Source organism: Bacillus rhizoplanae, assembly GCF_917563915.1.
GTDB classification, from domain to species: domain Bacteria; phylum Bacillota; class Bacilli; order Bacillales; family Bacillaceae_G; genus Bacillus_A; species Bacillus_A rhizoplanae.
In genome coordinates, this window is the sequence record NZ_CAKJTI010000010.1 from 1 (window position 1) to 115,343 (window position 115,343).

Sequence of the window (115,343 nt, forward strand, 5' to 3'; positions counted from 1 at the left end):
GCTTTAAATCTTTTATTTATAAAAACAGATAAAATAAATATAAATAAAAATGAATATTAATACATAAAAAAAACGATAAATAACCACGGTAAAAATCATAAAAAAAAGAAGAGTGAATTTGCTTCACTCTTCTGCTATATAAAAAGGCTGATTATTATTTTAAAAAAGGATTTTTTTCATCTTCTCTTAAACCCGGATGCCAGTCTAACATATTTACAAACGCATGATTTGCAATTGGATCGTTTATACATAATTCATCCACACCTAAATGAGACTCATTTTTACTTACCAATTGTTCCATTACATTTTTTAACAATTTACTGAATCCTATTAAACGTCTAGATGTAATTATTTTACTTTCCCGAAGAGGGATTTCACTTCTCTGTTCACGAAATTTTAACAATTTTTCTTGAAAAATTTCACGTCCATCTTCTTTTCCGTTAACTACTTTCACTTTTACATACAAATCATTTTCTATCCCTAACGCTCTACTCCACAAAGAGATCCAGTTATCATATTTGATATAGTATCTCCCCTGAAAGTAGCTTTTTATCACCGGAAGTAAAACGTGAATTCTCGGATGATACATATCACCTTTTTTTAAAATATCCAACATCCTAAAATAACCTAGATTGGCTTGTTGTACAGATTTATACTTAAATAACCGATTAAACCCAATTAACATCTTATCTAGCATCCCATTAATTTGTTCTTCGCTTATATTATCTAAGCCCAAATCTAACAATAACCAATTTACTTGCCGCTTTTTATTAACTTCTGTTATCACATGGTGATTAAAATATGCTAATTCCAAAGTTCGTTCCCATGATGCCAGCATAATTAATCCCCTCGCTTTCCCCCCTTGTTTTAGGCAGGAAAAGGCCCTGACCGCTTCTATGCATGGCCAGGTGCCCTCGTCCACCTAAAAAGAAAGGGGTTTATTTATATATTTACAGAGCTTTATTTTCCTAATTTCACCAAGCTGTAATTCTTTTTACCTTTACGGATAATAATGAATCTTCCATCGAATGAATTTTCTACCGTAACATCTGTATTTACATCTGTTACTTTGTCTCCGTTCATCAAAATAGCTCCATTATTAATATCTTCCCTTGCTTGGCGTCTAGAAGGTTCAATTCCTAAATCTACTAACCACTCGACAATATTTTTTGTTTCCTTTGCAGCATGGAAAGTTGGCATATCTTTAAAGCCTTGTTCAATTTCATCCGCAGTTAACGCTTTAATATCCCCGCTAAATAATGCTTCTGTAATTTTTACTGCTTGTAGAAATGCATTCTCACCATGAACAAATTTCGTCATTTCTTTTGCTAATACTTTTTGCGCTTCGCGTTTATGAGGTTCTGTTTGAACCTTAACTACTAATTCATCAACTCTATCTTTTGTTAAGAATGTGAAGAATTTTAAGTATTTAATTACATCGCGATCATCTGTGTTCACCCAGAACTGGTAGAATTCAAATGGTGTTGTCTTTTCAGGATCTAACCAAATCGCTCCTCCTGCTGTTTTACCAAATTTCGTACCATCTGATTTTAATAGTAATGGAATTGTTAATCCAAAGACTTTTGCATCTGGTCCTTCTTTTTTACGAATTAAGTCTAAACCGCTTGTAATATTTCCCCATTGGTCACTGCCGCCAATTTGCAGTTGTACGTCTTCTTCTTTGTATAAGTGATGGAAATCCATCGCTTGTAGAATTTGGTATGTGAATTCTGTAAATGAAATCCCTGTATCTAAACGACTTGCTACAATATCTTTTGCTAGCATATTATTTATACTAAAGTTTTTACCGTAATCGCGTAAAAACTCAAGGATACTTACTTCATGTGTCCAATCGTAGTTATTTACCATTTTCACTTCGCTATTTCCGCCAAAGTCGAATAACTTTTGCATTTGCGCTGTTAACGCCTCAACATTATGCTGTACTTGTTCTAATGTTTGAAGTTGTCTTTCTGTTTGACGTCCACTTGGATCACCGATTGTTCCCGTTGCTCCTCCAATTAAAATAACTGGATGATGCCCAGCTAATTGGAAACGTTTCATCATCATAAATGGAATTAAATGTCCGATATGCATACTGTCACCAGTCGGATCTACACCACAGTACAAGGAAATCTTTTTCTCTTCTACTAGTTTACGCAATCCTTCTGCATCTGTTTGTTGATTAATGGCATCGCGCCATTCCAATTCGTCAATGATGTTCATGTCTTTCCAGCTCCTTTAATTTGTAAGTTTTACTTACCTTAGATTGATAAGCATAAAAAAAAAGTCCCTATGTCTACACTAGACATAGGGACGATTTTTAACCGTGTTACCACCCAGATTGCACAAATAGTATGTATTCTACTATTCGTACCACTCTTAGCAATAGTATCGATTGCTACTCCGCTTAGCATTACCTAAGATACTCCAGAGTGTAATTCACAAGTTTGTTTGTGCTAGGTTCCATCAACCCCTAGCTTTCTCGATAACAGTGACAAACTGCTACTGGGCTCTTTCAACGTATTTGATATGTTAAATTATAGCCAATTATAGAGAAGTAAAATTTCATTGTCAATTCTATACAAAAATGTTTTTAAAGTGTTCACATTTGCTTTATTCTATTAAAGCAATAAAGTGAAATCCCCATTAGTGGAGGGGGCTTTATCCCCTACTGATGGAAAGCCCGCCCAATCGAGCTTTCCATCAATACTAGGAGTCAATAATCTAGCTGCTCCTATAATACCAATAAACCACAGGTCAAATGTTCGAATTTATCGCTTTAACAACATCAAATCTGCTAGGCTGCATATTCTTTTTCTTTCGTTATGATTTTTACCCGTTTTTCTTTACTATCTCCTTACTTGATAACAGAACTTTCATCTTTTTTACAATTAATATTAAAACTTACAATTTTTCGAAGTTATACGTCCATACCATTCTCTAAATAAATCATATATTAACAGAAATAGCAAAAAGTATAAGGTGAATAGAATGACGGAGATAAACAAAGTAGTTATTTCTGAAATTTTACAAAAGAATTATGGCATCATACCAGAAAACTTAGTACTAGTAAGACGTAAAGTGGACAGGCAGCTATGGAAGATAACCGACACTACTAAGAATGTGTATGCACTAAAATATCTACAAAAATATAAAAGAGCCCCTTTTATTGCTGCAGTAAATGATTATATGTGCGAAAAAGGGATTCCAGTAACTACTGTTCTTTCAACTTTGGATGGTACTTCGTTCGTAAATGTCGATGATGGCTGTTTTCTGCTGTTTCAATGGCTAGAAGGGGAACAGCCCAATTATTCAGAGCCAGAAATGATAGAGAAAATGGCTACGCTGCTTGCAAAGTTCCATGTGGCGTCCCAAGGCTATGTTGCTGCAGGCAATCCAATTACTGATTCGCGTCTTGATTGGAATGGAATCTATCAAAGAAAAATAAGAAAGATGGAAAAGTGTCAAAAAAAAGCCACTGTTAGTAGAGATTCATTCTCTAACGTCTTTTTATATCATTTACCTTGGCTGCAGTCTCGTGTCAACTGGGTACTTGATCAGCTTCCGCATACAGCTTTGCGTGCTCTATTGGATGCCGCACAGCATGAGCCTCATCTCGCACATGGTGATTATTCCCCTCTTAATCTTATCTGGAGTAACAATAACGAGTTAACTGTAATCGATATGGATACTGTTAGCATAGCTCTTCCCATGAGAGATATATCTCATCTCATTACTTGGGTTAACCATGCCTTAGGATCATGGTCTAGAGAAAGATTCCAACTCGTTTTAGATGCTTACCAGCAAATTCATCCACTTTCTAGTGAAGAACATGAACTTCTTCTGCTCGATCAAATTTTTCCGCATAAAGCGATTCGATTATCAGAGAAATACTTCAAGAGCCCAGAGAATTCTAAGCTATTGAAAGAATTTGAGTGTTGTATAGAGATTGACAAAAAAAAATTAAATGACCTCGGATTGGGGCCTACACAATAAGCGTTTATAGACGGGAGGTACGTATGAGAATTGTTATATTAGCAGCTGGAGTTGGAAGTCGCTTATACCCTCTAACCATGGACAGTCCGAAAGCAATGATTAAGATTAATGAAAAACCTTTAATACAGTACCAAGTGGAAAGTATGATAAAACTTGGTTTTGCATACGAAGATATCTATATCATAGGCGGCTATATGATCGAGCGGATTGAAGAGCATTTTACAGGAACAGGAATCCATTTTATATACAATCCGTTCTATAAATCAATCAATAATATTTATTCTTTTCTACTTTCCCAAGCTGTAGATGATGATATATTGCTAATTAATTCGGATGGTTTTTATGACAATCGATTAATTACATTAATCTTAAACTCAAAGTTCCCCACTTGCATTTTAGTCGACCATGAAAAAGGGTTCACTGAGGAAGCAATGAAAGTGAAGCTAGAAGGTAACCGTTTGCATATGATAAACAAGCAATTACATTTGACTGATACAGATGGTGAATATATCGGCATTTCTAAATTGGCAGTTGATGATTTAAAAGTTCTATACAAAAAAGCAACGGACTTAATTGAAGCTGGAGAAACGAACAGTTGGTATGAAAACGTATATGAAGCCTGCGCTGCAAACGTGGAAATTCAGGCTGTAAATACGAAAGGGTATCCTTGGATTGAAATAGATGATTTGCATGATTTAGAGTATGCGAAACAGCTTGCTTCGGCCATGGATACATCGTAAGGGGGCTCACTATGTCTAAGAACCTAGAACTCCCAGCTTATTTTATTCATGAGTCCAAGGCATTCGAACGTTTGCAAGACGGTGAGATTGTTGAATCTTTGGGAGAACAGAGAATAGTTGTCATTAGCGGCGGAGGTCCGACTCGTCAAATAGGTGAACATTTAATTAACGAGCTAGGGCTACAACCGACGCAAGTTAAGGCTTTGTACTGCAGAGACAGCACGCTTCGAACGATTGATGAGTTAGAAATGGAATCCCAAAGTTTTTTTGCCGAAATGATTATTGGAGTTGGAGGCGGTAAGGTACTGGATGTCTCCAAAGTAGTCGGTACGAGAATGAATTTGCCAGTAATACTAGTACCAACTTCTTTATCCAGTGATGCTATCTGTTCACCGGTTGCTTCAATTCAAGTGAATCCAACTAATAATATAAGTATCAACGTCCGAATGCCATGGGCTATCGTGATTGATTTGGACATCGTGGCTCGTTCTCCTGCACGGTTATTTACTTCCGGTATCGGGGACTTGATTTCCAATAAGACAGCGCTGTTTGATTGGAAGCTGGCGCATCAAAGAAAAAAAGAAAAAATCAATACCTTTGCTTATTTGATTGCCGATCATGCGGTGGAATCTTTTTTTAATAAAATAAATCAGAATAATATAAGTAGAACAACTTTACTTCAGATAGTTGCTGAATCGCTAATCATGAATGGAATCGCTATGGCTATCGCCGGCACAAGCAGGCCGTGCAGCGGTTCAGAGCACTTAATCAGCCATGCGTTGGATTACTATTGTGGCAAAAAAGCTCTTCACGGAGAACAGGTTGCCGTCGGGTTATTAATTTCCGAGTATTTACAAGGAAATCATAACTCTAACAATAACATGAGACAATACTTTAAACATTTAGGTCTTCCTATTCACTACAAAGAGCTTGGTTATACAAAGGATGAAATGTGCTTAGCGATTCAAAAAGCTCCTACTATACGAAATCGCTACACAATCTTAAATGAAACAGAACTAACAACGAAACACATTCACCATATTTTAGATGAGGTATTTCCCTTCTCACCATGAGATGATAAGGAGCGTGGTCTTATTGACTGCCAACAAATATTCATTGAACGATATTAAAAATGCTTATAAACAGAAAGACGCTTGGTGGACAGTTTTTTTAGTGGATCCTGTCGCATCTAGGTTAATGCTTCCGCTGGCGAATTATACGAAGATTACCCCGAATCAACTTACCTTATTGGCATTCTTCACTGGCCTCCTAGCCGCTTTTCAATTTTATCAAGGTACCTATTTTTCGTTAGTCCTAGGCGCAGTTTTGTATCATATTAGCTTTACTTTCGATTGCATGGACGGAAAAATATCCCGCCTCAAAGGAACCGGTTCCATATTCGGAGCGTGGTTAGACTATATTTTAGATCGTACCCGCGTTGCCATTTGTGCTTTTTCATTCATGCTTGGACAATATCACCAATCAGGAGATGAAACATATTTTTATTTAGCTGCTCTTATTTGCTTTTTAGATAGTACACGATACATGAATTCACTGCTTGTTTCCAAATCGCGAAAAAAAATGCAAAAACAACTATCCGAAGCAAAGACGACATTTACAAAGGAAGGTCTCGATGTAAAAGAGGAGTTTTTAGGGGAAATTGTTTCTCGGTTTCCATCCTACTTGAAAATAAGAGGATTCTTTTTAAAAAGAAGAGTTCGCTTGCATCTCATGAGCGGAATTGAATATCAAATGTTTATTTTTATCCTCGCTCCAATTACCGGGCTTATCCAAGAAGGAGTAATCTTCAGCTCTATTATTATGATTCTATTCGAATCAGCTATTATTTATAAGCTTTGGTTGCAAACTGTAGATTTCCAACGACAGCTAAACAGGTTAACGAAGGAAAGTGAATAGCTTGTAATCATCACAAAGAGCATTCAAAACTAGAAAATATAGTTTTGAATGCTCTTTGTTTTATTAAAGACTTCAGACAGATAGAGACCTTAAGTAAGAAAAAATATTGTCATAGATAACAAGGTAGAAAGGTATCGCATTTTACCGTACATCACTTCTGGTGCGATAGATAAAGTGAAACTTCCATCAGTGGGGGGTCTTCATCTCCCACTGATGGTTAACCAATCGGGTGCATGCCAGCAGTTATCCCCCACCTATCTTCTTCGCTTCTCCCAATCTTGAAGTGGGGGTCTTACTGCCCGTTAATGCGGGATAAAATCGAATTAATAGTGTGGAATAAAGACTCATTTTACAGTAAACCAAAGGAAAAGATTTTGAATATAGATTAATCAAGACGAATGTACAGGCAACTATTATATCTATTCATATACTTCTAATATATTTATTATGTTCGCAAAAAAGGGGGGGCACTATTTTGAACCCATTTCCTTGTGCGTTTCCTCTTCCGGAACCCGGACCGACTGGGGCAACCGGAACAACTGGACTCACTGGGCCTACCGGAGCTACTGGGTCAGATGGAATAACTGGACCTACTGGCGCTACTGGAATAGCTGGGACAGATGGAATAACTGGCGCTACTGGATCAGATGGAGTAACTGGACCTACTGGCGCTACTGGGTCAGATGGAATAACTGGACCCACTGGCGCTACTGGGTCAGATGGAATAACTGGACCTACTGGCGCTACTGGGACAGATGGAGTAACTGGACCTACTGGCGCTACTGGGACAGATGGAGTAACTGGACCTACTGGCGCTACTGGGGCAAATGGAGTAACTGGACCTACTGGCGCTACTGGGACAGATGGAATAACTGGACCTACTGGCGCTACTGGGACAGATGGAATAACTGGACCTACTGGCGCGGATGGGGCAAATGGAGCAACTGGAGCCACTGGAGCCACTGGAACAACTGGGCCTACCGGCGCGGATGGATTAACCGGAGCCACTGGACCGACCGGCGCTACCGGACCAATTGGACCTACTGGCGCGGATGGGCTAACTGGGGACACTGGACCGACCGGTGCTACTGGACCAATTGGGCCTACTGGCGCGGATGGATTAACCGGAGCCACTGGACCGACCGGCGCTACCGGACCAATTGGGCCTACCGGCGCAGATGGATTAACTGGGGACACTGGGGCTACCGGACCAATTGGACCTACTGGCGCGGATGGATTAACCGGAGCCACTGGACCGACCGGCGCTACCGGACCAATTGGGCCTACCGGCGCGGATGGATTAACTGGAGCCACTGGACCGATTGGGCCTACCGGTGCGGATGGACTAACTGGGGCCACTGGAACAGTTGGGCCTACTGGCGCGGATGGATTAACTGGAGCCACTGGACCTGCTGGCGCAGATGGATTAACCGGAGCCACTGGACCTGCTGGCGCAGATGGATTAACCGGAGCCACTGGACCGACCGGCGCAGATGGATTAACCGGAGCCACTGGACCGACCGGCGCAGATGGATTAACTGGGCCCACTGGGGCTACCGGAGCAGATGGACCTACCGGGCCTACTGGGCCTTCCTTCCAGGGCTTAGTTCCTGCTACTAATCTAATGTATTTCACAGTTTCAGATGGCACGAGTCTTGTATACACAAACGCTGATGGTTTACCTCAATATGGAACGACTCAAATTTTAGCACCAAATCAAGTATCCTATATGAATTTATTTATTAACGGCATTATTCAACCACAAAGTTCTTATAACGTACAAGCGGGTATATTAACGATACTTGCTGATGAAGCGCCACCAGCCGGCAGTCCAATTACACTTCAGTTTATTTTGATCAACCAATAAAAAAACGGATTCTTTGAAAAGAATCCGTTTTTTATTACTAGTTTACAACAAATTCAATCATAACCGGAACACCAGCATCTAAAACATCTCCACCAGGAATTGTAATAGCTGTTGTGGTTACAGTTGAAGTGTTTGCAAGCTGTAACTGTGCGTTCAGGTACAAATTATAATATGCAAATGACGCAGGAAATGCCGTAGCAGCAGCTCCCGTGTCATCGCTAAAAGCAGTTGCTAAAATATTAAAAGTTGCTCCTGTTCCTGTTCCAACACCAATTGTTGAATTAAATCTTTTACCTGCTAAATAAGGCTTAATAATAGCCATTTTATTTCACTCCTTTTGTTTTCAAGTCTAGTAGGGCTTGTCCTACTTTACATAGTATGTAAATGCTTTATTTTAGCAACGGCCAACTACCTGTTTTTCATGGCTATTTAATATTAGAAGTCCAATAATGTTCTTACTTTTTCGGTAGGAGCTAGGCGTCCCTATTTATCCCGCTATTCGCGGGCAGTAAAACCCCCACCTCAAGATTGTGAGGAGTCCGAAGAAGATACATGGGGGATAACTGCCCGTTAATGCCCGATTGGTTCAACTAAACATCAGAGGGGGATAAAGCCCCCCTCCTCTGATGGAAGTTTCATTTTATATTGAAGATTTTTTTCACCTTAGCCTGCCAAAGATCCCTATTCTATTAGTTCAACATATTCCTCATACAAAAAAGGCTAATCTATATTACAGATTAGCCTTTCTATCAATTACTTATTATTTTTCTACTAAATCCGATTGTACATACGCATAAACAAGCGCCTCCGTATGCGCAATCGACGACTCATGCGTACGCTCATATGCATGAGACGCATCAATACCAGGACCAATAAGTCCATGCTTCACATCTGCCCCGGCACGAATTGCGGCAGATGCGTCAGATCCATAGAATGGGTAAATATCTACTTTATATTCAATGTTATTTGCTTTCGCAAGTTCGACTAAATGTTTACGCATTGCGTAATGGTATGGACCACTAGAGTCTTTTGCACAAATTGACACTGTATATTCATCTGATGCTTGTCCATCGCCAAGTGCTCCCATATCCACCGCAAGGTATTCTACTGTTTCTTCTGGAATGTTTGAGTTACCGCCGTAACCGATTTCTTCATTATTAGAGATTAAGAAATGCGTTGTATATGGTAGTGTAATCTTTTCATCTTGTAATCTTTTAATTAATTGAAGTAAGATGGCAACGCTTGCTTTGTCATCTAGGTGACGAGACTTAATGTAGCCGCTGTCTGTCATTTGAACGCGCGGATCGAATGATACGAAGTCGCCTACTTCAATGCCTAGTTCACGTACTTCTTCTGGTGAAGATACGCGCTCGTCGATACGCACTTCAATGTTTTGTTCGTCACGTTTTGCTTCCCCGGCGTTTTTGTATACGTGTACAGACGTTTGATGGATTAAAATTGTGCCGGTATACGTTTTACCACTTACTGTTTCGATTTCGCAATATTCCCCTTCAACCGCATTCCAGCGAAATCCGCCAATCATTGATAGTTGCAGACGTCCGTCTGCTTTAATTTCTTTTACCATTGCGCCTAACGTATCAACGTGAGCGGTAAGTAAACGGTGCTTTGTGTCATCTTTCCCTTTTAACGTTATCATAAGGCCGCCCTTATTGTTGCGCTTCGTCTCTACATTCCACTCTTTTACATAGTCCTCAATAAAACGAATAATTGTGCTTGTATTTCCAGATGGACTTGGGATTGAAACGAGTTGTTTAATAAGCTCCATCGTATCTTTTGCGTTATGTACCATATGTTTTTCCCCTCTCTTCTATCTTTCTAATATTCAGTATGAAAACTCCCTCCACTTATCTCCTTCGGATCTTGAAGTGGGGGTTTCTCGTGTATCACCTTCAAAAGATGCTTAACACGAGCGGAGTTGACACAGCTGCCTGATGGCACAACCCCTCTATTCCATCGGCAAACGCCTTTGGAACTGCTTTTTTTAAGATGTTATAGGAACCATTCACATCTGCGTTTAGTATAATCCTCTCTTTCGTGTAGTACAAGCCACGTTTGATACGTTTTCCACTGAATACAGGGATGCCTTCCTCACCATAAGTTGGGATTGCATCATTGTCTAGAAAGGAGGCTTTACTTGTATAAGATTCTTCCACTACTTGTACCATAATGCCCTGTCGATTCGCCTTGTACTTAATCATTTCAATGAGTAGATTATGTGGGATATGGCAGAAGGATTGATTCTGTTGTTTCCCCATCTCACTGTTTTGTTTCCATGCTATATTTTTCCCAATGACAATCATAGAGATTTCATGTTGAACTGCGAACTGGACAATGTGGTAACTTATTTTGTGAAAGAAGTCTTTGATTTTGAGAAGCCGTTTCTCATGCAGCCTCTCTAAACGCTTTGATGTGTGCGGTCCTTCTTTTGGTTCTTTTCCATGACGAAGAATACCAAGTAAACGAGCCTTTTGCTTGTTGTAATATTGATTGATGCTTTTGATGACATTGCCCTTTACTAACACAGGTATGGTTCCTGTATTCGTTACGATGGTTGCAATGTTATTAATTCCTAAATCAATACTCATATAGCGATTGTTATCTACATGCTCAGACGCTGGCTCAGATTTTTCTGTCACGATTTCAACTTTAAACTTCCCGTAAGCAGGAGAAACACGTACCTCTTTTAGATTTTCGATCTGTCCGAACAATTTACCGATATTTAATTTTATACTTGTTTTTGGAAACCGAATATATTTATCTTGGAGTTTACATACTTGATTCGTGAATACAACTTCTCTCATAGATGATTTAATGTATTTGGGAATGCGAGGTCTACCCGTAAAAGTGGAAGGATGTTTTTCGTATGCTTTGATGGAAGCAAAGAATGATTTCCAGTTTTGATATAGCTTCTTCATAACTGCTTGATTCGTTTGTGCTGGCAAGCTCATATAATCTTGTTGCTTCATTGTTTTAAACAAACAATCTAGGAAGTTATACGATAAGAACGATTTCTCTTTTGTCGGAAATACAAACAGATTACATTTGATTTCTTTTCGCTTTTCTACAGGCTTTTCTTTCTGCTTTTGCACACGTTTTTGATATGCACAAAGTTGATTTTCATTCATGATTTCAATATATGCTTATAATGTATGGAGAACTTCTTGTTGAAGGGGCTGTAAAGTTTTCTCTGTACGTAAAGCCGTATACACTTGGCGAATGTAGAAGTTTGTTGTATTGTAGAGGGTTTTTGCATTTTGACACATTTCCATGAAATAGGCGTACAATTTATGACCTTTCTTGATCCAAATTTGATAGGCTGCATATTCTTTTTCTTTTGTTATCATGTTCACCTCCTTCTTTTCTTCATGATACTACAAAACAGCCAAAAAGAACATACATTCGCAATACCACAAAAATATTTTTACAAATGCGATGGCAATTCATCTCCACCTTAAACTGGGCTATGCCCTGCACGTTTTGAAGATGGAGTTTTCTTGCCAAATTTTCGATAAAGAATTATTTGATGCTTACTTAATCCCTACATTCAAATTTATCTCCTTCTTGAACTAAACTGATCATTAGTACAAGAAGAAAAACGGTGCTACTTTATTACAAACGGTCAAACTTTATTTTAAATCCACCTCTGTAGTTTCTGATGATGTGTCGATATAATTATTAAAATTTCTCCCTGTATACACTGCATGAACAGTCCCCACATTTGTATCACCAGACATGTATGAAAACAAGATGTAATCAAATTTTACGTCAAATAATGTTGTAACAATAATACTGTATGATGCATAGCATAAAGTATACACTGTATGACATATAGTATATAAAAAATGAGGTGGGTGAATGAGTACGTTATTGAATTCATTAACGACAGAGCTTAGGAGAGGAACGTTGACATTAGCCGTTTTAAGTCAATTACGAACACCCCAGTATGGATATTCACTTGTTCAGTTATTGGAGGAATCGGGCATTACCATTGAACAAAGTACCTTATATCCATTGCTTCGCCGATTGGAAAAACAGGAATTAGTGACGAGTAGTTGGGATACATCTGAGAGTAGACCCCGTAAGTTTTATGTTTTAAGTGAATATGGGTTAGAGATCTTTTTGCAGTTAAAAAGGGAATGGCTTAAGAATTCGAAAGAGCTCTATAGCTTATTAAAAAAGGAGGAAGACGATGAATCTGATTGAGATTTATATAAAAGAAGTTACTCGGAGGCTGCCTGAAAAAAATCGTGAGGATATTGCTCTAGAGTTACGGTCAACCATAGAGGATATGCTGCCTGATGATTACAGTGAAGAAGATGTAAAGGCGGTTCTTGAAAAATTAGGGAGTCCAGTCACAATGGCTAGTGGTTATCGAGATTGGCCAATGCACTTAATTGGTCCACGCTATTTTGATGTATATGTGACGCTACTAAAAATGATTTTACCGATTGCCGCTGTCATTTCGTTAATCTCGGTGATTGCCGAACATTTTATTGGATATAGTGGAGAACAAGCGGTTATAAATATTATTTTTAGTCTTATAGGCGAAGGAATAGGGAGCATCATTGAAGTAGGGATCCATGTATTCTTTTGGCTAACACTTGTGTTTGCTATTTTAGAAAGAACAGATAAAGAAAGAGATGGGCACCCATTAACAGCACGCCTTAAAAAATGGACTCCTGATGATTTGAAAAATATCTCTTATATCCCTAAGAAAAAAGCGATTTCAAAGGGCGAGGTATTTGGAAGTTTAATGTGGACTGCGATTTGGTCAACTCTTTATTTTTATGCGAATCATCTTGTAGGTGTATATGAACGCGGTAGAGACGGACTTGAATTCGTGACCCCAACTTTTAATCAGGAAGTTTTACTTGGATATTGGCCAATCGTTCTTGTTGTAATTGGTCTCGAAATAGCATTAGCTCTTTATAAATTATTAAAGGGGCAATGGACAAAAGGAATAGCAATTTGGAATACTGCACTCCAGCTTATCGCAACCATTGTATTCATTATTATAGTAACAAATCTGAATGTGATAACCCAAGATTTTATTACGTATATGACTAATTTATTTAACATAACAGCTAATCAATTTGAAACATGGATAGTTGGCGGTGGAGTTTTCATCTTTATTTTATTTGCAGCAATCAGTGTATTTGATGGCTTCTGTAAGGCTAGAATTCGTTAATATATTTGTTTATTAAACTACCATTACGTACTTTAAGATTGGAATAATCATGTTGCAGTTGTATCCTTGAAATAAAGTTGAACCGTTTTTATAGTTAATTAAGAAACTGTTGAGTGATAATAGAGTTGTTCCGTTAAAACGCCAGATTGTTGAATAAAACTTTTAAAGAGAATTTGATATCATGTTAAAGTTTAGAAGCTTATTGTGAAGGTTTGTAACGTATGCAAGATAACAGAAAAAGTTTTTTAGTATTAATTTGTAAAAACACAATAAATCAAGAGGTGCTTATATGGAAGGAACTATACATTATACACTAGAACCCCCTGAAGATTTTACGCAATTACTAACCTTATATGAATCTTTAGGATGGAATTCACTTAAATTAACAGTTAATGATTTAGAACAAATGTGCAATCAAAGTTGGTATGCCATTTATACTTTTGATGAACAAAAATTGGTGGGAACGGGCCGTATTATTTCAGATGGTGTGATTACTGGAATTATATGTGGAGTGGGTGTACTACCGAGTTACCAGTCCAAAGGAATCGGCAAAGAAATGCTGAATCGAATGATTGAACATTGTGAGCAGAATCGAGTAATTCCTCAACTTTTGTGTGCGGAAAGTTTGGAATCCTATTATGAATTTTTTGAATTTAAGAAATTTTCCGTTGGTATGACAAGAAATATAAATCGATAAAGTGAAACTTCCATCAATGGGAGTTTTCCTCATCCCCCACCTACCTTCCTCACAATCTGGAGATTGTGGTCTTACTGCCCGCGATAGCGGAATAAAAGGCATCGCATGTACTGCGATGCCTTTTACTCTTCACTCACTTCTACTAAATATACACCTTTTTCAAATCCGCCGCGCTCTGCTTCTTTCTCTTTACGAATGCGCTCAATATCCTCTAACGTTACGCCTTCTGCTTGTGCCATTGCTTTAATAACTTCTAAGGCATCGGCTAAAGAATCTAATGCATGGTCACGATCCTGCATAGATGCAAATTCACGCATTTCTTCTATTCCAATTTTCGATAATTCTTGTATGTATTCTTGTTTGCTTAATTTTTTTGATGAATATGTTTTACCAGACATTAAAATCATTTCCGGTACACGGTCGCGTACTACTTTATTATAAACTGACATGAGAACACCTCCATTTTTTTCTATAGCTCCTTCTATTATTCAACAAAAAAAGTGCTAACACCATTATACTAAAAAAATGTGTTAACACTTTCGTATTCTGTAAAACTTTTATTCTCCTTTAAAAACCGGGACACGTTTCTCTAAAAATGCTGTAATGCCCTCTTTATGATCCGCTGTTTTTCTCATTGCATATTGGCCGCGTTTTTCAAGCTGAAGTGTTTGTTCTAACGAGGAACGATTCACTTCGGCTAATATTTGCTTCGTTTGAATCATTGCGCCAATTGGTTTTTGCAGCCATTCATTGATTTTTTGTTTTACAGCATCTTGGAAGTTCTCACCGATCACCTCATCAATCATGCCGATTTCAAGTGCTTCCGTTGCTGATAATTTCTTTCCTTCCCAAATGATTTCTTTTGCCACATGCTCTCCAAGGCGCTTTTGTAAGAAGAAATGTCCACCACCATCTGGAATTAAAGCGATTCCAATAAAGTTCATCGCAATAATGGATGAAATATCAGCCATTACGTAATCAGCTGTTAATGCAATGCTGAGTCCAAGGCCTGCCGTCGGGCCATGAATCGCACTAATAACAAGCTTTGGCATTGTGTAAAGCGCCACAATAATTTCGGAAATGGTATTCATAATGCCTTCAAATGCACTTTCATCTCCGCTTGATAACATCGACTTAATATCGCCGCCCGCAGAAAAACCACGGCCGTTTCCGCATAGCACAACGATATGCACAGAGCTTGCAGCCACTTCTTTTAACTTTTGTAATAGTTCTTTTAACGTCTGCTCATCTAACGCATTTAACACTTGCGGACGATTTAACATAATCGTCGCAATCCGCCCTTCATATTTTACAATTACTGATTCTGCCTTGCTTGAAACTGTCATACATTCCCTCTCCTTCTCTAATCTGTTATCCTTATATAATTACAGAAAGGGTTTTCAAAAACCTTCTTTTTTCTTAATTTTCCGTCAAATTAACATAAATTTCGTCTCAAATTACAACAATACTATATAAGATAGCAGAAACACATCTCGTGCTAATAACTCTTCTGACAAGAAACAAGCTTTTAAAACGCGGAAATGTAACACACAACCTGCCAAAGCCGATATCTACATTAACAAATTCAGTAACTTTCTCTATTCATATTCTTTCGTGGTATAATGAACCATTACATTCATTACAATCATGGAGGACCCTATGCTAACTTTTGAAGAAAAATTAACGATTATTGAATCATTCCCAGAGCTAGAAAGAAAAAACGTATCACTTGGGCGAATTAATTTTCATTATGAAGAAAGTCGCCTAGACAAAAAAAACGTTGTGTACCATTTACACCCAAATGGAAATGGCTTCGTATATGCCGGGCATCTGAAAGGCTACAAAACGAACGATAAAGGGATGGTTAACATCCGTGATTTTTCAGCGGAAGAACTTCGCTCATTACTTGAAAAATCAATGGATGCCCTTTCACAAGAACCAGTAGAAGAAGTTACACTTGCTGAAGATTTCCAAGAGGAAGAATGGATCAACGAAGAAAATCACGTACTAACTCTTATAAACGAAGATGAAGATATGTGGAACGTATATGCTGGACTTAATTTAGACGGCACATTCAACTCTTACAAAGAAGCGGCACAATACCTTGATGAAGAAGGATTTACACGTAAATAAAAAAGACGCTCTTTCCGAGTAGGAAGAGCGTCTTTTTTATTTATCCTAGCAATGCAAGAAGCTCACTCAACTCTTCCTCAGTAAGCTCGCGCCACTCTCCCGTCTCAATGCCGTCTACTACGATATTCATAATCCGAATGCGTTCTAATTGGGTGACTGTATATCCGAACGCTCGGCACATACGGCGAATTTGACGGTTCATTCCTTGTGTCAGAATAATGCGGAATACACACTCGCTTATGCGATATATGTTACACGGATTTGTTTTCCCATCACGAATCGTTACACCACCGGCCATACCTTCTAAGAAAGCATCATCAAATGGCTTATCCACCGTTACAATATACTCTTTTTCATGACCATATTCAGAGCGCATCATTTTATTTACGATATCACCGTCATTCGTCATTAAAATTAATCCTTGCGATGCTTTATCTAAGCGGCCAATCGGAAAAATACGCTCTGGATAATTAACAAAATCGATAATATTTCCTTCTATATCCTTCGCCGCTGTACAAGTAATACCTACAGGTTTGTTTAAAGCAATATAAATAGGATGTATCTTAGTTGGAATTGGCTTCCCATCAACAAGTACAATGTCACCAGGCTCTACCTCTTGTCCTGGCTCACAAATCTCTCCATTAACGGTAATTCGCTTTGCATCAATAAGGCGATTCGTTTCTCTTCTTGAATAATAACCCGTTTCACTGATGAATTTATTAATTCTCATGCAAAGTTCCTTTCTTATTTGCAATTCACATATGCTAGCACTTTCAACATTCTATCATAAGTGCACATTACAAAAAAACACACAACGCCATAGCTAATGGGTGTGTGTTTTATCATATTTCTCATTTATCCCGCATTAACGGGCAGTACCCCCCCACTTCAAGATTGAGAGAGAAGCGAAAAAGATAGGTGGGGGATGAAGCCCCCCACTTGATGGAAGTTTTACTTTACCGTCTCTTCGTAATTTTCCCAGAACCTCCAACTCTCGTTTTCGGAGGAGATGTGTTTTTTGGAGGAGTAGTGATAGATGACTTTGGTTTAACGTCTGATCCACTTGGTTTATCAGGTGATTTAATGATTTTTCCTTTATTCTGCTCAGACGGTGGGACAGTTTGATTTTGTTTTTTCATAACGCTGCCTTCGCTTCCCACAGATGTACCGGAATTATTTACTTTGTCACTTCTCTTAATGATAGAGCCAGTACCTTGTTTTGTTAGTGGCGGCATCGTTTTTTTCTCTTGAGCAGTAGGCGGACGATAGTCGATTACTGGTTTATATGTTTTCCGAGTTGTATACCCGCGGTAATCCCCTTTATATGATTTATGAGAATCAAATAAATTGCTAACTATACTTCCCACAATATAACCTTCTAAAAAAGACGGTTGATAATTTTGGCGAACAAATTCCTCATTACTTACTTCAATTAATGTATCGGATGGTTTCTCCTTATCCTTCTGAATGTTGTACCACTCATCAGGATATACAAGAAACATTTGGTTATCATCTTCTTTAGACATTTGCTCTGGCTTTTTTTGATCGGCCAGTTTTTTTGCTATGTCAGGAACAGATTCATTCACGGCCCTATATACAAACGATTCCTGATTTCCTTCTCTTAGAACTGATTCTAATGGATAAAGATCTTTAACCTTGTTGTCATTATCGCAACCCGATAAGGTAAAAAGAGCGATTACGAATACAATAGAAGCAGCAATGGTAAATCCGATGGATGCTTTCATCATGGTAAACAGTCGTTTTAACATGATCGCACCCCCTTACGTCGCCCGTATGATTTGTACATCTGCCGTAAGAATTGTTTCTCCTTCGTACATCATTGTGCGCCCTTCTTGCCATTCAATTCTGAGCAATTTACGGTTGTCAGATTGAAACTCCCAAACATGTTGTTCACCAGATACTGCAAACGGTGTTTTTCCAGTGATGGATGCCCGGCAAGAATATTGTTCTTCCATATAATACTCTAAATCATCCATTTCAATTGTAGTAGGAATTTCGTTGAAAGAATCTAATCGCCCATCAATTGGTGTATATAATTCATAATAGACCTTTTCGCGATTTTCAACCTTTAAATAACGAATTGTATTTCCGTCCTGCAATGTTAAGAAAATCTCGTTTCGTTCATGCATACGTGTTTTTCCTATAATTTCATAAGTGACCAAAGACACCTCAAGAATATCCCCAGGCTCTAAAGAAAGTACACTTTTCTCAGGCTTAACAGGTTCAGGACTTTTCAATATATTTTTAATACGTTTAAATAAACTCAAGAGCTATCCCCTCCGCTTCTGATTTTTAAAGACACGCTGCTAAAATGAGGGCACCAACGATATGCAATGAACCTGCTAAAAGCGCATGAGCAACTTTTCCTTGCACAGTCCCATCTTCTAAGTCTAAGCCAGCTATCTTCTTCAAAATGAATTCTACTAATCTTTCTAAAATAAATAAAATAACAAAAGAAACAACAGAGGCCAACAAAGCTTGCCATAAATCGTTTGATTTCAAAATCGACTGTGACAAAATATATCCTTGTGCAAAAAGTTTCATGACAAAACGAGTCGTTACAGCAATATTTCCTTTTTTTATCTCGGCTAAATCTTTATATTTAGTAAAAATAGAATCTATCCACATGAGTACAAACAAAAGAACAGCACTTGACAGCGTCCATACAAACATTGCCGCAATATTCATCCATGTCATTACAAATCCTCCTTAACTATTTTAAGTAAAAATAGAAAACCGACATTATCCACTCCTTACGACATGTCGGTTCTTCAAATAAATTTTCTATAATGTCTTTTAAACCAATTATTTCTCGTACTGCTTCATAATACGAGCTAACTCATCTTCTACCTGCTTATCTCTATTCATATTCGCAAACTCTTCATCTAACGACTTTTCTTTTTTGTATATTTCACCGCTTGCTTCTGCTTCCGCTTCTAGTTGAAGAGCTTTTTCCTCCATACGGCTTAAACCTGCTTTTGCTGTATTGGAATCAAATCCAGACATCGCCTTATTAATATTCTTTTGCGCATTCGCTGCGTTCACTCTTGCAACAAGCGTTTCACGTTTGTTCTTTAATTCCGTCAATTGCTTACGCATCTCTTCTAATTTTGCACGAAGATTATCAGCCGCTAGTTTATTTTGTTCATAACTCGTTTTATACTCATTCATTTTTTGTTCTGCATTTTTCTTTTCCTCTAAAGCACGGCGCGCAAGATCGATGTTGTTTGCCTGTACTGCCATATGCGCTTGCTCCTCGCGCTTCGTTACGAGTGTAGATTGTTCTTCGTATAATAATTTGAACTTTTTCTCAAGTGCGATTTGAGCAGCTACACTCTTCTCCGCTTCCTCTACATCTTCTTGCATATCACGTAAATATTGATCTGTCATCTTAATTGGATCTTCAGCCTTTTCAATCAATGCATATACATTTGACATCGTTAAATCGCGCAATCTTTTAAACATAGACATAAAAAAATCCCTCCTATGAATGAAATAACAATTCAAATTCAATTCCAGTCAACACAAAACGGAAATATTACTACAAAGTAAGAATATTCACATTTTCAAAATTATGTGTTTATTATAACAAAATCAACAGTAAAAGCACAGTTTCAAAATTAAACTGTGCTTTTTGGGGCAGTAAGAGCCCGATTGATGAGGGCTTTCCATTAGTAGGCGATGAAGCCTCCCACTAATGGAAGTTTCACTTTATACTATTTCGTCGCTTCCTTCAAAGATTCGCGCAACACAAACTTCTGCAATTTCCCGCTCGCATTACGCGGAAGTTCTTTCGCAAATACGTAATGACGAGGACGTTTATAATCAGCTAATTCATCACTTTCCTTACAATAACGGTCTAATTCCTTTTCTGTTAATGATTCATCTTTCTTCACAACTACCGCTACTACGCGCTCGCCCCATAATTCATCTGGTTCTCCAAGTACAGCAACATCTAAAATACCATCATGGCTATGCAGGAAGTCTTCAATTTCACGCGGGTAAATGTTCACGCCGCCGCTGATCACCATATCGTCAACACGATCTGCCACGTATAAATAACCATCTTTATCAAAATAGCCAAGATCACCGGAGTGATACCAACCTTTATACATTACTTTTTTGGTTGCTTCTTCGCGGTTATAATATCCAGCCATCATACTTGTCCCGCGTACAATGATTTCTCCAACTTCGTAAGGCGGAAGTACATCGTCTGGTTCTGCTGGTTCATCTTCATTTGACTTCACGATGCGCACTTCATGGCTAAAGCAAGGTGTCCCTGCTGATCCTGCTTTTGTAATTTGATCTTCTTCTACAAGAAACGCTACAACAGGCCCAAACTCTGTCATCCCGTAAATTTGTACAAGATCAATATAAAGACGTTCTTTACATTCTTTCACAAGCGCTGGCGCCATTGCCGCTCCGCCGTAAACCCCTATCTTCATCGAAGTTAAATCATATTTTGTTAAATCTTCTTGCAGCAGCATGTTCCACATTGTCGGCGCTGCAAAGAACGTTGTAATCTTTTCTTCTTGAATTGTTTCTAACACTGTTTTCGTATCAAAATGATGTAAAATAACATTTTTCCCGCCAACTTGAATACGCGGCAGAAAACCAGCGTTTAATTCACCGCAGTGATATAGCGGTGCTACAATTAATCCGACGCTATCACGTGTATATTTTATATAATACGTACAAATCATACTATGCTCTGCCATGTCCCGGTGACGATGCAGCACTCCTTTTGGATTCCCAGTCGTACCGCTCGTATATAACATAGAGCAATAGTCCATTTCATCAACTTCAATGTCGATTGGTTCTGCCTTTGCTTCGTTTACTTTTTCATGATAAGAAACGGCATAAGACGGCACATCATCTTCAACGTACCAAAACGAAGTATGCGGAAAATCACGTTCAATCATAGAAATTGTTGATTCAACTTCTTTTTCAAACACAAAAACTTTAGAGGAAGCATCTTGCAATATGTAGGAAACTTCTTTTGCTTTTAAACGGAAGTTAATCGGATTAAAGATGGCACCAATCTTCGTACAAGCTAAGTAAACCGTTACAAATTCATGTGAATTATATAAGTAAACAGAAACTCTGTCCCCTTTTCGTACTCCTTCTGCAAGTAGTGCATGTGCAGTTTTATTTACCATCTTATCCCACTGTTTATATGTCCAGCGAATGTTTTTTGCAGGTTCTACTAACGCTTCTTTTTGTGGATATTTTTGCACAGCTAGATCAAAAATTCTGCCAATAGTCATATACATGTCGCATTTTCCCCCTTAAAGTTTTCATAATTTTATGATTTCGTTCACAATTAGACATCTCCTGCTAATTTTTACTTTTTTTTTCTGATTATTCTCGACAGCGTTTTACATAAAGTGAAACTTCCATCAGTGGGGGCTTTCTTCATCCCCCACTGATGGTTAGTTGAACCAATCGGACTTTTACGGGCAGTTATCCCCCACCTTTCTTCTTCGATTCTCTCTCAATCTTGGGGTGTGGGTCTTACTGCCCGTTAATGCGGGATAAAAAAAGAAACTGCCAAACTGGCAGCTTCTTATCCGAATAACTCTTGTAAAATTTTAAGTTTATCTTCTGTATACTTCACATAACCATCATTATACGATTTTGGATCTTTTGGGTTGGCAAAGTGTGTAATAGCACCTGTCTTTGGATGAACAAATTTACTCGATGCACCGCAGCCAAGACCGATAATAGACTGCACTTCTTCCATAATAACAATGTTATAAATGCTTTCTTGACTTGGCATTGCATAACCAACGTTCTCTAAGTTACCTAAAATATTCTTTTGACGATATAAATAATACGGTACGTAATTATGCTCTTTCGTCCACTCTTCTGCTTCATGCATCATCGCTGTAATTTCTTCACGGCCTGCCACTTTATATTTACGCTTATTTTGCGTCATTTCAGAAGCACGCTTAAAGGATAATGTATGCACTGTTAACGATTCTGGCATAAGCTTTTCTGTTTCTGCTAGTGTATGCTTAAAGATATCTAATCCTTCACCTGGAAGACCGATAATTAGATCCATATTAATATTGTTCATACCCATTTCGCGAGCAAGATGGTACTTTTCAATTGTTTCTTCTACTGTATGATGACGTCCAATTGCTTTTAGTGTTTCTTGATGGTATGACTGCGGATTAATACTAATTCGGTCGATATTCCATTTATTTAACACCTCTAGCTTCTCTGGTGTAATTGTATCTGGACGTCCTGCTTCTACCGTTACTTCACGAACTTGTTTGACATCTGGGAACGACTCATACATTTCTTCATACAGCATGTCCATTTCTTCTGCTGTAATACTTGTTGGCGTACCGCCGCCATAGTAAATCGTCGTTACTTTCACGCCTTTCTCTTTTAAAAACTTACCGATTTCACGAACTTCATAATGTAAGCCGCCTAAGAATGAATCGACAGATCCTTGGCGTCCATTAATCGCATAAGCTGGGAATGTACAGTATGCACATTTTGTTGGACAAAACGGAATCCCAATATAAATACTTACTTCTTCTTTTAAACGATATAAATCTGGCACAACAGCAAGTTGGCAATCAACAATACGCTGCATAAGCTCAATTTTCTCATCATGAATTAAATAACTTTCACGAAGTTCGCTATGTGCTTCCTCTTTTGTCATACCGCTTTGCAACATTTTATGAAGAAGCTTCGTTGGGCGCACACCTGTTAAGATTCCCCACTTTTGCTCCACACCTGTTAACTGCTGGAGAACAGACAGATATACATAAGACACGACATGCTTCACTTGCTTCATACGTTCTTTTTCTTCCGTAAAGGACGATAAATCTTTGGAAAACGTTTCTTCATACACGTTTCCTGTCGCGATTTCCGTTAAACGAGCAGAAGCTGTCACATTTCCTTCTATATTTATATCAACAATGATATTTGCATCTTCTTTTTCAAATGCTACCGTACTCTCTTCAAAAAATAAGCCGCTAATATTTTGCAGCGGACGTAAAAAACGATCATCTTGTAACGTTTTAATTGAAATTAACAACAATCATCACCTTTTCTATTTTCAAACTTCCTTTAGTTTACTTGAAGGCTGATATGAGGTCAACAAAGAACTATTACGGATGAGACTTCTAATTTTTAGGAACATTTTAAGTAGATGAATACAAATTGAAAAACCTTTCTTTTTAGGTGGACGAGAGCATCTGGTCACGCCTAGAAGCAGTCAGCCCCTTTTCCTGCCACGTGCAATACTACGAGTGCAAGTCACCTTTTGTTCTGAGATACATTCCTGTCGAATGTTGTAGATTGGTCGATATATCGTGTCGAACGGTCGATATATCTGAAATTGCGCCGATATATTCTGCTGAGCGGGCGATATATCCGAAATTGCGCCGATATATTCTGCTGAGCGGGCGATATATCCGAAATTGCGCCGATATATTCTGACTAACGGGCGATATATTATAGAAAAACCTCAGGTATTCGCCTGAGGTTTTTACTTACCATCTCTTCATTTGTATATGATTGTTCAAAAACTTAATTGGAAACTGCTTTCGAAAATGTTCTTTAATCATATATTGCACACCGTTTTCATTATTTGAGCGTGTAATCCAATCGGCTGCTTTCTTTAAAACAATCGGAGCATTCCCCATCGCTACCCCTAATCCAACGCTTTCGATAACATCTAAATCTTCCATGCTATCTCCAATTGCTACCATTTCTTTTAATTCAATGTCAAGATGCTCTCCCAATAATTGCAACCCGCGTAATTTCGATACATGAGGCGGTAATATTTCGATTTGTTCTTTCCCGCATTCTACAAAATTGACATTTTCAAATGCCTTTTGTAAGGTTGTGAGCGCACGCTTCTTTTCACTTTGAGTCGCAAATGTAACATCAATTTTCGGTGCAGCTACCGGTTGATCGCGAAGTGCATCACCGAGTGAATCTACAAATTGAACCGGGTAAAATAACGGATCAGAAGTTGATAAGACTGTTCGTGCAATTAAATTTGGCGTATGCTGCTGCCGATTTCCAATCGAAAATCTTTCATGAGAAATGCGAATGTTACATTCAAAATGTTCAAGCACCTGTACAATATTAAATGTCACTTCTTCTGATAATCGTTTTTGAATTAACGGTTTATCTAATGAAGATGAAATAAATGCACCGCCATGCGTCACTAATATAGAATTTAATTTTAATGATTTTGCTATTTTATGAGCGGATTGAAAATTCCGATTCGTAAATAGCGTAACATATACACCTTTTCTCTTCACAAATTCAATCGCTTCACGCGTTCCTTTTTGTAATTTCCCATTTGGAAGTAAGAGTGTTCCATCTATATTAAGAGCTAGTAAACGATAAATCATGATGAAGTACCTCCTCTTCTTAGCTGTAGCGTTCTATCATTAATTTATGAAAAGATGATGCTAATTAGAACGAATGCAAATTTAGATCATACGTTTACAATAAAATCGTTCAATATTTTTGATTTCTTTCTAGTTAAGAATGTATTCTGTTTGTAGAGGTGATTATATGGGTAACTGCAAAAGGATAGTAGCTATTTCCGGAAGCATTCGAGAAGGTTCCTCCAATACCAATATATTAAAAACTTTAGCAGCGTTTATTCCCGAAAATATTGATTATAATATTTATAACGGAATACAAGAACTTCCTCATTTTAATCCAGATATTGATCGCATTCAGGCACCAACTGTTGTTGAAGATTTTCGAAAGACACTAGCTAAAGCGCATGCACTCATTATCTGCACACCAGAGTATGCAAAAGGTGTACCAGGAGTCTTGAAAAATGCATTAGAATGGCTTGTCTCATCAGCTGAACTTTACAAAAAACCAGTGGCTGTTATAACAGCTTCTTCATCAATTACCGGCGGAGACAAGGCACATGAATCTTTACTACTTACACTAGGTATGTTGGATGTTACTATTGTTCAAAATGGATCGGTTCTCATTCCATCTGTTGGAACTAAATTTAATAATGATGCTACAGTCACAGATGAACAAACAAAGCAAGACCTTATTTCTCTCATTCATGGTATGCTGCAAGAATTACATGATTGATTTATAAAACAATTCATTTTAAGCAGCATCCATACGAAAGGATGCTGCTTTACTCATTTAAAGTCTTACGAAAGGAATTTGCTAAATGAAATGGCCACTTTCTTGGTATGAAGGCGATACATTAGACGTTGCGAAACGATTGCTTGGGCATAAACTCGTTCACATTGTTAATGGCGTAAAGCGAAGCGGAATCATTGTAGAAGTCGAAGCATATAAAGGACCTGATGATAAAGCAGCACATAGCTACGGCGGTCGCCGCACAGAACGAACAGAAATTATGTTTAGTACTCCTGGTCATGCTTATATATATCTTATTTATGGCATGTACCATTGTTTTAATATTATTACGGCACCGGAAGGGATACCACAAGGTGTGTTAATTCGGGCATTAGAGCCCGTAGAAGGCATTGAAGATATGAAACAAGCAAGATATGGTAAAACGGATATTATAAAATCACAGTTCAAAAACTTAACAAATGGACCAGGAAAACTATGTAAAGCACTAGGCATTACATTAGAGCAAAAAGGGCTTTTACTTACGAGCAATGAGCTATATATTGAAGAGGTTCCTTATAACAAACATTTGTCTCATACATATAACATCACAGCAGGCCCGCGCATTAATATTGATTACGCTGAAGAAGCAGTGCATTATCCGTGGCGGTTTTACTTTCAAGGTCATCCGTTTGTTTCGAAATAGCATCTTATAAAGTGAAACTTCCATCAGTGAAGAGTTTTTTCATCTCCCACTGATGGAAAGCTCTCACCAATCGGGCTTTTACGGGCAATTATCCCCCACCTATCTTCCTCGCTTCTCTCTGAATCTTGAGGTGGGGGGCTTACTGCCCGTTAATGCGGGATAAATAATATTAATTTTCCATCCATCCTCATACTTGTACAGAAAAAATAAAAAAGCACTTCCTCGCTTACAAGGAAGTGCCTCTTTCTTATGATTACATGAATGCGTTATATAAGTCTTCAAGCGGCTTCATGATGATTTTATTTAAATCGCCGATTAAGACATTCAGACGTTGCTCTGCTTGCATTAAGTTTGTGATTTTTACATTTTGTTGTACTAATGCTACAACTGCTTGCGCCTTTTGATTGTCTTCTTCTGTTAATTGCTCACCTTGCATCATTTTTTGTTGAAGCTCCATTTGCATCATACGGAAACGATCAAATAGTTGTTTCGCCTCTGCATCTGCTTGTACTTCTGCATAACTTACTTTTAATGCTTGAAAATCTGGATTTTCTGTAATTACGTTTTGTAATTCATAAGCAACATCATGCATGTTTTTTGCCATTATATATATCCTCCTTGCAATGTGATACAATATCACACTGTTTATATGTTTTCGTTCTTTACATACCCTTCTTACGATATCAGACTATGTATGATATGTGAAGTAAATTCACTTTATGATATGATAATTAATAATAACCCTTGCACAACTCCAATTAAGCCGCCAAGTAATGCACCTAAATACGTAATCATTTTCAATTCACTTTTTGTAATAGATAAAACAAGTTCTTCTATGCGCTCAATTGGGAAAGTTTCTACTTCTTGCTGGACAATATCAGCTAAATACAAGCGCTGCATAATATCCGCAATATTATTCGTCGCCCACTGTAAGCTCTTTCGTATAGCATTCGGAATTACATTGTTTATCACATTTTCACGAATAGGAGCACACACATCACGAACAGATTGATTAAATAAAGCACATACGGTTTGTTCCACTTTCACAAAGGAAAGAATACTTTTCACAACAGATTCTTTTGAAATAAATGTTTCTACTTCATTCACTTCACGCTGTTTCAGTTTTTCCCATTCTTTTCTCATGACATCAGACAATAATTGCTTCGTTCCATCTTGTTGTAAAAATTTAATAACTTCTGGCTGTAGTCGATCGACTAAACTTACATTACCTAAGAACATACCAACTAAATTTAATAATGTGCCACGTGATGCAAAAAAATCATCAATCATTTTAGCAAGACGTTGTTTTCCTTCTGGACTTTCAAAGAAGGTAATCGCTTTTTCTATAACAAAAGTAGCTGCATTCGGAATTTTTTCTTCAATCTTTTCATGAACAGAAAGCGGAAGAGCTTGTTCCCACGTATAAGCACGATATGTTTCAAATAATGAATTCATTTTATTTGTGACGATGCTTTCAATTTGCTTTGTAACTCGTTCTTCTATATGCGTCATATTCAGCTTCTCTAACACTTCTCGCAATGTTTGTTCATTCATCAGAAGCTTATCCACTTCTATTTGGGCCCAATCAATGAGCTCTTGCTGAAAAGACGCATTTGTTAGCTTCTTCTCAATCCCTTCTGGTGTTAATAAATGATCTACAACCATTTTCCCTAATTGTACAGCTAACTCATCACGTCGCTTCGGAATTAACCCAGGCGTAAAAGGCACCCGAAATTTCCCAATATGTTTTGGATGATGCGGTCGAAATAACATTTTAATTGCAAGATGGTTCGTATATCCTCCAATGACCGCGCCTAGTCCTGTTGTTGTTAACAGATTCAGCCACATATTCACAATATATCAACCTTCCGTTTCTCACGTATACATATCCTTCATTATAACTGCTCTATAATGCTCCAGCAAACGAGACACTAGCCCCCTATCAAAAATACTGCTCATTAGATTTGAAGCAATTGGTATAAGACGCATTTCTTTGAATATTACTCAATTAAACACATGTTTAGTGCTATATAAAAGGAGGCGTTTTTTATGGTTCTCGGAATATTAACATCGCGTTTCCATCACGAGCGAGAATACTACACAGAAATTGCAAAGCGTGCATGCTTCCATCACATTGTCGTTGCACAGTTTACTCCCTTTAGCATCGATCCGCAAACGGAGCTTGTCAACGGACTTCTCTTTGATACCGATAAACAGGATTGGGTAGAGCAGCAATTCGTCATTCCATCTCACATATACAACCGATGCTCATACAAAGATGAAAAAAATGTTAAAAAAGCACTTCCTATCATAAAATGGCTTCACAGTCGCCCGGATTCATTATTTTTAAATGATGAGCTTCCAAATAAAACAAATATGTATGAAATTCTTACAAAAAACAAACAACTAGTACCATATGTACCTGTAATAAAACAAGCAAGTAAAACAACAACGTTACAGCTATTACAAACAAAAAAAGATGTGATTATAAAGCCCTTGCATTCACTTTCAAAACAAAATATGTACCACATTTTTTATCAAAATCGCACGTTTCATGTTACTACATTAGAACGAAATCGCTTTCCAACAAAAACATTCCAAACAAAAGATACGTTTTTACCTTGGTTACAATCATTGCTTCAAACACGTGATTATACAATACAGCCTATATCACCTCACTCAACATCTCCTGTTCATATTCGCTCTATTTTACAAAAGAATAGAGAAGGTACATGGGAAGAACAAGAAAAAGTTATTCAAATAGACAACACACCTTATTCTTTCTTATTTCCTCTTACAGAGCAAACAAGATTTACTGCATTTAAAAATTTGCAACATCATCTATCAAAAATTGACTTTACATTATTACAGGATAGTATACACGTTATTACAAAAGAAACGCCTCGAGCTTTAGAAAATACCTTTTCTCACCTTTTTGAATTAGAGCTCTCTATTGTAATGGATGCAACTGGTGCCGTTTGGTTATATCAAGTAGATACAAAACCTCCTTATACAGCCTTTATACGACATAATACCGATGTTGCTGAAAAAGTATACACAGCGCCTCTTCGTTATTATCAATCATTACTTCCTTTTAAAGAGAAACAGGAACTGTAAGCTGAAGATGTAAAGTGAAACTTCCATCAGTGGGGGGTTCTTCATCCCCCACCTTTCTTCTTCGATTTTCTCTGAATCTTGAGGTGAGAGATAACTGCCCAAGAATAGCGGGATAAATAAGTTATAGAAATTTTCTGCATCACAAAAAATCCGTCTCAACTTTTTGCTGAGACGGATTTTCATATAAGCTGTACAGTTACTTCTGTTTGCTTTTCACATGTAGGACAATATAAAAGATGAAGGCAATATTGCTGCGAATCATGCGCGGACAATCCATCAACTTCCTCTAGCAGTTCTTGATCCATATAGGCACTATATGGACCAATATAATCGACTGTTTTTCCATAGTCTTGGAGTATACTCGTACAAGTAGGACAAGTATAAGCTTTATATTCTAATGCATTACAAAGCGGACACATCGCCATTTTGATTCCTCCAAAAAAGGGACGGTATTCCCGTCCCCTATAGCCATTTTGATTTATTTTTGGAAACCACCTAAATGTTGCTCTGCATAAGATACAAGACGTTTTGTAATTTCACCGCCAACAGATCCGTTTGCGCGTGCAGTTGAATCTGGTCCAAGTTGTACGCCAAACTCAGTTGCGATTTCATACTTCATTTGATCTAAAGCAGCTTGTGCACCAGGAACTGCAAGACTATTGTTTCTAGCCATGTCATATCACCTCCTTGTATTGGTGTATTCATAGTATGTAAAAGCGGATTCTTTCTATGCAAATAGGGGATTTGTAATTTTTGGCATTATTAATTTTTACAAATTTTACAAACCATCATTTCGTATATCTTTCTACGTATCATCCATACTATGATTACAAGCACTCCACACGATGGATTAGCGCCAAATGGGGCGATTCTGGTTCAACTCCAGCTAATCCAACCAAAACTCACACTAAGGAGGACATATACTATGGCAAACCAAAATTCTAATCAATTAGTAGTACCTGGTGCAACTGCTGCAATTGACCAAATGAAATACGAGATTGCAACTGAATTTGGAGTAACATTAGGTGCTGATTCAACAGCTCGTGCAAATGGTTCAGTAGGTGGAGAAATTACAAAGCGTTTAGTAGCAATGGCTGAACAAAGCCTTGGCGGATATCAAAAATAAATATATATGGCAAAAAGGTCTCAAGCATCGCTTGAGACCTTTCTATCTTCTACTGTAGCATTTGTAAAAATCTCTTTGTTCGTTCTTCTTTCGGATGTACTAACACTTCTTCTGGTGTGCCTTGTTCAACAATCACACCGCCATCCATAAAGATAACACGATTCGCAATTTGATGAGCAAAACGCATCTCATGCGTGACAATTACCATCGTCATGCCTTCCTGTGCAAGTTCTCTCATCACTTTTAGCACTTCTTGCACAAGTTCAGGATCAAGCGCTGATGTCGGTTCATCAAATAAAATCACTTGCGGCTCCATCGCAAGCGCGCGTGCAATACCTACGCGCTGTTGCTGTCCACCTGAAAGCTGAAATGGATATAAATCCATTTTATCACCGAGTCCAACTTTTCTCAGAAAATACTCCGCTTTTTCTTTCGCCTTCTCTTTTGAAACTTTCTTAACCGTTATAAGGCCTTCCATCACATTTTCAAGTGCTGTAAAATGCGGGAATAAATTGTGATGCTGAAACACCATACCTGTTTTGGTGCGCAGTTTCACAATATCACGCTTCGTCATCTTTTTCGAAAAATCGAGTGTTTCATCACCGATACGAATTACACCGCTATTAGGGGTTTCTAATACGTTTAGACAACGAAGCAATGTTGTCTTACCAGAACCAGAAGGTCCGATAATAACAACAACTTCACCTTTTTCTACTTCCATATCAATATGCTTTAAAACGGTGTTATCACCAAAACTTTTTTGTAAATGTTGAATTGAAATCATAGAAACAAAAACTCCTTTTAGCAAGGATTATTTTAAAACATGACGCTCTGTTCGTTTTTCAAGTATTTGCTGCACAATTGATAACAAGAAACAAATTGCCCAATAAATCAGTCCCGCTTCTGTATAAACGACCAAGAATTCATAGTTTGTCGCTGCAATTTCCTGCGCTTTCCGAAACATTTCTGTTACTAAAATCATTGACGCCAGCGATGTGTCTTTAATCAAACTAATAAATGTATTGGAAAGAGGCGGAATCGAAACGCGTGCTGCCTGCGGTAAAATAACACGGCGCAGCGCTTGTGGATATGACATACCGATTGTATATGCAGCCTCCCATTGCCCCTTCGGAATTGACAAAATAGAAGCGCGAATAATCTCTGAAGCGTATGCCCCAACATTTAAAGAAAAACCAATAATCGCTGCTGTATACGAGTCAATTGTAATCCCTACTGTCGGAAGTCCATAAAAAATAATGAATAATTGAACAAGAAGCGGTGTACCGCGAATAATAGATACATAGATGCGTGCAATCCATTCTAATGGACGATTTCCAGAAATACGGCATAATGCTGTTAACGTTGCTAACACTAAACCAATTATAAATGTAATCAATGCAAGCGGTATTGTAGTGAAAATAGCACCCTTCAGCATAGGCATGAAGGATGCTTTTGTTATATCAGTCCAAACAGATAATCGATCTACATCAAATAAAACATTACTTAGATACATCTTCACCAAACCATTTCTTCGATATTTTGTCGTAAGTGCCGTCTTTTTTCATGTCATCTAAAGCTTTATTTACTTCAGCAACAAGTTTGTCGCTGCCTTTACGGAACATCAGTCCACTTTTTGATGCTTCTTTTTCTGTATCAACAATTTTTACTTTCGCATCTGGTTTTGTTTTTAAGTAGTTCAATACAGATAAACGATCATTAATTGTGAAATCAACGCGGCCAGAGTTTAATAATTCAACTGCTTGGTTAAAGCCTTCTACACCAACGATTTCTGCACCATTTTTCTTCGCAATGTCAGTAAAGTTACTTGTTAAAGATTGTGCTGCTTTTAAGCCTTTTACATCTTCGAATTTCGCTGGTTTGTCTTTATCTTTCGGAATTACAAGTACTGCTGAAGAAGATACATATGGCTTAGAGAAATCATATTTCTTTTCGCGATCTTCACGAATCCCAACTTCGTTCGCAATCATGTCAAAACGTTTTGCATCAAGTCCAGCAAATAAGCTATCCCATTGTGTTTCTTTAAATACTGGTTTCACGCCAAGACGCTTTGCTACTTCTTCAGCAATCTCAACGTCAAACCCTGTTAGCTTGCCACTTTCATCATGGAATGTGAACGGCGGATATGTACCTTCTGTTCCAATAACAAGCTCTCCGCTTTTTTTAATTTGATCTAACGCATCTTTGCTAGGGCCTTGAGCTGTATCTTTTGTTTGTTTTCCGCAACCCGCTACAACTCCCACAACCAATAATGCAAGCACGAAAAATGAAAGTAATTTTTTCACGATGACAATCCTCCAAGTATTCTGATAGGAATTTAAGAACTATATTGATTGTATTCAATCTTACAACATTTTTCAATCAAAATGTTCTACATTAGTGTATCCTTTTCATACAAAATCAAACAAACCCATGAATTATATACACATAAAACTTTATTCAGGAAGGATTTTCAAACAAAACAACTCCTTCTACTTTTCGATACGATCTAATTCCAGCGGCCCGACTCCTCTTGCATCGAACATCGTCGAAAGGTCTTTATTCCGCATTAACGGGCAGTAAAGAATGGAGAAGAGCTGGGAAGAAAACTGCCCGTAAAAGCCCGATTGGTGAGAGCTTTCCATCAGTGAGAAAAGCGTCACTGATGGAAGTTTCACTTTATATTCTGTCGAAGCGCCGATATATCACAAATAACGCCGATAAATGTATCACTTCCTCCGATATATCGCGAATAACGCCGATATCTTTGCGGACACGTAAAAAAGAACTTGCCACCCTGGCAAGTTCCTCAAGAATCTAATACACAATATCCAATCATTCCACATAGTAACAAAAAGAACGCGATGTTGAATGTAACCGATAATTCCTCCATTTGTATTCCCCCTTTATCCCGCTATTCGCGGGCAGTAATCCCCACAACCTATATGCAAAGAAAAACAAAGGCGATGGATGAGGGATAACTGCCCGTAAACGCCCGATTGGTGAGAGCTTTCCATCAGTGGGGAAACCCTCCCACTGATGGAAGTTTCACTTTACCTCAAAATATCATATAGACAAAGGAAGAATACATCCTACTTGTAAACTTTATTTTAAAATTTTCTGAACATTCTATGAACGTTACGCACTTTGACTACCTGCAATCTGCGTTTTATACATTTCATAATAACGGCCTTTCTTTGCCATCAACTCTTCATGTGAACCTTTCTCAAGGATCGTTCCGCGGTCCAATACAATAATTTGATCGGCACTTTTAATCGTTGATAACCGGTGCGCAATAATAAATGTGGTGCGCCCTTTTTTCACGACTTCGAGCGCCTGTTGAATCATTGCTTCTGTTTCTGTATCAATACTGGATGTTGCTTCATCCAAAATTAAAATCGCTGGATCAAATGCAAGTGCGCGTGCGAAGGAAATAAGCTGCCGCTCACCTGTTGAAAGCGTACTTCCTTTTTCAGTTACTTCTTCTTGAATGTTGTTTGCAAAACGTTCTGCTCCAACATCACGCAGCGCCTTCACAATCTGTTCCTTCGAAATTCGTTCTTGCTCTAAACTCACATTTGAAGCAACCGTTCCTGTAAATAGGAATGGATCTTGCAGTACAATTCCCATATGCTCACGAAGTGCTTGTTTTGAGATGGCCTTTATATCATATCCATCAATCGTGATGTTCCCTTTTTGAAATTCGTAAAACTGAAAGAGTACATTCATAATCGAGCTTTTTCCTGATCCGGTATGACCAACTAACGCAACCGTTTCTCCTTGCTTCGCTTCAAAAGAAATGTTTCGCAGAACTTCATCCTTCCCGTTATAGGAAAACGAAACGTTATTAAAACGAACATTTCCTCGTAAACGCGGAACGTGCTCTTCCTGCACTGCTTCTCCCTTTTCATCTAACAATTCAAACACACGCTCTGCAGCCACGCGCGCTTGCTCTAAGTTTGCTAACTGATTCACCATATTAGTAATCGGTGAAAATAACCGTGTTAAATAATCAACGAACGCGTATAGCACACCTAATGAAATCATTCCTTCTGCACTTAATGATGCGCCGCCAAAATGCCAAATCACACCTGTAAACGCAATATTGCGGAGCACCCCCACTAAGTTGTGAGAAGTCGCGGCATTTAAACTTAAAATTTTATTTTGGTACATATAATACTCTTCGTTTAATTGCTCAAATTCCTGCTTTGTCGCGCGCTCTTGACGAAACGCTTGAATAATAGGCATTCCTTGAATCGATTCATTCACTGTTCCATTAATGTCCGATAACCGTGAGCGCATTTTATGATTGTACACAGACGCATACTTGCGGTAAAAAATAGCCCACACGCATAAAATCGGAATAAGGATTAAACACATGAGCGCAAGCTTTGCATCTAATAAGAACAAAGCAATAAAAATACCAATGATGTAAATAAAACTGGAAAAGAATGTCGATAGTACTGTTACGTACAGCTCTCGAATCGCCTCCGTATCATTTGTCACACGAGAAACGATTTTCCCTGCCGGCAAATGATCAAAGTAACGAATCGGCAATGTTTGAATGTGAGAAAACACATCTTCTCGCATAATTTGAATAATTTTATTCGCTGCTTTTTGTAAATAAAATTGTTTTCCATATGCAAAGAGGGATACAACAAGTAAGAGAGCTAAATATCCGCTGCCGAGTAAAAATAGTCGTTTTATTTCTGGTTGATAAAACGAGAAAATTTCCTCCCCTGTAAGCTTAGTCCCTTTATATACTTGCACCGCTTTCCCTTTCTGAATTGTAATCATATTTCCCTTCACAGAACGCGTTCCTTCAAGTGAAACTTTGTTAGGAATAAAATAGTAGTCGCGGCCAATTTGAACAATGTGAACTTCTTTTCCTTTCTGTTCTCCTGCTTTAAACCGATCACTTCGCTTATACCAAGCACCGTTATAAAAAACAGTATCGTCTCCTTTTATCGTTTCGTGCCAAGGCTTTTCAATTCCAACGATATGTTCATCAATCATCGTTTTCGCAACAAACGGACCAGCTAATTCAGCAATAACGAAAATAAATAACATCGCTAAAGCCACTCCAATCGTTGCTTTTACTTTCATCGCATATTGGAATAATCGTTTTCCCACGCTCATATTTTCACCTCGCCTTCCACTTCTTCCCCTTGTTGTCTTTCAAATTGCTCTGTATACCAACCGCCCTGTTGAATCAGCATGTCATGCGTTCCTTCTTCAATGATTTCACCATTATCCATTACAAGAATCCAATCAGCATGCTCCGTAGCAGACAGACGATGCGTTGTAATAATCGTCGTTTTCCCACTGCGTTCTTTCCGAATATTTTCAATAATTGCTGCTTCCGTTCTTGCATCAACAGCTGATAACGAATCATCTAAAATTAAAATTTCTGGATTTTGAATCACTGCCCGTGCAATCGAAATACGTTGTTTTTGCCCTCCCGATAGCGATACACCTTTTTCTCCAACAAGTGTTTCTAATCCATCCGGCAAAAATTCCAAGTCTTTCTTGAAAGCAGCGATTTCAATTGCCTTTTGCAGCTCTTCTTCACTTGCTTCTCTGTTTCCAAATAAAATATTTTCCCGTGCTGTTTTCGAAAAAAGGATGTGTTCTTGCGGAACATATCCAGTCCAGCTTAATACATTATCAATGTGTATATTTTGCAGTGGTACACCAGATACAGTGATTTCACCTGTTCCTAGTGGATACTGGCGAAGAAGCTGCCGAACGAGCGTTGTTTTGCCACTTCCCGTTTTCCCAACAATCCCAAGTGTTTCCCCTCTATTTAACGAGAACGAAACGTTTTTCAAATTTAATTTAGAGGATGTTGGATACGAAAAGGATACATCTTCAAAATCAATGCAGTCTGGCTGATGTACACGCGATGGTTTCTTTACATTTTTTACGTCTTGCTTATATGCTAACGTTTCATTTACACGATCAAGTGAAGCATTCCCGCGCTGCATAACGTTTATCAGCTCACCAATCGCAAACATCGGCCAAATCATCATACCAAGGTACACGTTAAACGATACAAGTTCCCCAATCGTTACCTCATTTTTAAATACTAAAAACGCTCCGTACACAAGGCCAATTAAATAACTCATCCCAACAAGCATTTTCACTGTCGGTTGAAAAAGTGAATCAATTTTTGCGACTTTCATATTCTTTGCATACACATCTGTTGCTAACGTATTAAATCGCTTTTCATCTTCCGTTTCCTGTACATAAGCGCGAATGACACGTACACCTGCAATCGACTCCAGCACTTTATCGTTCATATCTCCAAATACATCTTGTGCAACTGTAAAGCGCTCGTGTAATTTCTTTCCATAAGCACTCACTGCATACGCCATAATCGGAAGCGGCAATAAAGCAGCGAATGTTAACTTCCAACTAATCGAAAAACCCATCATAAGCACAATTGTCAGCATATATAAACTCGAATCAACGAGCGTTAAAATACCAAATCCAGCTGTCATGGCAATAGCCTTTAAATCATTCGTTGCCCTTGCCATTAAATCACCTGTACGATTTCTTTGATAGAAAGTTGGCGTCATCTTCAGCAAATGCCCCATAAATTTGGAACGCATCGTTTTTTCAAGCACAAATGCGCCGCCGAATAAATGATATTGCCATACATAAGAAAGTACATAACCCACAGTTGCTGCACCAAGTAACATCCACACATAATTCATAATCCCCGCATTTGTTAAATCCCCGGCTTTTATATCATCAATTGCCAATCCAATTAGTTTTGGCGGAATAATCTCGACCACATTGACAATAAGTAAACAACAAATGGCAATGCTATACCTTTTCCAATGCGTTTTAAAAAACCATGTTAATTTTTGTAATACAGAAAACAATATAACCTCTCCCTTCCTGTTGTTGTTTAAACATTGGTTCATTATCCGCTATCCAGCGTCTCCGTTTTTACCATTCGCACCTCATACTTTTCCATCGTCATTCCTTCCTTTCTCCATTCCATTTATTATTGAAACTATACAAATGTATAGGAACAATCTAAAAAAAGAGACAAAAAAAGGCATACCGTCGCTTTGACGATATGCGAAAAACGCATAAAAGCGTACGTCACGACACACGCAACGTACGCTTTCCTTTTCAACTAAAAAGAAGCGTTATTTGTCCGTAGAGGTTGCGTGATGATATTTATTGTTTTCACCGCGTAAAACACCTGAGCCAGTCATGTATACGATTACAATCATCACGCACACCTCCTTCTTCTTTTATTTTCCATTTTTAATTGTATAACTTTAAAGACTTTTCTGTCAATTATTTTTTCATTTTTATGGAAAAATAATTATTAAGCAAAAAATGTTCCAGAAATCGCTTTTAGAAATAGTTCATTGGGATTTTTTTCAAACCTCATACAATCACCATATACCTACTCTTACAAGTCACTATTTTTTATGAGGGCTTATGTAAACGAAATTGAAGTAAACTCTAGCATGGGCACACAAGGTATTCGTAAAAGCCTTGAATCTATGACACGTTAGAAGATAACAACGCTAAATTCAATATAAATCTATAAAGGTGAGTAAAAAATAGTTTCTATTCACCTTTATATTTTATAAAAATGTTTGCTAGCACTACATTTCTCTTGCACACACTCTCTATCATTTTCATATATATATATTAACTTCTGATAGAGGGGAGGGGGCCACATGTTAAACGGCTTAGTAGAAGGCGACAAAATCCGTGTTTTTTCAGCTGGACGTGAAATTGATGGTGTAGGTGTTTTCATCCGCGTAGAGAACAACAATTTCTTAATTTGGGTGGACAGCAATGCTAATATAAACGTTACAAGCTTAAATACGATTAGCATTCGCAAAATTTCCTAATCACTCATAAAGTGTTCTAACTCCTAGGACCAAAAAGAACAGTCTATTTCAAAAAGAGTTATTTAAATCCCTTTTTGAATAGACTCTTTTTTTATAATCTGTTTTACACTTTTTATATGACTAATGGTTAGATCATAATCAACGTTAACCCAATATAACCATTCGTTTGTACACTCAATAAAGATCCCCTCTGTACGTGTCTCCCCATCAAATACTTCTATCTTATCTCCTAATGAAAAAAGAGGCGGCAATGCACTCTTTTCTGTTTTTTTACTTAAATTCTTTTGTATATCATAGAGTAGTCTCATACATCGTTCTAAAGAAGCTGCGAGCTCTTCATTTTGCTTTTTTAACTCCTCTATTGCATCTGGCTTCTGGCGCCTATGAATTTCCTTCCCACATATAAAGCAGTTTCTCTTAAACCAGCTCTCCATTCACTATCCCTCTTTATCTCGCTACTTATGGTCAGTAAAACTTCCACCAAATTTTTAAGGAAATAAAGCTACCCGTAGTTCAACTAGCCGTCAGTAAGGGACGAAAAAAAACTTACTAATGGCATCTTTGCTTTATACCTCATTTCATATACATATTATATGATGCGAAGCCTTAAGTTGTTTCATTGTCTTAAGCATACTCTATTCTCACAATAATCTGATTATGTTTATTTGCATTGACGAATAAAAAGCCATTTGTTACCCTTGGTTATGTTAACTTTATACATAAATCCTCATTCGTATCTCGGTGAGGTAGAGGTTGCAATTATTAATAGTATGATTTAGGAGATGTGTGGCATCGCTGATCAAATCGGAAAGGAATAGTTGCCGAAGCAAGAAGCATCCACAGCGCTTTCTTGCTGGGCCTGCATTGAATAAGTGCAGGACTGTCACAGGCTTTTTGCTTGTGGAGAGCTATCGAGAGGTATGTCCGCGGGTTTCTTAATAAGATTGAAAAGCGCGTGAATATATACGCGTTTTTTTGTTTTGTTTGGAACTTCAAACACATACATATCTCCGCGCTTGACTTGGTTATACTAATTTTGGAGGTAGTTTCTATGCAACAAAAAAAATGGGGCTTTTGGGTACTTACTGCATTTGTAGTTGGGAATATGGTTGGGGCAGGTATTTTTATGATTCCAAGTACATTAGCACAAACAGCCAGCCCTCTTGGTGTTACATTAGCTTGGTTAACAACAGGATTTGGCGTATTAATGCTAGCTCTTGTTTTCGGTAATTTAGCAATTCGTCGTCCTGATTTAACAACAGGTCCGCAAAGTCATGCTTACGCGCTCTTTTCTTCACAAAAAACGAAAAAAATGGCGGGTTTTAGTATCGTATGGGGCTACTGGGTTGCAAACTGGGCAAGTAACGTAGCCATCATTACATCATTTGCTGGTTATTTATCACTCTTTTTCCCAATTATGAAAGATACTCACGTATTGTTTTCAGTTGGAACTTTCAACATTGAAGTTGGAAAATTGATTACGTTCTCCATTTGCACCATTTTATTATGGGGTACCCATATGATTTTGGCAAATGGAGTAAATGGTGCCGGTAAATTAAACTTTTTAGCAACAACAGCGAAAGTAACAGGATTCCTTCTCTTCATCATTGTTACATTATTTGCCTTCGAAGCTTCTAAACTTGGACAATGGTATACGCCAATCGTTGATAAAGAAGGCATTTCACACGGACTGCTATCGCAAATAAACTTAGCAGCCTTAACAACACTTTGGGCCTTCATTGGTGTCGAGTCGGCTGTATTATTATCAAACCGTGCTGTTTCACCAAAAACAGTAAAACGTGCAACTGTTACCGGCTTACTACTAACAGTTGGTATCTATTTAGGAATTACCATCTTAACAATGGGTGTTCTTCATATAGATAAACTACAAGCATCTGAACGACCATTGGCGGATGCATTAACTGCAGTAATGGGTCATAACGGCGGAAAATTAATGGCGCTGCTTGCACTTACTTCTTTATTTGGATCCATTCTTGGTTGGGTTTTATTAAGCTCAGAAGTACCGTATCAAGCAGCAAAAGAAGGATTCTTTCCATCCTTCTTCACAAAAACCAATAAAAAAGGAAGCCCGATTCATTCGCTTCGTTTAACAAATATTATGTCGCAAGTGTTCCTATTCTCAACACTATCCGGGTCAATTGCCCAGGCGTATACATTTGTTATTACCGTTTCAACACTTGCCTACTTAATCCCATATCTCGTTTCTCCAATCTTCCAGCTTAAACTTGTTATCACAGGTGAAACATACGAAAATCAAAAAGGTTCTCGTATGGTGGATGGAATCATTGCTGCGATTGCTCTTATTTATGCATTATGGGTTATTAAAACTGGCTCTTCTGATATGAAAACATTCCTGCTTGGCATTGGATTATTTTTAGTTGGATTTGCTTTCTATCCATTAATGAAACGTGACGAAAAAAAAGAAAAACAAAACGAGCAAGTTGCCTAGCTAAAGGTAACTTGCTTTTTTATCTTATTAACGGGTAGCAAGAGAAACACTACCCTGCTTATAATAAAACAAAGGAGTGATCTCAGTGACAATCGAAACAATTTGGAATGACCGTTTTCAGCAACATCTACAAAAAATCACGATGTACTTTGCGCGTATTGCAAGCGGGCTTATCTATAGCTTCCTTCTACTTCTTTGTGTAGGCGGCTATTATTATGCAAAATTTCTTCGTTCATTTCCATCTGAGTCTGTTGCACTAACCATTGTGACAATTTTACTTACGGTTATACTCACTCGTTCTCCAATTCGAACACTTTTACAAAAACCAGATATCCTATATCTATTGCCGATAGAAGAAAAACTCGCATATTATTTTAAACGTTCTCTTTTGTACAGTTATATCATTCAGCTCTTTCCATTATTATGCGTAGTACTCATCATTACACCTCTTGCCCAGCAATCATTGCATACAACTCCTGCTTTTTTATGCGGAGCCTTGGTCATTCTTGCCTTTATAAAGTGGTGGAATATGTATTTGCATTGGACATATAGAAGAACCGAATCTATTTCACACTGGTTGCTTATCAGGATATTCTGTAATGCAGCCATTACATATACAATGTTTCAATTCACTTCCATTATGATTATAGGAAGTATACTACTTTTCATAACGCTCTTATTTTTATATACGATTAATAAACGAAAACGGCATATTCATTGGGAATATTTAATAGAGCAAGAAGAAAAAATGGATATGCGCTTTTATCAGTTTATTCATTTCTTTACAGATGTACCGCAAATAAAACAGCAAGTAAAACAAAGAAAATGGCTGACTGTTTGGATTGAAAGATTACTGTATCAAAAGCGATCTCCTTTTTTATATTTGTATAGTTTATCCTTTTTGCGCGCGAACGATTACCTTGGCATCTACATACGATTGACCGTAGTAGGATGCATTGTTTTATACTACATTCCTACGTTCATCGGAAAAGGAATCATCACGTTATGCACCCTATACATATCCGCTTTACAACTTCGCGCCCTTTGGAACTATTTTTCGGGAAATATTATTGTAGCATTGTATCCAACTTCACTTATAGAACGAAAACGCTCTTTTATTGCGCTTGTATTTCGAGTAACGATCGTGCAGCTAACGTTCTTTTCAATTATGGTTCTACTTAGTACTGGTTATCTCTTATTTACATTATTACTACTAGGAGGAAGTGTACTTTTTATTCATTTCATTGTTCTTAAAAAGGCAAAAACATATATTTCTACTTTATAAGTCAAATGACTTACGAAAGTCACCTCCCCATTTATATACCTTATCTAAGTATGTTTATATGGCTACTATCGCAAAACCGCGTATAGTAGTCTTTTTCTATTTTTTAGGCACCAATTTCTTGGAAAGAATCTTTTTACTTAGGAATTATTTTATCTCTAAATTGCATTACGATGGGTTTTGGTGGTGGAATGAGTGGACTTTCTCCGATTTGGACTGCAGTATCTGTTGGATTCTTTTTATGTCGAACATTGCCGAAGGGTCTTTATTTTCTGTCGAAGCGCCGATAAATGTACCATTTGCGCCGATATATCTGCAAATAACGCCGATAAACTTAGTTCCGGATAAAAGCAGTAGTTGGAAGCAAGGAGTAAACGTTCGTATCATACGGCACATTATTTTGATACATATAATTTCTAAGAACGCCTTCATTCAGAAAGCCTAGTTTTGTTAGTAATACATTAGATGCTTTATTTTCTGTAAAAACAACTGCTCCAATACGAGTTAATTCAAGCTCATGAAATCCGTATGATATAACTTTTAAAACTGCTTCAGTGGCATACCCTTTTCCCCAATGTTCAGGTAAAAGTGCATAAGCGATTTCAGCTCTCTTATGTTCGGAAGACCAGTCATGAAATCCAATCGTTCCAATAATCCCTTCTGTTTCTTTTATTTCAATTCCCCATTTTATTCCTCGTTTTTCTTTGTAGTTATTTGAAAAATTCCTAATTATATTTTTCACCTGCTCTAGATCTGTTAATGGATTTTGCCCATAGTAACGTAATACATCCTCATTCGAAAAGCAATTCAATATCCCTTGTGCATCATCTTCTATTAGCTCTCTCAAGACTAGTCTTTCTGTTTCTAATATAGGAAACATTCTTCCCCTCCTTTTTATCTGCCTTCAACAGCCGCATGTATCATTTTAGAATTAGCGCTTCTATTTTTGTTTGCTACACGTATCACGATATATTCTATCCTTTATTCATTAAACCTCCCCATCAAAATCGTATTATAGTAATTCCCATCCGATAGCATTTTGTCATTTTTCAAGATACCCTCTACTTCAAAACCGTATCTTTCATAAAGGCTTTTAGCTTTCTCGTTCGTTTCAAGAACATTCAAAGTGATTTTCTTAATTCCATATGAGTCGGCCCAATTAACAGATTCTTTTAAGAGGTTCTTTCCAATGCCATATCCCCAATATTCTTGTAATACGCAGACACCAAATTCTACTTTATGAGATGTTCTTTTCAATTTGTTTCCTTCACACCTTGAAAAACCTACAATTCTTCCATTCACTTCGGCTACTAAAAATAGATTACTAACACTGTCTGTATCCTCTTTAATGATCTTTTTAAAACCAGCTTCATCTATGTATGCTTCGCCTTTTTCTCTATCTAAATTTTCTGTTTCGCCATCTATTTGTAATCGTACTTCAGATAAATTTTTTGCATCTTCTTCCATTGCAGACCTAATCATATAACGTGTATTACGACTATAAAATTCTTTTGGGCTAATCTTCATTACAATTACCTCCTATCCTAACTATTTAACTCTTTTTAAGAAAGCTACTTGTCTCCAAAACAAGCAGCTTTCTCATTACCCTATCTTCTCTACCTTCTTCTCTTGACGATGATACATATCGATTGCTTTTTTAAATAAGAGAATGCTGCTTATTCCTATTAAACAAAACAATATACTCATTCCCCAAGAAGCAATAACGGAACCAATCATAATGCCAAGTGTTCCCACCATCTTCGCAATTTGAAACACCATCCCGTTAATGGCCATATAGGAACTTCTTGCATCATCCCTTGCCATATCTGCCCGAATAGATTGGCTGACTGGCACATACATCATTTCTCCGATTGTTTGGAACAGACCTGCTAGTAATAAAATCCATAGACTATTACTTGCTCCGAATAGCGTAAATCCAATCGTATATATAAACAAGCCTATATAAAGTACTTTCCGATCCTGAAAGTGATTCATGATTTTCACAACAAGAGCTGAAAATAAAACAACTAATACTGTATTCTCGGTAGAGATCCAGCTTAGCATCCGAATCCCTGTTAAATCAAAATGATTCCCATTCCATAATGAAAATGTTATCGTTTCAAATTCCTTTTGCAGACGAACTCCGATATAGTTATTAATTTGAAACTCTAATGATAATGCACATATGCTTGCCAAACACAATATGATAAATGCTCTGTCTTTTACGACAACTCGATAATTATTTACCATATCCTGCAAAACGTTTTTCTTTTCTACTTTCTTTTGAACTACATATACTTCTTCCATATAAACTGTAATTAAATACAGTGTTAATAATGCAATACCTGTCAGCAGCATAAATAGTTGGAATCGGTAGTGTTCAAAAAGAAGTCCACCGAAAATTGCACCAATGGCGATAGATAAATTGATTGCCCAGTAATTAATGCTGTACATCATTTTTCGGTTTTCCGGTGTACTTACATCAATTAACATCGCTTCTGTTGCTGGGTTCATCACACCAGAACCGATGCTGTTTATAAGTAAAAAGAAAAATGTGAGCCAAGGTGAATCTATATAATCTGAGTTCGCAACCCCCATGCAAGCAATAGAAACTACTTGAATCACCTGCCCGATAATCATGACCTTTTTCCGTCCTAATGTATCGGCAATATAGCCTCCATATAAGCCAACGATAAGTGATGCAATTACATTTAATAACAATAAGAACCCCGCTAATACTGCTCCTAATTTTACGGAAAAATAAATCGCCATAAACGGAAAAATCATCGTTCCTACCGTACGAGTTAAAAAGGATGTAATAATTCTAATTTTAATGTTGCGATGCATAGACCAAAATCCCATCTGTTTCCCCCTCCTTCTGTTTCTTCATTTTACTTTGAAAAAGAGGAAGGAAAAGGTTAAAATATTCTGAAGAGTTTCCCCTTTTACAAAAAGGAGTTATATAATATGAAAATTATGGACCACTATATTCGACTAAGACTTTCCTTTCCAAATGAACAACATATTCAAAATAGTCTCCAAGAATTGGCTGCCGTTCTATTTTGCAGTACAAAAAATGTGAAGATTTTACTAAAAAAAATGAGTGAAGAAAAACTGATTGAGTGGATACCAGGAAGAGGGCGTGGAAATAAAACGGAAATTCGCTTTCTTCATACATTTGTAGAAGCGATTTTACCGCATGTTGAAGAACTTTTAAGAAATGAGAAGTTAACAGAAGTATTTCTTTTACTCAAAGAACCGCTGCCTTTCTTACTTAAAGAAAAAATAGAAGAACGATTAAATACTTATTTTGGATATACAACTTCAGATGATCTGTATGATGTGCTAAAAATTCCATATAACCGAAAATTACTCCCCATTGATCCAGCATTTGCTGCTGTGACAACAGAAAGTCACCTTATTAGCCAAATCGTTGACACGTTAGTAAGATATAACGAAAAAATAGAGCAAATCGAGCCACACTTGGCACATACTTGGGAAGTAAGCGATGATCAACTTACGTGGACATTCTACCTACGTAAAGGTGTTCGCTTTCATCACGGAAAAACATTATCAGGAAAAGATGTAACCTTCTCCTTCGAAAGATTACAAGCCGTTCAATCTCCTTTTGACTGGTTAACAGAGGAAATTGCGAAAATAGAAAATCCATCTCCTCTACAAGTTATCTTTCATTTACGAAAACCAAATCGCTTTTTCCTACATTACGTAAGCTCTGTGCAATTATCCATTTTACCGCATGATGTAATGATCCAAAATCACCAGTATATTGGCACAGGTCCCTTTAAAATAAAAAGTCTTACCGAAGACAATATTATTTTAGAAGCATTTCCAGATTATTTTAAAGAGCGGGCACTCCTTGATCAGATTGAATTTTGGTTTATTCCAGAGCGGTCAAAAATACGAACAAATTACGAATTACCGAACATGGGGTGTAAAGAAGAAAAGGCAGTGGAAACAGAAGAAATTGGCTGTATATATTCAGCATTTAACTTTCAAAAAAACGGCCCGCATCATGATATCTTTTTCCGAAAAGCATGGGCAGAAATACTTAATCCAACGTCGTTAATTCAAGACCTTGGCGGCAAACGTACAATGCCAGCTTATAGCTTCTTTCCCGATAAAAGCCGAACAATGTATAAAGAAACCTCCTTATATAAAGCGAAAGAATATTTACAACAAAGTACGTATAACGGAGAAATCGTACACATTTACTTCTTTGCATTTAAAGATAGCGAGCAAGATGCAATTTGGTTACAAAAACGCTGCGAAGCATTAGGAATACACTTACAGCTTCACCCATTTCCAATCACTGATTACTTTAACGAATATATTGTGAAGCAGGCTGATATTATTTTGACAGGAGAAGTTCTCGACGCCAATCTTGAAATGGCCTTCTTACATATCTTTAAAAATAAAAGCTGCTTTGTTCATCGATTTAGACACCCACATTATCAAAAACAAATTGATGAACTGCTTGATCTATTTGTAGCAGAGCCAAATAAAGAAAAACGATATGATTTAATATCTAAAATCGAAAAACTTCTTAGTGACCAGTACCTCCTTGTCTTTTACTACCATGTCCTAAAAAGAAGAAGTTTTCCATCTGCACTACAAAATGTCACCATTGATTCTTTCGGATGGACAGACTTTGCAAAACTGTGGATTCGTCCCCATACACAATAGGCGGAGCTAAACAGCTCCGCCATCTTTGCTCTGCAGAGGCAATACAGTAGAATACTTAATCTCTCGCAGTGCTAAACTTGTTTGAATTCTCGTGATACCGAGCATATTTAATTTACGAATAAAGCGTTCCAGCTCATTTCGATCTCGGTGCACAACTTTTAAAATATAATCATACTCCCCCGTTAAACAATGACATTCTAATACTTCTGGCATTTCGTGCATAGCTTTCTCTAACACTTCTAGCTTCTCCGCTTGATGAATATTTGTGCTGACAAAAATAAAGCATAATAAACCAAATCCAAGTTTCTCCTGATTTAAAATTGCTACTTGCCTGTTAATAAATCCTTCATTTTCTAATCGTTTCACCCGTGCATGCGTAGCTGGCGGCGAAAGATTAACGCGGCGTGCAACCTCAGCGTTACTCAGCTGCCCTTCCTGTTGCAACACATCTAAAATTTGTATATCTAGATCATCTAACCCCTTACGAACTACATGTTCCATTTCTAATCTCCCTTTTCATAAAGTGAAACTTCCCTCACCTCTCTTCTTCGCTTTTCTCCCAATCTTGAGGTGGGGGTCTTACTGCCCGTTAATGCGGGATCACAAACGATTATTCACCAAAACATATTACAATTACACTTAAACTGAACAAAATTCTACAAAAGTTCATAATAACTTTACATTATTTCGAATTTTATTAATTGTACAAAACAATATATATGACAAACAAGAAAAATGCTACAATTTATATAGTTTAAAATACATTGATTAACCACCGTGCACAGTGGCTGTCTTTTATCAAATGGCAATGCGCAAGCCCTACTTTCTTGTAAAGGAGCTAACTCATATTATGCCTTATGTCATTTTATTACTCATCACGAGCTTATTGTGGGGCGGAAATTTCGTAGTGGGAAAGTCTCTTGTCGGGCACGCTTCTCCTATGACACTTACTACTCTTCGATGGACCATTGCAGTCATTTGTCTTTTCCCAATTGTATGGTTAAAAGAAAAGAAACTTTTTCCACCGAAAGATGCAATTCTCCCTTTATTTCTTATGGGGGTTACTGGCGTTGTTCTCTTTAACATTTTTCAGTTTTGGGCGTTAGAGCATACATCAGCAACAAATGTTGGTCTTATTTCTACATTAAATACGATTTCTATCGCTGTTTGTTCCGCTCTATTTTTAAAAGAAAAAATTAATATATGGCAAATCACATCAATGATTATTTCCTTTTTCGGTGTTACACTTGTTCTTTCAAAAGGAAAAATAGATACACTGTTTTCCTTACATTTTAATATCGGTGATTTATGGATGATGGCTGCGGTATGCGTATGGGGAATTTATTCCGTTTGCAGTAGATGGGCAACGAAAAAGACGACACCAATGATGTCTACTTTATATTCTGGTATCTTTGGTATTATCATATTGGTTCCCTTTAATATCTCTGATTTCACAATTTCAAATGTAAACGCTTCGTTCTTAGGATCTATTCTATACACAGGTGTGATTTCAACCGTATTATGTATGGTTTTCTGGAATATTGGCGTTCAAAAATTAGGGGCGACTACGTCAGGTATTTTTTAAAATTTCAATCCTATTTTCACTGCTATTTTAGCGTTTCTATTATTAGGTGAACAAATGACGTGGATTCAAATCGTAGGAAGTATGATTGTTATCGGTGGCTGTTACTTATTTTCGCACTTTAAATCTAATACCACTTCAAAACAAGAATATACATCCACCAGCTTAGCAAAGACTCATTAAATTCAAAAGTAAAGAAATCAATAAAGTGAAACTTCTATCAGTGGGGGTTTTCTTCATCCCCCACTGATAGTTAGTTGAACCAATCGGGCTTTTACGGGCAGTTATCCCCGACCTATCTTCTTCGCTTCTCTCTCAATATTGAGGTGGGGGTCTTACTGCCCGTTAATGCGAGATAAATGAAGCTGACTCAAAAATGAACTTTTTGGTCAGCTTCTTCTAGTACGCTCGGTATGTCGAACATTACCGAAGGGTCTTTATATCGTGTCGAAGCGCCGATATATTCTAAAGAACGGTCGATATATTGTGAAAAGCGCCGATATATTGCAATCAATAGCCAATATATCGATTCACACAAAATACTTCTTCAACAAAGGCGGTGTAATAATCGTCGTCAAAATAACAACAATTACAATCGACGTAAAATTCTCTTTCGCTAACAGATTCGCAGTCAATCCATTTGAAGCAATAATAAGCGCCACTTCTCCCCTTGATACCATTCCCGCTCCAATACTAATAGAAGACCGTAAATCAAATCCTGTTAATCTTGCTCCAAGTCCTGAACCGACTAACTTTGTTAATATAGCAATAATGGTCATAATGACAATGAACCATATTTGGTTTCCTAATCCTTGAAAGGTAATTTCCATTCCGATACTAACGAAAAAGATAGGAACGAAAATCGCATACGCAATCGGCTCAATTTTATGTTCTACTTCATGCTTATATGAAGTTTGTGAAATTGCGATTCCAGCAGCGAATGCCCCAATAATTCCAGCAATCCCCATGATTTCACTGTAATAAGCAAATGAAAAACAAATAATGAGCGCCGCACTAATTAACGATTCTGAAACACGAAGCGGTGACAATATTTTCATAATGAAAGGGACACCTTTCCAGCTAATTAAAAAAATAGTAACAAAAAAGATGACTTTCTTAGCGATTACTAGCGTTACATTCACCTCTTGTGAACCGAGAAAACTCATCGCAAATGCTAACAATATAACAACGATAACATCATCAAATACAGCTGCTCCTAAAATCGTTGTACTTTCCCTCGTATTCATTTTTCCAAGATCTCGCAATGTTTGAACGGAAATACTAACAGACGTAGCGCAAAGAAGTAGTCCTAAAAAAATCGCATGTGCCTGCGTCATTCCAAATAAAAGACCTGCAATATATCCTCCAATAAACGGAAAGATAATTCCCCCTATTGCTACCGCCAAAGACGATGTAAGATTGCGATTTAATTCCTCTAAATCTGTTTCAAGCCCTGCCATAAACATAAGAAGCAATACACCAATTGCACTTAATTCATCAATAAGCTCTGAACTATTAATAATGCCAAACATAGCTGGGCCAATAACAATTCCAATAATTAATTTTCCTAATACAGCTGGCTGTCCAAGCCGAACACTAATATCACCAGCAAGTTTTGTGCAAAGTAAAATGATGACAAGTTCAAAATAAAATAACATAATATCTGCTCCTACATAAAAATGCATTAATTTCTTACAATAGTGTTTGCTTAAACATGTCGTTTTATTTGTTACACTTTACATTGACGAAATATTCTGAATTATGATAAATTTACTTGTGAAATTACATATTTATCCTAAAAATAACGTACAACTGCACCATTCTCCATTTTATTTATACATAATACTAATTCTACTCTCTACTTAGTTCTCTAAGGGGCTACGTTCAAACTTAGCGGTTGTATCTATTGATCCTGTTCTAACAGGAGTAAGACCCCACTAATGATTAACTTTATGGAGAGGAGATTCAAACTTGAAAACACTTTTACGAAAGAAGCCCCTTACGACCGAAGCACCACGTCAACTCAATCGAACATTAAGTGCCCTTGATTTAACTTTTTTAGGAATTGGAGCTGTTATCGGAACAGGTATTTTCGTTTTAACCGGTATTGTTGCTGCAAAGCACTCTGGTCCTGGTATTATGCTATCCTTTCTACTCGCTGCCTTTACGTGTGCATGCGTCGCTTTTTGCTATGCTGAGTTTTCATCTTCTATTCCAATTTCAGGAAGCGTTTATACATATGCTTATATGACAGTTGGGGAAATTGTTGCTTTCATCATCGGCTGGTGTTTAATGCTTGAATATTTGCTCGCAGTTGCTGCCGTTTCCGTCGGTTGGTCTGGTTATTTACAATCCCTACTGCTCGGATTTGGGATAAAACTCCCGGCTATAATCGCCTCTGCCCCCGGTCTAGGAAAAGGAGGCATCATTGATTTACCAGCTGTCCTCATTATACTTTTTATTACAGCATTATTAAGTAGAGGGGTGCGTGAAAGTGCCCGTTTGAATAACATCATGGTATTAATTAAATTGGCTGTTATCATCGCTTTTATTATTGCTGGCGCAAAATATGTAAAACCAGAAAACTGGACACCATTTCTGCCATTTGGTTATGACGGGATTATTACAGGAGCTGCAACTGTATTCTTCGCTTTTTTAGGCTTTGATGCTATTGCAACTGCTGCCGAAGAAACAAAGAAACCGCAGCGTGACTTACCAATTGGGATTATTGGTTCTCTTCTTATTTGTACCGCATTGTATATCATTGTTTCCGTTGTATTAACAGGTATGGTTCCTTACACACAATTAGACGTATCAGATCCAGTTGCTTATGCTTTGAGGTTTGTCGGTGAAGACACGATTGCTAGTTTACTAGCAGTAGGAGCAATGACCGGAATGACAACTGTTATTCTCGTCGTTATGTATGGACAAGTCCGTGTCTCATATGCGATGAGCCGCGATGGATTATTGCCAAAAGCTTTATCTCGCGTAAATGAAAAATTCAAAATCCCTTTAGTAAACACATGGATTATGGGTATCGCCGCTGCTGTGCTTGCTGGTTTATTAGATCTACATATACTTGCAAATCTTGTAAGCATCGGTACATTAACAGCATTCACCTTCGTTTGCCTTGCGGTACTTATTTTACGAAAAACACATCCAGACTTACCGAGAGCATTCCGAGTGCCATTCGTTCCTATTTTACCAATTGTTGCAATTTGCTGTTGTCTATACTTAATGTTTAACCTTTCAAAAGAAACATGGATTGGCTTTGGAGTATGGTTAACAATCGGTTTATGTGTATACTTTTTTTATTCGAAACGAAATAGTAATCTACTTATTGCCAAAACACATGATGAAAAAAAAGAAGCTTAAAAAAGAAAGCTCGCTAGAGACAGCGAGCTTTCTTACAGTTTCAAATTATCACTTTCGTTCTTTCTTCTTCTTTTTCCAAGTTTCTATGCTATCAAAGAAAAAGTTAATAAACAATGTTCCGAGTCCCGCTAATAAAAAGGTTATTAAAAAAAGAACCCATAGGCTTTTCTCTTGTAAATATTTGTATCCGACTAGGAGCACGACAGCTACCCATACAAATTCAAGAATTCTTTTTATCTTCTGTTTCGACACACAATCCGCTCCTTATATACATTATCTATTCTATTTTAACATACTCTCCATTCCCTTAAGGAACGATCCGCACATATAGGTTTATCCCGCATTAACGGGCAGTAAGACCCCCACCTAAAGATTCAAAAAGAAACGTGGGGGATAACTGCCCGTAAAAGCCCGATTGGTTCAACTAACCATCAGTGAGGGATGAAAACCTCCCCACTGATGGCAGTTTCACTTTATCCCGACTCCCAAACAAAAAATTTACTATACCAAGTTCCTTTCCCTATCAATATTCTGTTCTACTTTTTTTCTTAACCATTTTGGAAATAACCATTCCAATAATAAAAACAAAAACAACTCCTAATATAGGCAACATATACTGATCCACCATAGCACCAGCCTTATGCCAATGCGGGCCAAGCTTCATTCCAACATAAATATAAAGAGTGGTTACTGGTACCATCGCAACAAATGTGTAGATTGTAAACTGCCAAATATTCATTTTCGCCATACCACATGGAACCGAAATAAGTGTACGTACACCTGGAATAAATCGTCCTGTAAATGCTACCACAGGGCCATATTTTGCAAAGAAATTATCCGCTTTTTGAATTTGTTCTTCTTTAATGAAAAAATACTTTCCATATTTGAGTAATAGCGGACGGCCTCCATAATATCCTATGGCATACAATGTTAATGGTCCTGTTGTTCCTCCAATTGTTCCCGCTAAAACCGCAACCCAAAAATTCATATCACCTTCATATACCCAATATCCAACGAGTGGTAATACAATCTCAGCAGGAACAAATTCAAACGTTAAAGCAAAAATAACTCCAAAATATGAGAATTGCTTTAAATAATTAATAAAATCTAAAATAAGCTGTTCCATCTATCTTTCTCCTACTCTACTAATCCATATTTATCCTGCAAATGAATAGGTGCCATCTTGACAATGCGCTGTAAAATAAACAAAATCACCGCTACATCATCTAGCACACCAAAAAACAATAAAAAGTCTGGAATGATATCGAATGGAAACATAACATATCCACATAAGAATAAGATAGAAAGTACCTTTTTCTTAAATTCCACATCCTTTGATGTAAAGAATTCACATAAAAACGGAATAAATTTACGAACTTGGAAGATTAGACGTATTCTTTTCCACAACTTTCTCATATTCCTTCTCCTCTCTCGGTCTCCTATTACGGCATACAAAAAGGACCTTTACCAAAATGGTAAAGGTCCTAAAAAAGACAATAAGGGGCCCTTACCACGTCTGGTAAAGGTCTCACTAACAACATAGTGTTGCTAATAAAGCCGAGGGTTTCTCCCTGTAATGACGACTTTATTATTGAAGTTACTCCCCTTTATATACGTAATTTTATATGGTCATCTTAAAAGGTTTAATAGAAAATGTCAATACTTTCTATCACTGTATTAGTTGATTAACCTAAAACTTCGATAAAAGCCTTTATGTATAAGAAGCCCTCATGGCTAGCATAATATATATATTCATTTTCCTTACATAACAATAATTCTATATAAAGGAGGATATTCTTGTGCATACAATTTGGAAAGGCTCTCTCTCACTTGGGTTGTTAAAAATCGGGATTAAATTGTATAGTGCAGTAGAAGAAAAAGATATTAAGTTATTACACCTTCATAAAGATTGTCTTACACCTATTAAATATAAAAAGATTGCTCCCGATTGTTCAGATGAAGAAGTAGAAGAAGCAGAAATTGTGAAAGCTTACGAATACGAACCTCATAAATATATTATTTTAGAAGAACAAGAATTAAATGATTTGAAAAAAGAACACGAATTACGAGCAATCCGTATTCTTTCATTTGTTCAACAAGATGAAGTAGATTCTATTTTTTTCGATCGTTCTTATTTTATTGGTCCTACCCCTGGTTCAGAAAAGGCATATTTATTATTGAAAGAAGCTCTTGAACGAACAAATAAATTAGGGCTTGTACATATTTCCCTTCGTCAAAAACAACATTTAGCGATCATTCGTAATTTTCACGAAGGTTTAATGCTACAAACAATCCACTATTCGGATGAAATACGAAAAGTTGAAAGTGTTCCAAATCTACCGAAACATGAAGAAACACCCTTGCAAAAACAAGAGCTCATTGCTGCAATGAATCTCATTCACCACCTTACAACTCCCTTTACACCGGAAGAATATACAGATGAATATAGAGAAGCTCTCCTTGACCTCATTGAAGAAAAAGTAGAACATCACGAAAAAACCGAAACAATTTTCCAATCTAAAAATATTGTAGATATTATGGAAACATTAAACGCTAGTATTGAACAAACAAAGCAACAATCCAAGCAAAAAAACAAAACAAACAAACGGAAAGCAAAATAAGGTGAAACTTCTATCAGTGAAGGTTTTCTTCATCCCACACTGATGGAAAGCTCTCACCTATCTTCCTTGAGACGGAAATTTCACTGCCTAAAAGTAGTAGGATAAATAGACTTTTCGTGCTACTAAAAAGGCGTACAATTAGGAATCTCTATCCCTGAAGATTGTGCAAGTTTTAACAGGTAATAACACTCTTCCCTTGCCATATGATCTGCCATTCTCGCCGAAAACGAACTTAACACTTGTTCTGATAACTCTAGTTCTTCTAATTCATGAAGAAAACGGGAAAATAAAGTAAGCTCTAGCGAGACATCTTTTGTAAATTTCTTTAAGGCTGGAAAAGATGTTAATTCTGTCCGTAAATAACCAGTCATTTCAACCGCTTTTATATAAAATTGCTCAAAATGCTTTTCGTACGCTTGGCTTTTTTCTTTTAAACGCTTCTCAACAAGATCTAGTTCGCCAGAAATGGCCCCTGCATGACCGGCTGCATCTATTAACCATACGAGATGATAGTGTAATTCATGAAAAAGAGGAGGCACTTTACCTTCCATCAAATTTTTAAGTACTGTTATGTATTCTTCCACTTCATTAACCATATGATTAAGAAATGTAGGTGTAAGATGAATGACCACTTTCCCCTCCAATTGCTTACGCAGAATATGCAGTTTAAAATTTCTAATTTCATTCGCAGCTTCACTCGCCTCTTTTGCAAATGAAATTAGGTTGGCAGTCTGAAGTTTCGTTAACAACTCATCAAATTTTTGTTCAAAATATATTGCCTTTTGAATTTCTTCCTTTTCCTTTGGAGCTAAAGCATCTTCCAGAAAGTGTGCGTGATCTCCTAAAACCCTTAACCAAAATTTATGCTCAAATAAGGCACTTTCTTCATAAGCTCGATCCATCATATTCTCCCCCCTCGCAGCAAACATTCCTTATTATATATATTCATAAGGCTTTTTCGTATGTGTACCTGGGGCAGAAAAAAGCCCCTAGAAGATGCTAAACTAAATTTTCACTCTTCAATTGTGCTTGTAGCTGAATCATATGTTGGTCCGGATCATAAACAGATAGTACTTTTTTCCCCTCTACGTAATCTTCCATTTCTGTATACGTTACATGATAGTAATCTAACTTTTTAAGCAGATTTTCCACCTCACACAATGGTATATTCACTTCTATTTTTGGAAGAATTCCTTCCTCATTCACCGCTTGTTTTCTTTTATTTACGATACAACAAATTCGCATAGATCCGATATCATACCATACTCCTGGCAAGTCTAATTGAGGACGCTGTCTACTAGACTTAAAACCTAATATCCCCTCATAAAAATATAAAGTTTTCTTCAAATCTCTTACCTCTAATAAAACAGAATGTACGACCTTGTCCACAATCCATCCCCCTCTCTCACCTATTAGTTGTTGTATATGAGTCATAAATAGTAATTATGTTCGAATACAATACATAATATCAGTGTTTCATATAGGAGGTGTGCATATTGGATAAATCTGTGAAATCGTATGTACCATATCACGGTCCTAATGACCCATGTCCACCAATAGGAAAAAAATACTACTTTACTCCGCCACATTTATATATGGGATTCCAACCACCAAATTTACCGCAATTCCCGCCAAATGAAGCCTTAAAAAAAGGAACGTTGTGGCCTGCTTTATATGATTATTATGAAAATCCATATAAGAAAGGACGGTGAGAAAAATCGTGGCTCAACAAATGCCAGATGAATTTTATAAATGGATGGAAGAACTGCAAGAACTTGATTTTGTATTAGTAGAGCTCACTTTGTATTTAGATACCCATCCTGATGATGTTGCATCAATTAATCAATTTAATGATTTTTCCTATAAACGTAGATTACTCAAACAACAAATTGAAGAAAAATACGGACCTCTTCAACAATTTGGAAATAGTTATTCAAACGCACCTTGGGAATGGAATAAAGGGCCTTGGCCATGGCAAATATAAAGGTGGGAAAAGTATGTGGATATATGAAAAAAAATTACAATACCCTGTAAAAGTAAGTACTTGTAATCCAAAACTTGCGAAATTTTTAATTGAACAATACGGTGGTGCCGATGGCGAATTAGCTGCCGCATTACGCTACTTAAATCAACGCTACACCATTCCAGACAAAGTCGTTGGTTTATTAACAGACATTGGAACAGAGGAGTTTGCACACCTCGAAATGATTGCGACAATGGTATATAAACTGACAAAGGATGCCACACCTGAGCAAATGAAAGAAGCCGGACTTGACGCTCACTATGCCGATCATGATAGCGCCATTTTCTATCACAATGCCGCAGGCGCCCCTTTTACAGCAACATACATACAAGCAAAAGGAGATCCGATTGCAGATTTATATGAAGATATAGCTGCGGAAGAAAAAGCTAGAGCAACCTATCAATGGCTTATTAATATGTCTGACGATCCTGATATAAATGATGGATTACGTTTTCTACGAGAACGTGAGATTGTTCACTCCCTACGCTTTCGAGAAGCAGTCGAAATTTTAAAAGAAGAACGAGATCGACAAATTTATTTTTAAAATATATTAAAAAACTAAGTGGCCTCAATTATTAGGTCACTTAGTTTCATTATAAACTCTCTTTTGCTGTTTTAATAAATTGCAATAAAATTGCAGTACCTGTGACATTCAGTACAATACTTGTTCCAAGTGAAACCGCCCATAATGGAGTTGGTAACGATACGATTAATGATAGCATTAAGAAAGTCATACCTGCTGAAACAAAAATAAACCCCAAAAACTTGTTGTTCAATTTAAACATCTCCTTTGCAATTATAGTTTAACAGTATTTACCTTATAACTATAAGAAATTATTTGATTATTAGTATCATGTTTTGCTCTGTCAAAAAAAGCAAACCAACTCAAATAATGGTCGAAGGGTCCTCTGATGACAAATTAGAACCAATAAACCTTATCTAATTTGTTTTTCATAGTACAACCTCTACCAAGAACACTGAATAGATTGTTTGTGATTTCTTGCGATTAAGACAAAAACTTGTTCGTGACTAATTCCACGAAAATCGAAAGAACATCCACGTTTACGACCTCAAATATTTCTTTTCCCCTTTCAGAATATATTTCATCTATTTCTACAATCCCCCATCATGTCTGCTAATTTTCGGAGAGAATAACCTTTCAACAAATAAGGCCTTAAATCCCCTTCTTTCCTCAGAATGATTATTCAACTTAGTGAGTCAATTATTAATTTTTAAAAAATTAACTGTTGCTTTCTAGTCATCAGACCATTAAAATAAAAACAGCAATTCGACAAATTATTTGAATTTTCGACAAAAAATCATCTAGGAGGATTTTTATAGAAATGCGTACAACTTTAAAACCATCCCAAATCCTCTCCATTAGCTTATTGCTATTTGCGATTTTCTTTGGTGCTGGTAATATGATTTTTCCGCCCCTGCTCGGTCTTTCGTCTGGAAAGAATATGTGGGTGTCTATTTCAGGATTTGTGATTACCGACGTTGGTTTATCACTATTAGCAATTGTCGCTGTTGCATTAGCAGGCGGTAGCTTTGGAAAACTTGCAAGCCGTGTTCATCCAAAGTTCGCAACGATTTTTTCCATCATTATTTACCTTTCTATCGGTCCGCTTTTCGTTATCCCGCGTACAGGCTCTGTTTCATACGAAATCGGAATTGCACCGCTTTTTCAAGGTCACTGGTATTCAATGTTGCTCTTTACAGGAATTTTCTTTACGATTGTATACTTCTTATCGTTAAATCCTTCCAAACTAGTGGATCACATTGGAAAAATTTTAACACCTATTTTACTTATTATTATCGCAGTAATGGCAACAAAAGCGATTCTTTCACCAGCAGGTTCTTTTGCTGCTCCTATTGGTGACTACAAAGAAATGCCCTTTTTTAAAGGTTTCTTAGAAGGATTTTTAACATTAGATGCGATTGGAGCTCTTGTATTATCTACCATTGTGGTAAATGCAATTCGTCAAAATGGCGTAAATGATAAAAAAGCTATTACTAAATATACGATTATATGCGGAAGTATTGCAGCTTTGTTCTTAACTATTATTTATTTCTTATTAGGTTATATAGGAGCATCAAACGGACAACTCGGCCAATTCGAAAACGGCGGGCAATTATTAGCAGCTGTTATGTACCACTTATTTGGGACAAGCGGTAACATATTATTAAGCTTAGCAATTATTTTTGCTTGTTTAACAACAGCAATTGGTGTTGTTAGTGCATTTGCCAACTATTTTTCGAACATTTTAACAAATGTATCATACAAAAAACTTGTATTATGGGTTTGTGTATTTAGCTTTGTTATTTCTAACCTAGGATTAAGCTTATTAATTAAAATTACATTGCCGGTATTAATTATTCTTTATCCAATTACCATTATCTTAATTTTCGTATCGTTTATTGACAAATATACGAAGAGAAAACCTAGTGTGTATATTGGAGCAATGATTGCAGCTTTTATTATAAGTTGTATTCATGCGCTTGATAACATCGAGATGATGCCTGCTGCCATTACATCTATTGCAAGCACAATTCCATTTTATAAATTAGGAATTGGTTGGATTGTTCCAGCGATTATCGGCGGTATTATCGGCTATTTTGTACCACAAACGACAGCACAAGTTTCAACAAATGAATAAGCATCCGTTGAGGGACTTCCTCCCTCACGGATGCTTATTTTTTCCCGCTATTTGCAGGCAGTAACCCCATACCCATCAAACTAAAAAACAAAAATGCCCCCAAAACGACTAAACTAAAAGATAAATAACTTCGTACCTGAGACAACTTTCTTTATTTATAGATATAGTGAAACGTCGGCTCTATGTATAAAGTTTTTCTAGTGGAACCAAATAGTTGTTATAATAATTCAGTTCTTTTGTTGTCATCAGTTTCGAGTGACTCATTAAATTCATTTATTGAGGTAATAATGAAAAAAAGATACAAATTAGAAATATGTCTAAAATGTATCTTCTCTAAGGTTTTTAATATTTTACTTGATCAATTATCTAGCTCAGGTCAATGCGCTGCATCCGGATCAATGGAAGCAAGTTGATTTGCCCATTTAGCGATATTTGCTGCAGGATTGCTTCCGTCGGCAGGATAGTCTGTAATATGATACCAGCTAATCGTACGTTTTTCGCCAGCTTTCATGCTAGCATCAAACGATGCTCCGAAGATATATCCAAAAGCACTTAATCCGGAGGGCTGGTCCTTCGTCCAAGCAATTCCATGAGCAGGGCTGGAGATGGCAGTTTTCGGACCGTCATAAATATAGTTTCCAGTCCATCCTGAAGTCATGAAGCCGGGATTTGTTTTCGTAATCCCTGGAACAAACGCTGTGTCATCTGCACTGTCTGGATCAAGCAGGTATTGGAAATAACCATTGAAATCCTTCTCACCCGTATTCTCCAATTCGAGCGTAAACTTTACCACCGGTGCATTTTGAAGTGCCCGATACGTAACAGAAGTTTTAATAGAAGGATCTATTTGTGCCTGTCCGGATGCATGGATGGTATCGCCAACCGTTTCGATATTCGATAATGACAGCCACTCTCCATCACGGTTCCAAGGACGTTTTGGATCGTTCATTGTCGGTGAAAGGATCCATTCACTCCAATCGAGCGTTTCCAGTGCGTTGTCATCAAGCAAGGCAATGTCCCCAAGCCAGCCCGGCTGAAATGTACCTGCCAGGTTATTGGCGCCAATTTGTGAGGAAATCGTCGCTTGAATGCGGTTATTCATGATATAGTGATAGGTTTGTCCCGTCATGGCATCGAGCCGCGGGCTTCCAGCATTAAAATCCGGCGCTTCCAGGGACATTCCTGCCACAGGTGCTGTGATTCCACTTATTTTAAATGCAACTGTTTTCACTTCCCCGCTGGCAACTTCTACGGAAACTGGCGCACCGCTTTGATAGCCCCTGCGTTTAGCTGTAAGAGAATATTTGCCAGGCTGCAGTCCGATAAGGTACTGTCCGTCAGCATTTGTTGTAGAAACCTTGCTGTTTCCTTGGCTGTCTGTCGCAACAATCGTTGCCCCTCCAATCGGTTCTCCTGTTACACTGTCCGTTATCTGTCCAGATAGTCTCGGCCAGCGTTGTGCAGCCTTTCCTCCTGGAGTAAAGGCGTATAGGTTCCCGTCTAATGCTCCCACAACTAACGTATTTCCGGAAATAGCCGGGGAAGAAGCTACCCATGCTCCTATTTCGTGCTCCCATAAAGGTTGTCCGGTTAATTTGTCAAATGCATAAAGTTTTCCATCGTTAGAGCCGATAAATACAGTTTCACCACTAACCGCCGCAGAAGAAATAATCCCACCCTTCGTGCGATAGCTCCACTTCTTTGTACCAGTGGCTGCATCGAACGCAGCTACGTTTCCATCCGGGAATCCCATATACACCACTCCATCCGCTACTGCAGGAGAGGATCCAGTTGTACCGCCAGCAATATAGGATGAATCCGGGCTATTGTAACGCCATAGCTCTTTGCCAGTAGCTGCATCAAGAGTAACCAGCAATCCGCCGCCGTACCCCATATATACCCGTCCATCCGAGATAGAAGGCATAGAGTGCATCCAGCCGCCAGCAGGTTTTTTCCTCCATAATTCTTTACCGGTTGAAGCGTCAAGTGAGATCAGCCAGCCGCCATCTCCTCCAACATAAATTTTCCCGTCCTGAACGACAGGAGTGGATTCTACAATCCAGCCGCCAGCTAAAGGAACATTCCATATTTCTGCACCTGTGCGGGCATCAAGAGCCATCATTTTACCGCCGCTGCCTGTGCTGTATGCCTGGTAGACTACTCCATCTACTACTGTTGGAGAATAGTACATCCAAGCGCGCTGTACTTCATCCTTCCCAACAGTCTTTTCCCAAATTACCTCTCCGGTTTCTGCATTCATGGCATAAAGTGTACCGCGAATCGACGAAGCATATACAATTCCGTCTGCAACAGCAGGCGAAGCTTGTACCTGTGCGTCTGCTTTTACTTCCCACCGCTTTTTACCTGTCTCAAGGTCAACTGCATGGATAGCGTGATGCTCATTACCGCTTTCATCACGTGTACCAATATAAACCACACCATTTGAAATGGCAGGTGACGAAGTAAGGATTGTTCCAGGTGTACGGTATGTCCACTCAAGGCTCAGACCAGCTGCAAGTGTATCTTTTGCCTCCCCGGTATGCTGGGCATCGCCGTGGAACATCGACCAGTCTGTTCCCTTCTTCGGTTTAATCCGATTTTCATTATCAACAATGCTGAACGTATTATTTTTAACCCAAGTCTTGCCCCCATCATCTGTTACTCTAACTTCAATGGCATGCTGACCTTTGTCTGCTTTTCCAGCATCCCATTGATCATACCAGGCCATACCGCTGCTTTGATTTAGCTTTCTCCACGAACCGCCATCAATACGGTATTCAACCTTAGTGACGTTACTTGTTGTGTTATAGGCGTTTACCAAAATGTCCATTTTTCCTTGCGGAACTTCGCTGCCTGCTGCAGGATGAACAATCGCCGCGCTTTGCTTCACGTCATACATTTTATATTTCTCTTCCTGCTTGTCTCCCTGGAAGGTAACCATGCGGAATCCGTTCGGCATCTGGTCAATCGTATAGGCACTGGAAACGGTTGTCACATGGTTAGCGCCTGGAATTGTGTCCTGGGCTACATCATTGACGTGAGTATGTCCTACCATCACCAAGCGCGTATGATATTGGCTAAGAAGATCAATAAATTGCTTCGTATTTTCTGGCGCCGGGGTTTCTGGAGTATTCATCGGTTTGTGAACAAATACAACAACTTCTTTGTCCTTTGCATTCAGTTCAAGATCCTGTTTTAACCACTCGAATTGATCAGTTTCTTTGAAACCCAATACATTTTCTAATGTTACAAAGTGTCTATTGCCATAATCGAATGAATACCACTCCGGTCCAAGATAAGTACGGTAACGGTTAATTCTCGTTTGATAATCCGTTCCCGGCCCAAAATCATGGTTCCCAACTGCCGGATAAACCGGGAGAGAAGATGTTGCCGTACTCGCAGTATAATCCTGGAATTCTGTTGGGTCTGCCCGGTTGGTCAAATCCCCGCTTACGGCGATGAATGCCGGATTTCCGGTTGATTCATTGATTTGTGCTAACTGATCTGTGAAGCGTTCACGATTATTTGCAGTACCTGCCTGGACGTGAACATCGGCAATGTTGACAAAGCTGAAATTAGGATTGCTACTTTCCGGCGTATGTAGGAGACCAAAGTTTTGTTCCTTTGTTTCCCCAGGCTGCACATTGCCAAGCTGTCTGTAAAACTGCGGTGTTTTGTTTTTGTCAGTCGGTACGCTGTATCCACTTGGGGTTGTTACAAAAACAATATCGTCCTGACGTCTATCTGCATCAATCGTTAACGTATAGTTTCCTTGATCATCTGTAACCGTTATATTTTTACCGTCAGATACGGAAACATGCGGAATGCCCTCCTCGTTCCCATCACGGCTCCCATTTCCGTTTTTGTCAGCGAAGACCGTACCCTTTATAGTTGCTGTAGGATTTTCCGCTACAACTGGTTTAACTACAGCAGCAAAAGCGAGGCAGCACATTGCAGCTGCAGCAACAGGTTTAAGTTTTTGTTTTATATTTTTCCCTTTGGCTTCTATTGGCTTCATGATTTCTCCTCCTGATTTTTTATATAAATTCCCCCGATAATTTGAACCTCAATAAGTAATGTTCGTACCACCACCTTAAAAGCTTAGTTATTTTATCAAGCGAAGAAACGCTCGAAATACCAAATCAGCCCGATTCCAAAAATACCAGCCATCGCTGCTGCCTGTACGACAGTGGACCATTGAAACCTGCGGATATACACAAGTAAAGGAAATAAAATCAGAATAATTAAGGCTTGTCCTGCTTCTACACCAACGTTGAATGACAAAATCGATAACAGTGATCTCCAGGTCACGTCGTTAGCAAGCTGTAAAGCACCAGCAAAGCCAATCCCGTGGATAAGTCCAAATCCAAATACAACGGCAAATCGATATTTTGATGAAAAGCCAAAATAATTTTCTACTGCTACAAATGCAATACTTAGAGCAATGAGCGGTTCGACAATGGCTGCAGGGAAGTGAATCAATTTTACCGCTGTTAAGCCAAGAGTAATACTGTGGGCTAAGGTAAATACAGAAATTACTTTTAGAACATCCGTTACTCGGCGGGCTCCAAATACGAGTGCTATGACAAAAAGGATATGATCATAGCCGATCATGATATGGTGGAAACCGAGTTGAACAAAGCGGAAAAACTGTCCTACTGCGCTATCCTTTCCGACGTTGAGTTCCCTGTCTTCTGCATTGAAAATAAATTGGCCTTTTTTATTTTCTAAGTCGTATGAAGCGATATTTCGATGCATCGTATCATTGTCATCGAAGAAAACACTATAATGTATTTGAATGGAAGATTTGGCTGAAGGAGCTGGAAATTCAAGCCCAATTTTGGCATACTCCCGTCCCACCCTGCGTTCAATCTTTGTTGAATTAACGGAGCCTTTTGCTTTCGCTCCATCGGTGAATACCTCAACATGGGAATCAAGGTATTCAGCTACAGCATCACGATGTTTTTCTAATGCTGTATTCAGCATCTCTTCCCGATCCCCTGGACTAACACCAAAATCAATCAGCCTCCCCAATTCGAAAAAATCAAGCTGCAATTCTACATAAAGCTTATCCCTATCCATCGTAATTTTCGAATACCCTTCACTGTTATCAGTGTGGGCAGATGCATTAATAGGCAAAAGCATTAATGTGATAAAGGAAAATAACGCAGCAAACCAAACTACTATTTTTTTCAAAGCCTCTCACACCTTTAATCTAGAAATTTAACAATCAAAAAGTATTTGTTAATTAAAAGCGTAAGATATTTTTGTAAAGTAAATATAAAGTAAATGTTTAAATATTATTAATATTTTGTATCTTAAAAAGGATAAATAGACTAGAGATTCGAATCCTGTAATCTCAAGTCATTTATATTGCACCAAATAGGGTTAGAGGTACATTGCCATCAACTTAAAGAAATCGGCAATCTCAAAAACAAAAAAATGAGCTTAATTCTCATAATTAGCTGTAACGAGATAAAACTTTTGTTGTGGGGGTACTTCAAAATATTATCTTTAGGGGTATGTGGTCTTGCCGTCAAAACGCGGATAACGTACGTTGAGACAAATATTATAAATAATCATATTCAATAATGTAGTTAAGATTTTGTTTTTGGTTCGACTTTTGGATATAAAAAATCTATCCCAATAACGTGAGATGCAACATCTATTTAGAATCACCATAAGCCTACGTTTGTGCATTTTTTTGTAAAAGGGTAAATGAATTATTTATGATAAAATAGAAAAGAGACGGTGAAGAAATGAATTTAAACTAACGTAAGCAGCTTATTTTGATAAAAGAGATAATAAATGAGAAATATTTGGGATAAATCTAGTAAAAAACTAGAAGATTTAACAGATGAAATGGTTGTTTCCGCTGAAACTAAGCTAGGCATAAAGTTACCGAAATCGTATATTGATTTATGTAAAATACAAAACGGTGGCTATTTAATTTATGATGCTTACCCTACTTCTGTTCCAACAGGTTGGGCAGAAGACCATGTTAGCGTTGATTACATAAATGGGATTGGAGAAGAAGGAATTCTATCAAGTGCTTATTACATTGAAGAGTGGGAATTACCAAAAGGTATTGTGCTTTTATGCGGGGATGGACATTGGTGGATTGCGATGGATTATAGACACACAAAAGAAAACCCACTGATGGAAGTTTCACTTTATCCCGCATTAACGGGCAGTAAGCGATTCAGAGAAAAGCAAAGAAAATAGTTGGGGGATAACTGCCCGTAAAAGCTCGATTGGTTCAACTAACCATCAGTGGGGATAAGGCCTCCCACTGATGGAAGTTTCACTTTACCTTAAAATCTTTTATACTATATGTGCTTTGTTATTTTACGAAAGTATTTCGTTGTACCAGAACGAGATACTTTCTTTTTTTATTTTTCATTTTTATTCTCTAATTCAAATACTTGTTGAACGTCTTTATCGCCACGACCAGATAAGTTTACAATAATTGTTTTCTCTTTAGATAAGGTAGGCGCAAGTTTCATCGCATACGCTACAGCATGTGAGCTTTCAAGCGCAGGAATGATGCCCTCTACTTTTGATAACGTATGAAATGCCGCTAATGCCTCATCATCTGTAATGGATACATATTCTGCGCGGCCTGTGTCTTTATAATAACTATGTTCTGGGCCAACTCCTTGATAGTCTAAACCAGCTGCAATTGAATGCGCCTCAGCAATGTCACCATTCTCATCTTTCATCATATAACATTTAAAACCGTGAATAATTCCGGGTTCTCCTGCTGTTAATGGTGCAGCATGCAAACCTGTTTCAATTCCTTTTCCTCCTGGTTCAACACCAACCATTTTCACTTCTGTATCATTATAAAACGGTGCAAATAAACCAATGGCATTACTACCACCGCCTACACAAGCAACGATATAATCCGGGAGACGATTTTCTTTTTCAAGATGTTGTTGTTTCGCCTCGTATCCAATTACAGATTGAAAATGGCGAACAATTGTTGGATACGGATGCGGACCTAATGCAGAACCTAATAAATAAAATGTATTTTCATAATGAGTTGCATAATCTACTAAAGCAGCATCTACAGCTTCTTTTAACGTACGTCCTCCTTCTTGTACAGCGACTACTTTAGCGCCCAGTAATTCCATGCGAAATACATTTAATGCTTGGCGCTCTGTATCTAGTCCACCCATATAAATCGTACAATCTATTCCAAACATTGCACATGCCGTTGCTGTTGCAACTCCATGTTGCCCTGCTCCTGTTTCAGCAATAACTCGCTTCGCTCCCATGCGTTTTGCCAATAATATTTGCCCAAGTACGTTATTAATTTTATGTGCACCTGTATGATTTAAATCTTCACGTTTTAAATAAATTTTGGCACCATCTAATTGATCACTTAAGCGCTTCGCATAATATAACGGATTCGGACGACCTACATATTCCTTTAAATAATATTGAAATTCCGTTATAAACTCTGGATCATCTTTGTACGTATCAAAAGCCTCTTCTAAATGCTTTAATGCTTGCTGTAATGTTTCTGGTACAAAACTTCCTCCATATTCTCCAAAGAAGCCTTCTTTCGCTTGTAATAATTCCATCTTTTTATCCTCCCTTTCAAAGTAAAAACGATGAGAAATTAAACGTTTTGGAGAAATAAAAAAGCCCTCTACATACCTATTGGTATGTAGAGGGCGATATATTACGATACCGTGGTGCCACCTCTATTGATCTTTTATCCTATCAGATAAAAGAATCCACTTTTATTGGATACGGAATGTTACATTCGATATCCTCATCCTTTTAACGGCGGAACCCGGGTCGCATACTCCAAATGTTTCAACGTACCTCTCGTAAGTCCATTCCCTATGATCTGTCGTACTGGTTCACACCAATCCCAGCTCTCTGCAACGCCTCAATTATAGGTACTCCTCTTACTCATCGATTTTTACTATTTAGATTTGATTTTGATTATATATAGCTTGTAATGCATTGTCAACTAAAACAGAATGACAAGAATCTACATTATTTTAAAATAACAGTAGTTCTCGCAATTCGAATACAGCTGGTAAGATAATTTATTTTTTTATAAGGTAATAGACAAATTAAAATATAAAAGTCTTAAATCCTTCTCACAATGTGAGAGTTCCTGTATTTACCTTTAATTCTGAAGTATATAAAATTTCGTAAAATTCTTGACAACTGAATTTTCTTTCTATATATTAATCCATAATATTAACAAAACATTTTATAAGACAGATATAATAAACACAATGATTAGGAGTAGTAGAAGAATTCTCATGATGTGCAGAGAGCTGTGGGGTGGTGGAACACAGTCACATGAAACTTCGAACTCGCCTAGGAGTGGAAAAGCTGAACAAAGTAGGATATGTTAGGCTTTTACGGTTGATTTACGTTATAAAATTTAGCATTAATAATGTGCAAAAAGCTGGATTTCCCTGTATGTGAGGAGGTCAATAAGAGTGGTACCGCGGTAGGTTTTAGGCCCATCGTCTCTTCAAAGAGATGATGGGCCTTTTTATATATTTACAACATAGAGAGGAAGGGAAAATCATATGACAAATAAACAAGAAAGTTTAAGACGCACGATAACATCACGGCATATTATGATGATGGCCCTAGGCGGGACTATAGGAGCCGGACTGTTTAAAGGAAGTAGTACAGCTATTGATATGGCAGGACCATCGGTAATTATTGCCTATTTATTGGGAGGAATGATCTTAATGTTTGTCATGAAGGGCATGGCTCACATGGCATTAGAAAATCGACAAGCTAGAACATTTCGAGATCTAATTCAACCCGTTCTAGGTAAATATGCAGGATACTTTTTAGATTGGATTTATTGGAAAATGTGGGTGCTAAACATAGCTGCAGAGTCATTAGTAGCAGCTACATTCCTTCAATATTGGTTTCCAAATATACAAATTTGGGTTTTAGCTTTAATCGTTTCTATCGCTGTTACTATAGTAAATTTATTTTCAGTAAAACTGTTCGCAGAAACAGAATATTGGCTTGCCTTATTAAAAATTACTGTCATTGTATTATTTATTATATTTGGTTTTATCGTCCTATTAGTTCCATTTCAAACTCATACTGCAATAGGATTTTCTAATCTATCATCACACGGTGGATTTTTTCCAAATGGTATGCATGGATTAATTTCAGCTATGCTAGTAGTAATATATTCATATGGCGGTGCCGAAATGATAGGTGTCACTTTAGCGGAAACCAAAAATCCAGAAAAAGCTATACCAAAAGCTGTAAGAGGAACATTAATTCGAATTATTTCTTTTTACGTTTTACCTTTTTTTATAATAGTCAGCTTGATTCCATGGAATCAAGTAAATGGGGTTCCAGAGAGTCCGTTTGTAATGGTATTTAAAGCTATAGGAATTCCATATGCGGATCACGTTATGAATACAATTATACTATTAGCCATTATCTCTTCCATGAATGCTGGATTATACGCATCTTCACGTATCGTATATACACAAGCACAAGATGGACAACTTCCAAATTTATTTACAAAGTTGTCTCGAAAAAAAGTCCCTATCTATGCAATCCTAGCTTGTACATCTTCTTTATATGTAGGGGTGCTTATCTCTTTATTCGCCGGAAGCAAAACGTTTAACTTTTTAATGGGGTCTCTTGCGTATACTGTATTATGCATTTGGATTATTATTACGCTAGCGTATTTGAAAATTCGTGTGCAACAATGGAAGCAAAATATCTATTCAGCTCGCCATTTTCCTTATACAACATTAGCATCTCTTTTGATTTTAATTTCCATATTAGTAAGTGTAGTTGCTACTACTTCTATAATGGTGACAATTATCACATTTTGTATATATTTATTGATTACCTTGATTTATTTCAAAGCTTCTTCTCGTTTCACCATAAAACAAGCTGCTTAATGGGATCCTGGATGTTCCTCGTCAATGAGCAAAATTCTATTTCATGTTCAAATTAGAATTTTAGCCGAGCTAATAGAAACTGAGAAAAAAGAAATTTAGAAGGAGACTCATGTATCCGAAAACAGAACATACGTTTCGTTTCATTCCAATTATATTGGTTATCAACAATTTGTTCAAGTTTCAAGTGACTACTATGGCATCGAATCCAGAGGTGGTTGTTCTTGTACAGGTACGTATGGTCATTACTTACATTTCTTTCATAAATTCACGAAAACAAAAACGAATAGAGAGAAAACATGCAAAAGCAGCTGGATTCATCCAGCTGCTTATTTTTCACTTTCTACAAATGGCCTTCCTCATTAACAGCTCAGTAATGACATGAATCTACATTCACATGGTATGCTTAAACGCAAACAATTCTTCTGTTGCTATAGGTTGTTTCTCTTCTCTCTTCTCCTGTTTTGTACTCTCTCCTAGCTTTGCCTTCACTACTGCATCCTGTATACATTTTACGATTATATTTCCTGAAAAAATGGTTAATCCCAAAAATGTAATAGGTACAAGTGGAATCCACGGATGAACTGTTAAAGACCGAAAATAGACCCCAATTAACCCTGACCATTCATGAGTATATGAATCCACTCCCTCATAAAAAATAACAGTTCCTCCAAAGAATAAACCTAATAAACCGAGATGCAGCAAAATAATAAGTGTTTGCACGAATTGCTGCATAAATACAATGACAAAGGTCGAATACAAGTGTGGAAAAACATGTTTCATGATAATGTGTCGTTTACTACCTCCTAAAATTCTAGCAGCATCAATAAATTCTTCTGTTAATAACTTACGAATTTCATTGGCAATATATAAAGAAATTGTGGGAACCGCCAGCGCCGTTAATAAAATAATTTCAAACGAAGCTCGTTCAAAAAAGGTGGAAGTTGCTTCACCATTGTTAAATGGAATCGCATATTGTAGTAAGAACGCCGCAATCATAACCATTGGAATAATTGTAAAACTATCAAAAAAAGCTTCTAATTTTGTAAATCCTCGCTTTATGTATGTTCCAAGAAAAACACCGAAACAGATACAAAATGCTATACGCAATAACGCAATCAGTACAGATACTCCGATTGTCCATTTCGCACCTTCAATGACTAAATTTAATAAATCAAATCCTTGGTGATCTGTTCCAAGCCAAAACTGAAATGAAGGCGGAAATGGAGGTACTTCAGGTGTTCCGTCTTTATCGAACTGAATGGACACTCTTCTAATATTCCCATCATTAAAAAGGGTGTTTCCAACGCTTAATAGAACAAGTATAATAATAAATGATACACTCACCCAAAACCGTTTATCACGCCTCATATATTGCCACATCATTATAGCCTCTCTTTCATTACATTTGGAACGAGATAATGAAACAACTTAAAAATAATAAAAATAGGTATATAAAGAAGCAACAAGCTCACCGTAAAAACAGGAATACCTGATGCAAAATTAACACCTGCGGCTACTTTTACAAATACAAACATGCCATACGTATTAAAAAGCCATTCAATAATGTACAAATTTGATAGCATAAACCAAATGTTCGTTTTTGCAAAAAAGAGCGTACTTAATAATACATTGCGTAATACGTGATGATTTAAAATGTAGAGCTTATCTAATCCTTTTGCCTTTGCAAACAGTACATAATCTTTTTCAAGTTCCGTTTCAAAACGCAATAATAATAATTTTACAAACATAATCGTTGTCGGTACACTTAAACAAATGATTGGTAATCCTCGAATAGATTGCTCTCCAATCCCCGAAATACTTACAGCTAAAATACCTGTTTGTTTAAAAATCCAAATGACAAAAATTTGCGAGCCAATGATAAGAAGAATATCCGGAATAGATTCAAGAAAGAGTAAAAATGATTTGATTTTTTCTTGAACACTCGTGCTGCTGCGTAAAATAATATAAACAATTAGAAAAGCAATCAAAAGTGAAATAAAAAAAGAAGCTAAAAAGATAATCATCGTTTCTTTATAATGGACAAATAATTGAGGAAATAATGGTCTTGGTTGCGGATCTTTACTAACTGGTAAATACGTCATCGACGACATATGTAGCAAACTATTACAAACCATTTTTACCGTCTCTATATATTTATGAAAATCTATTTTTAAACCTTGAAATAAACCAGGCAATGCTCCTAAGCAAATAATCCCGATAACTGATAAGAAGAACTGCACAAGCACTTCCGAACTATGTATGAAAACTTTCTTTACCATACCCCTGCTCCCATCCGTTTTCTTCCATTTTATATACAGATTTTGTAATTGTAAATATTTTCTGTAAATTAACATTTTAAAGAGGATACTCTAACAATAGCTGAATTGATAATTTTTGATATCCTCTTTTTACAAACTAAATAGACGGAAGATTCATAAAGTGTAAATAACTTTTAATATTCTTTTTTATAACAACGAATTATAATTAGTTGATGTAAGCGTTGCAGTAGCTTCAATTATTAATGAAGGAGTATACAAAATGAATCAACAATCAAATTTACGTGAACAGAAGCATAAAAAAAGCAATAAAAAATTAAAAATTGTAGGGCTTGTTATTGTATTGTTTTTAGTTAGTTTGGGAGGTTACACTTGGTTTTTAGTGAATAAAGCATCTTCTGCTGTTCGAAATGCATCTCAAGATTTAGCGCGTGGTGATAAATCCAAATTGCGTGAGCAAGCTGTCAAACCCATTTCTAATAACATATCTGTTTTAATTATGGGTATTGATGAAAATCAAGGCCGTGAGAAAGAATACGCTGGTTCATTTCATCCAGATGCACTGCTGCTCGCAACTTTTAATAAAGATAGTAAAACAGTGAAACTAGTAAGTATTCCACGTGATACATACGCCTATATTCCAGTAGAAAAGAAAAAAGATAAAATTGCACATTCATATGCATTTGGTGCTGTAAAGAATGGAAAAGATGGTGGACCTCAAGCTACTATTGATGCAGTAGAAAAACTATTTCATGTTCCTGTCGATTATTTTGTGAAATTTAACTTTAAATCTTTCATTAAAGTTGTCGATGATTTAGGGGGAATCGACATAGATGTACCCGTTACATTTACAGAACAAGATAGTAACGATACAGCAGGTGCAATTCATCTCGAGAAAGGGTACCAGCATCTAAATGGAGAACAAGCTCTTGCTTTAGCAAGAACACGCAAAATCGATAGCGATGCTATGCGCGGTCAACGCCAACAGCTTGTCATTGAAGCTACTGTAAAAAAACTAGCGAGTGCTGGTTCCATAACAAAAGTAGGAAAAATCATTGATGATATTAATGGAGACTTTAAAACAAATTTCTCATTTGATGATATGTTATCATTCTACAAATATGGTATAGGGTCTTCAATTGAGAAAGTACAACTAGCTGGCGAAGACTGCTATATGGCAGCGGATAAAATTTGTAAGCCTTCTTATGCTCCGAAACATACGTATTACTACATGCCTGATCAAAAAAATATAGCTGACATAACAAAGCAACTCCGCGAACATCTTGGACTTCCTGCTGATACAAAGCCTGCAGTGCAAGATAAAGATACAAATGAGGACCAAGAACAAAAACAAGAGGATAAACAAAAGAATACACTAGATAATTAACATATCTCAAAAGCCGCTGGTTCTTCAGCGGCTTTTCATTTTCAAAATGAATCAACTTTGAAGGCTAAATAAACAAGTTCACATTTCCTTCAGAAGCATCTGCTAAATATGCTGCAACTCCTGCAAATTCGATATCTTTCATAATTTCTTCGTCTTTTAGTCCTAATAAATCCACTGTCATTTGACAAGCGACTAGTTTCACGCCTTGCTCTTTCGCCATAGCAATTAAATCTGGCAGCGGCATTGCATTATGTTTTTTCATAACATGCTTAATCATTTTCGGTCCCATACCTGCAAAATTCATTTTCGATAACCCCATCTTATTCGCACCGCGAGGCATCATCTTTCCAAACATTTTTTCTAAGAAATTTTTCTTTGCTTTTACCGGCTCATCTTTACGAAGTGCATTCAAACCCCAAAATGTATGAAAAATAGTTACTTCTTGATCATACGCTGCTGCACCATTTGCAATAATATACGCTGCCATTGCTTTATCATAATCCCCGCTAAACAACACAATTGTTGTTTTTTTCTGTTGCTCCATGCTGCCCCTCCTACTCATACCCGTATGGGTAATGGAAATTTCTACACAAAGAAGCCGACTCAAAATTACGTGTTCACCAATATATCGGCGCTTTTTGTGATATATCGGCGCTTCGACAAAATTTAAAGTGAAACTTCCATCAGTGACGCTTTTCTCACTGATGGTTAGTTGAACCAATCGGGCTTTTACGGGCAGTTTTCTTCCCAGCTCTTCTCCATCCTTTACTGCCCGTTAATGCGGGATAAAGACCCTTCGACGACGTTCGACATACGAATAGCCCCTCCGCTGAAATTAGATCCGTTACTCCGTTTTCCCTTCCCAAGCTAACATACCACCATTCATATTAATAACTTGGAAACCCTGACCTTCTAAAAATTGAACTGCTCGTGAGCTTCTGCCACCAGAACGACATACAATCACGTACTCTTTGTTTTTATCTAACTCATGCATCCGAAACTCTAATAAGCCAAGTCGAATATGAAGCGCTTCTGGAATTTTCCCTTCCGCAACTTCTTCTACCTCACGTACATCAATAATATTTACTACTTCATTACCCATAAGTTTATTTTCTAATTCTTTCGCACTGATTTCTTTCATTTTTCATACATCCTCCTTAATTACAAGCATTCATACCGCCTGAAACATTTATAATGTGTTTAAACCCTAGCTTCTTTAATACTTTTGTTGCTTGTTTACTTCTCATTCCACTTTGACAAATTACAATTACTTCTTTGTTTTTATCTAAGCTACTTGCTTTTTGTACCAGCTCATTTAATGGCATATTTCGAAAACCTTGAATATGGTTGCCTCTAAATTCCCCTGGTGTACGTACATCAATCAATTGCTTATTCTTTTTCTTGATCTCATCTTTTAGTTCTTTTCCGCTTATATTTTTTACTCCCTTAACAGGTAAAAAACGAGAGATAACAAACCAAGCAATAAGTGTAATAAAAACGATGTTCAACGCTGCATTCGTACTCATAAAACATACCCTCCAAATTTCTTACGCTTTCTTAATCCAAAATTTTAAAATACCATCTTCTTCAACATGTTGTAATACTTCATGTCCACTTGTTTGTGCCCATGCTGGAATATCCTTTACAGCTCCTTTATCGGTAGAACGAATCTCTAAAATCTCTCCAGATTGCAGGGCATCCATCGCTTTTTTTGTTCTTACGATTGGCATTGGACATGCTAACCCTTCTACATGTAATACTTGTTTTACATTCATTTTATATACCTCCGATAATATTTACCTTACAGTCTTCATTACATATACCCATATAGGTATATGTAATTTGTTTTTAAAATCTGTCAATAAATTGACAGATTATCTGCTTTTTACAAGTAGTTGTACAGCCTCTTTTATTACATCTTCATTTGATGTATCACCTTTTTCAAATTGCTCTCGAAGACATTTTTCCAAATTCGTTCCGACAATTAATCCAATCGTACGATCCATTGCAGAACGTGATGCAGTTAGTTGTGTAATCACTTCTTTACAATCTTTTCCTTCTTCCATCATGCGAAGCACACCACGAATTTGTCCTTCAATTCGCTTCAGACGATTTTTCATATCTTGACCATATTCCAATGTATGAGCACCTCCATGCTTTCATTTGTTTTATGTTAAACTACATTGTTTGTTAAACCTTATATACACTATACCCTAGAGAGTATTTTGTAAACCCCTCTTTTTAATTTTTTGTGATAACGCCCTATCAAAACTGAGAGGACGTTATCACTTATAATGAAAACCTTTAACTATTAGTGCTCAACACGACTTGGCAAAACTGTCGCATATAGTTTAAAACCACCGTCTACATTCTTCGCTGCATACCCATTTTCCATTAAAATACGTGCCGCTACATACCCTCTCATTCCAAGTTGGCATGTAATATAGATCTCTTGATTTGTTGAGATTTCATTTAATCGATCACGCAATTCATCCAATGGAATATTCACAGATCCTTTTATAATTCCTTGTTTTAATTCGTGTGGTTCACGTACATCAATTAAATATCCGCCTTTTTCAACGATGTCATCAATTTCATGCCATTGTACAGTATCAACAAGCCCTTCAATAATATTGCTTGCTGCGTACCCTACCATGTTTACAGGATCTTTAGCAGAAGAATACGGCGGAGCGTATGCTAATTCTAAATCAGGTAAATCCATAACCTTCAATTTTGCTTTCATTGCTGTTGCGATGACATCAATGCGTTTATCTACGCCATCGCGGCCTACAGCTTGCGCTCCGTAAATTTCTCCTGTTTCCTTGTTAAAGATGAGCTTTAGTAAGATCGGATACGCATTTGGATAATACCCCGCATGAGAGTTTGCTTGTACGTGAACTACCTCATAGGGTATCTCTAAACGTTGTAATACTTTTTCATTCACTCCTGTTGAAGCCACTGTCATTTCAAATACTTTAGCAATAGATGTACCCATCGTTCCTTTATATATAGAATCTGCACGGCCATGAACAATATCCGCTAATAGACGACCTTGACGATTTGCCGGCCAAGCAAGTGGAATCATTGTTTCCGTTTCCGTAACAAAATCTTTTACCTCAATCGCATCTCCAATCGCATAGATAGACGGATCAGAAGTTTGTAATGTTTCATTTACTTTAATTGTATTTCGAACGCCTAATTCCAGCCCTGCTTCTTTTGCCAAACTGCTCTCAGGTTGAACGCCGATAGAGAGAATAATCATATCCGTATGAATTTTTGTACCGCTTTTCAGACGAATAACTGCTCCATCCTCTTCGAATGCATCTACCCCATCTTCTAAAATGAGCTGAACGCCATGCTTTGTCATATGTTCGTGTACGTAGGCTGCCATTTCATAATCAATAGGTGGCATCACTTGATTATTCATTTCAACAAGTGTTACATCAATGCCTCTTTCTCTCAAGTTTTCAGCCATCTCAACGCCGATAAATCCCCCGCCAATTACAGTCGCATGACGCGGTTTATTTTCATCAATATATCCTTTCATACGATCTGTATCAGGTACATTTCGTAATGTAAATAACGCTTTCGCTGTTTCAATTCCTGGAATTGGTGGTACCATCGGCTTAGAACCCGGTGAAAGAATTAAAACATCATAAGACTCTTCGTAAGTTTCATTTGTAACTACATTTTTTACAAGAATTGTTTTTTCTTCTTTATTAATTTTTATTACTTCGCTTAAAATGCGAATATCTAAATTAAAACGCTTTGACATTTTTTCAACTGTTTGCACTAACAACTTTTGTCTTTCTTGAATGACTCCGCCAATATAATAGGGCAGTCCGCAGTTTGCAAATGAAATATATTCTCCGCGCTCAAACATAATAATCTCATCATCTTCACTTAAACGACGCAGACGTGCTGCAACTGATGCTCCGCCAGCAACTCCGCCAACTACAAGAATCTTTTTACTCATCCTTCTTTTCCTCCTTCATATATGGTTCAATCATTTTCACTTTCTAATTACTTATACCCGTATAGGTATATAATAAACATAAAAAAACATTAAAGCAACATTTCCGGCTCAATATTTCCATTTGTTCACAAAATAGAAACAAAGTTAAGAACTAATTATCGACATAATTTTTGTAATATTCTGTTCATATTCCGTTCATATTTCTATTCTAAAATTTTCCTGAAATTAAAAAAGGGAGGTTATACATGTGATTAATCGTCCTTTATACAAACTTGCTCGTTTCATAAGTAGTGCAAAAGGTGCCAAAATAGTTTTAATCGGCTGGATTCTTGCTATTGGCGTTTTAAGTTTCATCGCACCAGCAGCCAAAAAATACGCAACAAGCAGCGGTGAAGGAAGCATACATGAAGATACTCCATCTGCTGTAGCTCAAAAGATATTTGACGAACAATTTCCATCCAAAGACGGATTAGTAGCCTTGCTTGTTTTTCATGGGAAAGATGCGATCACTGAGAGCGAGCGTGCAAAAATCTCAGAAATTAGCAAGTGGCTTTCTTCAGATGATAAACCAAAAAATGTAGCAAGTGCATTACCATTCCACCAACTCCCCAAAGCCACACAAGATAAAATGTTTTCCAAAGATAACACGACCATTCTTTTAAATGTTGCGATGACAAAAGGTTTAGAATCGAATCAAATTTATGAGACATTAGAGCAAATTCGAAACCATGTAAAAGAAACAGGTATAGGAGATTTACAGTTTGAGATTACAGGCCCAGCTGGGATTGCAGCGGATACGATTACACTTTTCAAAAATGCTGATTTCGTATTGATGTTTGCAACAATAGGGTTGATTCTAATTATATTAATCATAATTTATCGCTCTCCCCTACTCGCCGTCATTCCATTAATCATTGCGAGTATTGTATATCAAGTAGTGGATCGTATATTAGGATTGGCGGGCCAAAATGGATGGTTTGTCGTCGATAAACAAGCACTTTCGATTATGATGATTTTACTGTTTGCAGTTTTAACGGATTATTGTTTATTCATCTTAGCTCGTTATAAAGAGGAATTAAAAAAGATTGATTCGAAATACGATGCTATGCAAGTCGCATTGACACAAGTAATGGAACCTATTCTATTCAGTGGTGGAACGGTACTTATCGCAATGCTTACATTGTTTTTTGCTGCTTTTAAACCGTATCATCACTTTGCTCCAGTATTTTCAGTTGCCATGGTGATCATTCTTCTCGGAGGTATTACACTAATCCCAGCTATATTTGCACTAGTAGGACGAAAAGCGTTTTGGCCTTTCGTTCCAAAAATAGCGGAGAAAGAAGAAAAGTTAAGCGGCTTTTGGAAAAATGTAGGCAGTTTTGTAAAGAAAAAGCCTACAATCACAGCAGGTATACTATTAGTTATGCTTATTCTTGCTTCACTTAACGTTGGATCCATGAAATATTCATTTAATTTAATGAAGTCATTTCCGAATGACATTTCATCGCGGCAAGGTTTTGAAATTTTAGAAGAACGCTTTCCACCAGGACAATTAGCACCCGTTACTGTCATTTTGAAATCAGATAAAGAAATTGCATTAGACCAACCATTTGTTGAAAAATTAGCTTCATTATCAAACTCAATCAAAGAACTAGATGGAGTAAATGCCGTCACCCCTGAAATCACTTCAGGATTATCCGCACCCAATTCGAACTTGCCAAAAAATTTCTTATCAGAAGAAAAGCATGCCATCAGACTGCAATTGACTTTACAAGACAATCCTTACGACAAAGCAGCTTTAAATACAATAAATACACTGCGAGAAAACAGTAACAGTTTGTTAACGAAGAGCGGCTTTGATTCACAGCAATATTCCTTGCATTATAGTGGGCAAACCGCACAGCAACTAGATGTGCGATCTTTAAATGAAAAAGATACGATCGTAACGTTCTCACTTATTTCAATTTTCATTTTCATTATGCTTGTGTATCAATCAAGATCCATCATCATAGCGCTAACGATGATAGTAACAATGTTACTTTCCTATGCTGCAACTTTAGGACTGGGTTGGATGATCTTTCATCATATTTTAGGCTACGATTCGATTAGCTATCGTCTACCTGTCTACACCTTTGTTTTTCTTATTGCATTAGGGGTCGATTATAATATTATGCTTGTATCCCGCATCAAGGAAGAGGCACAAAAGTATGAATGGAAAGAAGCGGTGGCACGTGGAGTCGCTTTAACGGGGGGCGTCATTTCATCAGCTGGTATCATACTCGCAGCTACATTCTGTGTACTCATTACGCAACCACTTCAGGAACTCTTTCTGTTCGGTTTGACGATGACAATGGGGATTTTAATTGATACGTTCCTTGTTCGTGGTATGCTGCTCCCTTCGATTCTAATTTTTTTCAAGCCAAACCGTTCCAAACATATTTCTTCAATCCCAACAGATTTGAAATAACCTTAAGGTAAAGTGAAATTTCCATATCAGTGGGGGGTTTTTCATCCCCCCTGATGGAAAGCCCGCCCAATCGGGCACATGCCAGCAGTTATCCCCCACCTATCTTCCTCGCTTCTCTCTTAATCTTCAGGTGAGGGTCTTACTGCCCGTGAATAGCAGGATAATGAATGTTGCATCCTCCATTTCTTATGTTAGTGGTTCATCGTTTTAATGAAATGAAAAGTGTGCTATCAGTTTTGCTGACAGCACACTTTTCATTTTCTTAGAAATTGTAATAACGTGTTCATCTTCTGTTCATAAACATTTCTTATTCTACGAAAGTGAGTGGCTTATATAACCATCAGTGTTTTTTTCTTCATCCCTACTAATAGAAAACTCTCACCAATCAGGCACATGCCAACAGTTATCTCCCACCTATCTTCTTTGTTTTCTCAGAATCTTGAGGTGAGAGCCTTACTCTCCAAAAATAGAAAGTTAAATTAGAGGTGAAAAAATATGCGATCATTATATTCAAGATTTGTTATTATATCTGTTTTTATTATGCTAGTTAGTAGTATAGTCGCATTTTTACTTACAAATGTATATTATCATGTGTATTTAAAACCATATAACAGTGAGAAAATTTTAAAATACGCACAAGAAGTGAAATACTTATATGAGAAAAATACAGAACTAAATAAAGATGAGTACTTACAGTCTATTTCTAATCTTGGCTTTGAGATTTACGTAGTAGACGATAAAAAACAAGGTAAGCGGTACGGTGATGATTTCAAGAAAATAAATATTAGCGTAGAGACGATTGAACATGTATTAAACGGAAATATATACAATGGGATTTTAACATATCCAAATCGTTTATTTGCTACCGGTTTTTTTGACAATACACTTTCGAATAGTATAGGAATTCCTGTTGAAAATAACGGTAAAGTGTATGCGCTATTTATTCGCCCAGATATTCAACAGCAATTTGGAGAATTACGTATTTTCTATGCCGTTTTATTAGGATTAATTATTTTAATCAGTCTAATTCTTATCGCGATAGCTACCCGCTTTGTCGTTCGCCCTATTCAAAGATTTACACGTGCGACAAAAGAAATTGCAAGTGGGAACTATGATTTAGCACTGCCAGAAAATCGGCGCGATGAAATTGGCACACTTGCAACTAGCTTTCGTAAAATGGCCAAAAGATTACAAAATTCAGATCGGATGCGACAAGAATTTGTTTCGAATGTTTCTCATGAATTTCAATCCCCCCTATCATCTATTCAAGGATTTTCAAAAACATTACAAACACATGATTTAACTGCAGCTGAGCAAAAACATTACTTAGAAATCATTGAATCAGAAAGTCGACGCATGTCCAGTTTATGTAAACAATTATTAATGTTAGCATCGCTTGATAAAGAAGATCTTACTTTACGTAAGCAGCCCTTTGATTTAGGGAAACAAATAAAAGATATTATTTTTATGCTTGAGTGGGAATGGAGAACAAAAGAACTTGCAGTTGAAATGGATGTTCCTAGCATACAAATTTACGGAGATGAAAACTTGTTTCATCAAGTATGGACCAACTTGTTTACCAATAGCATCAAATTTACAGAAAGCGGCGAAACGATTTCATTTGAAGCAGAAGAGCTGGAAACAGAGTGGCGTATTTCGATTACTGATATGGGTATTGGTATACCGGAGAATGAAGTAAAAAAAATATTTGATCGTTTTCATAAAGTCGATACTGCCCGAAACAGAAATGTAAACGGAAGCGGATTAGGTCTTTCTATTGTAAAAAAAGTCGTTGATCTTCATGGCGGAGCAATAACTGTTGATAGTGAACTTGGAAAAGGAACTACCTTCTCTATTTACCTTCCAAAACAAGAAGAAGAGTCTATATAACCTATAGACTCTTTTTTTGTAATCTTTTGTTCATATTCCGTTCATATTTCCTCTTTATGATAAGAGCATAGAACGAAACAAGGAGGAATGAACGTAATGTTTTTAGCACTTAAAGAATTAAAACAATCAAAATTAAGATACGGATTAATCGGTACAATTATGATCCTGTTATCATTTCTTGTACTTATCATATCAGGTTTAGCAAATGGTTTATCTCATGATAATGCCTCTTCTATTATCGAAATGAAAGCAGACAAGTTTGTAGTATCAAGTGATGCCGAGGGTAAATTATTACGCTCTCAAATTAAGAAAGACGACGTAGATAAAGTATTAGCACAAGTTGATGAAAAAGATGCGGTTCCAATGCATCTTAAAATGACGACATTTGAAAAAGAAGGAAGTTCAAAAAAAGTTGATGCTGCTATTTTTTCAAGTAAACAAGATTCATTCATTGCCCCAAAAGTGATTGAAGGGAAAAACAGCGCTTTAGCAGACGATGAAATCGTTGCTGATGAATCTATCAAAGAAAAAGGTATAAAGCTTGGAGATAAGCTAGTAGATCCTATTTCTAAGAAAACTTTCAAAGTTGTTGGATTTACAGAAAATCAAATGTTTAGCCATACACCTGTTGTTCATATGAATGAAAATGTATGGAGCAGCATTGCAATGCCGAATGAAAAAGATTACAGCATAATCGCTCTAAATACTGATAAAAAAATCGATAATGCAGATAATGTAAAAATTGTCGATAAAAAAGAAGTACTGCAAGGTATTCCAGGTTATAAAGAAGAACAAGGAACATTAACGATGATTATTGCGTTTTTACTTGTAATTTCAGCATTATTAATCGGTGTTTTCTTCTATGTTATTACATTACAAAAAACACACCAATTAGGCGTATTAAAAGCAATTGGAACAAAAAACTCATATTTAGCAGGTAATTTAGTTGTACAATCCATCTTCTTATCTGGTGTCGCTCTTGTAATCGGCATTGGCTTAATCTTGGCAGTACAGACTGTTTTACCAGCTAGCATGCCATTCTTATTAACAACAACAACAATCGCGCAATATGCAGGTATCTTTATCTTAATTAGTATTTTCGGTACACTAATTTCTCTATATCAAGTATTGAAAGTAGATGCACTAGAAGCAATCGGAGGTGGAATGTAATGGTAACAGAAGTGAAATGGGATAACCCAGTGTCATTATTAAAGCTTGAACAAGTAAGTAAAGTATATGGCGAAGGAGATACAGAAGTAACTGCCCTTCATCCAATTACGTTAGATGTAAAAGCGGGCGAATTTATCGGTATTGTTGGTCCATCAGGTTCAGGAAAAAGTACATTGCTTTCCATTGCAGGTGCACTTCTATCTCCTTCAAAAGGAAACATTTATATTTCTGATCAAAACGTAACGAATTTATCAGAAAAAGAGATGACAAGTATTCGTCTAGAAAAAATTGGTTTTATATTCCAATTTGCAAATCTCGTACCTTTCTTATCGGTTAAAGAACAACTTTTATATATCGCTAAGTTAAAGGGAGAAAATAAAAAAGAAGCTGACAAGCTTGCAACTGAATTACTGAAAACATTTGGATTATCACATCGAATGAATCATTATCCGAATCAACTTTCAGGCGGTGAAAAACAACGTGTAGCCATCGCTCGTGCTTTTATGAATAATCCAGACTTAATTTTAGCTGATGAACCTACTGCTAGTCTTGATTCAAAACGCGCTAGAGAAGTAGTTGAATTAATGAAGCATGAAGTTAAGAAAAACAAAAAAGCAGCAATTATGATTACACACGATGAAAAAATGCTTGATGTATGTGATCGAATTTTAACACTTCGAGATGGAAAATTACTACGAGAAAACGAAATTTAAGAGTTAGTAGTAATCTAAAAAAACTTTCTTATCCCCTATCTGACTAGGGAATAAGAAAGTTTTCTTTCATTTAAAGCATATTTTCATTTTTATTTACAATATAACACAATTTTAATATAATAATTAGGCAAATTTCATATGTAATATTGCGTTCATATTCTATTCATAATTCTCATGTAACATGCTTTATATAAAGCAAATGACTGTTAGAAAGGAATGATGAACGTGTTAGCATCCGCTATTACATTTATTACAGCTGCACTTATTTTTTATACAATCGGAGTATGGAGTGAAAAATTTCAAAAGACGTTAAAACCTTGGCATGTCATTATTTTTTGGCTTGGATTAGTATGTGATACGCTCGGAACTACATTAATGGAGAAAATGGCTTCAGCAGGATCTCTCCTCAGCTTTCACGGAATAACAGGCTTATCAGCAATTTTACTTATGCTATTTCATGCTGTTTGGGCAACGGTTGTGTTAATAAGAAAAGATAGAAAAATGATGACAACATTCCATACACTAAGCGTTATCGTATGGTTCATTTGGTTAATCCCTTATATTTCTGGCCTCATATACGGAATGACAAGATAGCTTTTAAATATGGCTCTATTCCCAAAAATAAACATTGCTAATACTACCTTAGGAGGTTATTATGAAAAAGTTATATAATGCATCTTTTGTCTATTTAATTATCGGTTTATTTTCCGGTGTATTTGCAAGAGAATATGCAAAAGCGCAGGGAATTCAAGGCACTACTCTGCTGAACCTTTTGCACACGCATATGTTAGTTCTTGGATTTTTGTTCTTTTTAATTGCCTTTGCATTATCAAAATCATTTGCATTTCATGAAGCAAAAGGTTTTAATGCGTGGTTCATCGTTTATAATATAGGACTGATTTCAACAGTTGGTTCATTGGCGGCACGCGGACTTCTTCAAATAAATGGAACTGATTTTAAAGGGTTAAGCCATATAGCAGGAACGTCTCATACTATCATTGGCATTGCTCTAGTTTGGTTTATGATTTTATTAAAAAAATCATACAAGGGATAAAAGGAGGTAAAATATGAACTTAAATATAAACTTAGCTGTTGTAATGAGTGTTGTTGCTCTTTGCATGGCTATTGGAATGATGATTATTCGCTTAAAATCAGCAAAGAAACCTGTATCATTAAAAAAAATTATACTCCCACCGATTTTTATGAGTACGGGAGCATGCATGTACATCTTACCAGAATTCCGATTAACAACATCAGAAATTTGGGAAGCAGTTATCGTTGGTTTATTTTTCTCTATTTTTCTTATTAAAACATCAAAATTTGAAATACGCGGAAAAGACATCTATTTAATACCTTCTAAAGCATTTATATTTATTTTAGTCGGTTTACTTGCTGTCCGCATCGGTATGAAAGAATATTTAAGTCAATCAATTGATTTAGGACAATTAAGCGGTATGTTCTTCTTACTTGCTTTTGCGATGATCGTATCTTGGAGAATTGGAATGTATCGTTCATTTATGAAATTGCAAAAGGGAATGAATTCTGTAGGAAGCAGCCTTTAATTAAAAAAGCGCACCTCTAAATAACGTGAACCCGATATCGTACCGGGTTCACGTTATTTACTTTCTTTTCAAACTGTATATAAATGTATAGAGGAGCTTCACACATACTTCCGATGCACCATCTTCCCATCATAAGAAAATACAACACTCTTATTCTCCACAATCGACTCCATATGCACTGTTCTTCCCCATAACTGATAAATGTACGGCAATACTTTCTCTAAATATTTTAAATCTAGTTCAATTCCTTCATAATAATGCTTAATGTACAACTCACCGTTCTTTAAATGATCTCCATCTTCGACCATTAAATATGGGAAACCACCATTTGTTCTCATATTCACTAACTGATCCCGAACATTTTCCCAATCTTTATCAATGACTTTATAATCTTTCCCTTGGCGCTGGAATAAGTACATATCTTCGCGCATAACAAGTTCTTTGTTTAAGTAATTTCTAAGGAACGATACGTCCCATTCAATTTCGCGTACTTCAAAGATTTTTTCTCTTCCTGAGTTTGGTTTTGCTCCTCGGCGTATCATTTCTTCTGTCGGATTATTGTAGCGTTCTTCAATATCTTCAAACATTTTAATGCCAAGATAGTACGGGTTAATACTCGTCTTCGATGGCTGGACAACACCTGCGTTTAACTTTGCGAATTCAATGGCTTCATCCGAGCTTAAGTCCATTTCGCGAAGGATGCGTTGATGCCAGTACGAAGCCCAGCCTTCATTCATGATTTTCGTTTCAAGCTGCGGCCAGAAATACAGCATTTCCTCACGCATCATCGTTAAAATATCACGCTGCCACTCTTCTAATTCACGGCTATATTGTTCAATAAACAGAAGTAAATCTTTTTCTGGTTGCGGCGGAATTTTTCTTTTCTTCCGCATATTAGGTAATTCTCGTTTCTTATTTCGATTTTCTAAATTCCATAAATCATCGTACGGCGTGGCAGCCTTCCTTACTTGTTCTTCCTCTTCTTGATCATCCGCGCTCCACGCAAGCTTCGGTCTCATAAGTGAAGGATCAATATGCTCTTGAATGGCTAGCACAGCATCCAAAAAAGTTTCTACTTCTTTTTTTCCGTATTTATGCTCATAATTTTTAACTCTCTCTGCAGTTGCCGCCATACTTTCGACCATATCGCGTTTCGTGTTAGAAAATCGAATATTGTTTTTAAAGAAATCACAATGCGCCAATACATGAGCGACAATAAGCTTATTTTGAATCAATGAATTTGTATCGAGCAAAAAAGCATAACATGGATCGGAGTTAATAACGAGCTCATATATTTTACTAAGTCCTAAATCATAGTGAAGTTTCATCTTATAAAATTGCTTTCCAAAGCTCCAATGTGAAAAGCGCGTTGGCATGCCATATGCACCAAATGTATAAATAATATCAGCTGGACAAATTTCATAGCGCATCGGATAAAAATCTAATCCAAACCCTGTCGCAATTTCCGTAATTTCTGCAATTGCATATTGCAATGCTTTGTCCTCACTACTTCTCATCTCTGTTCCCTCCTTACACCTTCCCTTATGAAAGTGTATGAGGAAAAACAAGCTTTCATGAAAATTAAAGAAATTACCTCAATATATTTTGTCTTTTAGATGCGATTATCTTGCAAAACATGTAAGCTTTCCTTTAGAGAACATTCATTACAGAGGGGATAATCTTATGAATACAATCATGAAAGTTATGACACTTCAGGCATGGGAAAATGCGAAAGAAAAGGGAATAATTATCGAACCTTCCTTACAGGAAGAAGGATTCATTCACTGCTCATTTCTCAATCAATCATTACAAGTTGCTCACAAACATTTTGCAGCAGAACCTTCTATTGTATTTTTAACAATTGATCCAGAGCGTGTACAAGCAGAAATTAAATACGAATTAGCTGCAAATGGTGAACGTTATCCACATATTTATGGTGTCATACATACGAGTGCAATCACAAACATTCATACATTAATTCAACATAAAGATGGAACTTTTACACTTCCACCAGTACTTGCATAATAGAAGAAGGATGCTTATATGCTAATAAGTATCCTTCTTTATATTATCCTTCAATAATCTCTAACTTCTCCGTAATTGGTGTACGCTCTTTGCCTTCTGGCGCCTTATCAAAATACCCAACATGTAAAATACCAACAATTCGTTGTCCTTTCGTTAAACCAATTGCTTTCATGAAAGCAGGATTGTAAATAAGCCCGCCTGTTTTCCAAACAACACCTAATTGCTGTTCCCAAGCTAGGAGCTGGAAGTTTTGCATAAATGCACATACAGCAGCGTAATCTTCATCACGCTGCGCTTGGCGTGGGTCTTCATCCATATGGATAACAATTTGAGCTGGTGTACTCATAAAACGTTCCGTTAACATTTTTCCGCGTTTTTCTCTTTCTTCTGGTGAAAAAGAGTTTAAAACAGCGTCTACAAACTTTTTACGGCCATCCCCCAAAAATAATTTACATTTCCACGGCTCGCGGTGCTGATGATTCGGTGCCCATGTTGCATTATTTAATAGTTCAATTAATAATGCTTTTTCTACTACTTTATTTGTAAAGGTGCGAATAGATCTTCTTTCTTTTATAACATTTGCAATAGAAGTATAAGTTGTCATCTGTTCCTCTCCTTCATAATTTTATCCCGCTATTCGCGGGCAGTAAGACCTCCACCTCAAGATTCAGAGAAGAGCGAAGAAGATAGGTGGGAGATAACTGCCCATAAATGCCCGATTGGTTCAATTAACCATCAGTGAGAAAAGCGTCACTAATGGAGATTTCACTTTATATCTATATGTATACGTCAATTATTGATAAGGATTATCATTTTCAATTATAATCTAGTTTCCTCATATAAATCAATATTTAATATCGAAAAACACAATGTGACCATTGCAGTAAAACAAAAAATCGCCTTACTTTATGTAAGACGATTTTCATAACCTAGGAAAACGCATGATAAACGTTGTTCCTTTACCTTGTTCACTCTTTACTTCAATCGTTCCATTATGCAGTTTCACAAGTTCTTTTACAATCGATAAACCTAATCCAAATTCACCATAACTATTTGTTCTAGATGTATCAGCTTTATAAAAACGCGACCACATTGCAGATATTTCTTCTCGTCCCATCCCAATACCAGTATCTTCAATTTCAATAATTGTCATTTGCCCTTCTTCTTTTCCTCGCAGCATAATTGTTCCATTCTCGGTAAATTGCAGGCTATTTTTTGTGATGTTCAGCAAAATTTGCAGCAGCCGGTCATAGTCAGCATAAACAAATAAACTAGCGGGGACATCAATTCCAATTGTATTTTCCTTTTCCTCTGCTTGCAGTTCTAATTGTTCACTGATTACTTCAAAAACTTCTTTTACTTCAATTGCTTCTTTTTGAAGTGTAATTTCATTTGAAAGGATTTTTTCATAGTCTAACGTTTCATTAACGAGGCGAATGAGTCGCTTCGTTTCTTGTTCCATCATTTCAAAACAGCGCTGCTTTTTCTCCTCCGGAATGAGGTCATTTTTCATTCCTTCTACTAAACCATTGATTGTCGTAAGGGGTGTTTTTAATTCATGTGAAACATCAGCAATAAATTGACGCTTTCGCTTTTCTAAACGATTGATTTCCTTCTGTGCTTTATGAAGCTGCTGCGCCATATTATTAAAATCATTTCCAAGCAAACCGATTTCATCGTATTGTCCAATAGGAACATGCACATCATACTGACCTTTTGAAATCATTGCTGTCGCCTGGCGAAGACGCTGCACCCGTTTTACTAAAGAGCGCGAGAAAAAGATGCTGACCACTAGTACAATCAGAAAAGTAACACCTGCTGCAATTAACAAATATCGATTTAATTCCGTCACAATTTGAAGTGTGCTGTGAATGGGAGCTGTTAACATTACCCCGCCTTGCAGTTCACCATTTCTCATATACGGAATCGCAACAATTGATACAGGTTGTTCAAACCTGTTCACGTCTCGTTTTATTTGCAATGTTTCGCCATGTTGAATTTTCTTCCATTCTGCCTCGCTTAACAATGGATTTTTCTTTACATGAACTGGTGATTGCGTAATTTCTCCCTTTTCATTAAAGATGAAAAACTTCGTGTCACGTGCATGTAATAGACTAGAAAAATGTTTCAATTTCACAACATGAACGTTCATTTCCTTTTTCTCAAGCTCATCAATAATTTTAGTTCCGTAAGAAGTAAGCTCGTCTACCTTTGTCCTGTAAGCAAGATTTTCAGCTAAACTTAAAAACATGGCACTTAATAGAATAAATGCAGCAAGTAAAATAAAAATGTAACTAAATAATAGCTTATAAAAATACTTAATCCTTTTCACAGCCAGCTACCACTTCATCAAATTTATAACCAACGCCCCAAACGGTATGAATCCATATATGCGAGTCAGTGCTAATTTTTTTACGAAGCCGCTTAATATGTACATCCACCGTTCGTTCGTCTCCGTAAAATTGATATCCCCAAATACGTTCTAAGAGCTGTTCACGACGAAATACTTGGCGCGGGTGCTTCGTGAAAAAAACGAGCAACTCAAATTCTTTTGGCGTTAAATTTCCCACTTTCTCACCGTCTAAAAATACTTCTCTTGTTTCTTCATTAATATGAAAATGATTTATTTGATTTTTCACCTGTTTTTTTGATAAACGGCGTACAACTGCCTTCATCCTTGCGATTAACGTGAGCGGACTAAACGGCTTCGTAACATAATCGTCTGCCCCAATTTCTAATCCTAGTACTTGATCAGCTTCACTATCTTTTGCCGTTAACATGATGATAGGAACATCACTGCTTTCTCTTATTTTTTGACACAGTTTTATACCATCCATGCCCGGAATCATCCAATCTACAATAAGCAAATCCCACTCTTTCTTTTGAAACAATGAATATGCTTCTAAACCATCTGCGACAAATGTTGTTTGAAAGTCTTCTTTCATAAAAAACATTTCAAGCATTGAACACACGCTCTCATTATCCTCTACAATTAATACATGCATCGCAGCATCTTCTCCATTCATTGGAATCTTTTTCTCCATTTTAAAACTCTTATCATATGGAAACAACTTTCTACTTCTCTTTTCTTTCTTACATATTAAAACATAATTTGTTCATAGTTTTGTCATACTTTTTGGATAAGCTATATAACGCAAGCAGTTTACTACTTATAGGAGTGATGAAACATGAAGAAAAAGCTAGTAACAGGAATGTTAGCGGTATCATTATTATGCGGAGCAACATCGCTAACGGCATACGCTTCTACCGATAGCTCGCAATCAGAAACAAAACAAGAAACGAAACAGGTAGCGAAGCACCACAAATTCATCTCTGAAGAACAATACAAATCATTAACAGAAAAAGGATATAAAAAGCATGAGATTTGGAAAGCGGCACGCATTGCAAAGTTAAGTGGCAAAGATATTAATGCTGTATTAGAGTACTATAAGCAAAAGCATACATGGAAAGAAACTGCGCAGCACTTTGGCGTTGATCCAAAGAAACTTCATAAATTTCATAAACATCATATGAGTAAAGAAATGGAAGGAAAACTGTTACAAAAAGTAGCAGAGATGCAAAAGTCTACTCCAGATCAAGTGAAACAAACAATGCGTGACTATGAAGTATCTTTATTCCATCTCGCTGTACTCAACATCATTTCCCAAAAAAGTAATACACCATTAAATGACGTATTAAAAATGAAAAAAGACGGTATGAATGTAAAACAAATTGCTGAAAAATTAAATGTAAAAAAAGAGGATATTAAAACAGAAATGAAAAAATTAAAAGCATCCTTGAAAGCGGAATAAGCAAAATAAACATAAATAAGGAAGAAGCAAATTTGCTTCTTCCTTATTTACATAAAACAACGATTTAATAGTCATTGTTCTCACATGCCAAGTGCATATCTTCGCCCCCAAGGTAAAGTGAAACTTCCAGCAGTGGGGATTTTCTTCATCCCCCATTGCTGGTTAGTGGAACCAATCGGGCTTTTACGGGCAGTTATCCCCCACCTATCCTCTTCGCTTTTCTCTGCATCTTGAGGTGGGGGATCTTACTGCCCGTTAATGCGGGATAAGACTTCCAGCAATAAAATTCCCTCTACTATTAATATGGAAACATCTCGAATATTCCAACCTATTTTTCATATATCTTCTCGTATAATTTTTCATTTTTCCCCCAAAATAACAGAAGCACTTCAAACACCGAAAAGAGGTGAACCCTATGTTTCGTTTACAGTTCGGACAAAAAGAAGCGAAACAACAAGTGAACGAAAAAAATAATTGTTCCATACCAGAATTTATCGAAAAGATGAAACAATCTATGGATTTTCTGCATTTCAATATAACAGATGATGGGAATTTATGTATATTTTATATCAAATCAGTATCAGAAGAAGTTGTACTAAAACATTATATTCTTTCTCCTATAAAAAGACGGCTAGCAAACATTGAAAAAATAGAAGATTTACCTAACATTATCCCAATTGAAGAAATTATCTTATCTCCTTCTATAGAGGAGATTCGTGAAAAATTATTAGGTGGATTTATATTAATACAGCTTCAAAATTCCTCACAAAAGGATAATTATGCTCTAATTCGTGCCGAAAGTACAGTTCCAGGTAGTCGTATATATAATGATACTGAAAATGAATATAGTGTTGTTGGACCGAAAGTTGGATTTGTTGAAAGTCTCGATGTCAATCTTCATTTATTGAGAAAAGGCGTTGTAACAGAAAATCTTATCTTTAAAGAAGTTACAGTTGGGTCTATATCAAAAACACAGCTTGCTGTTGGTTACCTCGACGGGATTACAAATAAACAACATGTCAACACTGTAATGCAACGGTTACAAGATATTGATTTTGATATTCCATTTGACGCAACATTAGTTGAACAACTCATTAGTGATAATAGTAATTCACTCTTTCCGCTTCTGTTATCTACAGAGCGCTTAGATCGCGCTATGTACGCATTACTAGCTGGGCAAGTACTCATTTTAACAAATGGTTCTCCTTATATTTTGGCTGGCCCAACAAATTTATTTGACTTCTTTGTTTCACCAGAAGATTATTATTTACCGTGGATTATTGGATCATTTTTTCGTTTTATTCGATTTTTCGGAGCTTTATTCTCTATTTTTTCTTCAGCGATTTATACAGCTGTTTTAACATATCATTATCAAATGATTCCAACAGATCTAGTAGGCCCTATTATTTTCTCTAGAGCAAATGTCCCTTTTCCGCCTGTATTAGAAGTTCTTTTTTTAGAAATTACGATTGAATTATTACGAGAAGCGGGAGCACGCTTACCGCCAAAGATTGGACAAACGCTTGGTATCGTCGGTGGCATTGTCATCGGGCAAGCAACAGTGGAGGCTGCTTTGACAAGTACAATTTTACTCATTGCCGTTGCTCTATCAGCACTCGCTGCTTTTACAACACCAACAATTAAAATGTCTAACACGATTCGTATCCTACGATTTCCACTTATTATATTAGCTAGTATGATGGGGGGTCTCGGTTTAATAATTGGTTTTACTCTTATTTTGGCTCACTTAATTCGTTTAAAATCACTTGGTTCACCTTACTTATTACCACTTTATCCATTTAGGGGTATTGGTTCATCGGAAGCATTTGTCCGCTATCCGTTCAGTATGTCAGCAAAGCGCCCTTCTCACCTCCGACCAATTTCAAACTGGCGCTTTAGTCCGAAGAAAGCGAAAACAAAACAGAATGGTGACAAAACATGAGATATTTTTTCTTTCCATTCCTTATATGCTTACTATTTTTTCTTTCTAGTTGTGCACAATCACAAATTGTAGATGAAATGCGAATTGTTCATACTGTTGGATTTGATCTCACTCCAGATAAAAAAATTAAAGGAACTATTATATACCCTGTTTACAATCTTGGGAAAAATAAAACCCCAAAAACATTATCATCAGTCGGACGCTCAGGAGAGGTAGTAGCAGCTAATTTAGCTGCCAAATCTCCTCACAAGATAGTAGTAGGTCAAACACGAATGATTGTGTTTGGATCAAGTTTAAATAAACAGGGAATTTCAAATATAATTGGAAATTTGCAACGCGATCCAAATATTGGACGAGATGTACAAATTGCAATTGTGGATGGCACAGCAGAACAATTACTAAAACATACAGTAAAAAACGGATCTCTATATTTATCAGAACTAATTGATCAAAATGTTGCAAACGAAAGTATACCGACAACAAATTTACACGTTTTTCTATATAATTATTTCTCATTTGGATGTGATCCTTTTCTTCCCTACATCCGAATAGATGGTGAAGATTCTGCTTCTCTTCAAGGCCTTGCATTTTTAAAAAAAGATAAAATTATGATGTATGCGAATAATGAAGACTCATTTTTAATCAAATTAATTATGAATCCAATTAAAAATGGACGATACGAGGTGAATATACAAAGAGGAAAAAACAAAGGTGTTGCTGTCATTCACAGCTTATCGGGAAATAGCACCTATCATATTACAGATAACAATTCTTCACCTAAAGTAGAAATTAAAGTGAAACTAAATGGTTTAATTAAAGATTCTCCTAGCTGGATTAATTTAGAAAACTCTAAAAATATCTCTTATATTGAAGCACAATTACAAGAAAATATTGAGAAGCATTTAACGGCACTCATCAGTCAATTTCAAAATAAAAACATAGATCCACTTGGAGTTCGTGATCAAATTAGAAGTCACTCTAGAAAGTGGAATATGAAACAACTTTCAAACATGTATCCATCTATAGATGTTTCTGTAAAAGCAAAAGTCAACATTGTACAATCTGGAATCGGAGAATGAGGAGGAGAAAAAAATGAATCTACATAGCAAAGAATTTACAGTTTCTCCTTATTTTACGTTTTTTTTAATTCACTCTCTTCAAATAGGAGTAGGAATTTTAGGCTTTCAGCGTATTATTATTAAACATGCTGGCTATGATGCTTGGATTTCTATTATCATCATGGGAGTCATTACACATGTCGTTTTATTTTGTATGCTTAAAATGCTTGAAAAAGATAATGATTTAATTAACATTCATACTACATGCTTCGGAAAATGGCTAGGCAAAGTCTTTACAATATTTTTTATGCTATATTACGGACTATCTTGTCTTACTATCTTTCGAACATATATTGAAGTTGTTCAAGTATGGGTATTTCCTACTATAAAATTATGGCAAGTCGGGCTTATTATTTTATTCGTCGTGTACTACATTTTAAGTGGAGGATTTCGCTCTATAACAGGGATATGTTTTTTGGGCGTTATCTTGCCTCTTTTAATACTTACTTTTTTCATTTTCCCACTTAAATACGCTCATTTCCGTAATATTTTACCTGTTTTCACTCACTCTTTTTCCGATATTATGCTATCAGCAAAGCAGGCTTCGTTAGAATTTCTAGGATTTGAAGCATTACTCATGTTTTATCCATTTATTGAAAAAGGAAAAGGCGTAAAGCGGTGGGCACATTTTAGCATTTTTTTTACAACCTTGCTATATGTGTTTGTAGCCTTGCTATCATTTGTTTATTTCAGTGAAGGTCTGCTGCAGCATACAGTATGGGGAACATTAACGATGTTCAAAATCATTAAAATCCCTTTTATTCAGCGATTTGAATACGTGATTATCTTCCTTTGGTTTCTCATCATTTTACCGAATCTTTGCTTAACAACATGGGCTTCTTGCCAAGCTGCACACCGTTCTTTTCAGCTGCCATTTAAGGTTGCTTTTCCAATATTTATTGGAATCATTTATATTAGCTCCTTATTTTTTATGAACCGTGAATCCATCAATACATTAAATACTTACACTTCTAAAATTGGATTGTATTTAATATATGTTTATATACCTGTCCTTTTTGTTTGGCACTATTTTTGTTATCGTTTGAAAAATAAAGCTACCTCGTAGGAAATAATTAGGGAATCTGTTACAATTTTAGTAAAATTAAAATAAAGGAGAAATGCTAATGAAAAAGCCGCTTTTGTTATGTTGTATGACAGGAATACTTGCCTTCACGATGATAGGCTGTAACAATGATGAACATAAACAACCAGCAAAAGAAACAAGTTCCACCACTTCATCACATGAACATAAACAACCAGCAAAAGAAACAGGTTCCTCCACTTCATCACATGAACATCATCCAGAGCAAAGGGATATCGCCGAAACAACAAAAGGAATCGATACGCTCCCTTCTTTTTTATCTGAACATGATGCGCAAATAAAACAAGTTTATGCTGTAGCAGCACAACACGCTGAATTACTTCAATGGATTCCATGCTACTGCGGGTGTGGTGAGAGTGTCGGACATAAAAGTAATAAAAACTGCTTCATTCGTGAAATCAAAAAAAATGGTCAAGTTGTTTGGGACTCTCATGCAACAACTTGTGTAAATTGTCTACAGATTGCACTTGAATCAGCAAGATTACAAGAAAAAGGTAAATCACCACTTGAAATTCGAAACTACATCGATAATAAATATAAGGAAGGATATGCGAAACCAACACCTACTCCAATGCCAAAATCATAAAGGCGCTATCCGCCAATCAGGCTTTTATAATACATTAAAATATTCCCCATTTGAACGAAATAAAAAAACGAGGGAGATAATCCCTCGCTTTTTATTTCGTTCAAATGGGCAGTAAGACCCCCACTGACGGAAGTTTCATTTTATGCGAAATCACTCTCTTTTTCGTAAGAATACCATCTTCGAAGCGACGTTCCAACTGTATCGTCTGCATCTTTTATACGAAATGTCATGTTTTTCGCACCCGACTTCACACATATTTTCACATTACATAACGATGCTGGTTCTTGAAGTACTGTTTTAGAAACCGTTAACGCCTGTATATGACTTTTTTTTGTGTACACCGTTATTCGTCCAATTCGGCGATATATGACAGTAAGCTGCTCTCCCGTAATACACCAACACGCATCATGGTATTTCCGATAACCTAAAACTGCGCCAGCAATGAGAAAAATAGGTGCTACATATTTTACCATTGAAGTTTGAGGTAATGTAATCGCTATGAATAAAAGAATAGGCACAATAACTCTTATCATATAGCGCTCAAATGATCGCTTCGGTAAACGTTGAAATGTAGACGGAGCTTTATAATCGGGAAAATAACGCTGTAATAAATATGGAATATGTTTTCGCTTTACGAGCGGAAAACAGACAAGGCGAAAACCTGCGTATTCTTCTTCTTTCGAACTTGCACTCACAAAACGAATTGTAGCATAGCCAAGCCATTGCCGAATTATATTCTCCTCTACTTTAATTGCTTGAATACGATGAAGCGGAACGATAAGTTTTTTCTTCTCAAATAACCCCCTCGTAATAACAAGTTCATCCTTTTGTTTCACAACTGTAAATCCATGATACTTTTGATATACAAGCAACGTACCTAGTAACCATCCCGCTGTAATAACAGCAATTGCAACTTCTCCGTAAAAAGAAGGTGTTTGTGATTGAAAATGCTCTAGCTTAAAATGAATCGAAACGTACTCATCTATCTCTGTATAAATGCCAAGTAACACCGAAAATACAAATCCAATACTGCCTGATGTAGCCGCATATAGAAACGTCTTTTTATTCGATAATGTGAATATCGGTAGCACAGCAATATCTTCTTGTTTCATTCTCCTCCTTTCAGAAAGCTGCCCTTGAATATGACTCGCTTCTTCTTTTGTAATTACTTGTAATACTATTTCCGCCCCTTCCCTACTTCCCGCCGTATCAATTTGCAGTTCCGTTAATCCAAACAAACGATGAATTATATTTTGCGATTCATGAATTGCCTGAATTCGTTCTTTCGGAATGTACTTTCGTTTTTTGTTTAACCATCCTTGCTCAAGGATCACCTGCTCTTCAGTAATTGTATATGTAAATCGATACCAACGCATCCAAGCAATAAAGGTGAGAATAAACAAAGGTACAAAGCTAAAAATAATCGTATTTATCAGAATTGAAAACGGTAAGCTATCGCGAAACTTAAATAAGAAAATAAGGTAAAGAGGAAATAATGTCGATGCATGTTTCACAACTGACAATAGGATTGACAGCGAATGGATTCTATTTGTTCTATACATCGGCAACCGCCACCTGCGCTAAAGTAGAAAGTTGCTCCCGTAAATATTCTGCATCTTCATATGCAATTGCTGGAATTGTATGAGTTGTCGCTGCTGTCGTAATATCCACTGATGCTAATTGATAATAACGTAAAAATGGGCCTTGCCTTACATCTACATGTTGCACACGAATCATTGGAATTAATGTTTTCTCTGTAATAAATACACCTCGCTGTAAGTCAACCTCTTGCCCACGTATCATATAGCGCCATCTCTTCCATCTAAGCTTTGGATATATACCAATTGTAAAGATAGCATGTCCACAAAAAAAACAAAGAAATAAGAGTTGCAAGTTTGTCATACCTCGAAATGCGTCAAGCCAATACATCACTCCGCCATAAGCAATCCACACAATAATATTGATTGAAAATGCCGTTAATCTCCATACTTGAATTGCTCGTTCATCAACCGATTTTAGTAACCTTGGACTCATTGACTCACCCTCTCCACCTCTTCGTTTTCTTAATTTTCTTTCTATTAATTATAAACATATTTCCTTTTCTTTCCCATAACATTCTGTTAACAAATTCTTTCAAGTGTATTTCTTCTTTTCCGTCACACACTATATATAACTCCTCATTAAGGAGGCACACAATGCAAACATACACCGACTACGATAAAGCTCTCTATTACACGTATTGCTGTAATTGGGAAAAGCTGCTTGTACTTATGGTACAAACAGACGATGAGTTGTTTTCGAAACGAATTGAACACTTTCTACATGCTTATCAATACGGTAAAGATTTATCAGAAGTTGACAAAAAACTCCAACTTTTGTTTCAATATATTGATCATGCAACGCAAAAAACATATACAGAACAAGCGGAGCAAGTTCATATGTAAATAAAGTGAAACTTCCAGTAGTAAGTAACTTTCTAATGACAACCATTAAACCAATTAGGCTTTCACTACCATAAGACGCTATTCCTATACACTGGGATAGCGTCTTTGTATATTTTTCCAAACCGCTGTTCATAATACTTATTATGAATATTAAGCAGACGGACGTGATTATGTGAAAAAACACATTTACTTATTTTTACTTATTGTATTATTTATGATTGGCTGCCAAAAATCATCCAAACAAAATAATCCGGAACACTTCCAACCATTTCAAGGAGCTAAAAACGATCAAGGAGTATTTAATGTACTAATTATCGGAAATGATTCTCGCGGAGAAAAACAAGCTAGAGCTGATACAATTATGATTGCACAATACAATAAAAAAGAAAAAACCGCAAAACTCGCTTCTATTATGCGTGATAGCTACGTAGAAATTCCTACCTATGATAAAAAATATAATAAAATTAATGCCGCCTACTATTATGGAGGTCCTGAATTATTACGAAAAACCATTCAACATAACTTCGGAATTGATGTATCCCATTACGTTACAATCGACTTTGCGGCATTCGAAAAAATTGTAGATACCGTCGCTCCAGAAGGAATTGCTGTAAATTTAACGCAAACAATTATCGATGATATGGGATTACATTTACAACCCGGATCACAACGATTACATGGAAAAGAATTACTGAAATATGCACGTTTCCGTCATGATGCTGAAAGTGACTTTGGACGTGTACAACGCCAACAAGAAGTACTACAAGCTCTGCAAAAAACCTTTACCGAAAAAGTTCAATCCGTAGACGGGATATTCCAATTACCCACGGTAATACAAGACCTTCTCCCTTATATCCATACTAGTATGGATACTCAAACATTATTTTCACTCGGCAGCAGCGTTTTATTCCATCCTATTGAAAAGATGGAAACGATGCGAATTCCAGTGGCAAATGGATATGAACCAAAAACATACGAACATGCCGGGGCAGTATTACAACTTCATCCACAAAAAAATAAAGAAGCAATTCAAAAATTTTTTATCGATTCAACGAAAGCTGTTAATCATTAATTTTGCTCGTTAAAATCAAGTAAAAACAAGGTGTACATCACCTTGTTTTTTTTATTCCCAGGTTTTCAGCGTAAAAAACTTTTATTATGTTGAATATTTTCTCTTTCTTTTCCACTCCTCCTCGTACTATAATTTTGTATGTAACTATTATAAGAGAGGTATGGAGAATGGATCGCGAGAAAAAACAAGAAACTTTGTTATTTACAGCTTGGGGAACTTCGTTTATCGCTACACTCGGAAGTTTATATTTTTCCGAAATTATGAAATTTGAACCATGTACATTATGTTGGTACCAACGTATTTTTATGTATCCATTTGTGTTACTACTTGGCATTGCAGTTGCACGCAAAGATTATCGCATTGCCACATATTCCTTACCAATCGCAAGCATCGGTGCCTGTATATCGCTATATCATTATGCTATTCAAAAGATACCTGCTTTTTCAGAAGCTGGAGTAGTATGTGGACGAGTTCCTTGCACAGGAGAGTATATTAATTGGTTTGGCTTTATCACAATCCCATTTCTAGCACTAACTGCTTTTGTAATTATTTCTATTTGCAGTTTTCTTTTACTAAAAACAAATAAGGAGATGAAATAATGAAGAAAATGTTTCTTTTTGGCGGCATTGTCGTCGTTTTATTAATCGCTATTTTTGCAGTAACAAAAGTTGAACAAAAACAAGAAAACAAAACAGATTACTACACAAATAAAATTTCTTTAGAAGATCTCCAAAAAAATGTAAAAGAAAAGAAAGATCAAACAATTTACTTCTATCAGACAAACTGTGTACACTGCCAAAAAGTATCACCAATTATCGTTCCAATGGCAAAAGATATGAACATTGATATGAAAGTCATTGACTTAGAAAAATATCCAACTGGATGGGATGAATTTAAAATTACAGGTACGCCAACGATCATTCACTTTAAAGAAGGAAAAGAAGTAAGCCGCATTGAAGGAGAACAACCGAAGGACAAGTTCAAAGAGTGGTTTACAGCAAACAATAAGTAACAAGAAAAGGAAACTTCCTTTATACATGAAGTGAGTACAAAAATCTCACACTACTTGTATAAGGAGGGGGATCCTATGCCAGAAGTACGATGCTCTGTCTCCAACTGCTCATTTTGGGGACAAGGTAACTTTTGTCAAGCAAATGCCATCGTCGTTCAACCTGACTCTCAAGAATCTATTCAATCAGGGGACGAGTCATTTACAGATACAATATTATCTGGACAAACGATAGAAAGCTCGGCAACAACGAGTGTAGAAACATGTTGCCACACCTTTCAACCAAGATATTAAACAACTGCCCATCTCGCACTGCATGAGATGGGCTTTCTTTTTTCTCTTTTTCCTTTCATACTATATACGAAAGAAAATCAGTTAGGAGCGAATGAGATGAAACAAGTTTTCTGTATTGGGGAATTATTAATTGATTTTGTTTGTCGTGATCCAAACGTATCATTAATGAATGGAATAAGATTCGAAAAGAAAGCGGGCGGCGCTCCTGCAAATGTCGCTGCAGCAATTACAAAGTTAGGTGGAAAAGCTGCTTTTATGGGGCAAGTCGGAAATGATCCATTTGGAGAATTTCTAGAAAAAACTTTACAAGATGCAGATGTTGATACATCTATGCTTATAAAAGAAAAACAAACTACTCTTGCTTTCGTTTCTCTTGATTCACATGGCGAGCGTGATTTTACATTTATGCGCGGAGCAGATGGTGAATATAAGTTTGAACAAATTAATTTATCAAAAATAAAACAAAACGATATCATTCACTTCGGTTCAGCTACAGCATTACTGCCAGGCCAATTGAAAGACACGTACATAAAGCTTTTGCAATATGCAAAAGCAAAACAATTATTTATTTCCTTTGATCCAAATTACCGAGCTTCATTAATTACCGATTTGCAGAAATTTCGTAAAGACTGCATCACTTTCATCGCTAACGCTCATTTCATAAAAGTAAGTGATGAAGAAGCAAGCCTCCTTACTGGTGAAACGAATATGTATAAAGCTGCTGAAGCATTATTATCATACGGAGCAAAAACTATTGCCATTACACTTGGGGAACGAGGTACACTTCTTACAACAAATGAGGATCAAACGATTATTCCATCCATTATCGTACAGCAAGTCGATACAACTGGTGCCGGTGATGCTTTCGTCGGTGCAATGCTGTATCAGTTTGCAAAAGAAGAACGCGTTCATATGGATTTTACAAAATTACAACAATATATATCATTTGCAAACAAAGTTGGTGCACTTACTTGCACAAATTACGGAGCAATATCTTCACTCCCAACACTTGAAGATATAAAGTGAAACTTCCATCAGTGGTTTTTTCCCACTGATGGTTAGTTGAACCAATCGGGCTCTTATGAGCAAATGTCTCCCTGTTAGTAGTCGGATAAAAGCGTACGATTAATCGTACGCTTTTATATCAAAATCCCCCCTGTTTCCAGACAGCATGCATCATTGTAATATATACAATAACAATAAAAACCGTACTACATAATGTAATCCAGCGATATATACTATCTTCACACTCTCTCGCTTCTACAAATGCCCATACAAATCCCACTAATAATAATAAGTCTACATACGGGATATACATAGAAAAAATAAATGAAACAAACAAATATATAACAAATAAACAAAGTGTAATTAAAAAAAGTTTAAATGCAAATGTACTGTCTCCATTTTGCATAGCATACGCCCTCCTCAGCTTTACAATATTATATTCAGAGAGGGATTTTGATGCGATAAAGTGCAACTTCCATCAATGGTTTTTTTTCATCCCCCACCTATCTTCTTCGATTTTCTCTGAATCTTGAGGTGGGGGTCTTACTGCCCTCGAATAGCGAAATAAAAAAAGGATACCCTGTCCCCTCGGTATCCTTTACTTCACTTCGTATTTTCGTTTGTATATATTACTCAGTATAGAATAAGGAATTTGGTCATACCTTATCGTTGTTTCTTTTTCATCCATAATATATAAATTATTTCCTATATAATAGAATCCCTTTTTTCCTTGTGAATACACAGGATATACTTCATTCGGTAATACTGTTTTAATTTCTGTAAATTGCCCGTTCGGCTCTTGCCAATATATTTTCGTTTGATCTATCGTCGTAATCTTACCAATTTGTTCTTCCTCTAAAACACGTCCATTCCAACTGACAACCCGGTACCCAAATTGATGCGCCGCATATTCAGGAGATGTATGAAAATGAGCAATAATTACCTTTGTTTGTAATGGAATTTGGTCATACAACCATTGAATATCTCGATCATACATGCGAATACATCCGTTTGACTGACGCCTGCCAATCGACCATTCACGATTTGTCCCATGAATCCCATATTCATTCTTATTTAAGCCCATCCACCTAGTGCCGAGTGGATTATTGGGTGAACCGCCCGGAATATTTTTTCTGTGATATGCTTTATTTTTATATTTATTAATAATGCAAAATGTTCCTTCTGGCGTAGGAGTGTTTTCACTTCCTGTTGTTACAGGGAAAGTTCGTACATAATTTCCATCCTCGAAAAAAGTTAATTGGTTTGTCGCTAGATTTATAAGTAACAAATGATCTGTCTCCTCAGCAGAAATAATTGGTACATATAAAAAAAAGAAAAGAAATAACAATGCAAGTGAACATGTTTTTTTCATCAATGTCACCTCCACATTCTCCTCAAAATCTCACCATGAAATACTATGGTTCATTTAGCTTTTACTATAAATCCAATTCTTATTAATGAGAGCTGACCTTAAAGGTCAGTCTCTTTTTTACGCGCTCTTAAAAATATCGGCGCAATTCACAATATATCGGCGGAAATAGTACATTTATCGGCGCTATTTGTAATATATCGACGCTTCGACACAATATAAAGATCCTTCGACACCATCCGATATGCAAATAGTCGGTCCACTAGCTAGTCCAATACCACCTAACCATTCACAATAACGCCGCCATTAACATGAAGCATTTGTCCAGAAACATAAGTAGAGTCATCAGAAGCTAAATACACATATGCCGGTGCTAGCTCAGATGGTTGTCCCGGTCGTTTCATTGGTACATTACTGCCAAATTCCGATACTTTTTTCTTATCAAAACTTGATGGAATTAGTGGTGTCCAAATTGGACCTGGTGCAACTCCGTTAACACGAATGCCTTTTGGAGCTAGCGATTTTGCTAATGAACGTGTAAAGGCAACAATCGCTCCTTTTGTTGCTGAATAATCGATTAACTGCTCATTTCCTTCATACGCCGTAATGGAAGCAGTATTCACAATTGTATCGCCTTGTTTTAAATGAGCTAGCGCAGCTTTTGTAATATAAAAATACGAGAAAATATTAACCCGAAACGTCTTTTCAAGTTGTTCTGCTGTAATTTGCTCTAAACCTTGCTGCGGATATTGCTGAGCAACATTATTTACAACAATATTTAAACCTCCCAATTGCTTTGCAGCCTCCGCTACAACTTGCTGACAATGCTGTTCATCACTTACATCTCCCGGAAATAAAAAACATTGTGCACCTTGTCCTTCTATCCAACGCTTCGTTTCTTCTGCATCTTCATGTTCATCTAAATAAGCAATTGCTATATTCGCGCCCTCTTTTGCAAAAGCAATAGCTACCGCTCTCCCAATTCCGCTATCCCCTCCTGTAATAAGTACATGTTTCCCTTGCAGCTTCCCGCTTCCTTTATACTTCTCATCTATACATTTTGGGCGGGGATTCATGATTTTCTCAATTCCCGGCTGTTTCTCTTGATGTTGCGGGGGCAATGTTTTCTTTGGTTGTTCTTGTTGCGTCATACAGAAAAAACCTCCTTATCATATATCTTTCTTATGATATGCGAAATCAAAAAATATACTTATTCTTACAAAAAGCGAAATATATAAGTAAAAAAGATGTTTAATATTCGAAATTTCAACGTAAAACATAGAGAAATGTAAAACTTTTTATATAAACCTCTTGCAAAAAAATAAAATAACGAATATTATATATAACTGTTGTGACAATTATTCGTAAAAAGAAAGGATGTTTTTATGTTTAACCTTTCAAAACATCAAACTTCTATTAAAACTGAAATTATGGCTGGTATTATTACCTTCTTAACAATGGCATATATTATTGTCGTAAACCCAGTCATCCTTGGTGATGCAGGCGTTCCATTTGAACAAGCATTTACAGCGACAATCATTGCCGCTGTCGTTGGAACATTATGTATGGCGCTCTTTGCAAATTTACCAATTGCAATTGCACCAGGGATGGGATTAAATGCTTACTTTGCTTACTCTGTTGTAAAAACTCATGAAGGTATGACATTTGCAATTGCTTTCTCTGCTGTATTCGTGGCAGGTATGATTTTAATTTTGCTATCATTAACTTCTTTCCGCACAAAATTACTGGAAGCTATTCCTGAAAACTTAAGACATGCCATTACAGCTGGTATCGGTTTATTTATCGCATTTATCGGCTTACGTCTGACGGGCATTGTTACGAAACATCCCTCAAATTTAGTTGGGCTTGGGGATCTTCACTCTCCTCCCGTTTTACTTGCATTAGCTGGACTTGGTATTACGTTAGTACTTATGTCTTTAAACGTGAATGGCGCATTGTTTATCGGTATGTTATTAACAGGAGTTATCGCTTATTTTACTGGACAATTAACGTTCTCAAACGGAATTACATCTCTGCCTGGTTTACCTGAAGGCATGATTGTTTCCAATCCAATTACAGCATTTTCTGATGTTATTAACTATGGACTATACGGCGTTGTCTTCTCGCTCCTCCTTGTAACATTATTCGATACAACAGGTACATTACTTGGAGTTGCACAGCAAGGCGGGTTTATGAAAGATGGTAAACTTCCAAACTCCGGTCGTGCCCTTCTTTCAGATTCTATCTCAGCAACGGTTGGCTCAATGTTCGGTACAACACCAACAACTGCTTATATCGAATCTTCTGCTGGTGTTGCTGCTGGTGGTCGTACAGGTTTGACAACACTAACTGTTGCGATATTATTTGCAGTAGCTGCATTCTTCGGCCCGCTTGTCAGCGCAGTATCTGGTGTGGCCGCTATTACATCTCCATCATTAATTATTGTTGGTAGTTTAATGATGGGCGCAGTTCGTCATATTGATTGGGATGCATTTGATGAAGCTTTCCCAGCATTTTTAGTCATTTTAACCATGCCGCTTACATCAAGCATTGCAACAGGTATTGCACTCGGCTTCATTTCATACCCGCTTATGAAAATAGCAAAAGGTCAATTCCGTGCAGTTCATCCGCTTTTATACGTATTTGGTATCTTATTCGCTTATCAGTTAATATTCTTACCACATTAAAGATCCCGAGAGGAATATAAAAAGGTGACTCATCTTATTGAGTCACCTTTTTATTTATTGAGAAATCGCAACAAGTCTTCATGCGTTTTCTTAGCGTCTTTAAATCCTTGCTCGTACAAGCGTTGTAATTTTTCTGGATTCTTCTCCATACGATCCACTTCTAATTGCTCTGTCGGACGAATAACGAATATATTCCCAGCTGCTTCTTCTTTTTCAATATAATGAAGTGTCTCATTATATACTTCGTAACGAACTAGCATTGTGTTTACTAAATTAGGATATTTTTTATAAGCTTTCGCTGCAATCCATCCAAATTTTGATTTTTTCTTTGCATAACCTTTATTTCTTGTCAAAATAACAACTGATTTTTGATAACCATCTACCTGTGCCTTTCGAACAGGAATTGGATCTGAAATTCCACCATCCAATAACTTTTTCCCGCCAAATTCTACAACAGGTGCCACAAATGGCAATGAACTTGATGCCTGTAACAATGTTAATGCTTCTTCTTGTGTACGACCTTTTTCAAAATAAACAGGCTGTCCAGTTTCACAATCTGTCGTTCCTACAAGAAAACATTGCTCATTATTGAAATACGTTTCAAAATCAAATGGAACATGCTGCGTTGGGATTTCATGAAAAATAAAATCCATATCAAAGAGCTGCCGCTTTTTCCAAAAGTTTTTATACGATAAATATCTTGGATGTGTCACATATTCAATGTTTACTGTTTTATTTCTTTCTTTTTGTCTAGAAAGATACGACGCTGCATTACATGCACCTGCCGATACACCAATCACATATGGAAAATACAAATCATTTTCCATAAAGTACTCCAGTACACCCGCTGTATATACGCCGCGCATACCGCCGCCTTCTAATACTAAACCTGTATTTTCAAGCATCGTTCTCTCTCCTCGTTCTATATATACTTTTTAATTATTCACATTGTTAAATATCTCTTTCTATTATATATAAAATGTTTAGGAAACCATATTCAGACGACTTACAAAATAGAAAAAATCGTATTCATATACATGAATACGATTCGAGTATGCCCTATATCCGTTGATCCGCCACAATATGAATATCAATATTCTTCGTCTGTCTCATAATTTCATTTACAATCGAACCTTTTCGAATCTCTTCCCATCTTGTTCTTGCCGATTGGCCAAGCAAAATTTGCGTTACCTGTAATTGTTTTGCAACTTGAATAATCGTATCAGCTGGCTTACTCCCTTTTGATTCCTCTAATAAAAAAGTTGCATCAAATTGACTTGTTAAAGCTTTCCATTCTTCGATAACCTGCTTCTTTGCTTCTGATAAAGATTCAATATTTTCTCTTTCTACATTTAATACATATAACTCTGCATTTAAGCGGTTTGCCATGCGCCATCCACGCCGAATCAATTTTTCTGCCGTGGAACTGTACTGCACACAAACAAGGATTTTTTCTTTCACTCCAATTGGTTCTTCAGCAAATTGGCTGATTTTCTCATCCATATCATCTGCAACTTCTCGAAGTGATAATTCACGAAGTGCACCTAAATTATTAAGCGTAAAAAAATGATTTAAGCTGCGTTGAATTTTTTCTTCCTTATATATCTTTCCATCCATCAATCGTTTTCTCAGTACTTCCGGTGTTACATCAACAAGCTGAATTTCATTCGCCTTTTGCAAAATGAAATCGGGAATGCGCTCCCTTACTTTCACACCTGTAATTTGCTCCACAATATCATGTACGCTTTCTAGATGTTGGATATTAAATGCAGATAAAACATCAATACCAGCATCCAATAATTCTTCCACATCCATATAACGTTTTTTATGTTTCGAACCAGGAATATTCGTATGAGCCAACTCATCAACAATAACAACTTGCGGTGCCCGGTTTATAATTGCTTCTACATTAAGCTCGTGAAACACTTTTCCTTTATAATCAATTTCTTTTAAAGGAACAGCCTCTAAATCAGCAATAGCATCGTCTGTTTCTTTTCGCCCATGTGTTTCAATTAAACCAACAACAACATCAATGCCTTCTTTTCGCATCTCTCTCGCATCAAAAAGCATTTTATAACTTTTTCCCACTCCGGGAGCTGCTCCGACATAAAGTTTTAATTTTCCTCGGTTCAGTTGACGAATATATTCTAAATACTCTTCTGGTGTACGCCTTTGGAACGTTGGCTTATAGTCATCTGCATACATCACAAATCTCTCCTATCCCCACCAAATAATGCTACCCCAATCACTTAGATTGAGGTAGCATTGTTATTATCCCGCTATTCGCGGGCAGTAAGACCCCCACTGATGGAAGTTTCACTTTATTTCATCATTTTTTGTAATTCTAGATTTAGTTTTAATACATTGACACGATCTTCACCAAATAATCCGAGTGCCGGCCCTTCTGTTTGAGATTCAATAAGTTTATTAATTTTTTCTTTCGGAATATTCGTTATCTTAGAGATACGATCTACTTGTGCGTAAGCCGCTTGTGGACTAATGTCAGGATCTAATCCTGAACCAGAATTCGTTACTAAATCCATCGGAACCTCCGAAACAGGAACTGTTGGATTTTCCTTCTTCCAATTTTCTACACTCTCTTCTACACGGTTTAATAAATCTGGATTAGATGGTGCATAGTTATTAGATCCGGATGCTTCTGCTTTATATTCTATACTAGACGCACGTCCATGAAAATAACGTGGATCTGTAAAATTTTGACCAATTAATTTTGAACCAATTACCTCATTTTTTTCATTATATATGAGACTTCCGTCCGCATTATCTTTCATAACCGCTTGTGCAATTCCTGTGACGAGCAATGGATATACAAGCCCGCACACAATAAGAAACGTAAAGGTTATACGAATGACAGGTGAAAGTATCTTTTGTTTTTCAAACATTTTCATTTCCCCTTTTCCTTAAATGAACAGCCCTACAATCATGTCAATCAGCTTAATACCAACGAATGGAACAATCATTCCACCAAGTCCATAAATAAGTAGATTACGTCCTAACAATGCATTAGAGCTCATCGGTTTATACGCAATCCCTCTCATTGCCAGCGGAATAAGCAGCGGGATAATAATCGCGTTAAAAATAAGCGCTGATAAAATCGCTGACAATGGTGAATGTAATTTCATAACGTTCAAAGCTTCCATTTGCGGAATTGCCAAAGTAAACATTGCTGGAATAATCGCAAAGTATTTGGCAATATCATTGGCGATACTAAATGTTGTTAATGCACCGCGTGTCATTAATAGCTGCTTACCGATCCCTACAACTTCAATAATTTTCGTTGGGTTTGAATCTAAGTCAATCATATTTGCTGCTTCTTTCGCTGCTGCGGTACCGCTATTCATCGCAAGACCAACATCCGCCTGCGCTAAAGCTGGTGCATCATTTGTACCATCACCTGTCATCGCAACAAGCTTTCCTTTTTCTTGCTCTGCTTTAATGACCGCAATTTTATCTTCTGGTTTACATTCCGCTACAAATTCATCCACACCTGCTTCTTTCGCAATAGTTGCTGCAGTGAGCGGATTATCACCTGTACACATTACTGTTTTAATTCCCATTTGACGAAGCTGTTCAAATCGTTCACGCATACCTGGTTTGACAGTATCTTTTAAATAAATTAATCCGTAAATACGATCATTAGCTGCAACTGCAAGCGGTGTACCGCCCTCTTTCGCAACCAAATCAGCTTTTTGCTTTAAGTCTTTCGGAACTGTACCGCCTTGTGATTGTACCCATTCAATTACAGCACCAACTGCACCTTTTCGTATTTTTGTACCATCTGCTAAGTCAACACCGCTCATTCGTGTCTCAGCTCTAAATGGAACAAATTCACCTCGCTCTGCAATTTCACTATTATAAGAGAATGCTTTTGATTGTACATACTCAATAACGGAGCGTCCTTCTGGTGTTTCATCTAATACTGAGCTAAGCGCTGCCCATTTTGCAACTTGTTCAATTGTTTCATTTCCCACTGGCAAAAGCGTGTGCGCCATACGATTACCGAATGTAATTGTACCTGTTTTATCTAAAATAATTGTATTAATATCACCTGCTGCTTCAACTGCTTTACCACTCATTGCTAAAACGTTAAACTTCGTTACACGGTCCATACCTGCTATTCCAATTGCAGATAGCAAACCACCAATTGTTGTTGGAATTAAACAAACAAGAAGTGCAACAAGTATAGACATATCAATTTGAAAACCAAGATAATTCGTAAAGATTGGTAACGTAACAACAACGATTAAGAAAATAAGCGTTAAACTCGTTAATACAGTGTTCAGAGCAATTTCATTTGGTGTTTTTTGACGAGATGCTCCTTCTACTAAAGAAATCATTTTATCTAAGAAAGATTCACCAGGATTACTCGTAATTTGAATTGTAATTTCATCACTAACAACAATCGTACCGCCTGTAACCGAGCAAAAATCACCACCAGCTTCTTTCATAACTGGTGCAGATTCCCCTGTAATAGCTGATTCGTCAACAGATGCTAAGCCGCGAATAACTTCCCCATCACCTGGAATCATTTCTCCTTGTTTTACAATAACAACGTCGCCTTTTCTCAGTTCAGTTGCTGAAACTTGAACAACATCTCCATTTTCTTTTATTACATTTGCAAATACATCTTTTTTAGATTGTTTTAATGAATCAGCTTGCGCTTTTCCCCGCCCTTCTGCTAATGCTTCTGCAAAGTTAGCAAATAAGACAGTGAATAATAGAATAAGAGAAACTGTTATATTGAACCACCCTGGTATATTTTTAGATAGATTCGGTAGAAATGATAAAATCAATGTTAGAAAAAATCCAATTTCCACCACAAACATAATAGGATTTTTCATCATAACTCGCGGGTTCAATTTTGCAAACGCCTCTTTTATAGCGTGTGTAATAATGTCACGATCCATTGTTTTTTCTTGGCTTACTTCATTTTCTGCGCCCATTTTTGAAGATGCAATTGATTGATTAGGTTGTTTATCTTTTACCACTACAGGTTCCATCATTTACCCTCCATTACTTCAATGTAAGAAATTCTGCGATTGGTCCTAACACTAACATTGGGAAGAACGTCAATGCACCGACAATCACGATTGTTCCAATGAAAATGCCACCAAATAAACTATTATCTGTATGGAATGTTCCGATTGTTTCTGGTACTACCGTTTTCTCTTTTAATGAAGCTGCTACAGCCAGCATTGTAATTAAACTGAAATAACGCCCTAAGAACATCACTATACCAGTCGTAATATTCCAAAATGCTGTATTGTCTGCTAAACCTTCAAACCCTGAACCGTTATTCGCAGCTGAAGAAGTATATTCATATACAACTTGTGTTAAACCATGAAACCCTGAATTTGAAATCGCATCTGTCCCTAAATGAGTTGAAAAAGCCAGCGCTGAAAATCCTAAAATAAGTAAAGGTTGAAATAGTATTGTTACCGCAATCAATTTCATTTCCTTACCTTCAATTTTTTTCCCTAAAAATTCTGGTGTACGTCCCACCATTAATCCCGATATAAAGACTGCGATCATTGCGTACATAATGATATTGACAAAACCTGCACCAACGCCGCCAAACACTGTGTTTAACATCATATTTACAAGCGGTACCAATCCACCAATTGGCGTTAACGTATCGTGCATTGTATCAACAGCACCTGTTTCCGCTGCAGTTGTTACAGTAGCATACAGTGAAGAAAATACTGTTCCAAATCGAACTTCTTTCCCTTCCATACTGCCTTGATTATGCTGCATACCTATTTGATTTAACGCTGGATTTCCATGTAATTCTGCCGTCACAATTGTTGAAAATCCCATTAAAAACACAATGAATAGAGAAGCGAAAAGAACACGTCCTTGTTTTTTATTTCCAACCATTCTTCCATACGTAAATGGTAAAGCTGTCGGTAACAGCATCATCAGCATCATTTGTAAAATGTTACTTATTTGACTTGGATTTTCAAATGGATGCGTCGAATTTGCCCCGAAAAATCCTCCGCCATTGTTCCCTAATTCCTTAATAGAAACGAACGAAGCAACTGGACCTCGTAATATGCTTTGTTTTGCTCCTTCAATTGTATGAGCCGTAACTGCTCCGTCCAACGTTTGCGGTACACCGAGAGCAACGAAGACCAACGCTGTCACAAACGCAATCGGAAGAAAAACCCTTGTTAAAGCACGTATAAAATCTACGAAGAAGTTCCCAAGTTCCTTACCTGCTAATCCTCTTATAAAAGCCATTACAAGCGCTAATGTTGTTGCTGGTGCTGTAAACATTAAAAACGTAATTGCAATTAATTGTGATAAGTACGATAAGCCATTTTCACCGCTATAATGCTGTAAATTTGTATCTGTCATAAAACTAATAGCTGTATTAAAAGCAAGTGTAGGCTCCATCCCTTTAACATGAGCTGGATTTAATGGCAGCACTCCCTGCAGACGAAATATGAAATATACAACAACAATCATGAAAGCATTGAGCGCAACTAATGATAGTGCATATTGCTTCCAACTCTGGTTATAAGGCTTAATACCTGAAATTTTGAAAATGATTTTTTCAACAGGGCCAAATACTTTATCCAATTTACGATTGCCTTGGAACGCCTTCTCTAAATAAATCCCCATTGGTTTTGCAACAAGGATAAATAATATCATTGTGATCAAAACTGCAATCCAAACCATAATAAACACTTCCCCCTAATTAAAACTTTTCTGGATTTAATAACGCATAAACTAAGTACACAGTAAGTGCGGCAACAATAATAGATACTGCAATAATCATTCCTTTTTCCCTTCCTTCACAACAGTATCGGACCATCTTGCAAGACCAATCATTGATCCAACTAACACGATTAAAATCCCTATCATAGCGATATCTAACATTCTTTATCCCTCACTAAATGTAAAATTTTACCATTAAGAGCGTAAAAAAGAACACTGAGGATCTACTCAGTGTTCAAAAATGAACAACACAAAAGTAAACCTCCTCTCTAAACGCTTACGAGGTTAGCTGTCGGATTCGGGCCTAAAGAGTAGCCCTACTTTCGTAATGAAAGATTCACCCCAAGTGACAATGCACAAAATTGGTTCCCCCGCTCCATTTCTGGACTCAGCGATATCAGGTTGTTTTTTGGAAATTTTATGAACAATTTATGAATGTAAATATACTCCTCTAAATTTTACTTGTAAAGAAGTAAAATAACTAAAATATGAAAATATAATGCCTTTTAAACGCTTACATTGAGAAAAAACACGCTTGTATCATCTTTTTTCTTTTGTTTTCTTCCTTTTTCATTAAATAGACGTTCTTTTAAAAATGTAAAACAAAAGGTTATCTCTATACATGAGATAACCTTCTAAACAATTAAAAATTATGAAAAAAAGAACGCAAATTACGACCCCTAACATACACTTGCACTAATTCTGCATGTTGTTTCTCATATTCAATAATATCTTGCTCGAAGTATAAACAGGTATGTTCTGGCGAAAGAATTACATATGGCTTCGGAAAGAGTGGATCATACTCAACTAACTCATGCACTCGTTCTAACGATAGAGCCCAGCGCTTTGTTAAATCACGACAAAGGAATACTTTCATATTCGTTTCCTCCGCTCCTACTCTAAAATCAAAAATGAAATGTTATCACAAGTTGTAAACACCACTAAGTTAGCTCCAATGGTTTCATAAAGATGCTTTGGATATTGTTTATTTCGTGTGACAACTGTAATAGGTGCATGAAAAGAAAAGCGAATACGCTCCGCAAAGAAACTAATTGTGGATAATTCATCTCCTAGTAAAATTACTTTTTTTATTCCTCTACATATTTTCACAATCATCTTTGAATCATTTGGACAACAATATGCTTGCTGAAGTCCACATGCTTTCACTTCATTAACCATATGCTCATTCTCTGCGAAAATGATTATTTTACTTTGTAAAAGCGCTAAATTTTATAAACTCTTAATTTTTTCCGCTTCTCCTACACAAATGAGTGTATACTCTTTGTCCTCAACCATGTATTTCATCCTCTCCCGCATAAAAGAATTTTAAATTATATTATTAAAATTCTTTTATGCTAGTCAGACCGATGAATTGATGTATTCATTTGCATCATCCTCTCTCAATACGCTTACGGAGTTAGCTGTCGGATTCGGACTTTGAGAGTAGCCCTACTTTCTCTAAGAAAGATTCACCCCCAGTGACAATGCACAATACACAATTGGTTCCTCCGCTCCAGACTCTGGATTTAGCGTTCTAGAAAAATAGATTCTGGCTGACATACCACTCCAAATTTTAGAAAAAGCAAACAAGAAAAAAGCCAGTTTTTTCAACTGGCTTTTTCAAAGAAGATACATATTTATACATTTATACTTCTACGTCCATAAGCAAAATGATTCGTTGGTCCATGCCCGCTACCAATGTTCAGCTCGTCTTCAATTGCTATACTAATAAAATATTTTGCTTCACGAACTGCTTCTTCAATCTCATAACCTTTTGCTAATCCTGCCGTTACAGCTGCGGCAAATGTACATCCGCTTCCGTGCGTTTGCGTGGAATCAATACGTTCGCTTCTGTACTCAACAAATGCCTTGCCATCAAACAATAAATCTATTACTTCATTTCCTTGATACGCCGCATGTCCGCCTTTCATGACAACAAACTTCGCGCCTAAATTATGCAGTACTTTCGCAGCTTCTTTACTATCTTCAATCGTATGAATCTTCATTCCTGTTAATACTTCTGCTTCAGGAACATTTGGAGTAATTACTGTTGCAAGCGGCAACAAATGTTCTTTTAATGCCGCAACAGCTTCTTGTTGTAGTAATGATGCTCCGCCTTTTGCAATCATAACAGGATCTAATACAATATTATTCCATGAAAATGATTTAATTTTTTCAGCTACGATTTTAATAATTTCACTACTAAATAACATACCAAGTTTTACTGCATCTGGCGTTAAATCAGCGCCGATAGAATGTAACTGTTCTTTAATACCTTCCACTGGAACAGGATACACTCCTTGTACGCCAAGTGTATTTTGTGCAGTAATCGCTGTAATTGCTGTCATTCCGTACACACCGAGCTCTTGAAACGTTTTTAAATCAGCTTGAATACCTGCACCGCCGCCGCTATCAGAACCAGCAATCGTTAATGCTTTATTCACTTTCATTTCACTCACCCTTTTAACCAAAGTAACGATGATAAATCGTTTTTGCTTCCGCTATATCTTTTGTGCCATGTACAAGTACACGGCCGTCCTGGAATGCTACTAATCGTTTATCGTCAACAGAAAACGATAATAAATACGGATTAACTGTTAAATCCATTACACGATCTTGCAGCAGATTTTTATACATAGAAAGATCGAACTGTTCTTTATATGGCGGACGAATTTGCACTGTATTTCTGCCGCATAAAACAGCTGTCTTAGAAGTATTTTCCTTACTTAAATACGGATAAACTGCTTCCTCTCCGCATGATAGACATTGTTTTTTTCTCAATTTCTGTACATTCATACATGAATATTCATTTTTCCATACATCAAATGAAACGAGTCCATCGCGAAGGGCCTCATAATCCTCTACTAAAATCTTTAATGCCTCTGCAATTTGATGCGATACAACGATTGATACAGCAGGCGAAATAATCCCTGCTGTATCACATGTCGCTCCGCCAAGAGGGATAGATTGTAATAAACAAGATAAACACGGTGTCTTTCCTGGTAAAATTGTATAAGAAAGACCGTAACTACCGACGCAGGCTCCATAAATCCATGGTACTGAATGTTTTTGTGATATATCATTCACAATAAAACGAGTCTCAAAATTATCTGTTGCATCGATAATAAGATCTACCCCTGTAACAAACTCCTCTAGTTCTTCTGCTGTTACGTCTTGTACGTAGGCTTCTACAACTACACCACCATTAATAGCTTGTAAGCGGCGCTTTGCTGCCACCGCTTTTGGTAAATTATTTCGCACATCTTCTTCACAGTATAACTGTTGCCGCTGCAGGTTACTCCAATCAATGTAATCGCGATCAACAATCGTTACTTTGCCAATTCCAGCGCGAACAAGCATCTCTGCATTTGCACTACCAAGTGCTCCTGCACCGATAATTAATACATGTTTTTCTCTTATTTTTTGCTGTCCTTCTTCTCCAATTGGAGAAAACAACACTTGACGGGAATATCGACTATTCAAGAATACTCATTCCTTCTAACGGGCTGCTTGCAGTCGCACAGCGCTTACGTGCAATACGTCCTGCTTCAAAA

At 36.9% G+C, this 115,343-nt stretch carries 114 protein-coding genes, 4 pseudogenes, 3 riboswitches and 3 other annotated features (1 of these 124 running past the window's edge); of the genes and pseudogenes, 48 read left to right on the plus strand and 70 right to left on the minus strand.

The window, feature by feature from the left end:
* Positions 1-154: 154 nt before the first annotated feature.
* A complete protein-coding gene (locus LRP84_RS11570) occupies positions 155-838 on the minus strand; it encodes a protein rep (RefSeq protein WP_230575221.1) in 684 nt (227 codons plus the stop codon).
* Positions 839-960: 122 nt separating this feature from the next.
* A complete protein-coding gene (gene tyrS, locus LRP84_RS11575) occupies positions 961-2,223 on the minus strand; it encodes a tyrosine--tRNA ligase (protein ID WP_230575222.1) in 1,263 nt (420 codons plus the stop codon).
* An 83-nt stretch (positions 2,224-2,306) separates the two neighbouring features.
* Positions 2,307-2,528: a binding site (T-box leader), on the minus strand.
* 463 nt (positions 2,529-2,991) lie between these two features.
* Between tyrS and LRP84_RS11580 the strand changes: the two genes are divergently transcribed.
* From LRP84_RS11580 to LRP84_RS11600, 5 genes are all read left to right on the plus strand, one after another.
* Complete coding sequence (locus LRP84_RS11580) at positions 2,992-3,996, plus strand: CotS family spore coat protein (RefSeq protein ID WP_230575223.1); 1,005 nt, start codon at positions 2,992-2,994, stop codon at positions 3,994-3,996.
* Between the two features lie 23 nt (positions 3,997-4,019).
* Entirely contained in the window at positions 4,020-4,736 is a 717-nt protein-coding gene (locus tag LRP84_RS11585; RefSeq protein ID WP_230575224.1) for a phosphocholine cytidylyltransferase family protein, read from the plus strand.
* Between the two features lie 11 nt (positions 4,737-4,747).
* On the plus strand, positions 4,748-5,809 hold the full coding sequence (locus LRP84_RS11590) for an iron-containing alcohol dehydrogenase family protein (protein WP_230575225.1): 1,062 nt from the start codon (positions 4,748-4,750) through the stop codon (positions 5,807-5,809).
* Positions 5,810-5,831: 22 nt separating this feature from the next.
* Complete coding sequence (locus LRP84_RS11595) at positions 5,832-6,653, plus strand: CDP-alcohol phosphatidyltransferase family protein (RefSeq protein WP_230575226.1); 822 nt, start codon at positions 5,832-5,834, stop codon at positions 6,651-6,653.
* A gap of 580 nt (positions 6,654-7,233) precedes the next feature.
* Positions 7,234-8,520, plus strand: coding sequence for a DUF4183 domain-containing protein (locus LRP84_RS11600; protein ID WP_437438779.1), 1,287 nt, complete (start codon positions 7,234-7,236; stop codon positions 8,518-8,520).
* Positions 8,521-8,557: 37 nt separating this feature from the next.
* Here LRP84_RS11600 and LRP84_RS11605 read toward each other — a convergent pair whose 3' ends face one another.
* From LRP84_RS11605 to LRP84_RS11615, 3 genes and pseudogenes are all read right to left on the minus strand, one after another.
* Positions 8,558-8,842 (minus strand): DUF4183 domain-containing protein, encoded by a 285-nt coding sequence (locus LRP84_RS11605; RefSeq protein WP_230575227.1) that lies wholly within the window; start codon positions 8,840-8,842, stop codon positions 8,558-8,560.
* Positions 8,843-9,280: 438 nt separating this feature from the next.
* Complete coding sequence (locus tag LRP84_RS11610; RefSeq protein ID WP_230575228.1) at positions 9,281-10,330, minus strand: M42 family metallopeptidase; 1,050 nt, start codon at positions 10,328-10,330, stop codon at positions 9,281-9,283.
* A 100-nt stretch (positions 10,331-10,430) separates the two neighbouring features.
* Positions 10,431-11,882, minus strand: a pseudogene (locus LRP84_RS11615) (RNA-guided endonuclease InsQ/TnpB family protein).
* Between the two features lie 514 nt (positions 11,883-12,396).
* On the opposite strand from LRP84_RS11615, the gene LRP84_RS11620 reads away from it, so the two are divergent.
* From LRP84_RS11620 to LRP84_RS11630, 3 genes are all read left to right on the plus strand, one after another.
* Positions 12,397-12,744, plus strand: a complete 348-nt coding sequence (locus tag LRP84_RS11620) for a PadR family transcriptional regulator (protein ID WP_090999143.1) — start codon at positions 12,397-12,399, stop codon at positions 12,742-12,744.
* A complete protein-coding gene (locus tag LRP84_RS11625; RefSeq protein WP_230575229.1) occupies positions 12,731-13,729 on the plus strand; it encodes an HAAS signaling domain-containing protein in 999 nt (332 codons plus the stop codon). The genes LRP84_RS11620 and LRP84_RS11625 overlap by 14 nt, the downstream gene beginning before the upstream one ends.
* A 289-nt stretch (positions 13,730-14,018) precedes the next feature.
* Complete coding sequence (locus tag LRP84_RS11630) at positions 14,019-14,426, plus strand: GNAT family N-acetyltransferase (RefSeq protein WP_230575230.1); 408 nt, start codon at positions 14,019-14,021, stop codon at positions 14,424-14,426.
* A gap of 122 nt (positions 14,427-14,548) precedes the next feature.
* Here LRP84_RS11630 and LRP84_RS11635 read toward each other — a convergent pair whose 3' ends face one another.
* Both LRP84_RS11635 and LRP84_RS11640 read right to left on the minus strand, forming a co-directional pair.
* The gene (locus LRP84_RS11635) at positions 14,549-14,875 is read right to left on the minus strand and encodes a nucleoside triphosphate pyrophosphohydrolase (protein ID WP_230575231.1); all 327 of its coding nucleotides are present in this window, start codon (positions 14,873-14,875) and stop codon (positions 14,549-14,551) included.
* 108 nt (positions 14,876-14,983) lie between these two features.
* Positions 14,984-15,772: an enoyl-CoA hydratase gene (locus tag LRP84_RS11640; protein ID WP_230575232.1), complete on the minus strand. Its 789-nt coding sequence runs from the start codon at positions 15,770-15,772 to the stop codon at positions 14,984-14,986.
* Between the two features lie 313 nt (positions 15,773-16,085).
* On the opposite strand from LRP84_RS11640, the gene LRP84_RS11645 reads away from it, so the two are divergent.
* Entirely contained in the window at positions 16,086-16,559 is a 474-nt protein-coding gene (locus tag LRP84_RS11645; RefSeq protein ID WP_230575233.1) for a hypothetical protein, read from the plus strand.
* A gap of 40 nt (positions 16,560-16,599) precedes the next feature.
* On the opposite strand, the gene LRP84_RS11650 is transcribed toward LRP84_RS11645, so the two are convergent.
* From LRP84_RS11650 to LRP84_RS11685, 8 genes are all read right to left on the minus strand, one after another.
* Positions 16,600-17,289 carry a pseudouridine synthase gene (locus LRP84_RS11650; RefSeq protein ID WP_230575234.1) on the minus strand — a complete coding sequence of 230 codons (690 nt, stop codon included), beginning with the start codon at positions 17,287-17,289 and terminating at the stop codon, positions 16,600-16,602.
* Positions 17,290-17,515: 226 nt separating this feature from the next.
* Positions 17,516-18,328, minus strand: coding sequence for a DUF4247 domain-containing protein (locus tag LRP84_RS11655; protein ID WP_230575235.1), 813 nt, complete (start codon positions 18,326-18,328; stop codon positions 17,516-17,518).
* A gap of 12 nt (positions 18,329-18,340) precedes the next feature.
* Positions 18,341-18,847: a DUF4178 domain-containing protein gene (locus tag LRP84_RS11660; protein ID WP_230575236.1), complete on the minus strand. Its 507-nt coding sequence runs from the start codon at positions 18,845-18,847 to the stop codon at positions 18,341-18,343.
* A 25-nt stretch (positions 18,848-18,872) separates the two neighbouring features.
* Entirely contained in the window at positions 18,873-19,277 is a 405-nt protein-coding gene (locus LRP84_RS11665) for a DUF350 domain-containing protein (RefSeq protein WP_230575237.1), read from the minus strand.
* A 108-nt stretch (positions 19,278-19,385) separates the two neighbouring features.
* Positions 19,386-20,051 (minus strand): PspA/IM30 family protein, encoded by a 666-nt coding sequence (locus tag LRP84_RS11670; protein ID WP_230575238.1) that lies wholly within the window; start codon positions 20,049-20,051, stop codon positions 19,386-19,388.
* A gap of 245 nt (positions 20,052-20,296) precedes the next feature.
* A complete protein-coding gene (locus LRP84_RS11675) occupies positions 20,297-21,853 on the minus strand; it encodes a fatty acid--CoA ligase (RefSeq protein ID WP_230575239.1) in 1,557 nt (518 codons plus the stop codon).
* A gap of 293 nt (positions 21,854-22,146) precedes the next feature.
* A complete protein-coding gene (locus tag LRP84_RS11680) occupies positions 22,147-23,637 on the minus strand; it encodes a coproporphyrinogen III oxidase (RefSeq protein WP_230575240.1) in 1,491 nt (496 codons plus the stop codon).
* Positions 23,638-24,091: 454 nt separating this feature from the next.
* On the minus strand, positions 24,092-24,964 hold the full coding sequence (locus LRP84_RS11685; protein WP_230575241.1) for a Cof-type HAD-IIB family hydrolase: 873 nt from the start codon (positions 24,962-24,964) through the stop codon (positions 24,092-24,094).
* A 166-nt stretch (positions 24,965-25,130) separates the two neighbouring features.
* Between LRP84_RS11685 and LRP84_RS11690 the strand changes: the two genes are divergently transcribed.
* Both LRP84_RS11690 and LRP84_RS11695 read left to right on the plus strand, forming a co-directional pair.
* The gene (locus LRP84_RS11690; RefSeq protein WP_230575242.1) at positions 25,131-25,676 is read left to right on the plus strand and encodes an NADPH-dependent FMN reductase; all 546 of its coding nucleotides are present in this window, start codon (positions 25,131-25,133) and stop codon (positions 25,674-25,676) included.
* 85 nt (positions 25,677-25,761) lie between these two features.
* Positions 25,762-26,376, plus strand: coding sequence for a DNA-3-methyladenine glycosylase (locus tag LRP84_RS11695; RefSeq protein WP_230575243.1), 615 nt, complete (start codon positions 25,762-25,764; stop codon positions 26,374-26,376).
* A gap of 253 nt (positions 26,377-26,629) precedes the next feature.
* Here the strand turns inward: LRP84_RS11695 and LRP84_RS11700 are convergent, their stop codons facing one another.
* Together LRP84_RS11700 and LRP84_RS11705 are read right to left on the minus strand one after the other, a co-directional pair.
* A complete protein-coding gene (locus LRP84_RS11700; RefSeq protein WP_230575244.1) occupies positions 26,630-26,980 on the minus strand; it encodes a YlbF/YmcA family competence regulator in 351 nt (116 codons plus the stop codon).
* Between the two features lie 113 nt (positions 26,981-27,093).
* Positions 27,094-28,224 carry a DUF445 domain-containing protein gene (locus LRP84_RS11705; protein WP_230575333.1) on the minus strand — a complete coding sequence of 377 codons (1,131 nt, stop codon included), beginning with the start codon at positions 28,222-28,224 and terminating at the stop codon, positions 27,094-27,096.
* 201 nt (positions 28,225-28,425) lie between these two features.
* On the opposite strand from LRP84_RS11705, the gene LRP84_RS11710 reads away from it, so the two are divergent.
* Positions 28,426-29,493: a YheC/YheD family protein gene (locus tag LRP84_RS11710; RefSeq protein WP_230575245.1), complete on the plus strand. Its 1,068-nt coding sequence runs from the start codon at positions 28,426-28,428 to the stop codon at positions 29,491-29,493.
* 179 nt (positions 29,494-29,672) lie between these two features.
* Here the strand turns inward: LRP84_RS11710 and LRP84_RS11715 are convergent, their stop codons facing one another.
* Together LRP84_RS11715 and LRP84_RS11720 are read right to left on the minus strand one after the other, a co-directional pair.
* On the minus strand, positions 29,673-29,918 hold the full coding sequence (locus LRP84_RS11715) for a hypothetical protein (RefSeq protein ID WP_230575246.1): 246 nt from the start codon (positions 29,916-29,918) through the stop codon (positions 29,673-29,675).
* Between the two features lie 53 nt (positions 29,919-29,971).
* Positions 29,972-30,166 (minus strand): alpha/beta-type small acid-soluble spore protein, encoded by a 195-nt coding sequence (locus tag LRP84_RS11720; RefSeq protein ID WP_230575247.1) that lies wholly within the window; start codon positions 30,164-30,166, stop codon positions 29,972-29,974.
* Between the two features lie 252 nt (positions 30,167-30,418).
* Between LRP84_RS11720 and LRP84_RS11725 the strand changes: the two genes are divergently transcribed.
* Positions 30,419-30,619 (plus strand): alpha/beta-type small acid-soluble spore protein, encoded by a 201-nt coding sequence (locus LRP84_RS11725; protein WP_230575248.1) that lies wholly within the window; start codon positions 30,419-30,421, stop codon positions 30,617-30,619.
* A gap of 49 nt (positions 30,620-30,668) precedes the next feature.
* On the opposite strand, the gene LRP84_RS11730 is transcribed toward LRP84_RS11725, so the two are convergent.
* The 5 genes from LRP84_RS11730 to LRP84_RS11750 form a co-directional block, all read right to left on the minus strand.
* Positions 30,669-31,403, minus strand: coding sequence for an amino acid ABC transporter ATP-binding protein (locus tag LRP84_RS11730; protein WP_230575249.1), 735 nt, complete (start codon positions 31,401-31,403; stop codon positions 30,669-30,671).
* Between the two features lie 27 nt (positions 31,404-31,430).
* Positions 31,431-32,132, minus strand: coding sequence for an amino acid ABC transporter permease (locus LRP84_RS11735; protein ID WP_230575334.1), 702 nt, complete (start codon positions 32,130-32,132; stop codon positions 31,431-31,433).
* A complete protein-coding gene (locus tag LRP84_RS11740) occupies positions 32,119-32,922 on the minus strand; it encodes an amino acid ABC transporter substrate-binding protein (protein WP_230575250.1) in 804 nt (267 codons plus the stop codon). Before LRP84_RS11740 ends, LRP84_RS11735 begins: the two co-directional genes overlap by 14 nt.
* An 832-nt stretch (positions 32,923-33,754) precedes the next feature.
* A complete protein-coding gene (locus tag LRP84_RS11745) occupies positions 33,755-35,755 on the minus strand; it encodes an ABC transporter ATP-binding protein (RefSeq protein WP_230575251.1) in 2,001 nt (666 codons plus the stop codon).
* Positions 35,752-37,506 (minus strand): ABC transporter ATP-binding protein, encoded by a 1,755-nt coding sequence (locus tag LRP84_RS11750; RefSeq protein WP_230575252.1) that lies wholly within the window; start codon positions 37,504-37,506, stop codon positions 35,752-35,754. The genes LRP84_RS11745 and LRP84_RS11750 overlap by 4 nt, the downstream gene beginning before the upstream one ends.
* Positions 37,507-38,325: 819 nt before the next feature.
* Here LRP84_RS11750 and LRP84_RS11755 point away from each other — a divergent pair.
* Positions 38,326-38,502, plus strand: coding sequence for a hypothetical protein (locus LRP84_RS11755; protein WP_230575253.1), 177 nt, complete (start codon positions 38,326-38,328; stop codon positions 38,500-38,502).
* A 62-nt stretch (positions 38,503-38,564) separates the two neighbouring features.
* On the opposite strand, the gene LRP84_RS11760 is transcribed toward LRP84_RS11755, so the two are convergent.
* A complete protein-coding gene (locus LRP84_RS11760) occupies positions 38,565-38,936 on the minus strand; it encodes a hypothetical protein (protein WP_230575254.1) in 372 nt (123 codons plus the stop codon).
* A 305-nt stretch (positions 38,937-39,241) separates the two neighbouring features.
* A riboswitch (Lysine riboswitch) is annotated at positions 39,242-39,421 on the plus strand.
* Between the two features lie 132 nt (positions 39,422-39,553).
* Between LRP84_RS11760 and LRP84_RS11765 the strand changes: the two genes are divergently transcribed.
* Together LRP84_RS11765 and LRP84_RS11770 are read left to right on the plus strand one after the other, a co-directional pair.
* Positions 39,554-40,972: an amino acid permease gene (locus tag LRP84_RS11765; protein WP_230575255.1), complete on the plus strand. Its 1,419-nt coding sequence runs from the start codon at positions 39,554-39,556 to the stop codon at positions 40,970-40,972.
* 85 nt (positions 40,973-41,057) lie between these two features.
* Positions 41,058-42,257: an ABC transporter permease gene (locus tag LRP84_RS11770; protein ID WP_230575256.1), complete on the plus strand. Its 1,200-nt coding sequence runs from the start codon at positions 41,058-41,060 to the stop codon at positions 42,255-42,257.
* 331 nt (positions 42,258-42,588) lie between these two features.
* On the opposite strand, the gene LRP84_RS11775 is transcribed toward LRP84_RS11770, so the two are convergent.
* The 3 genes from LRP84_RS11775 to LRP84_RS11785 form a co-directional block, all read right to left on the minus strand.
* Entirely contained in the window at positions 42,589-43,134 is a 546-nt protein-coding gene (locus LRP84_RS11775; RefSeq protein WP_230575257.1) for a GNAT family N-acetyltransferase, read from the minus strand.
* Between the two features lie 101 nt (positions 43,135-43,235).
* Positions 43,236-43,781: a GNAT family N-acetyltransferase gene (locus LRP84_RS11780; protein ID WP_230575258.1), complete on the minus strand. Its 546-nt coding sequence runs from the start codon at positions 43,779-43,781 to the stop codon at positions 43,236-43,238.
* 75 nt (positions 43,782-43,856) lie between these two features.
* Positions 43,857-45,116 carry an MDR family MFS transporter gene (locus LRP84_RS11785; RefSeq protein WP_230575259.1) on the minus strand — a complete coding sequence of 420 codons (1,260 nt, stop codon included), beginning with the start codon at positions 45,114-45,116 and terminating at the stop codon, positions 43,857-43,859.
* Between the two features lie 105 nt (positions 45,117-45,221).
* Between LRP84_RS11785 and LRP84_RS11790 the strand changes: the two genes are divergently transcribed.
* Positions 45,222-46,958: an SgrR family transcriptional regulator gene (locus LRP84_RS11790; RefSeq protein WP_230575260.1), complete on the plus strand. Its 1,737-nt coding sequence runs from the start codon at positions 45,222-45,224 to the stop codon at positions 46,956-46,958.
* Positions 46,959-46,964: 6 nt separating this feature from the next.
* Here LRP84_RS11790 and LRP84_RS11795 read toward each other — a convergent pair whose 3' ends face one another.
* Positions 46,965-47,459, minus strand: coding sequence for an Lrp/AsnC family transcriptional regulator (locus LRP84_RS11795; protein ID WP_230575261.1), 495 nt, complete (start codon positions 47,457-47,459; stop codon positions 46,965-46,967).
* 349 nt (positions 47,460-47,808) lie between these two features.
* Between LRP84_RS11795 and LRP84_RS11800 the strand changes: the two are divergent.
* Positions 47,809-48,723, plus strand: a pseudogene (locus LRP84_RS11800) (DMT family transporter).
* Positions 48,724-49,070: 347 nt separating this feature from the next.
* Here LRP84_RS11800 and LRP84_RS11805 read toward each other — a convergent pair.
* On the minus strand, positions 49,071-50,225 hold the full coding sequence (locus tag LRP84_RS11805; protein WP_230575262.1) for a cation:proton antiporter: 1,155 nt from the start codon (positions 50,223-50,225) through the stop codon (positions 49,071-49,073).
* A gap of 286 nt (positions 50,226-50,511) precedes the next feature.
* Between LRP84_RS11805 and bcaP the strand changes: the two genes are divergently transcribed.
* Entirely contained in the window at positions 50,512-51,915 is a 1,404-nt protein-coding gene (gene bcaP, locus LRP84_RS11810) for a branched-chain amino acid transporter BcaP (RefSeq protein WP_230575263.1), read from the plus strand.
* Positions 51,916-51,963: 48 nt separating this feature from the next.
* Here the strand turns inward: bcaP and LRP84_RS11815 are convergent, their stop codons facing one another.
* From LRP84_RS11815 to LRP84_RS11825, 3 genes are all read right to left on the minus strand, one after another.
* Positions 51,964-52,167 (minus strand): hypothetical protein, encoded by a 204-nt coding sequence (locus tag LRP84_RS11815; RefSeq protein WP_230575264.1) that lies wholly within the window; start codon positions 52,165-52,167, stop codon positions 51,964-51,966.
* A 271-nt stretch (positions 52,168-52,438) separates the two neighbouring features.
* Positions 52,439-53,041 (minus strand): DedA family protein, encoded by a 603-nt coding sequence (locus LRP84_RS11820; protein WP_230575265.1) that lies wholly within the window; start codon positions 53,039-53,041, stop codon positions 52,439-52,441.
* Between the two features lie 11 nt (positions 53,042-53,052).
* Positions 53,053-53,331, minus strand: coding sequence for a YkvA family protein (locus LRP84_RS11825; RefSeq protein WP_230575266.1), 279 nt, complete (start codon positions 53,329-53,331; stop codon positions 53,053-53,055).
* A 383-nt stretch (positions 53,332-53,714) separates the two neighbouring features.
* Between LRP84_RS11825 and ku the strand changes: the two genes are divergently transcribed.
* Positions 53,715-54,536, plus strand: coding sequence for a non-homologous end joining protein Ku (gene ku / locus LRP84_RS11830; protein WP_230575267.1), 822 nt, complete (start codon positions 53,715-53,717; stop codon positions 54,534-54,536).
* 122 nt (positions 54,537-54,658) lie between these two features.
* Here the strand turns inward: ku and LRP84_RS11835 are convergent, their stop codons facing one another.
* On the minus strand, positions 54,659-55,438 hold the full coding sequence (locus LRP84_RS11835) for a DUF2935 domain-containing protein (protein WP_230575268.1): 780 nt from the start codon (positions 55,436-55,438) through the stop codon (positions 54,659-54,661).
* A gap of 97 nt (positions 55,439-55,535) precedes the next feature.
* Positions 55,536-55,925 (minus strand): VOC family protein, encoded by a 390-nt coding sequence (locus LRP84_RS11840; RefSeq protein ID WP_230575269.1) that lies wholly within the window; start codon positions 55,923-55,925, stop codon positions 55,536-55,538.
* 107 nt (positions 55,926-56,032) lie between these two features.
* Between LRP84_RS11840 and LRP84_RS11845 the strand changes: the two genes are divergently transcribed.
* From LRP84_RS11845 to cotJC, 3 genes are read left to right on the plus strand one after another with little or no spacing between them, the layout of a single operon-like run.
* Positions 56,033-56,248: a spore coat associated protein CotJA gene (locus LRP84_RS11845; RefSeq protein ID WP_230575270.1), complete on the plus strand. Its 216-nt coding sequence runs from the start codon at positions 56,033-56,035 to the stop codon at positions 56,246-56,248.
* Positions 56,249-56,268: 20 nt separating this feature from the next.
* On the plus strand, positions 56,269-56,520 hold the full coding sequence (locus LRP84_RS11850) for a spore coat protein CotJB (protein ID WP_437438780.1): 252 nt from the start codon (positions 56,269-56,271) through the stop codon (positions 56,518-56,520).
* Positions 56,521-56,533: 13 nt separating this feature from the next.
* Entirely contained in the window at positions 56,534-57,103 is a 570-nt protein-coding gene (gene cotJC, locus LRP84_RS11855; protein ID WP_098308199.1) for a spore coat protein CotJC, read from the plus strand.
* A gap of 49 nt (positions 57,104-57,152) precedes the next feature.
* Here the strand turns inward: cotJC and LRP84_RS11860 are convergent, their stop codons facing one another.
* Together LRP84_RS11860 and LRP84_RS11865 are read right to left on the minus strand one after the other, a co-directional pair.
* A complete protein-coding gene (locus LRP84_RS11860) occupies positions 57,153-57,335 on the minus strand; it encodes a hypothetical protein (protein ID WP_230575341.1) in 183 nt (60 codons plus the stop codon).
* A gap of 158 nt (positions 57,336-57,493) precedes the next feature.
* Positions 57,494-57,682: pseudogene (locus LRP84_RS11865) on the minus strand (IS1595 family transposase); the annotation flags it as partial.
* Between the two features lie 220 nt (positions 57,683-57,902).
* Between LRP84_RS11865 and brnQ2 the strand changes: the two are divergent.
* Positions 57,903-59,219 carry a branched-chain amino acid transport system II carrier protein BrnQ2 gene (gene brnQ2 / locus LRP84_RS11870; RefSeq protein WP_230575272.1) on the plus strand — a complete coding sequence of 439 codons (1,317 nt, stop codon included), beginning with the start codon at positions 57,903-57,905 and terminating at the stop codon, positions 59,217-59,219.
* Positions 59,220-59,595: 376 nt separating this feature from the next.
* Here brnQ2 and LRP84_RS11875 read toward each other — a convergent pair whose 3' ends face one another.
* From LRP84_RS11875 to LRP84_RS11880, 3 genes and pseudogenes are all read right to left on the minus strand, one after another.
* On the minus strand, positions 59,596-62,160 hold the full coding sequence (locus LRP84_RS11875; protein WP_230575273.1) for an outer membrane protein assembly factor BamB family protein: 2,565 nt from the start codon (positions 62,158-62,160) through the stop codon (positions 59,596-59,598).
* Positions 62,161-62,265: 105 nt separating this feature from the next.
* Positions 62,266-63,237: pseudogene (locus LRP84_RS22565) on the minus strand (metallophosphoesterase N-terminal domain-containing protein); the annotation flags it as partial.
* Between the two features lie 95 nt (positions 63,238-63,332).
* Positions 63,333-64,415 (minus strand): HupE/UreJ family protein, encoded by a 1,083-nt coding sequence (locus tag LRP84_RS11880; RefSeq protein WP_230575274.1) that lies wholly within the window; start codon positions 64,413-64,415, stop codon positions 63,333-63,335.
* 612 nt (positions 64,416-65,027) lie between these two features.
* Here LRP84_RS11880 and LRP84_RS11885 point away from each other — a divergent pair.
* Positions 65,028-65,444 carry an SMI1/KNR4 family protein gene (locus LRP84_RS11885; RefSeq protein ID WP_230575275.1) on the plus strand — a complete coding sequence of 139 codons (417 nt, stop codon included), beginning with the start codon at positions 65,028-65,030 and terminating at the stop codon, positions 65,442-65,444.
* Positions 65,445-65,611: 167 nt separating this feature from the next.
* On the opposite strand, the gene trpB is transcribed toward LRP84_RS11885, so the two are convergent.
* Positions 65,612-66,808, minus strand: a complete 1,197-nt coding sequence (gene trpB / locus LRP84_RS11890; protein ID WP_230575276.1) for a tryptophan synthase subunit beta — start codon at positions 66,806-66,808, stop codon at positions 65,612-65,614.
* Positions 66,809-66,894: 86 nt separating this feature from the next.
* Positions 66,895-67,158, minus strand: a binding site (T-box leader).
* A 313-nt stretch (positions 67,159-67,471) separates the two neighbouring features.
* Positions 67,472-67,728 (plus strand) — a binding site (T-box leader).
* 55 nt (positions 67,729-67,783) lie between these two features.
* Between trpB and LRP84_RS11895 the strand changes: the two genes are divergently transcribed.
* Together LRP84_RS11895 and LRP84_RS11900 are read left to right on the plus strand one after the other, a co-directional pair.
* Complete coding sequence (locus LRP84_RS11895) at positions 67,784-69,142, plus strand: amino acid permease (protein ID WP_230575277.1); 1,359 nt, start codon at positions 67,784-67,786, stop codon at positions 69,140-69,142.
* A gap of 109 nt (positions 69,143-69,251) precedes the next feature.
* Positions 69,252-69,524, plus strand: a complete 273-nt coding sequence (locus LRP84_RS11900) for a hypothetical protein (protein ID WP_230575278.1) — start codon at positions 69,252-69,254, stop codon at positions 69,522-69,524.
* An 8-nt stretch (positions 69,525-69,532) separates the two neighbouring features.
* Here the strand turns inward: LRP84_RS11900 and LRP84_RS11905 are convergent, their stop codons facing one another.
* Both LRP84_RS11905 and LRP84_RS11910 read right to left on the minus strand, forming a co-directional pair.
* Positions 69,533-70,522, minus strand: a complete 990-nt coding sequence (locus LRP84_RS11905; RefSeq protein ID WP_230575279.1) for an ABC transporter permease — start codon at positions 70,520-70,522, stop codon at positions 69,533-69,535.
* A 2-nt stretch (positions 70,523-70,524) separates the two neighbouring features.
* A complete protein-coding gene (locus tag LRP84_RS11910) occupies positions 70,525-71,421 on the minus strand; it encodes an ABC transporter permease subunit (protein ID WP_230575280.1) in 897 nt (298 codons plus the stop codon).
* Positions 71,422-71,680: 259 nt separating this feature from the next.
* On the opposite strand from LRP84_RS11910, the gene LRP84_RS11915 reads away from it, so the two are divergent.
* Positions 71,681-72,805: an LCP family protein gene (locus LRP84_RS11915; protein ID WP_230575281.1), complete on the plus strand. Its 1,125-nt coding sequence runs from the start codon at positions 71,681-71,683 to the stop codon at positions 72,803-72,805.
* A gap of 64 nt (positions 72,806-72,869) precedes the next feature.
* Here LRP84_RS11915 and LRP84_RS11920 read toward each other — a convergent pair whose 3' ends face one another.
* From LRP84_RS11920 to cdr, 6 genes are all read right to left on the minus strand, one after another.
* The gene (locus tag LRP84_RS11920; RefSeq protein ID WP_230575282.1) at positions 72,870-73,349 is read right to left on the minus strand and encodes a DsrE/DsrF/DrsH-like family protein; all 480 of its coding nucleotides are present in this window, start codon (positions 73,347-73,349) and stop codon (positions 72,870-72,872) included.
* A 300-nt stretch (positions 73,350-73,649) separates the two neighbouring features.
* Positions 73,650-73,946, minus strand: coding sequence for a rhodanese-like domain-containing protein (locus LRP84_RS11925; RefSeq protein ID WP_230575283.1), 297 nt, complete (start codon positions 73,944-73,946; stop codon positions 73,650-73,652).
* 16 nt (positions 73,947-73,962) lie between these two features.
* Positions 73,963-74,331: a rhodanese-like domain-containing protein gene (locus tag LRP84_RS11930; protein WP_230575284.1), complete on the minus strand. Its 369-nt coding sequence runs from the start codon at positions 74,329-74,331 to the stop codon at positions 73,963-73,965.
* Positions 74,332-74,352: 21 nt separating this feature from the next.
* Positions 74,353-74,580, minus strand: coding sequence for a sulfurtransferase TusA family protein (locus LRP84_RS11935; protein WP_230575285.1), 228 nt, complete (start codon positions 74,578-74,580; stop codon positions 74,353-74,355).
* Between the two features lie 99 nt (positions 74,581-74,679).
* Positions 74,680-74,943: a metal-sensitive transcriptional regulator gene (locus LRP84_RS11940; RefSeq protein ID WP_035432943.1), complete on the minus strand. Its 264-nt coding sequence runs from the start codon at positions 74,941-74,943 to the stop codon at positions 74,680-74,682.
* A 173-nt stretch (positions 74,944-75,116) separates the two neighbouring features.
* On the minus strand, positions 75,117-76,781 hold the full coding sequence (cdr, locus tag LRP84_RS11945; protein ID WP_230575286.1) for a CoA-disulfide reductase: 1,665 nt from the start codon (positions 76,779-76,781) through the stop codon (positions 75,117-75,119).
* 250 nt (positions 76,782-77,031) lie between these two features.
* Between cdr and LRP84_RS11950 the strand changes: the two genes are divergently transcribed.
* From LRP84_RS11950 to LRP84_RS11980, 7 genes are all read left to right on the plus strand, one after another.
* Complete coding sequence (locus LRP84_RS11950; protein WP_230575335.1) at positions 77,032-79,248, plus strand: MMPL family transporter; 2,217 nt, start codon at positions 77,032-77,034, stop codon at positions 79,246-79,248.
* A gap of 495 nt (positions 79,249-79,743) precedes the next feature.
* Positions 79,744-81,138, plus strand: a complete 1,395-nt coding sequence (locus tag LRP84_RS11955) for a sensor histidine kinase (RefSeq protein ID WP_230575287.1) — start codon at positions 79,744-79,746, stop codon at positions 81,136-81,138.
* Between the two features lie 96 nt (positions 81,139-81,234).
* Entirely contained in the window at positions 81,235-82,308 is a 1,074-nt protein-coding gene (locus tag LRP84_RS11960; RefSeq protein ID WP_230575336.1) for an ABC transporter permease, read from the plus strand.
* Complete coding sequence (locus tag LRP84_RS11965) at positions 82,308-83,021, plus strand: ABC transporter ATP-binding protein (RefSeq protein ID WP_230575288.1); 714 nt, start codon at positions 82,308-82,310, stop codon at positions 83,019-83,021. The genes LRP84_RS11960 and LRP84_RS11965 overlap by 1 nt, the downstream gene beginning before the upstream one ends.
* Positions 83,022-83,246: 225 nt before the next feature.
* Positions 83,247-83,615 (plus strand): HsmA family protein, encoded by a 369-nt coding sequence (locus LRP84_RS11970; RefSeq protein ID WP_230575337.1) that lies wholly within the window; start codon positions 83,247-83,249, stop codon positions 83,613-83,615.
* Positions 83,616-83,676: 61 nt separating this feature from the next.
* On the plus strand, positions 83,677-84,075 hold the full coding sequence (locus LRP84_RS11975) for a DUF2871 domain-containing protein (protein WP_230575289.1): 399 nt from the start codon (positions 83,677-83,679) through the stop codon (positions 84,073-84,075).
* A 13-nt stretch (positions 84,076-84,088) separates the two neighbouring features.
* The gene (locus tag LRP84_RS11980) at positions 84,089-84,583 is read left to right on the plus strand and encodes a CcdC family protein (protein WP_230575290.1); all 495 of its coding nucleotides are present in this window, start codon (positions 84,089-84,091) and stop codon (positions 84,581-84,583) included.
* Positions 84,584-84,681: 98 nt separating this feature from the next.
* On the opposite strand, the gene LRP84_RS11985 is transcribed toward LRP84_RS11980, so the two are convergent.
* On the minus strand, positions 84,682-86,100 hold the full coding sequence (locus LRP84_RS11985; protein ID WP_230575291.1) for a SpoVR family protein: 1,419 nt from the start codon (positions 86,098-86,100) through the stop codon (positions 84,682-84,684).
* A gap of 166 nt (positions 86,101-86,266) precedes the next feature.
* On the opposite strand from LRP84_RS11985, the gene LRP84_RS11990 reads away from it, so the two are divergent.
* Positions 86,267-86,608, plus strand: a complete 342-nt coding sequence (locus LRP84_RS11990; protein WP_230575292.1) for a DUF952 domain-containing protein — start codon at positions 86,267-86,269, stop codon at positions 86,606-86,608.
* Between the two features lie 43 nt (positions 86,609-86,651).
* Here LRP84_RS11990 and LRP84_RS11995 read toward each other — a convergent pair whose 3' ends face one another.
* The 3 genes from LRP84_RS11995 to LRP84_RS12005 form a co-directional block, all read right to left on the minus strand.
* Positions 86,652-87,212, minus strand: coding sequence for a nitroreductase family protein (locus LRP84_RS11995; RefSeq protein WP_230575293.1), 561 nt, complete (start codon positions 87,210-87,212; stop codon positions 86,652-86,654).
* Between the two features lie 318 nt (positions 87,213-87,530).
* A complete protein-coding gene (locus LRP84_RS12000) occupies positions 87,531-88,940 on the minus strand; it encodes a sensor histidine kinase (RefSeq protein WP_230575294.1) in 1,410 nt (469 codons plus the stop codon).
* Positions 88,927-89,613 carry a response regulator transcription factor gene (locus LRP84_RS12005; protein WP_230575338.1) on the minus strand — a complete coding sequence of 229 codons (687 nt, stop codon included), beginning with the start codon at positions 89,611-89,613 and terminating at the stop codon, positions 88,927-88,929. Before LRP84_RS12005 ends, LRP84_RS12000 begins: the two co-directional genes overlap by 14 nt.
* A gap of 183 nt (positions 89,614-89,796) precedes the next feature.
* Here LRP84_RS12005 and LRP84_RS12010 point away from each other — a divergent pair, with 183 nt between their 5' ends.
* The 5 genes from LRP84_RS12010 (at position 89,797) to LRP84_RS12030 (ending at position 95,168) form a co-directional block, all read left to right on the plus strand.
* Positions 89,797-90,420 carry a hypothetical protein gene (locus tag LRP84_RS12010; RefSeq protein ID WP_230575295.1) on the plus strand — a complete coding sequence of 208 codons (624 nt, stop codon included), beginning with the start codon at positions 89,797-89,799 and terminating at the stop codon, positions 90,418-90,420.
* A 415-nt stretch (positions 90,421-90,835) separates the two neighbouring features.
* Complete coding sequence (locus LRP84_RS12015) at positions 90,836-92,362, plus strand: spore germination protein (RefSeq protein ID WP_230575296.1); 1,527 nt, start codon at positions 90,836-90,838, stop codon at positions 92,360-92,362.
* On the plus strand, positions 92,359-93,441 hold the full coding sequence (locus LRP84_RS12020; protein WP_302850589.1) for a Ger(x)C family spore germination protein: 1,083 nt from the start codon (positions 92,359-92,361) through the stop codon (positions 93,439-93,441). Before LRP84_RS12015 ends, LRP84_RS12020 begins: the two co-directional genes overlap by 4 nt.
* Positions 93,442-93,454: 13 nt before the next feature.
* A complete protein-coding gene (locus LRP84_RS12025) occupies positions 93,455-94,546 on the plus strand; it encodes a GerAB/ArcD/ProY family transporter (protein ID WP_230575297.1) in 1,092 nt (363 codons plus the stop codon).
* Positions 94,547-94,604: 58 nt separating this feature from the next.
* Positions 94,605-95,168, plus strand: a complete 564-nt coding sequence (locus LRP84_RS12030; RefSeq protein ID WP_230575298.1) for a PCYCGC motif-containing (lipo)protein — start codon at positions 94,605-94,607, stop codon at positions 95,166-95,168.
* Between the two features lie 140 nt (positions 95,169-95,308).
* Here LRP84_RS12030 and LRP84_RS12035 read toward each other — a convergent pair whose 3' ends face one another.
* Complete coding sequence (locus LRP84_RS12035) at positions 95,309-96,730, minus strand: PH domain-containing protein (RefSeq protein ID WP_230575299.1); 1,422 nt, start codon at positions 96,728-96,730, stop codon at positions 95,309-95,311.
* The gene (locus LRP84_RS12040) at positions 96,723-97,202 is read right to left on the minus strand and encodes a PH domain-containing protein (RefSeq protein ID WP_230575300.1); all 480 of its coding nucleotides are present in this window, start codon (positions 97,200-97,202) and stop codon (positions 96,723-96,725) included. The genes LRP84_RS12035 and LRP84_RS12040 overlap by 8 nt, the downstream gene beginning before the upstream one ends.
* A 161-nt stretch (positions 97,203-97,363) precedes the next feature.
* Here LRP84_RS12040 and LRP84_RS12045 point away from each other — a divergent pair, with 161 nt between their 5' ends.
* From LRP84_RS12045 to LRP84_RS12070, 6 genes are all read left to right on the plus strand, one after another.
* Positions 97,364-97,612 carry a YhdB family protein gene (locus LRP84_RS12045; protein ID WP_230575301.1) on the plus strand — a complete coding sequence of 83 codons (249 nt, stop codon included), beginning with the start codon at positions 97,364-97,366 and terminating at the stop codon, positions 97,610-97,612.
* A gap of 172 nt (positions 97,613-97,784) precedes the next feature.
* Positions 97,785-98,684, plus strand: a complete 900-nt coding sequence (locus tag LRP84_RS12050; RefSeq protein ID WP_230575302.1) for an LCP family protein — start codon at positions 97,785-97,787, stop codon at positions 98,682-98,684.
* 167 nt (positions 98,685-98,851) lie between these two features.
* Positions 98,852-99,283, plus strand: a complete 432-nt coding sequence (locus LRP84_RS12055; protein WP_230575303.1) for a disulfide formation protein C — start codon at positions 98,852-98,854, stop codon at positions 99,281-99,283.
* Complete coding sequence (locus LRP84_RS12060) at positions 99,283-99,696, plus strand: thioredoxin family protein (RefSeq protein ID WP_230575304.1); 414 nt, start codon at positions 99,283-99,285, stop codon at positions 99,694-99,696. Before LRP84_RS12055 ends, LRP84_RS12060 begins: the two co-directional genes overlap by 1 nt.
* A 75-nt stretch (positions 99,697-99,771) precedes the next feature.
* The gene (locus LRP84_RS12065) at positions 99,772-99,987 is read left to right on the plus strand and encodes a DUF1540 domain-containing protein (RefSeq protein WP_230575305.1); all 216 of its coding nucleotides are present in this window, start codon (positions 99,772-99,774) and stop codon (positions 99,985-99,987) included.
* Positions 99,988-100,083: 96 nt separating this feature from the next.
* Positions 100,084-101,013: a carbohydrate kinase family protein gene (locus tag LRP84_RS12070; RefSeq protein ID WP_230575306.1), complete on the plus strand. Its 930-nt coding sequence runs from the start codon at positions 100,084-100,086 to the stop codon at positions 101,011-101,013.
* Positions 101,014-101,131: 118 nt separating this feature from the next.
* Here the strand turns inward: LRP84_RS12070 and LRP84_RS12075 are convergent, their stop codons facing one another.
* The 3 genes from LRP84_RS12075 to LRP84_RS12085 all read right to left on the minus strand — a co-directional run bounded on the left by LRP84_RS12075 (position 101,132) and on the right by LRP84_RS12085 (position 103,512).
* Positions 101,132-101,398 (minus strand): hypothetical protein, encoded by a 267-nt coding sequence (locus LRP84_RS12075; RefSeq protein ID WP_230575307.1) that lies wholly within the window; start codon positions 101,396-101,398, stop codon positions 101,132-101,134.
* A 192-nt stretch (positions 101,399-101,590) separates the two neighbouring features.
* On the minus strand, positions 101,591-102,364 hold the full coding sequence (locus LRP84_RS12080) for a L,D-transpeptidase (RefSeq protein ID WP_230575308.1): 774 nt from the start codon (positions 102,362-102,364) through the stop codon (positions 101,591-101,593).
* 278 nt (positions 102,365-102,642) lie between these two features.
* A complete protein-coding gene (locus LRP84_RS12085; RefSeq protein ID WP_230575309.1) occupies positions 102,643-103,512 on the minus strand; it encodes an SDR family oxidoreductase in 870 nt (289 codons plus the stop codon).
* Between the two features lie 234 nt (positions 103,513-103,746).
* Between LRP84_RS12085 and LRP84_RS12090 the strand changes: the two genes are divergently transcribed.
* Positions 103,747-105,048 (plus strand): NCS2 family permease, encoded by a 1,302-nt coding sequence (locus tag LRP84_RS12090; RefSeq protein WP_230575310.1) that lies wholly within the window; start codon positions 103,747-103,749, stop codon positions 105,046-105,048.
* 50 nt (positions 105,049-105,098) lie between these two features.
* Here the strand turns inward: LRP84_RS12090 and LRP84_RS12095 are convergent, their stop codons facing one another.
* The 12 genes from LRP84_RS12095 to LRP84_RS12150 form a co-directional block, all read right to left on the minus strand.
* Entirely contained in the window at positions 105,099-105,953 is an 855-nt protein-coding gene (locus tag LRP84_RS12095) for a patatin-like phospholipase family protein (protein ID WP_230575311.1), read from the minus strand.
* A 154-nt stretch (positions 105,954-106,107) separates the two neighbouring features.
* Complete coding sequence (gene kdpDN, locus LRP84_RS12100) at positions 106,108-107,253, minus strand: KdpD-like non-kinase potassium sensor (protein WP_230575312.1); 1,146 nt, start codon at positions 107,251-107,253, stop codon at positions 106,108-106,110.
* Positions 107,254-107,369: 116 nt separating this feature from the next.
* Positions 107,370-107,951, minus strand: coding sequence for a K(+)-transporting ATPase subunit C (gene kdpC / locus LRP84_RS12105; RefSeq protein ID WP_230575313.1), 582 nt, complete (start codon positions 107,949-107,951; stop codon positions 107,370-107,372).
* 18 nt (positions 107,952-107,969) lie between these two features.
* Entirely contained in the window at positions 107,970-110,069 is a 2,100-nt protein-coding gene (kdpB, locus tag LRP84_RS12110; protein WP_230575314.1) for a potassium-transporting ATPase subunit KdpB, read from the minus strand.
* A 13-nt stretch (positions 110,070-110,082) separates the two neighbouring features.
* The gene (kdpA, locus tag LRP84_RS12115) at positions 110,083-111,750 is read right to left on the minus strand and encodes a potassium-transporting ATPase subunit KdpA (RefSeq protein ID WP_230575315.1); all 1,668 of its coding nucleotides are present in this window, start codon (positions 111,748-111,750) and stop codon (positions 110,083-110,085) included.
* A gap of 19 nt (positions 111,751-111,769) precedes the next feature.
* Positions 111,770-111,850 (minus strand): K(+)-transporting ATPase subunit F, encoded by an 81-nt coding sequence (gene kdpF / locus LRP84_RS12120; protein ID WP_098308095.1) that lies wholly within the window; start codon positions 111,848-111,850, stop codon positions 111,770-111,772.
* Positions 111,847-111,951, minus strand: a complete 105-nt coding sequence (locus tag LRP84_RS12125) for a hypothetical protein (protein WP_230575316.1) — start codon at positions 111,949-111,951, stop codon at positions 111,847-111,849. The genes kdpF and LRP84_RS12125 overlap by 4 nt, the downstream gene beginning before the upstream one ends.
* A gap of 98 nt (positions 111,952-112,049) precedes the next feature.
* Positions 112,050-112,193, minus strand: a riboswitch (cyclic di-AMP (ydaO/yuaA leader).
* A 239-nt stretch (positions 112,194-112,432) separates the two neighbouring features.
* Positions 112,433-112,666, minus strand: coding sequence for a hypothetical protein (locus LRP84_RS12130; protein ID WP_230575317.1), 234 nt, complete (start codon positions 112,664-112,666; stop codon positions 112,433-112,435).
* A 17-nt stretch (positions 112,667-112,683) separates the two neighbouring features.
* Positions 112,684-112,995, minus strand: a complete 312-nt coding sequence (locus LRP84_RS12135) for a hypothetical protein (protein WP_230575340.1) — start codon at positions 112,993-112,995, stop codon at positions 112,684-112,686.
* Positions 112,996-113,179: 184 nt separating this feature from the next.
* A riboswitch (cyclic di-AMP (ydaO/yuaA leader) is annotated at positions 113,180-113,331 on the minus strand.
* A gap of 95 nt (positions 113,332-113,426) precedes the next feature.
* Positions 113,427-114,248 (minus strand): bifunctional hydroxymethylpyrimidine kinase/phosphomethylpyrimidine kinase, encoded by an 822-nt coding sequence (gene thiD, locus LRP84_RS12140; RefSeq protein WP_230575318.1) that lies wholly within the window; start codon positions 114,246-114,248, stop codon positions 113,427-113,429.
* Positions 114,249-114,252: 4 nt separating this feature from the next.
* The gene (locus tag LRP84_RS12145; protein WP_230575319.1) at positions 114,253-115,272 is read right to left on the minus strand and encodes a thiazole biosynthesis adenylyltransferase ThiF; all 1,020 of its coding nucleotides are present in this window, start codon (positions 115,270-115,272) and stop codon (positions 114,253-114,255) included.
* Positions 115,265-115,343, minus strand: partial view of a thiazole synthase gene (locus LRP84_RS12150; RefSeq protein ID WP_230575320.1) — the final stretch only. 692 nt of this gene lie beyond the right edge of the window; only the last 79 of its 771 coding nucleotides appear in the window; the start codon falls outside the window, past its right edge; the stop codon is at positions 115,265-115,267. Before LRP84_RS12150 ends, LRP84_RS12145 begins: the two co-directional genes overlap by 8 nt.

Excerpts from the sequence above, each read along its gene's own strand:
- LRP84_RS11570 (WP_230575221.1), bottom strand. The coding sequence starts at position 838 with ATGCTGGCATCATGGGAACGAACTTTGGAATTAGCATATTTTAATCAC.
- tyrS (WP_230575222.1), bottom strand. The coding sequence starts at position 2,223 with ATGAACATCATTGACGAATTGGAATGGCGCGATGCCATTAATCAACAA.
- LRP84_RS11580 (WP_230575223.1), top strand. The coding sequence starts at position 2,992 with ATGACGGAGATAAACAAAGTAGTTATTTCTGAAATTTTACAAAAGAAT.
- LRP84_RS11585 (WP_230575224.1), top strand. The coding sequence starts at position 4,020 with ATGAGAATTGTTATATTAGCAGCTGGAGTTGGAAGTCGCTTATACCCT.
- LRP84_RS11590 (WP_230575225.1), top strand. The coding sequence starts at position 4,748 with ATGTCTAAGAACCTAGAACTCCCAGCTTATTTTATTCATGAGTCCAAG.
- LRP84_RS11605 (WP_230575227.1), bottom strand. The coding sequence starts at position 8,842 with ATGGCTATTATTAAGCCTTATTTAGCAGGTAAAAGATTTAATTCAACA.
- LRP84_RS11610 (WP_230575228.1), bottom strand. The coding sequence starts at position 10,330 with ATGGTACATAACGCAAAAGATACGATGGAGCTTATTAAACAACTCGTT.
- LRP84_RS11620 (WP_090999143.1), top strand. The coding sequence starts at position 12,397 with ATGAGTACGTTATTGAATTCATTAACGACAGAGCTTAGGAGAGGAACG.
- LRP84_RS11625 (WP_230575229.1), top strand. The coding sequence starts at position 12,731 with ATGAATCTGATTGAGATTTATATAAAAGAAGTTACTCGGAGGCTGCCT.
- LRP84_RS11630 (WP_230575230.1), top strand. The coding sequence starts at position 14,019 with ATGGAAGGAACTATACATTATACACTAGAACCCCCTGAAGATTTTACG.
- LRP84_RS11635 (WP_230575231.1), bottom strand. The coding sequence starts at position 14,875 with ATGTCAGTTTATAATAAAGTAGTACGCGACCGTGTACCGGAAATGATT.
- LRP84_RS11640 (WP_230575232.1), bottom strand. The coding sequence starts at position 15,772 with ATGACAGTTTCAAGCAAGGCAGAATCAGTAATTGTAAAATATGAAGGG.
- LRP84_RS11645 (WP_230575233.1), top strand. The coding sequence starts at position 16,086 with ATGCTAACTTTTGAAGAAAAATTAACGATTATTGAATCATTCCCAGAG.
- LRP84_RS11650 (WP_230575234.1), bottom strand. The coding sequence starts at position 17,289 with ATGAGAATTAATAAATTCATCAGTGAAACGGGTTATTATTCAAGAAGA.
- LRP84_RS11655 (WP_230575235.1), bottom strand. The coding sequence starts at position 18,328 with ATGTTAAAACGACTGTTTACCATGATGAAAGCATCCATCGGATTTACC.
- LRP84_RS11665 (WP_230575237.1), bottom strand. The coding sequence starts at position 19,277 with ATGACATGGATGAATATTGCGGCAATGTTTGTATGGACGCTGTCAAGT.
- LRP84_RS11670 (WP_230575238.1), bottom strand. The coding sequence starts at position 20,051 with ATGTCTATGTTTAAAAGATTGCGCGATTTAACGATGTCAAATGTATAT.
- LRP84_RS11675 (WP_230575239.1), bottom strand. The coding sequence starts at position 21,853 with ATGTATATGACTATTGGCAGAATTTTTGATCTAGCTGTGCAAAAATAT.
- LRP84_RS11685 (WP_230575241.1), bottom strand. The coding sequence starts at position 24,964 with ATGATTTATCGTTTACTAGCTCTTAATATAGATGGAACACTCTTACTT.
- LRP84_RS11690 (WP_230575242.1), top strand. The coding sequence starts at position 25,131 with ATGGGTAACTGCAAAAGGATAGTAGCTATTTCCGGAAGCATTCGAGAA.
- LRP84_RS11695 (WP_230575243.1), top strand. The coding sequence starts at position 25,762 with ATGAAATGGCCACTTTCTTGGTATGAAGGCGATACATTAGACGTTGCG.
- LRP84_RS11700 (WP_230575244.1), bottom strand. The coding sequence starts at position 26,980 with ATGGCAAAAAACATGCATGATGTTGCTTATGAATTACAAAACGTAATT.
- LRP84_RS11705 (WP_230575333.1), bottom strand. The coding sequence starts at position 28,224 with ATGTGGCTGAATCTGTTAACAACAACAGGACTAGGCGCGGTCATTGGA.
- LRP84_RS11710 (WP_230575245.1), top strand. The coding sequence starts at position 28,426 with ATGGTTCTCGGAATATTAACATCGCGTTTCCATCACGAGCGAGAATAC.
- LRP84_RS11715 (WP_230575246.1), bottom strand. The coding sequence starts at position 29,918 with ATGGCGATGTGTCCGCTTTGTAATGCATTAGAATATAAAGCTTATACT.
- LRP84_RS11720 (WP_230575247.1), bottom strand. The coding sequence starts at position 30,166 with ATGGCTAGAAACAATAGTCTTGCAGTTCCTGGTGCACAAGCTGCTTTA.
- LRP84_RS11725 (WP_230575248.1), top strand. The coding sequence starts at position 30,419 with ATGGCAAACCAAAATTCTAATCAATTAGTAGTACCTGGTGCAACTGCT.
- LRP84_RS11730 (WP_230575249.1), bottom strand. The coding sequence starts at position 31,403 with ATGATTTCAATTCAACATTTACAAAAAAGTTTTGGTGATAACACCGTT.
- LRP84_RS11735 (WP_230575334.1), bottom strand. The coding sequence starts at position 32,132 with ATGTATCTAAGTAATGTTTTATTTGATGTAGATCGATTATCTGTTTGG.
- LRP84_RS11745 (WP_230575251.1), bottom strand. The coding sequence starts at position 35,755 with ATGAGCGTGGGAAAACGATTATTCCAATATGCGATGAAAGTAAAAGCA.
- LRP84_RS11755 (WP_230575253.1), top strand. The coding sequence starts at position 38,326 with ATGTTAAACGGCTTAGTAGAAGGCGACAAAATCCGTGTTTTTTCAGCT.
- LRP84_RS11760 (WP_230575254.1), bottom strand. The coding sequence starts at position 38,936 with ATGGAGAGCTGGTTTAAGAGAAACTGCTTTATATGTGGGAAGGAAATT.
- LRP84_RS11765 (WP_230575255.1), top strand. The coding sequence starts at position 39,554 with ATGCAACAAAAAAAATGGGGCTTTTGGGTACTTACTGCATTTGTAGTT.
- LRP84_RS11775 (WP_230575257.1), bottom strand. The coding sequence starts at position 43,134 with ATGTTTCCTATATTAGAAACAGAAAGACTAGTCTTGAGAGAGCTAATA.
- LRP84_RS11780 (WP_230575258.1), bottom strand. The coding sequence starts at position 43,781 with ATGAAGATTAGCCCAAAAGAATTTTATAGTCGTAATACACGTTATATG.
- LRP84_RS11785 (WP_230575259.1), bottom strand. The coding sequence starts at position 45,116 with ATGGGATTTTGGTCTATGCATCGCAACATTAAAATTAGAATTATTACA.
- LRP84_RS11790 (WP_230575260.1), top strand. The coding sequence starts at position 45,222 with ATGAAAATTATGGACCACTATATTCGACTAAGACTTTCCTTTCCAAAT.
- LRP84_RS11795 (WP_230575261.1), bottom strand. The coding sequence starts at position 47,459 with ATGGAACATGTAGTTCGTAAGGGGTTAGATGATCTAGATATACAAATT.
- LRP84_RS11805 (WP_230575262.1), bottom strand. The coding sequence starts at position 50,225 with ATGCATTTTTATGTAGGAGCAGATATTATGTTATTTTATTTTGAACTT.
- LRP84_RS11820 (WP_230575265.1), bottom strand. The coding sequence starts at position 53,041 with ATGGAACAGCTTATTTTAGATTTTATTAATTATTTAAAGCAATTCTCA.
- LRP84_RS11825 (WP_230575266.1), bottom strand. The coding sequence starts at position 53,331 with ATGAGAAAGTTGTGGAAAAGAATACGTCTAATCTTCCAAGTTCGTAAA.
- LRP84_RS11835 (WP_230575268.1), bottom strand. The coding sequence starts at position 55,438 with ATGGATCGAGCTTATGAAGAAAGTGCCTTATTTGAGCATAAATTTTGG.
- LRP84_RS11850 (WP_437438780.1), top strand. The coding sequence starts at position 56,269 with ATGCCAGATGAATTTTATAAATGGATGGAAGAACTGCAAGAACTTGAT.
- cotJC (WP_098308199.1), top strand. The coding sequence starts at position 56,534 with ATGTGGATATATGAAAAAAAATTACAATACCCTGTAAAAGTAAGTACT.
- brnQ2 (WP_230575272.1), top strand. The coding sequence starts at position 57,903 with ATGCGTACAACTTTAAAACCATCCCAAATCCTCTCCATTAGCTTATTG.
- LRP84_RS11875 (WP_230575273.1), bottom strand. The coding sequence starts at position 62,160 with ATGGTTACCTTCCAGGGAGACAAGCAGGAAGAGAAATATAAAATGTAT.
- LRP84_RS11885 (WP_230575275.1), top strand. The coding sequence starts at position 65,028 with ATGAGAAATATTTGGGATAAATCTAGTAAAAAACTAGAAGATTTAACA.
- trpB (WP_230575276.1), bottom strand. The coding sequence starts at position 66,808 with ATGGAATTATTACAAGCGAAAGAAGGCTTCTTTGGAGAATATGGAGGA.
- LRP84_RS11895 (WP_230575277.1), top strand. The coding sequence starts at position 67,784 with ATGACAAATAAACAAGAAAGTTTAAGACGCACGATAACATCACGGCAT.
- LRP84_RS11900 (WP_230575278.1), top strand. The coding sequence starts at position 69,252 with ATGTATCCGAAAACAGAACATACGTTTCGTTTCATTCCAATTATATTG.
- LRP84_RS11905 (WP_230575279.1), bottom strand. The coding sequence starts at position 70,522 with ATGTGGCAATATATGAGGCGTGATAAACGGTTTTGGGTGAGTGTATCA.
- LRP84_RS11910 (WP_230575280.1), bottom strand. The coding sequence starts at position 71,421 with ATGGTAAAGAAAGTTTTCATACATAGTTCGGAAGTGCTTGTGCAGTTC.
- LRP84_RS11915 (WP_230575281.1), top strand. The coding sequence starts at position 71,681 with ATGAATCAACAATCAAATTTACGTGAACAGAAGCATAAAAAAAGCAAT.
- LRP84_RS11920 (WP_230575282.1), bottom strand. The coding sequence starts at position 73,349 with ATGGAGCAACAGAAAAAAACAACAATTGTGTTGTTTAGCGGGGATTAT.
- LRP84_RS11925 (WP_230575283.1), bottom strand. The coding sequence starts at position 73,946 with ATGAAAGAAATCAGTGCGAAAGAATTAGAAAATAAACTTATGGGTAAT.
- LRP84_RS11930 (WP_230575284.1), bottom strand. The coding sequence starts at position 74,331 with ATGAGTACGAATGCAGCGTTGAACATCGTTTTTATTACACTTATTGCT.
- LRP84_RS11935 (WP_230575285.1), bottom strand. The coding sequence starts at position 74,580 with ATGAATGTAAAACAAGTATTACATGTAGAAGGGTTAGCATGTCCAATG.
- cdr (WP_230575286.1), bottom strand. The coding sequence starts at position 76,781 with ATGAGTAAAAAGATTCTTGTAGTTGGCGGAGTTGCTGGCGGAGCATCA.
- LRP84_RS11955 (WP_230575287.1), top strand. The coding sequence starts at position 79,744 with ATGCGATCATTATATTCAAGATTTGTTATTATATCTGTTTTTATTATG.
- LRP84_RS11960 (WP_230575336.1), top strand. The coding sequence starts at position 81,235 with ATGTTTTTAGCACTTAAAGAATTAAAACAATCAAAATTAAGATACGGA.
- LRP84_RS11965 (WP_230575288.1), top strand. The coding sequence starts at position 82,308 with ATGGTAACAGAAGTGAAATGGGATAACCCAGTGTCATTATTAAAGCTT.
- LRP84_RS11975 (WP_230575289.1), top strand. The coding sequence starts at position 83,677 with ATGAAAAAGTTATATAATGCATCTTTTGTCTATTTAATTATCGGTTTA.
- LRP84_RS11980 (WP_230575290.1), top strand. The coding sequence starts at position 84,089 with ATGAACTTAAATATAAACTTAGCTGTTGTAATGAGTGTTGTTGCTCTT.
- LRP84_RS11985 (WP_230575291.1), bottom strand. The coding sequence starts at position 86,100 with ATGAGAAGTAGTGAGGACAAAGCATTGCAATATGCAATTGCAGAAATT.
- LRP84_RS11990 (WP_230575292.1), top strand. The coding sequence starts at position 86,267 with ATGAATACAATCATGAAAGTTATGACACTTCAGGCATGGGAAAATGCG.
- LRP84_RS11995 (WP_230575293.1), bottom strand. The coding sequence starts at position 87,212 with ATGACAACTTATACTTCTATTGCAAATGTTATAAAAGAAAGAAGATCT.
- LRP84_RS12005 (WP_230575338.1), bottom strand. The coding sequence starts at position 89,613 with ATGCATGTATTAATTGTAGAGGATAATGAGAGCGTGTGTTCAATGCTT.
- LRP84_RS12010 (WP_230575295.1), top strand. The coding sequence starts at position 89,797 with ATGAAGAAAAAGCTAGTAACAGGAATGTTAGCGGTATCATTATTATGC.
- LRP84_RS12015 (WP_230575296.1), top strand. The coding sequence starts at position 90,836 with ATGTTTCGTTTACAGTTCGGACAAAAAGAAGCGAAACAACAAGTGAAC.
- LRP84_RS12020 (WP_302850589.1), top strand. The coding sequence starts at position 92,359 with ATGAGATATTTTTTCTTTCCATTCCTTATATGCTTACTATTTTTTCTT.
- LRP84_RS12025 (WP_230575297.1), top strand. The coding sequence starts at position 93,455 with ATGAATCTACATAGCAAAGAATTTACAGTTTCTCCTTATTTTACGTTT.
- LRP84_RS12030 (WP_230575298.1), top strand. The coding sequence starts at position 94,605 with ATGAAAAAGCCGCTTTTGTTATGTTGTATGACAGGAATACTTGCCTTC.
- LRP84_RS12035 (WP_230575299.1), bottom strand. The coding sequence starts at position 96,730 with ATGTATAGAACAAATAGAATCCATTCGCTGTCAATCCTATTGTCAGTT.
- LRP84_RS12040 (WP_230575300.1), bottom strand. The coding sequence starts at position 97,202 with ATGAGTCCAAGGTTACTAAAATCGGTTGATGAACGAGCAATTCAAGTA.
- LRP84_RS12045 (WP_230575301.1), top strand. The coding sequence starts at position 97,364 with ATGCAAACATACACCGACTACGATAAAGCTCTCTATTACACGTATTGC.
- LRP84_RS12055 (WP_230575303.1), top strand. The coding sequence starts at position 98,852 with ATGGATCGCGAGAAAAAACAAGAAACTTTGTTATTTACAGCTTGGGGA.
- LRP84_RS12060 (WP_230575304.1), top strand. The coding sequence starts at position 99,283 with ATGAAGAAAATGTTTCTTTTTGGCGGCATTGTCGTCGTTTTATTAATC.
- LRP84_RS12065 (WP_230575305.1), top strand. The coding sequence starts at position 99,772 with ATGCCAGAAGTACGATGCTCTGTCTCCAACTGCTCATTTTGGGGACAA.
- LRP84_RS12070 (WP_230575306.1), top strand. The coding sequence starts at position 100,084 with ATGAAACAAGTTTTCTGTATTGGGGAATTATTAATTGATTTTGTTTGT.
- LRP84_RS12075 (WP_230575307.1), bottom strand. The coding sequence starts at position 101,398 with ATGCAAAATGGAGACAGTACATTTGCATTTAAACTTTTTTTAATTACA.
- LRP84_RS12080 (WP_230575308.1), bottom strand. The coding sequence starts at position 102,364 with ATGAAAAAAACATGTTCACTTGCATTGTTATTTCTTTTCTTTTTTTTA.
- LRP84_RS12085 (WP_230575309.1), bottom strand. The coding sequence starts at position 103,512 with ATGACGCAACAAGAACAACCAAAGAAAACATTGCCCCCGCAACATCAA.
- LRP84_RS12090 (WP_230575310.1), top strand. The coding sequence starts at position 103,747 with ATGTTTAACCTTTCAAAACATCAAACTTCTATTAAAACTGAAATTATG.
- LRP84_RS12095 (WP_230575311.1), bottom strand. The coding sequence starts at position 105,953 with ATGCTTGAAAATACAGGTTTAGTATTAGAAGGCGGCGGTATGCGCGGC.
- kdpDN (WP_230575312.1), bottom strand. The coding sequence starts at position 107,253 with ATGTATGCAGATGACTATAAGCCAACGTTCCAAAGGCGTACACCAGAA.
- kdpC (WP_230575313.1), bottom strand. The coding sequence starts at position 107,951 with ATGTTTGAAAAACAAAAGATACTTTCACCTGTCATTCGTATAACCTTT.
- kdpB (WP_230575314.1), bottom strand. The coding sequence starts at position 110,069 with ATGGAACCTGTAGTGGTAAAAGATAAACAACCTAATCAATCAATTGCA.
- kdpA (WP_230575315.1), bottom strand. The coding sequence starts at position 111,750 with ATGGTTTGGATTGCAGTTTTGATCACAATGATATTATTTATCCTTGTT.
- kdpF (WP_098308095.1), bottom strand. The coding sequence starts at position 111,850 with ATGATTATTGCAGTATCTATTATTGTTGCCGCACTTACTGTGTACTTA.
- LRP84_RS12125 (WP_230575316.1), bottom strand. The coding sequence starts at position 111,951 with ATGTTAGATATCGCTATGATAGGGATTTTAATCGTGTTAGTTGGATCA.
- LRP84_RS12130 (WP_230575317.1), bottom strand. The coding sequence starts at position 112,666 with ATGAAAGTATTCCTTTGTCGTGATTTAACAAAGCGCTGGGCTCTATCG.